The organism is Pantoea sp. PNA 03-3 (assembly GCF_003201175.1).
GTDB lineage: Bacteria > Pseudomonadota > Gammaproteobacteria > Enterobacterales > Enterobacteriaceae > Pantoea > Pantoea stewartii.
The window spans coordinates 138,077-253,419 of sequence record NZ_QICO01000002.1; the positions used below are offsets into that span (position 1 = coordinate 138,077).

General features: G+C 54.9%; 91 protein-coding genes, 3 tRNA genes, 3 pseudogenes, 1 riboswitch and 1 other annotated feature (1 of these 99 cut by a window edge). Of the genes and pseudogenes, 42 read left to right on the forward strand and 55 right to left on the reverse strand.

Going from position 1 to position 115,343, the window contains the following annotated elements; all coding sequences use genetic code 11:
* Window positions 1-84, forward strand: a pseudogene (leuD, locus tag C7433_RS07010) (3-isopropylmalate dehydratase small subunit); the annotation flags it as partial.
* Between the two features lie 72 nt (window positions 85-156).
* Here the strand turns inward: leuD (C7433_RS07010) and C7433_RS07015 are convergent.
* Window positions 157-378: pseudogene (locus C7433_RS07015) on the reverse strand (MFS transporter); the annotation flags it as partial.
* Between C7433_RS07015 and leuD (C7433_RS07020) the strand changes: the two are divergent.
* A pseudogene (gene leuD / locus C7433_RS07020) lies at window positions 361-555 on the forward strand (3-isopropylmalate dehydratase small subunit); the annotation flags it as partial. The pseudogenes C7433_RS07015 and leuD (C7433_RS07020) overlap by 18 nt on opposite strands.
* Before the next feature lie 72 nt (window positions 556-627).
* Here the strand turns inward: leuD (C7433_RS07020) and C7433_RS07025 are convergent.
* On the reverse strand, window positions 628-1,806 hold the full coding sequence (locus tag C7433_RS07025; protein WP_033740244.1) for an MFS transporter: 1,179 nt from the start codon (window positions 1,804-1,806) through the stop codon (window positions 628-630).
* 253 nt (window positions 1,807-2,059) lie between these two features.
* Between C7433_RS07025 and sgrR the strand changes: the two genes are divergently transcribed.
* The 4 genes from sgrR to thiQ all read left to right on the forward strand — a co-directional run bounded on the left by sgrR (window position 2,060) and on the right by thiQ (window position 7,162).
* Window positions 2,060-3,721 (forward strand): HTH-type transcriptional regulator SgrR, encoded by a 1,662-nt coding sequence (sgrR, locus tag C7433_RS07030; protein WP_110267854.1) that lies wholly within the window; start codon window positions 2,060-2,062, stop codon window positions 3,719-3,721.
* A 35-nt stretch (window positions 3,722-3,756) separates the two neighbouring features.
* Window positions 3,757-3,861: riboswitch (TPP riboswitch) on the forward strand.
* A gap of 43 nt (window positions 3,862-3,904) precedes the next feature.
* Window positions 3,905-4,891, forward strand: coding sequence for a thiamine ABC transporter substrate binding subunit (gene thiB, locus C7433_RS07035; RefSeq protein ID WP_054634688.1), 987 nt, complete (start codon window positions 3,905-3,907; stop codon window positions 4,889-4,891).
* Entirely contained in the window at window positions 4,867-6,477 is a 1,611-nt protein-coding gene (gene thiP / locus C7433_RS07040; RefSeq protein WP_110267855.1) for a thiamine/thiamine pyrophosphate ABC transporter permease ThiP, read from the forward strand. The genes thiB and thiP overlap by 25 nt, the downstream gene beginning before the upstream one ends.
* Entirely contained in the window at window positions 6,461-7,162 is a 702-nt protein-coding gene (gene thiQ, locus C7433_RS07045) for a thiamine ABC transporter ATP-binding protein ThiQ (RefSeq protein WP_006117655.1), read from the forward strand. Before thiP ends, thiQ begins: the two co-directional genes overlap by 17 nt.
* Here thiQ and C7433_RS07050 read toward each other — a convergent pair.
* Window positions 7,159-7,923 (reverse strand): DedA family protein, encoded by a 765-nt coding sequence (locus C7433_RS07050; protein WP_006117654.1) that lies wholly within the window; start codon window positions 7,921-7,923, stop codon window positions 7,159-7,161. The genes thiQ and C7433_RS07050 overlap by 4 nt on opposite strands.
* Before the next feature lie 167 nt (window positions 7,924-8,090).
* Here C7433_RS07050 and polB point away from each other — a divergent pair, with 167 nt between their 5' ends.
* From polB to rluA, 3 genes are all read left to right on the forward strand, one after another.
* Entirely contained in the window at window positions 8,091-10,451 is a 2,361-nt protein-coding gene (gene polB / locus C7433_RS07055; RefSeq protein ID WP_110267856.1) for a DNA polymerase II, read from the forward strand.
* A gap of 155 nt (window positions 10,452-10,606) precedes the next feature.
* Window positions 10,607-13,513: an RNA polymerase-associated protein RapA gene (gene rapA, locus C7433_RS07060; RefSeq protein ID WP_033740345.1), complete on the forward strand. Its 2,907-nt coding sequence runs from the start codon at window positions 10,607-10,609 to the stop codon at window positions 13,511-13,513.
* A 37-nt stretch (window positions 13,514-13,550) separates the two neighbouring features.
* Window positions 13,551-14,204, forward strand: coding sequence for a bifunctional tRNA pseudouridine(32) synthase/23S rRNA pseudouridine(746) synthase RluA (gene rluA, locus C7433_RS07065; protein ID WP_006117651.1), 654 nt, complete (start codon window positions 13,551-13,553; stop codon window positions 14,202-14,204).
* A gap of 53 nt (window positions 14,205-14,257) precedes the next feature.
* Here rluA and djlA read toward each other — a convergent pair whose 3' ends face one another.
* Window positions 14,258-15,070, reverse strand: a complete 813-nt coding sequence (gene djlA, locus C7433_RS07070; protein WP_006117650.1) for a co-chaperone DjlA — start codon at window positions 15,068-15,070, stop codon at window positions 14,258-14,260.
* Window positions 15,071-15,252: 182 nt separating this feature from the next.
* Here djlA and lptD point away from each other — a divergent pair, with 182 nt between their 5' ends.
* The 6 genes from lptD to apaH are packed head-to-tail and all read left to right on the forward strand — an operon-like array spanning window position 15,253 to window position 22,065.
* Window positions 15,253-17,625, forward strand: coding sequence for an LPS assembly protein LptD (gene lptD / locus C7433_RS07075; RefSeq protein WP_164482942.1), 2,373 nt, complete (start codon window positions 15,253-15,255; stop codon window positions 17,623-17,625).
* A gap of 54 nt (window positions 17,626-17,679) precedes the next feature.
* Entirely contained in the window at window positions 17,680-18,975 is a 1,296-nt protein-coding gene (gene surA / locus C7433_RS07080; RefSeq protein WP_054634509.1) for a peptidylprolyl isomerase SurA, read from the forward strand.
* A complete protein-coding gene (gene pdxA / locus C7433_RS07085; protein WP_054634510.1) occupies window positions 18,965-19,957 on the forward strand; it encodes a 4-hydroxythreonine-4-phosphate dehydrogenase PdxA in 993 nt (330 codons plus the stop codon). The genes surA and pdxA overlap by 11 nt, the downstream gene beginning before the upstream one ends.
* The gene (gene rsmA / locus C7433_RS07090; RefSeq protein WP_033740232.1) at window positions 19,950-20,771 is read left to right on the forward strand and encodes a 16S rRNA (adenine(1518)-N(6)/adenine(1519)-N(6))-dimethyltransferase RsmA; all 822 of its coding nucleotides are present in this window, start codon (window positions 19,950-19,952) and stop codon (window positions 20,769-20,771) included. Before pdxA ends, rsmA begins: the two co-directional genes overlap by 8 nt.
* 3 nt (window positions 20,772-20,774) lie before the next feature.
* Complete coding sequence (gene apaG / locus C7433_RS07095) at window positions 20,775-21,152, forward strand: Co2+/Mg2+ efflux protein ApaG (protein ID WP_006117645.1); 378 nt, start codon at window positions 20,775-20,777, stop codon at window positions 21,150-21,152.
* A 55-nt stretch (window positions 21,153-21,207) separates the two neighbouring features.
* Window positions 21,208-22,065 (forward strand): bis(5'-nucleosyl)-tetraphosphatase (symmetrical) ApaH, encoded by an 858-nt coding sequence (gene apaH / locus C7433_RS07100; RefSeq protein ID WP_033740231.1) that lies wholly within the window; start codon window positions 21,208-21,210, stop codon window positions 22,063-22,065.
* A gap of 54 nt (window positions 22,066-22,119) precedes the next feature.
* Here the strand turns inward: apaH and folA are convergent, their stop codons facing one another.
* From folA to ribF, 11 genes are all read right to left on the reverse strand, one after another.
* A complete protein-coding gene (gene folA / locus C7433_RS07105; RefSeq protein ID WP_006117643.1) occupies window positions 22,120-22,602 on the reverse strand; it encodes a type 3 dihydrofolate reductase in 483 nt (160 codons plus the stop codon).
* A gap of 231 nt (window positions 22,603-22,833) precedes the next feature.
* Window positions 22,834-23,973 (reverse strand): porin, encoded by a 1,140-nt coding sequence (locus C7433_RS07110; protein ID WP_006117642.1) that lies wholly within the window; start codon window positions 23,971-23,973, stop codon window positions 22,834-22,836.
* Between the two features lie 295 nt (window positions 23,974-24,268).
* Window positions 24,269-25,168 carry a transcriptional regulator gene (locus C7433_RS07115; RefSeq protein ID WP_110267858.1) on the reverse strand — a complete coding sequence of 300 codons (900 nt, stop codon included), beginning with the start codon at window positions 25,166-25,168 and terminating at the stop codon, window positions 24,269-24,271.
* Between the two features lie 657 nt (window positions 25,169-25,825).
* The gene (gene carB, locus C7433_RS07120; protein ID WP_110267859.1) at window positions 25,826-29,056 is read right to left on the reverse strand and encodes a carbamoyl-phosphate synthase large subunit; all 3,231 of its coding nucleotides are present in this window, start codon (window positions 29,054-29,056) and stop codon (window positions 25,826-25,828) included.
* Between the two features lie 13 nt (window positions 29,057-29,069).
* Window positions 29,070-30,218 carry a glutamine-hydrolyzing carbamoyl-phosphate synthase small subunit gene (gene carA / locus C7433_RS07125; RefSeq protein WP_054634512.1) on the reverse strand — a complete coding sequence of 383 codons (1,149 nt, stop codon included), beginning with the start codon at window positions 30,216-30,218 and terminating at the stop codon, window positions 29,070-29,072.
* Between the two features lie 468 nt (window positions 30,219-30,686).
* Window positions 30,687-31,502 carry a 4-hydroxy-tetrahydrodipicolinate reductase gene (dapB, locus tag C7433_RS07130; RefSeq protein WP_039338771.1) on the reverse strand — a complete coding sequence of 272 codons (816 nt, stop codon included), beginning with the start codon at window positions 31,500-31,502 and terminating at the stop codon, window positions 30,687-30,689.
* Window positions 31,503-31,714: 212 nt separating this feature from the next.
* Complete coding sequence (ispH, locus tag C7433_RS07135) at window positions 31,715-32,665, reverse strand: 4-hydroxy-3-methylbut-2-enyl diphosphate reductase (protein ID WP_054634514.1); 951 nt, start codon at window positions 32,663-32,665, stop codon at window positions 31,715-31,717.
* Complete coding sequence (gene fkpB / locus C7433_RS07140; RefSeq protein WP_110267860.1) at window positions 32,646-33,116, reverse strand: FKBP-type peptidyl-prolyl cis-trans isomerase; 471 nt, start codon at window positions 33,114-33,116, stop codon at window positions 32,646-32,648. The genes ispH and fkpB overlap by 20 nt, the downstream gene beginning before the upstream one ends.
* Before the next feature lie 3 nt (window positions 33,117-33,119).
* Window positions 33,120-33,623, reverse strand: a complete 504-nt coding sequence (gene lspA / locus C7433_RS07145; RefSeq protein WP_006117636.1) for a signal peptidase II — start codon at window positions 33,621-33,623, stop codon at window positions 33,120-33,122.
* A complete protein-coding gene (ileS, locus tag C7433_RS07150) occupies window positions 33,623-36,442 on the reverse strand; it encodes an isoleucine--tRNA ligase (protein WP_054688162.1) in 2,820 nt (939 codons plus the stop codon). Before ileS ends, lspA begins: the two co-directional genes overlap by 1 nt.
* A 29-nt stretch (window positions 36,443-36,471) precedes the next feature.
* Window positions 36,472-37,398, reverse strand: coding sequence for a bifunctional riboflavin kinase/FAD synthetase (ribF, locus tag C7433_RS07155; RefSeq protein ID WP_110267861.1), 927 nt, complete (start codon window positions 37,396-37,398; stop codon window positions 36,472-36,474).
* A gap of 317 nt (window positions 37,399-37,715) precedes the next feature.
* Between ribF and rpsT the strand changes: the two genes are divergently transcribed.
* Entirely contained in the window at window positions 37,716-37,979 is a 264-nt protein-coding gene (rpsT, locus tag C7433_RS07165; protein ID WP_006117633.1) for a 30S ribosomal protein S20, read from the forward strand.
* Between the two features lie 345 nt (window positions 37,980-38,324).
* Here the strand turns inward: rpsT and nhaA are convergent, their stop codons facing one another.
* The 6 genes from nhaA to tal form a co-directional block, all read right to left on the reverse strand.
* Window positions 38,325-39,503 carry a Na+/H+ antiporter NhaA gene (gene nhaA / locus C7433_RS07170; protein WP_006117632.1) on the reverse strand — a complete coding sequence of 393 codons (1,179 nt, stop codon included), beginning with the start codon at window positions 39,501-39,503 and terminating at the stop codon, window positions 38,325-38,327.
* Between the two features lie 236 nt (window positions 39,504-39,739).
* Window positions 39,740-40,882: a molecular chaperone DnaJ gene (gene dnaJ / locus C7433_RS07175; protein ID WP_006117631.1), complete on the reverse strand. Its 1,143-nt coding sequence runs from the start codon at window positions 40,880-40,882 to the stop codon at window positions 39,740-39,742.
* A 102-nt stretch (window positions 40,883-40,984) separates the two neighbouring features.
* The gene (gene dnaK, locus C7433_RS07180) at window positions 40,985-42,895 is read right to left on the reverse strand and encodes a molecular chaperone DnaK (RefSeq protein ID WP_039338776.1); all 1,911 of its coding nucleotides are present in this window, start codon (window positions 42,893-42,895) and stop codon (window positions 40,985-40,987) included.
* A gap of 408 nt (window positions 42,896-43,303) precedes the next feature.
* On the reverse strand, window positions 43,304-44,611 hold the full coding sequence (locus C7433_RS07185) for an MFS transporter (RefSeq protein ID WP_110267862.1): 1,308 nt from the start codon (window positions 44,609-44,611) through the stop codon (window positions 43,304-43,306).
* 104 nt (window positions 44,612-44,715) lie between these two features.
* Window positions 44,716-45,303 (reverse strand): molybdopterin adenylyltransferase, encoded by a 588-nt coding sequence (mog, locus tag C7433_RS07190; protein WP_006117627.1) that lies wholly within the window; start codon window positions 45,301-45,303, stop codon window positions 44,716-44,718.
* 116 nt (window positions 45,304-45,419) lie between these two features.
* Window positions 45,420-46,373: a transaldolase gene (gene tal, locus C7433_RS07195; protein ID WP_006117626.1), complete on the reverse strand. Its 954-nt coding sequence runs from the start codon at window positions 46,371-46,373 to the stop codon at window positions 45,420-45,422.
* A 207-nt stretch (window positions 46,374-46,580) separates the two neighbouring features.
* Between tal and yaaA the strand changes: the two genes are divergently transcribed.
* Window positions 46,581-47,354, forward strand: a complete 774-nt coding sequence (yaaA, locus tag C7433_RS07200) for a peroxide stress protein YaaA (RefSeq protein ID WP_110267863.1) — start codon at window positions 46,581-46,583, stop codon at window positions 47,352-47,354.
* Between the two features lie 52 nt (window positions 47,355-47,406).
* Here yaaA and thrC read toward each other — a convergent pair whose 3' ends face one another.
* From thrC to C7433_RS07225, 5 genes are all read right to left on the reverse strand, one after another.
* The gene (gene thrC, locus C7433_RS07205) at window positions 47,407-48,690 is read right to left on the reverse strand and encodes a threonine synthase (RefSeq protein WP_006117624.1); all 1,284 of its coding nucleotides are present in this window, start codon (window positions 48,688-48,690) and stop codon (window positions 47,407-47,409) included.
* A gap of 3 nt (window positions 48,691-48,693) precedes the next feature.
* Complete coding sequence (gene thrB / locus C7433_RS07210) at window positions 48,694-49,623, reverse strand: homoserine kinase (RefSeq protein ID WP_006117623.1); 930 nt, start codon at window positions 49,621-49,623, stop codon at window positions 48,694-48,696.
* 2 nt (window positions 49,624-49,625) lie between these two features.
* On the reverse strand, window positions 49,626-52,088 hold the full coding sequence (gene thrA / locus C7433_RS07215; protein WP_110267864.1) for a bifunctional aspartate kinase/homoserine dehydrogenase I: 2,463 nt from the start codon (window positions 52,086-52,088) through the stop codon (window positions 49,626-49,628).
* 25 nt (window positions 52,089-52,113) lie between these two features.
* Window positions 52,114-52,233: a sequence feature (Thr leader region), on the reverse strand.
* Window positions 52,172-52,240 (reverse strand): thr operon leader peptide, encoded by a 69-nt coding sequence (gene thrL, locus C7433_RS24100; protein WP_071988721.1) that lies wholly within the window; start codon window positions 52,238-52,240, stop codon window positions 52,172-52,174. Its footprint overlaps the feature before it by 62 nt.
* A 187-nt stretch (window positions 52,241-52,427) precedes the next feature.
* Window positions 52,428-53,132 (reverse strand): tRNA/rRNA methyltransferase, encoded by a 705-nt coding sequence (locus C7433_RS07225; protein ID WP_110267865.1) that lies wholly within the window; start codon window positions 53,130-53,132, stop codon window positions 52,428-52,430.
* A gap of 601 nt (window positions 53,133-53,733) precedes the next feature.
* Here C7433_RS07225 and arcA point away from each other — a divergent pair.
* Window positions 53,734-54,450 carry a two-component system response regulator ArcA gene (arcA, locus tag C7433_RS07230; RefSeq protein ID WP_006117620.1) on the forward strand — a complete coding sequence of 239 codons (717 nt, stop codon included), beginning with the start codon at window positions 53,734-53,736 and terminating at the stop codon, window positions 54,448-54,450.
* 40 nt (window positions 54,451-54,490) lie between these two features.
* Here arcA and creA read toward each other — a convergent pair whose 3' ends face one another.
* On the reverse strand, window positions 54,491-54,964 hold the full coding sequence (creA, locus tag C7433_RS07235) for a protein CreA (RefSeq protein WP_006117619.1): 474 nt from the start codon (window positions 54,962-54,964) through the stop codon (window positions 54,491-54,493).
* Window positions 54,965-55,161: 197 nt separating this feature from the next.
* On the opposite strand from creA, the gene robA reads away from it, so the two are divergent.
* Complete coding sequence (gene robA / locus C7433_RS07240) at window positions 55,162-56,028, forward strand: MDR efflux pump AcrAB transcriptional activator RobA (RefSeq protein ID WP_006117617.1); 867 nt, start codon at window positions 55,162-55,164, stop codon at window positions 56,026-56,028.
* 46 nt (window positions 56,029-56,074) lie between these two features.
* On the opposite strand, the gene gpmB is transcribed toward robA, so the two are convergent.
* Window positions 56,075-56,722, reverse strand: coding sequence for a 2,3-diphosphoglycerate-dependent phosphoglycerate mutase GpmB (gene gpmB / locus C7433_RS07245; RefSeq protein ID WP_033740218.1), 648 nt, complete (start codon window positions 56,720-56,722; stop codon window positions 56,075-56,077).
* A gap of 60 nt (window positions 56,723-56,782) precedes the next feature.
* On the opposite strand from gpmB, the gene yjjX reads away from it, so the two are divergent.
* A complete protein-coding gene (gene yjjX / locus C7433_RS07250; protein ID WP_006117615.1) occupies window positions 56,783-57,298 on the forward strand; it encodes an inosine/xanthosine triphosphatase in 516 nt (171 codons plus the stop codon).
* Here the strand turns inward: yjjX and trpR are convergent.
* Together trpR and sltY are read right to left on the reverse strand one after the other, a co-directional pair.
* On the reverse strand, window positions 57,276-57,623 hold the full coding sequence (gene trpR, locus C7433_RS07255; protein WP_033740217.1) for a trp operon repressor: 348 nt from the start codon (window positions 57,621-57,623) through the stop codon (window positions 57,276-57,278). The genes yjjX and trpR overlap by 23 nt on opposite strands.
* A gap of 45 nt (window positions 57,624-57,668) precedes the next feature.
* Window positions 57,669-59,588: a murein transglycosylase gene (gene sltY, locus C7433_RS07260; protein ID WP_110267866.1), complete on the reverse strand. Its 1,920-nt coding sequence runs from the start codon at window positions 59,586-59,588 to the stop codon at window positions 57,669-57,671.
* A gap of 270 nt (window positions 59,589-59,858) precedes the next feature.
* Between sltY and atzF the strand changes: the two genes are divergently transcribed.
* The 9 genes from atzF to C7433_RS07305 all read left to right on the forward strand — a co-directional run bounded on the left by atzF (window position 59,859) and on the right by C7433_RS07305 (window position 73,893).
* Window positions 59,859-61,655, forward strand: coding sequence for an allophanate hydrolase (atzF, locus tag C7433_RS07265; RefSeq protein WP_058702083.1), 1,797 nt, complete (start codon window positions 59,859-59,861; stop codon window positions 61,653-61,655).
* A 2-nt stretch (window positions 61,656-61,657) separates the two neighbouring features.
* Window positions 61,658-65,275 carry an urea carboxylase gene (gene uca / locus C7433_RS07270; protein WP_110267867.1) on the forward strand — a complete coding sequence of 1,206 codons (3,618 nt, stop codon included), beginning with the start codon at window positions 61,658-61,660 and terminating at the stop codon, window positions 65,273-65,275.
* A gap of 9 nt (window positions 65,276-65,284) precedes the next feature.
* On the forward strand, window positions 65,285-65,986 hold the full coding sequence (locus tag C7433_RS07275) for a GntR family transcriptional regulator (protein ID WP_110267868.1): 702 nt from the start codon (window positions 65,285-65,287) through the stop codon (window positions 65,984-65,986).
* Window positions 65,987-66,016: 30 nt separating this feature from the next.
* Complete coding sequence (gene urtA / locus C7433_RS07280; RefSeq protein ID WP_033740212.1) at window positions 66,017-67,285, forward strand: urea ABC transporter substrate-binding protein; 1,269 nt, start codon at window positions 66,017-66,019, stop codon at window positions 67,283-67,285.
* Window positions 67,286-67,362: 77 nt separating this feature from the next.
* Window positions 67,363-68,928 carry an urea ABC transporter permease subunit UrtB gene (gene urtB, locus C7433_RS07285; protein ID WP_110268091.1) on the forward strand — a complete coding sequence of 522 codons (1,566 nt, stop codon included), beginning with the start codon at window positions 67,363-67,365 and terminating at the stop codon, window positions 68,926-68,928.
* The gene (urtC, locus tag C7433_RS07290) at window positions 68,928-70,004 is read left to right on the forward strand and encodes an urea ABC transporter permease subunit UrtC (RefSeq protein WP_039338785.1); all 1,077 of its coding nucleotides are present in this window, start codon (window positions 68,928-68,930) and stop codon (window positions 70,002-70,004) included. The genes urtB and urtC overlap by 1 nt, the downstream gene beginning before the upstream one ends.
* On the forward strand, window positions 69,997-70,788 hold the full coding sequence (gene urtD / locus C7433_RS07295) for an urea ABC transporter ATP-binding protein UrtD (protein ID WP_039338787.1): 792 nt from the start codon (window positions 69,997-69,999) through the stop codon (window positions 70,786-70,788). The genes urtC and urtD overlap by 8 nt, the downstream gene beginning before the upstream one ends.
* Complete coding sequence (urtE, locus tag C7433_RS07300) at window positions 70,789-71,487, forward strand: urea ABC transporter ATP-binding subunit UrtE (protein WP_110267869.1); 699 nt, start codon at window positions 70,789-70,791, stop codon at window positions 71,485-71,487.
* 288 nt (window positions 71,488-71,775) lie between these two features.
* Window positions 71,776-73,893 (forward strand): TonB-dependent siderophore receptor, encoded by a 2,118-nt coding sequence (locus tag C7433_RS07305; RefSeq protein ID WP_110267870.1) that lies wholly within the window; start codon window positions 71,776-71,778, stop codon window positions 73,891-73,893.
* Between the two features lie 38 nt (window positions 73,894-73,931).
* On the opposite strand, the gene C7433_RS07310 is transcribed toward C7433_RS07305, so the two are convergent.
* The 5 genes from C7433_RS07310 to C7433_RS07330 all read right to left on the reverse strand — a co-directional run bounded on the left by C7433_RS07310 (window position 73,932) and on the right by C7433_RS07330 (window position 82,480).
* Complete coding sequence (locus C7433_RS07310) at window positions 73,932-75,164, reverse strand: MFS transporter (RefSeq protein WP_110268092.1); 1,233 nt, start codon at window positions 75,162-75,164, stop codon at window positions 73,932-73,934.
* A 79-nt stretch (window positions 75,165-75,243) separates the two neighbouring features.
* Window positions 75,244-77,595, reverse strand: coding sequence for a GNAT family N-acetyltransferase (locus C7433_RS07315; protein WP_110267871.1), 2,352 nt, complete (start codon window positions 77,593-77,595; stop codon window positions 75,244-75,246).
* Window position 77,596: 1 nt separating this feature from the next.
* Window positions 77,597-78,889, reverse strand: coding sequence for a lysine N(6)-hydroxylase/L-ornithine N(5)-oxygenase family protein (locus C7433_RS07320; RefSeq protein WP_110267872.1), 1,293 nt, complete (start codon window positions 78,887-78,889; stop codon window positions 77,597-77,599).
* Between the two features lie 10 nt (window positions 78,890-78,899).
* Window positions 78,900-80,453: an aspartate aminotransferase family protein gene (locus C7433_RS07325; protein WP_110267873.1), complete on the reverse strand. Its 1,554-nt coding sequence runs from the start codon at window positions 80,451-80,453 to the stop codon at window positions 78,900-78,902.
* Window positions 80,454-80,893: 440 nt separating this feature from the next.
* Window positions 80,894-82,480, reverse strand: a complete 1,587-nt coding sequence (locus C7433_RS07330; protein WP_110267874.1) for a methyl-accepting chemotaxis protein — start codon at window positions 82,478-82,480, stop codon at window positions 80,894-80,896.
* A 550-nt stretch (window positions 82,481-83,030) separates the two neighbouring features.
* Between C7433_RS07330 and deoR the strand changes: the two genes are divergently transcribed.
* Both deoR and ettA read left to right on the forward strand, forming a co-directional pair.
* Complete coding sequence (gene deoR / locus C7433_RS07340; RefSeq protein WP_006118293.1) at window positions 83,031-83,795, forward strand: DNA-binding transcriptional repressor DeoR; 765 nt, start codon at window positions 83,031-83,033, stop codon at window positions 83,793-83,795.
* A gap of 197 nt (window positions 83,796-83,992) precedes the next feature.
* Window positions 83,993-85,660, forward strand: a complete 1,668-nt coding sequence (gene ettA / locus C7433_RS07345; protein ID WP_006118292.1) for an energy-dependent translational throttle protein EttA — start codon at window positions 83,993-83,995, stop codon at window positions 85,658-85,660.
* Window positions 85,661-85,696: 36 nt separating this feature from the next.
* Here the strand turns inward: ettA and C7433_RS07350 are convergent, their stop codons facing one another.
* Complete coding sequence (locus C7433_RS07350; RefSeq protein ID WP_039338795.1) at window positions 85,697-86,593, reverse strand: LysR family transcriptional regulator; 897 nt, start codon at window positions 86,591-86,593, stop codon at window positions 85,697-85,699.
* Between the two features lie 96 nt (window positions 86,594-86,689).
* Here C7433_RS07350 and C7433_RS07355 point away from each other — a divergent pair, with 96 nt between their 5' ends.
* Window positions 86,690-87,691, forward strand: coding sequence for a zinc-binding alcohol dehydrogenase family protein (locus C7433_RS07355; protein WP_006118291.1), 1,002 nt, complete (start codon window positions 86,690-86,692; stop codon window positions 87,689-87,691).
* Between the two features lie 43 nt (window positions 87,692-87,734).
* Here the strand turns inward: C7433_RS07355 and C7433_RS07360 are convergent, their stop codons facing one another.
* The 10 genes from C7433_RS07360 to serB all read right to left on the reverse strand — a co-directional run bounded on the left by C7433_RS07360 (window position 87,735) and on the right by serB (window position 99,239).
* The gene (locus C7433_RS07360; RefSeq protein WP_006118290.1) at window positions 87,735-88,490 is read right to left on the reverse strand and encodes a molecular chaperone; all 756 of its coding nucleotides are present in this window, start codon (window positions 88,488-88,490) and stop codon (window positions 87,735-87,737) included.
* Window position 88,491: 1 nt separating this feature from the next.
* Window positions 88,492-89,775, reverse strand: coding sequence for a fimbrial protein (locus C7433_RS07365; RefSeq protein ID WP_110267876.1), 1,284 nt, complete (start codon window positions 89,773-89,775; stop codon window positions 88,492-88,494).
* A 14-nt stretch (window positions 89,776-89,789) separates the two neighbouring features.
* Window positions 89,790-92,312, reverse strand: coding sequence for a fimbria/pilus outer membrane usher protein (locus C7433_RS07370; RefSeq protein WP_110267877.1), 2,523 nt, complete (start codon window positions 92,310-92,312; stop codon window positions 89,790-89,792).
* Between the two features lie 5 nt (window positions 92,313-92,317).
* Window positions 92,318-93,007 carry a molecular chaperone gene (locus tag C7433_RS07375; protein WP_110267878.1) on the reverse strand — a complete coding sequence of 230 codons (690 nt, stop codon included), beginning with the start codon at window positions 93,005-93,007 and terminating at the stop codon, window positions 92,318-92,320.
* Window positions 93,008-93,046: 39 nt separating this feature from the next.
* The gene (locus C7433_RS07380; protein ID WP_226374626.1) at window positions 93,047-93,544 is read right to left on the reverse strand and encodes a fimbrial protein; all 498 of its coding nucleotides are present in this window, start codon (window positions 93,542-93,544) and stop codon (window positions 93,047-93,049) included.
* 301 nt (window positions 93,545-93,845) lie between these two features.
* Entirely contained in the window at window positions 93,846-94,295 is a 450-nt protein-coding gene (locus C7433_RS07385) for a hypothetical protein (protein WP_006121842.1), read from the reverse strand.
* Window positions 94,295-95,212: a winged helix-turn-helix domain-containing protein gene (locus C7433_RS07390; RefSeq protein WP_110267880.1), complete on the reverse strand. Its 918-nt coding sequence runs from the start codon at window positions 95,210-95,212 to the stop codon at window positions 94,295-94,297. Before C7433_RS07390 ends, C7433_RS07385 begins: the two co-directional genes overlap by 1 nt.
* Window positions 95,213-95,534: 322 nt before the next feature.
* Window positions 95,535-96,773, reverse strand: a complete 1,239-nt coding sequence (gene nadR, locus C7433_RS07395) for a multifunctional transcriptional regulator/nicotinamide-nucleotide adenylyltransferase/ribosylnicotinamide kinase NadR (RefSeq protein ID WP_006121839.1) — start codon at window positions 96,771-96,773, stop codon at window positions 95,535-95,537.
* Between the two features lie 92 nt (window positions 96,774-96,865).
* A complete protein-coding gene (radA, locus tag C7433_RS07400; RefSeq protein ID WP_006121838.1) occupies window positions 96,866-98,248 on the reverse strand; it encodes a DNA repair protein RadA in 1,383 nt (460 codons plus the stop codon).
* 13 nt (window positions 98,249-98,261) lie between these two features.
* Window positions 98,262-99,239: a phosphoserine phosphatase gene (gene serB / locus C7433_RS07405; protein WP_033740188.1), complete on the reverse strand. Its 978-nt coding sequence runs from the start codon at window positions 99,237-99,239 to the stop codon at window positions 98,262-98,264.
* Window positions 99,240-99,346: 107 nt separating this feature from the next.
* On the opposite strand from serB, the gene C7433_RS07410 reads away from it, so the two are divergent.
* Window positions 99,347-100,015, forward strand: a complete 669-nt coding sequence (locus C7433_RS07410; protein ID WP_033740187.1) for a YtjB family periplasmic protein — start codon at window positions 99,347-99,349, stop codon at window positions 100,013-100,015.
* Window positions 100,016-100,128: 113 nt separating this feature from the next.
* Here C7433_RS07410 and yjjG read toward each other — a convergent pair whose 3' ends face one another.
* The 3 genes from yjjG to C7433_RS07425 are packed head-to-tail and all read right to left on the reverse strand — an operon-like array spanning window position 100,129 to window position 101,651.
* Window positions 100,129-100,809, reverse strand: coding sequence for a pyrimidine 5'-nucleotidase (gene yjjG / locus C7433_RS07415; protein ID WP_006121835.1), 681 nt, complete (start codon window positions 100,807-100,809; stop codon window positions 100,129-100,131).
* A 19-nt stretch (window positions 100,810-100,828) separates the two neighbouring features.
* Window positions 100,829-101,269 carry a ribosomal protein S18-alanine N-acetyltransferase gene (rimI, locus tag C7433_RS07420; protein ID WP_006121834.1) on the reverse strand — a complete coding sequence of 147 codons (441 nt, stop codon included), beginning with the start codon at window positions 101,267-101,269 and terminating at the stop codon, window positions 100,829-100,831.
* Window positions 101,241-101,651, reverse strand: coding sequence for a DNA polymerase III subunit psi (locus C7433_RS07425; RefSeq protein WP_006121833.1), 411 nt, complete (start codon window positions 101,649-101,651; stop codon window positions 101,241-101,243). Before C7433_RS07425 ends, rimI begins: the two co-directional genes overlap by 29 nt.
* A 105-nt stretch (window positions 101,652-101,756) precedes the next feature.
* Here C7433_RS07425 and rsmC point away from each other — a divergent pair, with 105 nt between their 5' ends.
* From rsmC to C7433_RS07445, 4 genes are all read left to right on the forward strand, one after another.
* On the forward strand, window positions 101,757-102,788 hold the full coding sequence (gene rsmC / locus C7433_RS07430) for a 16S rRNA (guanine(1207)-N(2))-methyltransferase RsmC (protein ID WP_039338798.1): 1,032 nt from the start codon (window positions 101,757-101,759) through the stop codon (window positions 102,786-102,788).
* A gap of 159 nt (window positions 102,789-102,947) precedes the next feature.
* Window positions 102,948-103,034: transfer RNA gene (locus tag C7433_RS07435), tRNA-Leu, on the forward strand.
* A gap of 30 nt (window positions 103,035-103,064) precedes the next feature.
* Window positions 103,065-103,151 (forward strand) — tRNA-Leu (locus C7433_RS07440).
* Between the two features lie 28 nt (window positions 103,152-103,179).
* Window positions 103,180-103,266, forward strand: a tRNA-Leu gene (locus C7433_RS07445).
* Between the two features lie 45 nt (window positions 103,267-103,311).
* On the opposite strand, the gene C7433_RS07450 is transcribed toward C7433_RS07445, so the two are convergent.
* Window positions 103,312-103,545 (reverse strand): DUF1435 family protein, encoded by a 234-nt coding sequence (locus C7433_RS07450; RefSeq protein ID WP_199227852.1) that lies wholly within the window; start codon window positions 103,543-103,545, stop codon window positions 103,312-103,314.
* Between the two features lie 257 nt (window positions 103,546-103,802).
* Between C7433_RS07450 and C7433_RS07455 the strand changes: the two genes are divergently transcribed.
* Both C7433_RS07455 and C7433_RS07460 read left to right on the forward strand, forming a co-directional pair.
* Window positions 103,803-104,897: a diguanylate cyclase gene (locus C7433_RS07455; protein ID WP_006121830.1), complete on the forward strand. Its 1,095-nt coding sequence runs from the start codon at window positions 103,803-103,805 to the stop codon at window positions 104,895-104,897.
* A gap of 192 nt (window positions 104,898-105,089) precedes the next feature.
* Window positions 105,090-105,554 (forward strand): YbaK/EbsC family protein, encoded by a 465-nt coding sequence (locus C7433_RS07460; protein ID WP_110267882.1) that lies wholly within the window; start codon window positions 105,090-105,092, stop codon window positions 105,552-105,554.
* Here the strand turns inward: C7433_RS07460 and C7433_RS07465 are convergent.
* The 4 genes from C7433_RS07465 to C7433_RS07480 all read right to left on the reverse strand — a co-directional run bounded on the left by C7433_RS07465 (window position 105,551) and on the right by C7433_RS07480 (window position 110,433).
* A complete protein-coding gene (locus C7433_RS07465) occupies window positions 105,551-106,771 on the reverse strand; it encodes an MFS transporter (protein WP_033740181.1) in 1,221 nt (406 codons plus the stop codon). The genes C7433_RS07460 and C7433_RS07465 overlap by 4 nt on opposite strands.
* Window positions 106,772-106,971: 200 nt before the next feature.
* Window positions 106,972-107,958 (reverse strand): nucleoside hydrolase, encoded by a 987-nt coding sequence (locus C7433_RS07470; protein ID WP_110267883.1) that lies wholly within the window; start codon window positions 107,956-107,958, stop codon window positions 106,972-106,974.
* Window positions 107,959-107,967: 9 nt separating this feature from the next.
* The gene (locus C7433_RS07475) at window positions 107,968-108,993 is read right to left on the reverse strand and encodes a LacI family DNA-binding transcriptional regulator (protein ID WP_033740178.1); all 1,026 of its coding nucleotides are present in this window, start codon (window positions 108,991-108,993) and stop codon (window positions 107,968-107,970) included.
* A gap of 45 nt (window positions 108,994-109,038) precedes the next feature.
* A complete protein-coding gene (locus C7433_RS07480) occupies window positions 109,039-110,433 on the reverse strand; it encodes an MFS transporter (protein WP_110267884.1) in 1,395 nt (464 codons plus the stop codon).
* A gap of 585 nt (window positions 110,434-111,018) precedes the next feature.
* Between C7433_RS07480 and C7433_RS07485 the strand changes: the two genes are divergently transcribed.
* A complete protein-coding gene (locus C7433_RS07485; protein ID WP_039338802.1) occupies window positions 111,019-111,573 on the forward strand; it encodes a histidine phosphatase family protein in 555 nt (184 codons plus the stop codon).
* On the opposite strand, the gene C7433_RS07490 is transcribed toward C7433_RS07485, so the two are convergent.
* Entirely contained in the window at window positions 111,570-112,520 is a 951-nt protein-coding gene (locus C7433_RS07490; protein ID WP_033740176.1) for a YncE family protein, read from the reverse strand. The genes C7433_RS07485 and C7433_RS07490 overlap by 4 nt on opposite strands.
* 502 nt (window positions 112,521-113,022) lie before the next feature.
* Between C7433_RS07490 and C7433_RS07495 the strand changes: the two genes are divergently transcribed.
* Window positions 113,023-114,036 (forward strand): glycosyltransferase family 32 protein, encoded by a 1,014-nt coding sequence (locus tag C7433_RS07495; RefSeq protein WP_058702102.1) that lies wholly within the window; start codon window positions 113,023-113,025, stop codon window positions 114,034-114,036.
* Window positions 114,037-114,216: 180 nt separating this feature from the next.
* A protein-coding gene (opgB, locus tag C7433_RS07500; protein ID WP_110267885.1) for a phosphatidylglycerol--membrane-oligosaccharide glycerophosphotransferase crosses the window boundary here: on the forward strand, window positions 114,217-115,343 show its 5' end (the start). The gene runs 1,165 nt beyond the window's last position; 1,127 of the gene's 2,292 nt are visible here — the first part of the coding sequence; its start codon is at window positions 114,217-114,219; its stop codon lies beyond the right edge, outside the window.

The following is a 115,343-nucleotide window of genomic DNA, read 5'->3' on the forward strand; positions in this document are numbered from 1 at the left end:
GGACTGGACAGCATCGGCCTGACGCTACAGCACGAAAGCGCGATTTCAGCTTACGAAAATAACCAGCCCGCCTTTATGCGCTAAGCTTCGTTATCACCGTACGGCCCGGTCTGCTGACCGGGCTTTTTTTTGCCCTGCGCATCTCACAGGCGCGGATCACGCCTCTTTGACTCTTCTGATCATCACCAACGTAACCAGCGAAATCGCTGCAATCACCCAGTACACACTGCCGTGCCCAAAATGTTCAACCAGCGCACCCTGACATAGCCCCGCCAGGATAATCCCGGTCGAAATGCTGTTAGTAAACAGGGTGGTGGCCGCGCCCGCCCGTCCAGGCATCAGATCCTGAAACCACAACATGCCAATGCCTGCGACCACTTCGAAGTGGATCTGGAAGCGCAGGTGGTTAAAGCCGGCGACAAGACCTACAGCTTTAAGATTGATGATTTCCGTCGCCACTGCATGCTGAACGGACTGGACAGCATCGGCCTGACGCTACAGCACGAAAGCGCGATTTCAGCTTACGAAAATAACCAGCCCGCCTTTATGCGCTAAGCTTCGTTATCACCGTACGGCCCGGTCTGCTGACCGGGCTTTTTTTTGTCCTGCGCATCTCACAGGCGCGGATCACGCCTCTTTGACTCTTCTGATCATCACCAACGTAACCAGCGAAATCGCTGCAATCACCCAGTACACACTGCCGTGCCCAAAATGTTCAACCAGCGCACCCTGACATAGCCCCGCCAGGATAATCCCGGTCGAAATGCTGTTAGTAAACAGGGTGGTGGCCGCGCCCGCCCGTCCAGGCATCAGATCCTGAAACCACAACATGCCAATGCCTGCGACCACGCCGATAAACAGGGCGTTAAACACCTGCAGGATCAGCAGCGCCAGATGGCTGTGAAACAGGATAAGGCCGCTGTAGAACACGACGGCAGCAGCCACGGCGGCGGCCATCATATTCCGTTTGCCCCATCGTTTGGCGTAAAAGCCCGCCACGATCATGACCGGGATCTCCAGCCCGGCAGCCGTACCCATTAAGATTCCGGCCAGATTTTCAGGTAAGCCCAGATCCGTACTGATCCATAACGGCATGTCGATGATATACATGGTATTGCAGGTCCACATCAGCGTCGATGCGGCAAACAAAATACGCACATCACGAATACGCCAGCCACTCAGCGGAATTCCGCCTGACTGCATCAGGGACGCGGTGCGCGGCACCGAGGGCACCGTGAACCAGATCAGCAGAAAACAGAGAAAAAACAGCCCGGCGGCCACGCTGAACAACGTGACAAAGCCAAAATTCAGCGCCAGCGCAAATGACAATGGCGGGCCAATCACCCAGGCCAGCGAGACCTGAGCACGCATGACAGAGCTGAACATCACCACTTCGCGCGAAGCACTGTCGGCATATTCACGCGCCAGGGCAAAAAGCTGCGGCATGGCGACATTCGCCAGCGACGACAGCAGTACGCCCAGCGTTATCAGCGTCAGATAATGGCGGGTAAAGGCGAACAGGAGCGCGTTTGCCAATGCCAGCATGCAGCACAGCAAGATGATATTGCGGCGATCGCCGACCCGGTCGGAACGTTTTGCGATCATCATGCTCACCACAATCCCGGCAACGGCATTGAGGGTAAAAAACAGTCCAACCCACAGCGGCGGCACCTGCACTTCTCGCGATAAAAACAGGCTCAGCGTCGGTGCCTGAAGCGCGCCCGCTACGCCGAGGATAAAGGCGGTCACCATAAAAGCGAAAAACACTGGATTGAAACGGCGCGAGAATGCTAACAAAGATTTCATGCCTTATCCCTGACAGAACAACAATAGAAACGGGAAGCGTGTCCCCCGACCATAACCTGCAACGTAAAAAAAACCAGCAGAATAACTCTGCTGGCAAAATCGTAGCACACTACTCAGAAGGGACGGGCATCGCTGCCGTCCATGTCAGAGCGCCATCCATCGCTGAATGCCTCCCGCTCTTCCAATGCGAGAAAGTTTGCCTCTAAAATAGGGCAGGAAAAACAGAGCAGGTTTCAGAGGGAGTTCCTCTTTTATGTCGTCATCACGTCTGAAGCAGCAGTTCATTCGTCTGTGGCAGAGCTGTCAGGGGCAATCGCAGGAAACCACCCTGGGTGAACTGGCCGACGCCCTGCACTGTTCACGTCGCCATATGCGGAACCTGCTTAACAGGATGCAGGAAGCCGGCTGGCTCACCTGGCAGGCGGAGGCCGGACGGGGCAAGCGATCCGTGCTCACCTTCTGCTACACCGGACTAACCCTGCAGCAGCAGCGCGCTGAAGACCTGCTGGAACAGGATCGTATTGATCAACTGGTGCAGCTTGTCGGCGATAAAGATCAGGTCAGACAGATGATCAGCGCGCATCTGGGCCGCAGTTTCCGGCAGGGAAAACATATTCTTCGCGTCCTCTACTACCGCCCTCTGCTCAATCTGCTGCCTGGATCGCCCCTGCGTCGGTCAGAAACCCATATCGCTCGCCAGATTTTTAGCGGTCTGACACGCATAAACGAGGAAAAGGGGGAAATCGAAGCCGATATCGCTCATCACTGGCAGCAACATTCGGATCGACACTGGCGCTTTTATTTACGTCCGGCTATCCGTTTCCATCATGGCCGGGAACTCGACATGGACGATGTGATTGCCAGCCTTGAGCGCCTGCGCCAGCATCCGCTGTTTTCCCATCTTCAGCGACTTGACTCCCCTGCCCCCTGGACGCTGGATATCTATTTAGATCAGCCCGACAGCTGGCTACCCTGGCTGTTGGGCAGCGTCAGCGCCATGATTCTGCCGCGCGAGTGGCCCGATATGCGCGATTTTGCCCGTCAGCCCATAGGGACAGGGCCCTATCGGGTCATCCGCAATCAGCAAAGTCAGCTGAAGATCGAAGCCTTCGACGACTACTTTGGCTATCGCGCCTTGATCGATGACGTGTCGGTATGGGTGCTGCCCGAGATCAGTGACGAAGTGGTTTATGCCGGTGTTCGCCTGCAGGGCGAACAGGCCGATGAGAAACAGGAAGAGAGTCGGCTTGAAGAGGGCTGCTACTTTTTACTGTTTGACCAGCGCTCCGCGAAGGCAGGCGAACCGGGCATTCGACGCTGGCTTAGCTTCCTGCTTAACCCCATCGCCTTACTGAACAATGCGGATCTGGGCTACCAGCGTTACTGGTTTCCTGCTTACGGCCTGCTGCCCCGCTGGCACCACCGGCGTGATTTGACACCGGTAGAAAAACCCGCAGGCCTGACACACCTGACGCTGACCGTTTATAACCAGCACATTGAGCACGTCAGTATCACCGATGCCTTGCGTCCACTACTGGCGCAACACGACGTGACGCTGGACGTGCGTGAGGTCAGTTATGAATCCTGGCATCAGGGCACAGGTGAAAGCGATATCTGGCTCGGCAGCGTCAACTTTACCCTGCCCCTGGACTATTCTCTGTTTGCGCTGTTATACGAAGTCCCGTTGTTGCAGCACTGCCTGCCGGTGAACTGGCAGCAGGATGCTGCGCGCTGGCGTGAGAAAACACTCCCCCTTGCTGAATGGGCGAAACAGCTGGTTGAAAGCAACTGGCTTCATCCGTTGTTTCATCACTGGCTGCTGCTGGAAGGCCAGCGCAGTATGCGCGGAGTACGGATGAATACGCTGGGGTGGTTTGACTTTAAATCCGCCTGGTTTGCACCGCCCACGCTGTGATCCTTTCCCGGCGGGCATTAAATGACTAGAATGTGACGTTCTCAACGGGGTGCCTCTTTCCATCATGTCAGAGCGCTGAGATATACCCGTCGAACCTGAATCGGTTAATGCCGACGTAGGGATTTGAGAGGCAACTTTGCTCAGATCCTTTGCGACTCACCCCTGCCGCTATAGGAGCGCAAAGTGTTAAAAAACGTCCTGCCCGTGCTGCTGTTACTCTCTGCCCCGGTCTTCGCGGCCAAACCTGTCCTGACGGTTTACACCTATGATTCGTTTTCCGCTGACTGGGGACCCGGTCCGGCCGTTAAAAAAGCCTTTGAAGCCCAGTGCGGTTGCGAACTGAAATATGTGGCCCTGGAAGACGGGGTTTCGCTGCTGAATCGCGTCCGTCTGGAAGGCAAGAACAGCAAGGCCGATGTGGTCTTAGGACTGGATAACAACCTCCTGCAGGCCGCGCAACAAACCGGGCTGTTTGCCAAAAGCGACGTTGATACCGGTAAATTGCAGGTTCCCGGCGGCTGGAAGGACACCACCTTTGTGCCCTTCGATTACGGCTACTTCGCGTTCGTCTATAACAAAAACACGCTGAAAAACCCACCAAAGAGCCTCAAAGAACTGGTCGAAAGCCCCGAAAAATGGCGCGTGATTTATGAAGATCCCCGCACCAGCACGCCGGGCCTTGGCCTGCTGCTGTGGATGCAAAAAGTCTACGGGGACAAGGCGCCTGAAGCCTGGCAAAAGCTGGCAAAGAAAACCGTCACGGTGACCAAAGGGTGGAGTGAAGCCTACGGTCTGTTTCTGAAAGGCGAGAGCGATCTGGTGTTGAGCTATACCACGTCGCCGGCTTATCACATTATTGAAGAGAAGAAGGATAACTATGCCGCGGCACCGTTTGCCGAAGGCAACTATCTGCAGGTGGAAGTGGCAGCCCGCCTGGCTAACAGCAAACAACCAAAACTGGCAGAGCAGTTTATGCAGTTCATGGTCACGCCCGCTTTCCAGAATACGATTCCAACCGGCAACTGGATGTACCCGGTGATCAAAACCGACCTGCCTGCAGGCTTTGCTTCACTCAGCGTGCCGAAGACGGCATTACAGTTTTCGCCTGAAGCCGTCGCCAGCCACCGTTCACAATGGGTCAGCCAATGGCAACGCGCCGTGAGCCGCTGATCCCCTTCTGGCTGATTCCGGGTTCACTCGCCACGTTGCTGCTCTGCAGCGTGGCGTTGTCAGCTTTTGCTGCACTGTGGATGGCGGCCCCGGCGACCGACTGGCGCGCGGTTCTGCAGGATACCTATCTGCATCATGTGATTGGCTTTTCATTTACGCAGGCGCTGCTCTCCGCCCTGCTCTCTTTGCTGCCGGCCATTCCGCTGTCCCGGGCTCTTTATCGACGCCGTTTTCCTGGCCGTCAGGGATTATTACGCCTGTGCGCCATGACGCTGGTCTTGCCGGTGCTGGTCGCGGTATTTGGTCTGCTCACTGTCTATGGTCGGGTGGGCTGGCTGGCCCGGCTTTGCGCCTGGCTTGGCGTGGACTATCACTTCTCGCCTTACGGGCTTCAGGGCATTTTGCTGGCCCATGTTTTTTTCAACCTGCCGCTGGCCACGCGCCTGATGCTGCAGGCGCTGGAAAGCATTCCGGCCGAACAGCGTCAGCTTGCTGCACAGCTGAATATCCGTGGCTGGCATCACTTTCGGCTCCTTGAATGGCCGTGGCTACGTCGCCAGTTACTGCCTACCGGTGCGTTGATTTTCATGCTCTGCTTCGCCAGTTTTGCCACGGTTCTTTCACTGGGTGGCGGGCCGCGGGCCACCACTATCGAACTGGCCATTTTTCAGGCTTTAAGTTATGACTACGATCCGGGACGCGCCGCACTCCTGGCGTTGATTCAGCTTGGCTGCTGCCTGGTGCTGGTGCTTCTCAGTCAGCGCTTCAGTCACGCCATTCCCGCTGGCAACACGCAGCGCCAGGGCTGGCGCGATCCGCAGGATTCCGTGCTGGCGCGCATCAGCGACATCGCCCTCATCGGTTTAGCCTTGCTGTTACTGCTACCGCCCCTGATCGCAGTGATTATTAATGGCCTGGACGGCGGACTGCGCGGCGCCTTGCAACAACCGGCGTTGTGGCAGGCAACATTCACCTCACTGCGCATCGCCCTGGGCGCTGGCGTGCTGTGCGTGTTACTGACGACCATGCTGCTCTGGAGCAGCCGCGAACTGCGCCTGCGCCAGCGTAAACTTGCCGCACAATTTATGGACACCAGCGGCATGCTGATTCTGGCCATGCCGGGTATCGTGCTGGCAACCGGCTTTTTCCTGCTGCTGAATGCCACTACAGGGCTGCCCGATGCGGCGGATGGCGTAGTGATGTTCGCCAATGCACTGATCGCCATTCCCTATGCCCTGAAAGTGCTGGAAAACCCGATGCGGGATATCGCAGAACGCTATAACCACCTGTGCGGCGCATTAGGGATCAGCGGATGGAACCGCCTGACGCTGATAGAACTCCGTGCACTGAAGCGGCCACTGGCACAGGCGCTGGCGTTTGCCTGCGTACTGTCAATTGGAGACTTTGGCGTCGTGGCGCTGTTCGGTAACGCCGATTTCCGTACGCTGCCGTTCTACCTCTATCAGCAGATTGGTGCCTATCGCGGGGCCGACGGAGCCGTTACCGCATTACTGTTGCTGGTGCTCTGCCTGTCTCTGTTTACTCTGATGGAAAAATTACCGGGTCGCCATGCTGACACTGAATAATCTGACTTACCTGTATCAGCATTTGCCGATGCGTTTTTCCCTTCACGCCGGGCGCGGCGAACGGCTGGCGATTCTTGGTCCAAGCGGCGCGGGTAAGAGTACGTTGTTAAATCTGATTGCCGGCTTTCTGCCCGTCAGCCAGGGCAGTCTGATAATGGATGGCGTCGATCATACCCACAGCGTGCCCGCTCAGCGCCCGGTATCGATGCTGTTTCAGGAAAACAATCTGTTTCCGCATCTCAGCGTGGAACAGAATCTGGGGCTGGGCTTACATCCCGGGCTCAGGCTGACTGCGGACCAGCGTCAGCAGGTCGCCACCATTGCACAGCAGGTCGGGCTCAGTGAGATGCTGTCGCGCCTGCCAGGCCAGCTCTCAGGTGGACAACGTCAGCGCGTAGCGCTGGCACGCTGCCTGCTGCGCGAGCGGCCGGTATTACTGCTGGATGAACCTTTCTCGGCGCTTGATCCGGCACTGCGTGGCGAGATGCTCAACCTGGTGCGTACCGTCTGCGAAGCCCGTGAAATCACATTACTTATGGTGTCGCACAGTCTTGAAGATGCGCAGCAGATTGCGCCACGCAGCGTGGTGGTGGTAGATGGACGGGTTTACTGGGATGGCGCAACGGACCGGCTGCTGTCAGGGGACGTGCGGGAAGCCGATGTGCTCGGCATCCCACGTCGTTAACCGATAAAGACCTGCCACAGCAGGTGGCGGAAAACTGGCATCATCGGGTGAAACTGAATACCGACGAAGGCCGCAACGGCCACGACCAGGCCCAGTGGCGCGAGCCAGCGCAGTCGTTCAGGCGGCAAATACGCGGTGGCCCAGTCGCGGGTCTTTTCACCGCGCCACCAGCGCCAGCACAGCCAGCATCCCAGCCACACCACAAGGGCAACGGCAACCAGCAGCCAGATAAAGTGACCGCCCTGGGCTTCTTTCGGGACATCAATCGCCACGCCTGCCAGAATCCCCGGCAACAGATAAAGCGGGGGCCATAAAATACAGCCGATCAGATTGGGGGGCAGAAACTTGCGTACCGGCAATTCCAGCATACCTGCCGCCAGCGGGATCAGCGGGCGAGTGGGTCCCACAAAACGGCCGACCAGAATGGTAAACATGCTGTGCTGATAGAGCGCATGTTCGGTTTTATCCAGCAGCCCTTTGTATTTTTGCAGGTATTTCCAGCGATGAAGCGGCCCCTGAAATTTCCAGCCAATCCCGTAAGAAACCCAGTCGCCAAGCAGACAACCGACGAAGCCAGCGGCCCAGGCGGGATACAAACCGATCTGCCCACTGCCCACCAGCGCGCCAAGGCTCGCCATCATCACGGTGCCGGGGAGCAGCAGCCCCACAAACGCCAGTGACTCCAGAAACGTCACCAGCGCCACGGCAAACAGCGCCCACTCCAGCGACTGTGTAATCAGGTGTTGAACCCAGGCTTCCATATCAATCCTCAGAAAAAGCAGAAGGCTGGATTGTCCAGAGCAGACATCACAGCGTCAAGGCAAGAATTGTAGGCCAATATTGACAAAACGCACCGGGAGACACTGTATAAATATCCATGTTATACTTTTTAACCGCATGTCCGATTCGCTATCAGCCTGGAGAATACGTGAATAAGCCCCGCGCAGGGTTTCTGCTGAGCCGTCACTGGCGCGATACGCCGCAAGGCACCGAAATTACGCTCTGGCTGGCCACCGATGACGGTGCTCAGCGCGTCGTGCTGCCTGTGCAGGAATCGGTGACGTTTATTCCCTGCGAGTACCAGGCGCAGGTCGAAACGCTGCTGCAGGGCGAGCGCCAGGTGCGCATGCAGCCTCTCCAGTTAACCGATTTTCGCCGCCGGCCGGTATTTGGCCTTTACTGCCGCCAGCATCGCCAGCTTCAGTGGATTGAAAAGAAACTGCGCGAAAACGGCATTCCCCTTTACGAATCCGATATTCGTCCGCCTGAACGCTATCTGATGGAACGGTTTATCACCGCGCCCGTGTGGTTCGATGGTGACGCGCAGGGCGATGCGCTGGTTAACGCCCGGCTCAAACCGCATCCTGACTACCGCCCACCGCTGAAATGGGTCTCTCTGGATATCGAAACCACCCAGCATGGCGAGCTTTACTGCATTGGCCTTGAAGGCTGCGGCCAGCGTCAGGTTTACATGCTGGGACCGCCTAACGGCGATGCCAGCGCACTGGATTTCGAACTCATTTACCTGGAAACCCGCCCTCAACTGCTGGAGGCGCTCAATCGCTGGTTTGCCGACCACGACCCCGATGTGGTGATCGGCTGGAACGTAGTGCAGTTTGACCTGCGCGTTCTGCAGAAACATGCCGACCGCTATGGCATTCCGTTACGCCTGGGCCGCCAGCAGGCTGTACTGGAATGGCGTGAGCACGGTTTTAAACCCGGCGTGTTTTTTGCCCAGGCGACAGGTCGGCTGATCATTGACGGTATTGATGCGCTGAAATCCGCCTTCTGGGATTTCCCCTCTTTTAGTCTGGAGTCGGTTTCACAACAACTGCTCGGCGAAGGCAAAGCTATTGATAACCCGTGGCAGCGCATGGAAGAAATCAACTGGCGTTTTGCCAACGATAAACCGGCGCTGGCACGCTATAACCTGAAGGACTGCGAGCTGGTCACACGCATCTTCCATAAAACCGAGATCATGCCGTTTTTGCTGGAGCGCGCCGCCGTTAACGGGCTGGCGGTCGATCGTCACGGCGGCTCTGTGGCGGCCTTCAGCCATCTGTATATTCCCCGCATGCATCGGGTTGGTTTTGTCGCCCCCAATCTCGGCGATGTTGCGCCGGAAGCCAGCCCCGGCGGCTATGTGATGGATTCCCGGCCAGGCCTGTATGATTCCGTATTGGTGCTGGATTACAAAAGTCTTTATCCCTCGATTATCCGCACCTTTCTGATCGATCCCGTCGGCCTCATCGAAGGGCTGGCGCACCCAACGGATGCGGATTCGGTGCCCGGCTTTCGTGAGGCGCGCTTCTCACGCGAAACGCATTGCCTGCCCGCGATTGTGGAACAGATTTGGCAGGGACGCGAAACCGCGAAAAAACAGGGCAATAAGCCCCTGTCGCAGGCCCTGAAAATCATTATGAATGCGTTTTATGGCGTGCTGGGCACCAGCGCCTGCCGCTTTTTTGATCCTCGCCTGGCCTCGTCGATTACGCTGCGCGGTCATGCCATCATGCAGCAAACCCGCGAGCTTATTGAAGCCGAAGGCTATGATGTGATCTATGGCGATACGGATTCTACCTTTGTCTGGCTGAAGTCCGCCCGGGATGAAGCCGAGGCGGAAGCAACAGGCCGCGCACTGGCCGCGAAGGTCAATGACTGGTGGCGTGAACATCTCCAGCAGCAATATGGCCTGACGAGCGCACTCGAACTGGAATATGAAAATCACTTTTGCCGTTTCCTGATGCCAACCATTCGCGGTGCGGAACAGGGCAGTAAGAAACGCTACGCGGGATTAATTCGTGAAGGCGACAGTGAACGTATGGTGTTTAAAGGGCTGGAGTCCGTCCGGACCGACTGGACGCCACTGGCGCAGCAGTTTCAGCAGGAACTCTACAGCCGGATATTTCATCGTCAGCCCTGGGAAGAGTACGTCCGCACAACCGTTACACAGCTGCTGGCGGGCGAACTGGACGATCAGCTCATTTATAAGAAACGCCTGCGTCGTCCGCTGAAGGAGTATGAACGCAATGTGCCGCCTCACGTGCGCGCCGCCCGTCTGGCGGATGAACACAACCGTAAACTGGGTCGGCCGCTGCAATATCAGACCGGTGGCCGCATTCGCTATGTGATAGCGACGGGCGGCCCCGAACCCGTTGAAGCCCGGACCACGCCGCTCGACTACGCTCACTACGTCACGAAACAGCTGCAACCTGTTGCCGAAGGCATTTTGCCTTTCGTCGAGGGTGACTTTGCTACACTGATTACCGGGCAACTGGGGCTTTTTTGACAGGTGACGAATGCCCTGCCATCCAGTACCATAACGCCCTTCCTCAAAACTCACTGCTCTGACATACGCACCAGGCCCCTTTTGCCTGGTTGACATGCTATTGCCTGAGAATGGGGAACACCTTCAAAAACGTTAAAAATTCGAGCAAAAATTATATGGTTTTTACATTAGGTCAGCGTTGGATTAGTGATACAGAAAGTGAACTGGGATTAGGTACCGTGGTGGCGATCGATACTCGCATGATCACGCTGCTCTTCCCGGCCACAGGGGAAAATCGCCTCTACGCTCGCAGCGACTCGCCCGTCACCCGCGTGATTTTTAACCCGGGCGATACCGTGACCAGCCATGAGGGCTGGCAAATGCGGGTGGATGAAGTCCGTAATGACAATGACCTGATAACCTATATCGGTACGCGCCTGGATACTGAAGAAACCAACGTGATGCTGCGTGAAGTCATGCTCGACAGCAAACTGGTGTTCAGCAAGCCCCAGGATCGTCTGTTCGCTGGCCAGCTCGATCGCATGGATCGCTTCGCCCTGCGTTTTCGTGCGCGTAAATATCAAAGTGAACAGTACCGCCTGCCCGTCAGTGGCCTGCGTGGGATGCGTACCAACCTGATTCCCCACCAGTTGCATATCGCCCATGATGTGGGCCGTCGCCATGCACCGCGCGTTCTGCTGGCGGATGAAGTGGGTCTGGGTAAAACCATCGAAGCCGGTATGATCATTCAGCAGCAGCTGTTGGCTGGCCGCGCTGAGCGCGTACTGATTGTGGTACCAGAAACGCTGCAACATCAGTGGCTGGTTGAAATGCTGCGCCGCTTCAACCTGCGCTTTGCGCTGTTCGATGACGATCGTTACGCCGAAGCCCAGCACGACAGCGACAATGCCTTCGATACGGAACAACTGATTATCTGTTCGCTGGACTTTGTTCGTCGCAATAAGCTGCGTCTTGATAAGCTGGCCGACGCGGACTGGGATCTCCTGGTGGTCGATGAAGCGCATCACCTGGCCTGGTCTGAAGGTGAGCCAAGTCGTGAATACCAGGTCATTGAAAAGCTCGCCGAAAACACACCAGGCGTCCTGCTACTGACCGCCACGCCAGAACAACTGGGCATGGAAAGCCACTTCGCACGCCTGCGCCTGCTCGATCCCGATCGTTTCCACGACTTCGCCGCCTTCGTCGAAGAGCAACAGCATTTCCGTCCGATTGCCGATGCGGTCACCTCCCTGCTGGCGGATAATCCCATCTCGCAAGACGAGATGAATATGATTAATGAGCTGGTTGGCGAGCAGGATATCGAACCGCTGCTACAGGTCGCCAACAGTGACCGCGAGGGCAAACAAGAGGCGCGCCAGGAACTCATTTCCATGCTGATGGATCGCCACGGCACCAGCCGCGTGTTGTTCCGTAACACCCGTAACGGCGTGAAGGGCTTCCCGAAACGGGAATTGCATACCATTCGCCTGCCGTTGCCAGCTCAGTACCAGACGGCCATCAAAGTTTCCAGCATCATGGGCGCGCGTAAAAGCGCCGAAGAACGCGCGCGCGACCTGCTCTATCCGGAGCAGATTTATCAAGAGTTTGAAGGCGACACCGGCACCTGGTGGAACTTCGATCCACGTGTAGAATGGCTTATGGGCTATCTGACCAGCAACCGTAAAGAGAAGGTGCTGGTGATTTGCGCGCAGGCCGCAACCGCTCTGCAACTGGAGCAGGTATTACGCGAGCGTGAAGGTATCCGTGCCGCCGTGTTCCACGAAGGGCTGTCGATTATTGAACGCGATCGGGCTGCGGCCTGGTTTGCCTCAGAAGAAAACGGCGCACAGGTTCTGCTGTGTTCAGAAATCGGCTCTGAAGGCCGTAACTTCCAGTTCGCCAGCCGCCTGGTTATGTTCGATCTGCCGTTTAACCCGGATCTGCTGGAGCAGCGCATCGGTCGTCTGGATCGTATCGGTCAGGCGCATGACATTCAGATTCTGGTGCCATGGCTGGAAAAAACCGCTCAGGCGGTCCTGCTGCGCTGGTATCACGAAGGGCTGGATGCCTTTGAGCACACCTGTCCGACCGGCAGAACCCTCTATGACAGCGTGCACGCTGAACTGATTAATTATCTGGCTGCGCCGGAAAACAGTGAAGGCTTTGATGACTTTATCGACGCCTGCCGTAAACAGCATGACGCGCTGAAATCTCAGCTTGAACAAGGTCGGGATCGGTTACTGGAGTTGAACTCGAACGGCGGCGACGCCGCGCAGATGCTGGCGAATACCATTGCCGAGCAGGATAACGACACCGAGCTGGTCAACTTTGCCCTGAATCTGTTTGATATCGTGGGCATCAATCAGGAAGATCGTAGCGATAACCTGATTGTGCTGACGCCGTCAGATCATATGCTAGTCCCGGATTTCCCGGGCTTACCTGAAGACGGTTGCACCATCACGTTCAACCGCGATCAGGCCCTGTCGCGTGAAGATACCCAGTTTATTACCTGGGAACATCCGCTGATCCGTAACGGCCTGGATCTGATCCTGTCGGGCGACACGGGCAGTTGTGCGCTGTCGCTGCTGAAGAATAAGGCATTGCCTGTCGGCACGCTGCTGGTAGAACTGATTTACGTGGTGGAATCTCAGGCACCTAAGCATCTGCAGTTAACCCGTTTCCTGCCGCCAACGCCTGTGCGTTTGCTGTTAGATCGCAAGGGCACTAACCTGGCAGGTAAAGTGGAGTTCGAGAGCTTCAACCGTCAGTTGAATGCGGTCAACCGCCACACAGGCAGTAAGCTGGTGAACGCCGTTCAGCAGGATGTTCACGCTATTCTTACCCTGGCGGAAAAAGAAGTCGTCAGCGAAGCACGTGCCATAATCGATACGGCACGGCGCGAAGCGAGTGAAAAGCTGGGGGCCGAGTTATCGCGTCTGGAAGCCCTGAAAGCCGTCAACCCCAATATTCGTGACGATGAAGTTGACGCGCTGGAAAGCAATCGCGAGCAGGTGCTGGAAAGTCTGGATGAAGCCACCTGGCGCCTGGATGCGCTGCGTCTGATTGTGGTTACGCATCAGTAAGTTCAGGGCCGCAAAGCCCTCTTTTTTGGAATAATGTATGGAACCCTATAATCCGCCGCTTGAGCCCTGGCTGCACATTCTCTATCAGGATGCGCACATCATGGTGGTGAATAAGCCCAGCGGCCTGCTTTCCGTGCCGGGTCGACTTGAGGCGCACAAAGACAGCGTGATGACGCGGATCCAGCGGGATTATCCTGAAGCCGAATCGGTGCATCGGCTGGATATGGCCACCAGCGGCGTGATTGTCGTCGCACTGACGAAAGCCGCTGAGCGTGAACTAAAACGTCAGTTTCGCGAGCGCGAACCCGCCAAAACCTATGTCGCTCAGGTCTGGGGACATCCGGCAGAGGAAAAAGGCCTGGTGGATTTGCCCTTGATTTGTGACTGGCCCAACCGGCCAAAACAGAAAGTGTGTTTTGAGACGGGTAAGTCGGCACAAACCGAGTATCAGGTGGTGGAATATCGGGACGATAACAGCGCACGCGTCACGTTGAAGCCCATTACCGGCCGTTCGCACCAGTTGCGCGTGCATATGCTGGCGCTGGGCCATCCGATACTTGGGGACGGGTTTTATGCTCACCCGGAAGCCAGGGCAATGGCAAGCCGGCTTCTGCTGCATGCCGAATCGCTGACCATCACGCATCCTGCGTTTGGCAGTGCGATGACCTTCAAGCAGCCCGCCGATTTCTGACCGGCCCGTTTATGACTCGCGCCCCGCGGATGAATCACCGGGGCGCACGCCACTTACTTAAAGCCTTTTTCTTTGCGAATCAGATCGTAAGCCGACTGAATGTCCTGCGCTTTCTGTTTGGCCATTTCCATCATTTCTGGCGGTAACCCTTTTGCCACCAGCTTATCGGGATGGTGCTCACTCATCAGTTTGCGATAGGCTCGCTTGATGGTAGTGGCATCATCACTGCTTTTCACGCCCAGTACATTACAGGCATCGTCCAGCGTAGGACCGCGTTGTGCCTGCTGGAAACCGCCTTGAGAATAACTGCGGCCGCCGCCAAACTGCTGGCCGCCTTCCATCATGCGCAGAAACTGATCGAACTGGCTGTGTGAAATGCCCAACTCTTCACCAATAACGTACAGGACCTGACGTTCGTTGGGATGCAGTGTGCCGTCGGCAAACGCGGCCTGAATCTGAATTTCCAGAAACATCCGAATCAGGTCAAAACGACCAAAGCAGGCACTGCGTAATTCGCGCAGTTTGGTCCGCAACGGATATTCGCCCTGTTTGCCCTCACGAAAAGCACGTTGTGCGGCAGTACGCGCCTCACCGTGAAGCTGCATGCGGTCCATAAACAGAGACGCAATCTGGATGTCCGCTTCCGTTACGCGCCCTTTCGATTTGGTTAAATGCCCCATCACCTGAAACGTGGTGCTGAAAAACAGTGACTGTCGGGTCTGGGTGTTTGAAAAGTACGCCTTGCTTTGTGCGCCGCGAACCTTGTCAAATCCATGCCCAATGATCAGGCCGATTACAATTCCCCAAAAGCCCGCGCCAGACAATAATCCCAGCACCAGACCTATAACTTTTCCCCAGTAGCGCATAAACTCCTCAATTCGCCATGCTTACGGCTGAAAATTGCATTATCATACCTGTCATTTATCTCAGCGCCTAACGGCAGCGCGGACAGAAAAGGATTAACACTGGCGCAACGCCAGGCAGTGCGTTAGTCTCTGACCCGATTGTCGGCATGATGCCAGTTTTCATGGAATTCTCGATACCGCGTATGAAAAAACGTATACCTACTCTGCTGGCCACCCTGATCGGCGCAGCCATTAGCCAGCAAGCCTTCGCCGACGATTTAATGTCGCAGTGTATGTTAGGCGTGCCGAGTTATAATCGCCCTCTGGTCAATGGCGATCCCAATCAGTTGCCCGTTACTATTCACTCGGATTCCGTGAAAGGCAACTATCCTGATGATGCCATTTTCAAAGGTGATGTAGACGTCAGCCAGGGCAACAGCCGCATGCTGGCTGATGAGGTGCAACTTCATCAACGCCAGCCAGAAGGTCAGACGACGCCCGTCCGGACCGTCGATGCGCTAGGTAATGTGCACTACGACGATAATCAGGTCATCCTGAAAGGTCCGAAAGCCTGGTCGAATCTTAACACCAAAGATACTAACGTCTGGGACGGTGATTATCAGATGGTCGGCCGCCAGGGGCGGGGTACGGGCGATCAAATGAAGCTGCGTGGACAAAACCGTTACACCATCATGGAAAACGGCACCTTCACGTCCTGTCTGCCCGGCAGTAACAGCTGGAGCGTGGCGGGGTCCGAAATCATTCAGGATCGCCAGGAAGAAGTGGCAGAGATCTGGAACGCGCGCTTTAAGCTTGGCCCGGTTCCTGTGTTTTACAGCCCGTATCTGCAGTTGCCGCTGGGCGATCGGCGCCGCTCAGGCTTCCTGATCCCTAATGCCAAATACGGCAGCAGTAACGGTTTCGAGTTTATTCTGCCTTACTACTGGAACATCGCGCCTCAGGCCGATGCCACCATTACGCCGCACTATATGAGTAAACGTGGTCTGCAATTGCAGAACGAATTCCGTTACCTCACAGAAGCGGGCGCAGGCCTGGTCGAATTTGACTATCTGGCCTCAGACAAGCAGTACGACAATGATAAAGCGTTACGTCAAATCGCGCAGAACGACAGTTCTGATCGCTGGTTGTTTTACTGGCGTCATGCCGGTGTATATGACCAGCACTGGCGCTTTAACGCCGACTATACCAAAGTCAGCGATCCGTTCTATTTCAACGATTTGACGTCACCCTATTACACGTCCACCGACGGCTATGCCTCACAGAAATTCAGCGTCGGTTATGCGGATACTAACTGGGACGCAGCCCTGTCGACCAAAGATTTCCAGATTTTTGGTAATACCAGTAACAGCAATGTCTATCGTGCCTTCCCGCAACTTGACCTGAACTGGTACCAGAACGATGTCGGTCCGTTCGACACGCGGGTCTATGCTCAGGCTGTGAAATTTGTCAATGTAAACAGCAAGTTCCCTGAAACCACGCGTTTACATGTTGAACCTACGCTCGATCTGCCGTTATCAAACAGCTGGGCCAGCCTGGATACTGAAGCCAAATTTCTGGCCACGCACTATCAGCAAAAAGATGTTGATTACTACAACGCTAACTTTGCCCCCACCAGCACTACCAGCGGTGTCCTGAAAGACTCCGTCAACCGCACATTACCGCAGTTTAAAGTTGATGGGCGCATGGTATTTGATCGTGATATGGACTGGGCACAGGGTTACACCCAAACGCTGGAGCCAAGGGTTCAGTATCTGTATATCCCGTATCGGGACCAGAGCGACATCTATCCTTACGACTCCACGCTGCTGCAAACGGACTACACCGGCCTGTTCCGCGATCGCTCTTACAGCGGTCTGGATCGCATCGCCTCAGCGAACCAGGTCGCGACCGGTGTGACTACACGAATTTATGATAATGATCTGGTTGAACGTTTTAACGTTTCTGTGGGTCAAATCTATTCGTTCACGCCTTCGCGTACAGGCGTTAACCAGACCAATAAAGATGACGATACCGGCAGTCTTCTTTGGGCCGGGGATACGTACTGGAAGATCAGCGAACGCTGGGGCGTGCGTGGCGGGCTGCAATACGATACCCGCCTGAATAACGTGGCGCAGGGCAATACCGTGCTGGAATACCGTCGTGATGCTGACCGTATGGTGCAGTTGAGCTACCGTTACAGCAGCCCGGAGTATGTTGCTTCTGCGCTTAACGACAGCTCACTGGTGAATAACCCGATTTATAAAAACGGGATTTCACAGGTTGGCACCACGGCAAGTTGGCCAATTCATGATGCCTGGTCGGTGGTTGGCGCGTATTACTACGATACGCGCAATAATCGCCCGGCATCACAGCTGGTTGGCCTACAGTACAGCTCGTGTTGCTACGCGATTCGTCTGGGATATGAACGTAAAATCAACGGTTGGGAAAACAACGACAGTAAGTACGACAACCAAATCTCATTCAACATTGAGTTACGTGGCCTGAGCTCGAATTATGGCCTGGGCACTGGCCAGATGCTGAGTCAGGGGATCATCCCTTACCAGCGTGCATTCTGATGTTGTGATGTTTGACAGGCAATCCCGCAGTGCGGAACCAATAATGGATAAAGTATGAAGAACTGGAGAATGCTGATTCTTGGTGTGGCGATCAGTGCCAACACCGTGTTCGCAGCACCACAAGTGGTTGATAAAGTTGCAGCTGTGGTTAATAACGGCGTGGTCCTTGAGAGTGACGTGGACAGCATGATGAACACCGTTAAATCTCAGGCGAAACAGGCCGGCCAGCAGCTACCGGACGATAAAACCTTACGCCATCAGATCCTTGAGCGTGAGATTATGGACGCGATCATTCTGCAGTTAGGCGATAAAGCCGGTTTGCAAATCAGCGATCAGCAGCTGGATCAGGCCATTCAGAATATTGCCGCACAAAACCACATGACCCTCGATCAGCTGCGCAGTCGTCTGGCCTATGACGGTATGGACTACAACACGTATCGGTCGCAGATTCGTAAAGAGATGCTGATCTCTGAAGTCCGTAATAACGAAGTCCGCCGTCGCGTCACCATCCTGCCGCAGGAAGTGGATACGCTGGCAAAACAGGTGGGTGCGCAGAATACTCAAGGGACTGAGATGAATATCAGTACCATTCTTCTGCCGCTGCCTGAAAACCCGACACAACAGCAGGTTGACGACCAGGAAAAACTGGCAAAACAGCTGGTGAGCGAACTGAAGGGCGGTGCTGATTTCGGCAAACTGGCCGTTACCTACTCCGCTGACTCCCAGGCCCTGAAAGGCGGCAATATGGGCTGGTCAAAAATTGAAGAGCTGCCGACGCTGTTTGCTCAGGCTCTGGCCACGGCAAAAAAAGGCGATATCGTTGGTCCGATTCGTTCCGGTGTGGGCTTCCATATTCTGAAAGTGAACGATTTGCGTGGCGAAAGCAAAAACATCTCTGTCACCGAGGTGCATGCACGCCATATTCTGCTGAAGCCGTCACCGATCATGACTGACGATCAGGCCCGCGCGAAGCTGGAACAAATTGCCGCCGATATCCGCAGCGGTAAAACCACTTTTGCGGCCGCCGCAAAACAATTCTCTGACGATCCGGGCTCGGCTAACCAGGGCGGCGATCTGGGATGGACCTCGCCTGAAGTCTTTGACCCGGCGTTCCGCGATGCGCTACTACGCCTGAAAAAAGGGGAAATTAGCCAGCCCGTTCATTCCTCTTTCGGCTGGCATTTGATTCAGTTGCTGGACACGCGTCAGGTTGATAAAACGGATGCAGCCCAGAAAGAGCGTGCTTACCGCATGCTGTTCAACCGCAAGTTCGCGGAAGAAGCGCAGACCTGGATGCAGGAGCAACGTGCAGGGGCTTACGTGAAAATTCTGGATAACAATGCGCAGTGATTGTCGTGTGGTGATTACGCCCGGCGAACCCGCCGGGATTGGTCCCGATCTGGCTGTGCAACTGGCTCAACAGGCCTGGCCTGTTGAGCTGGTCGTTTGTGCGTCTCCCCAGCTCTTGCTGCAGCGCGCCGCATTGCTGGGTTTGCCTCTGACCCTTCGTCTTTACGATTCTGCCGAGCCTCCAGTGCCCCAGCAGGCCGGTACACTCACCGTCCTTCCCGTTGAACTCCCGCAGCCCGTCACACCCGGTACGCTTTGTGTCGACAACGGTCACTATGTACTGGAAACGCTGGCTCGCGCCTGCGACGGCTGCTTGTCCGGTGAGTTTGCTGCATTGATTACCGGCCCTGTGCATAAGGGCGTGATCAATGACGCGGGGATACCGTTTACAGGCCATACCGAATTCTTTGCCGAGCGTGCAGGCGCGCACCGCGTGGTCATGATGCTGGCAACAGAGCAGTTACGCGTCGCGCTTGCGACTACGCACCTGCCGTTAAAAGCGGTCGCTGACGCCGTCACCCGGGATTGCCTGCATGAAGTGATCACCATCCTGCATCAGGATCTCAAAGAGAAATTCGCGATCGCCCAGCCGCATATTTTTGTCTGTGGGCTGAATCCTCATGCGGGTGAAGGCGGCCACATGGGTCGGGAAGAGATAGACACGATTATCCCGGCACTAAATGAACTCCGCCAGCAGGGTATTCAGCTGACTGGCCCATTGCCCGCGGACACACTTTTCCAGCCCAAATATCTGCAACATGCCGATGCGGTGCTGGCGATGTATCACGATCAGGGCTTACCGGTCCTCAAATTTCAGGGATTTGGTCGCGCGGTGAATATTACCCTCGGCCTGCCGTTTATCCGTACCTCAGTCGATCACGGCACCGCGCTTGAACTAGCCGGGCTGGGTCAGGCTGACGCGGGCAGCTTTATCACGGCGCTTAATCTCGCCATCACTATGATCAAGAGCAGTAATGAATAATCGCGTCCATCAGGGGCACTACGCCCGTAAACGTTTCGGGCAGAACTTCCTGAACGATCAATACATTATCGACAGCATTGTCTCCGCCATTCATCCGCAACGCGACGAAGCGTTAGTTGAGATTGGGCCGGGCCTCGGTGCCCTGACAGAACCGGTCGGCGAACGTCTCGACAGCTTAACGGTTGTGGAGCTTGACCGCGATCTGGCAGCCCGCCTGCAGACACATCCGTTTTTAGGTCCTAAGCTGACGATTTATCAGCAGGATGCCATGACCTTTGATTTTGCCGCGCTGGCTAAAGAGAAAGGCCAGCCGCTACGCGTCTTTGGTAATCTGCCCTACAACATTTCGACCCCGCTGATGTTTCATCTGTTCAGCTATACTGGTTCGATTAAAGATATGCACTTCATGCTGCAGAAAGAAGTGGTTAATCGCCTGGTGGCCGGTCCGGGCAGCAAAGCATATGGTCGCCTGAGCGTCATGGCGCAGTATTACTGCCAGGTCATCCCAGTGCTGGAAGTGCCACCGCACGCTTTTACGCCGCCTCCTAAGGTGGATTCAGCGGTAGTACGTTTGGTGCCTTTTATGACGCCACCGCATCCGGTAAAAGACGTGCGTATTTTAAGCCGTATTACCACGGAAGCGTTCGGCCAACGTCGTAAAACGCTGCGTAACAGCCTGAGCCATATGGTGACTGCGGGTGCGCTGGAAGACTTGTCGATCGATACGGGCCTGCGTGCAGAAAACGTGTCGGTTGCGCAATATTGTCAGTTAGCAAACTGGTTGGCAGACCATCTGGATAAACCGCAGGAGTAACCTATGAGTGAACCGGCCCGCGTATCGATCCACGTCCAAAGCCTTTATGTCGCCTCGCAATCCTCACCGGAAGAAGAGCGTTATGTTTTTGCTTATACCGTTACGATCCGCAATTTAGGCCGCTCCTCTGTGCAACTGCTCGGGCGCTACTGGTTGATCACCAACGGCAATGGACGTGAAACAGAAGTTCAGGGTGAAGGCGTAATCGGTGAACAACCACACATTGCGTCCGGTAGTGAATACCAATATACCAGTGGCGCGGTGCTTGAAACGCCTATGGGCACGATGCAGGGCCACTATGTGATGGTGGATGAGCAAGGCGATACGTTTCACGTCGACATCCCCGTTTTCCGCCTGGCTGTTGAAAGCCATATTCACTGAACCTGATGCCTTTCGCCCGACTAACGGGCGACTGTTTTTAGTTGGATAATTCACAATGAATACTTACCTGATTGGCGACGTTCACGGTTGTTATGATGAATTACGTGCTCTGCTAAACCAGGTGAACTATGATCCTGGTCAGGATACCTTGTGGCTGACAGGTGATCTGGTCGCACGTGGGCCCGGCTCGCTGGAGGTGCTACGCTACGTCAAATCGCTGGGAGACAGCGTTCGCCTGGTTCTGGGCAATCACGATCTGCATTTGCTGGCCGTTTATGCCGGCATCAGCCGCAATAAACCTAAAGATCGCCTGACGCCACTGCTGGAAGCGGAAGACGCAGATGAATTGATCAACTGGCTACGTCGGCAGCCTCTGCTGCAGGTTGATGAAGAAAAGAAGCTGGTGATGGGCCATGCGGGCATTACGCCGCAGTGGGATCTGGAGACGGCGCAACGCTGCGCGCGTGAAGTCGAAGCCGTCCTGGCCAGTGACAGCTATCCGCTGTTCCTTGATGCCATGTATGGCGACATGCCGAATAACTGGAGCGAATCCCTGTCCGGCCTGGCGCGGCTACGTTTCTCTACTAACGCGCTGACCCGTATGCGTTTTTGCTTCCCAAACGGACAGCTCGATATGATTTGTAAGGATGCGCCTGAATCAGCGCCGCCACCGCTTAAACCCTGGTTTACGATTGAAGGGCCCGTTGCCCGCGATCACACCATTGTGTTTGGGCACTGGGCATCACTGGAAGGCAAAGGGACACCAGAGGGCATTATCGGTCTGGATACCGGTTGCTGCTGGGGTGGGAATCTGACCCTGCTGCACTGGGAAACGCAGCGTTATTATGTTCAGCCTTCCAACCGCCAGCTTTCTGTACCAGACGATCTGTCACCCCAACAGTCAGCCAGCTGATCCACCGCCATAAAAACGCCTTGTCCCAACAACAAGGCGTTTTTCGATCCCCCATTAACGACGTCGTTCGAGGATCTCGAAGCAGTAGCTGTGTGAATTCTGCTCGTCAGCGTCATGGAATTCGCTAAAGGTAGAATGCCATTCATCCGGTTCGTAGTCCGGGAACTGGGTATCCCCTTCTACTTCAGCATCAATATGCGTCAGATAAAGGCGGTCAGCGCGGGCTAACATCTGTTCATAAATGCGGCCGCCGCCAATGACCATGATCTCTTCAGCTTCGCCCGCAGCATTTACTGCGTCATCCAGCGACGTTACCCAGGTAACGCCTTCTGCGTGACCGGGTTTACTGCTGACCACAATATTCAACCGGCCCGGTAAAGGCCGGCCGATCGATTCAAAAGTCAGCCTGCCCATAATGACGGGCTTTTTCAGTGTGTTGCGCTTAAACCACGCCAGATCTGCAGGCAGGTCCCACGGCATGGCGTTTTCCATTCCAATAATGCGATCTGCTGCTAATGCCGCGATAAGACTAATCATGTTAAAAAGCTCGCTGAAAAAAAACAGGCGCCATGATACGTAAAGGTTAAACCTTCGTCGATAGCAGGAACGGGCTTCTTAAATAAAGCGGCATAGACACCGCCTTTCAGAGTTTGTACAGGGTTTTACTCCGCAAAAATCGCGGTTATAACCCTTAAATCGCCAGATAATGACGCGAGTGCGTGATAAACACAGAGAATAAAACGGCTCCAGACGGAGCCGTTGGGATTATCAGAAATCGTAGCGGAAACGAACCAGATTCATGTCGCCCTGATTATCCGTGCTGGACGTGAAGACATGTTCGTAATCCACACGGAAACCATAGTCAAGGAACAGCGTTACGCCCAGACCATTGTCGATGCGCTGGTAGTTACGGCCATTCGCATATTCTAAACGGTCACCCATGACATAAGGCTGAACGGCTTTGACACCATATTGCGCCACCGGGATTTTATATCCGGCGTAATATTCGATGCCCCAGGCATCATCCGCAAAATAGTTATTCACGTTGCGCTGTTTGGTGGTCAGGAAGTTTTGGTACCAGCCACCCCCTGCTGACAGGGTCCAGTTACCTGGCGTCCAGCTCAATGCTGTTCCAAAAATGTTTTGGTCGTAATCTTTACTGTTGCCAGTAGCAGGATTACGCATGCTGGCGCGGGTGTAGTTCCAGGCCGTACCCCATGCCAGGGTAGGCGTAATATTGTAATTCACACCCAGCGAGCCACCGCCCTGGCGCTTATAGCGCAGCCCGTTGCCCGGCAGATACTCGTTATCGCTAAACAGGTAAGAGGCGTAAAGATCGACTGCCCCATAACTGTTTTTGTATTTCAGCTGTTTACGAGAACGGTAGGAACCATCGTAATCACCATTAATGCCGTTGCCCGGTGCCTGGGCCAGCATGTCGTAATCCCAGATATCCGTCTTGGCACCCACAACATCGTAATAAACGCTGTTCTGCTGACCAAAGGTTAACTGGCCCCAGGTCTTACTTTTCAGGCCGGTATAAAGCTGGCGGCGAGTAGTCTCGTGCGCACCTTTAGCGTAGTGATTATCCCAGTTGAACACGGCCGGAATGTTAACGCCCAGTTCATAGTAGCTGGTCCAGCTAATATCATCGAACAGGTAGTAGTCGGCGCTGAAACGGAAACGGGATCCGCCGTCAAAGCCATTACGCTTGTAAGATTTATCGTTGACGCCGGTTTGATGATTAAACTGGGGGCGAATGCTGCCACCAAATTTGAAATCGAGACGGCTAAGGGGATCGCCTGCTTGTGGGTCTTGTTTAAGAAGAGTGATTTCAGCCTGGCTGGAAAACGTGACCAGAGCCAACAGTGCAGCCACTGCACTCAGTGCAAAATTACGCGCTTTCATTGTTATGAATATCCTGTTTACGCTCTCTTCATGAGCGGGCAGGATATTACATTGGCCATGCATGAGTTGGTAGTACTTTGTATTATAAATTCGTGCGAAAAAGCGAATCAGGCATGATTTGATAATAATTAAATCAAATTTCTTAAATTGTTTACCCACCTCTCTCTTTTGCCGGAATCGTATCAGACATCGTGCGGCTTTTTTGCCTCAGTCATTTCCTGAAAAACGGTAAGAGAAACAGGCACGCCTGGTAACTGTTATTGAAGATAAGACGCGTTCTCACAACGCACTGACTTCAGATAATGACGCGTCCATTAGGCACAGCATGGCACCATCTGTTTTTGTACTCTCCTGACATCGAACCATAGGAATAATAGAGAGGAACCTGTTTATCAGACGCCTCCTGATGCAAAGAGGTAAGATTCTTCCACATCAGCATCGTCCCCACTGCGCCCGCATTGCTGTCCATCCGGTAGCCAATATTGATAAAGTCCACAAACATGCCAACCTGGCTATTTACAGAGACCAGTAATTGCAGCCCGATTGGCTCATTGTTCAGGAACATCATATGCCCTTTGAAGCAGTGCTGGAACTCACGGAAAAAGGCTTTATTGATGTCTCTTTCAGCAATTGGCTGCTCCCGTCTCGCGCGATATAACGCTTCGAAAACCTCAAAAATATGCTCACCATCAAGATGATTTACATTAAGCAAACTTCCGCCATCAGCGAGGAATTTTCTTAATTCGCGTTCGCGGGTTGAGACAGTTTTTCGTGAGAAGTCGACAGCAGGATTTTTCGTCAATGCTGCTTTATTCTTGCTCAACAAACGATAAGACGCATTAAGAAACGTATTACCGTGCAGATGATGCAACGACTTACAACGAAAGGGCAAAAGGACCTTTGTTTTGGTGTCGCGACAAAAGGGTATATAAACGGATGTTGATGGGGTCAGTAGCGCAGGAAGCGAACGCTGAGGATTTTTACCATCGTTGGCGAGCCAGCCTTTTTCAACGCAAACGCTCCCTACCATAGCCCCTTTCACCTTATAGGCATAAAACGTGAAAGGCTGCTGATGGCGCATCCGGAAAGCGATAAATTCCGGCGCTGACTCACAGTTGTACCCAAAATCATCACACGCTTTTTGATAGTCGTTAAAAGAGCACTGCTCCCATCTGAAAAACCTGGGGATCAACATGGTAAATACGCACTTATATTAGCGAAAAAGGTTTACAGTACCTGTCGGCACTCCGGAACAGCATGGCCTTAACCAATTCCGCATTGTAAAGTTAAGCACAACAACAGAACAGTTTGTTATTCGCGACTTTATATAATAATGGCATCCCGTTTAGATTTCGTTGATTTATTGGCAATGATTTAAAATAACAGGGCGATGCCTGACGAGTAATATTAAAAACAAGAGCAACGAGAAAAATAAACAATTAGATGAATAGCCAGCTGAAACCAATTAAATATGAAAAAGAAATTAACTTATAATTAATATTTTTTAAATGGATGATCCATTGGCAACACAGCATTCTTATTTTTTATAAAATAAATTTTTCATCTGATTCAGAGCAGATCTGGAATATTACAGCGCCGTTTAAACCTGTGGGCTGTGATGACGCATGGCCGAGAGCCACAGCCGCATTTAGACGGGGTGCGAATGGTGGCGTAAGACAGAAAAGGCACGCTGGTCAGGCTGTTGCAATACAACACTCTCTGCATCAGCTTTACAGGCACATCGTGTAAACACATGCGATGTGAACTGGACGTACTGCAAAAAAAAGCCCCTGCCAGAAGTGCTCTGCTTATGGCAGATGCTCCCGACAGGGGCCTGAGCGCTCAGTCTGCGCTATTTATGCGCAAGGATTTGCGCATGCATCTCCTGCACCGAAATGACTTTTTCGGTTGGATCGGCATTTAGCGCCATTGCCGTTGCGAAGCCACCGTTCAGCGTCGTGTCGTAATGCACCTTATATTGCAGTGCGCTGCGACGAATCAGCTTGGAGTCTTCAATCGCCTGACGACCTGCTGTGGTATTTACGATATAGGCGTACTCACCGTTTTTCAGGCGGTCCTGAATGTGCGGGCGGCCTTCGTGAACCTTATTCACCAGGCGCGGGTTAATACCGGCCTCGCCCAGTACCACAGCCGTACCGTGCGTCGCATCCAGTTCAAAACCAAACTTCTGCAACTTCGCCGCGAGGTCAACGATACGTTTCTTGTCGCCTTCACGAACGGACAGCAGCGCACGTCCGGTTTTCTTCATGTTGCTTTGCGCACCCAGCATCGCCTTGGCAAACGCCTCGGCAAAGGTACGGCCCACGCCCATGACTTCCCCGGTTGAACGCATTTCAGGTCCCAGAATCGGGTCAACGCCCTGGAATTTGTTAAACGGCAGCACCACTTCTTTGACAGAGTAGTAAGGTGGAATCACCTCTTTGGTGACGCCCTGCTCCGCCAGCGTTTTGCCTGCCATTACGCGGGCTGCCACTTTTGCCAGCGGAACGCCGGTTGCTTTTGACACGAACGGGACGGTACGCGCCGCACGCGGGTTAACTTCAATCAGGTAAACTTCGTTGTCTTTGACCGCAAACTGTACGTTCATCAGGCCACGCACATTCAGCTCAAACGCCAGTTTTTCAACCTGCTGACGCATGACATTCTGAATATCCTGACTCAAGGTGTAGGCCGGCAGTGAACAGGCCGAGTCACCCGAGTGAACGCCAGCCTGCTCGATATGTTCCATGATACCGCCGATCAGCACGCGCTCACCGTCGCAGATAGCATCCACATCGACTTCGACGGCATCATCCAGGAAGCGATCCAGCAAGACCGGCGCATCGTTGGACACTGACACCGCCGTCTGGAAATAGCGTTTCAGGTCGATTTCGTCGTAGACAATTTCCATGGCGCGTCCGCCCAGGACATAAGACGGGCGGACCACCAGCGGATAACCAATGCCCGCCGCTTTTTCAACCGCCTGCTCCAGCGTGGTAACGGTGGCGTTAGCTGGCTGCTTCAGACTCAGACGGTCAACCGCCTGCTGAAAACGTTCACGGTCTTCTGCGCGATCGATGGCATCCGGGCTGGTGCCAATGACCGGCACACCTGCCGCTTCCAGCGCGCGAGCCAGTTTCAGTGGCGTTTGTCCACCGTACTGCACGATAACGCCTTTCGGTTTTTCGATGCGCACGATTTCCAGCACGTCTTCCAGCGTGACAGGTTCAAAGTAGAGGCGGTCAGAAGTGTCGTAATCGGTGGACACGGTTTCCGGGTTACAGTTGACCATGATGGTTTCATAGCCATCTTCACGCAGCGCCAGTGCTGCGTGGACACAGCAGTAGTCAAACTCAATGCCCTGACCAATACGGTTTGGTCCGCCACCCAGCACCATAATCTTGTCGCGATCCTGATTAGGATGAGCTTCGCACTCTTCTTCATAGGTGGAGTACATATAAGCGGTATCTGTTGCAAATTCCGCCGCACAGGTATCCACGCGCTTATAGACTGGGTGAAGATGATGCTGCTGACGCAGTTTACGAATCTCGCCTTCCGCGACGCCCGCCAGGGCTGCCAGACGTGCGTCGGCAAAACCTTTGCGCTTCAGCGCGCGCAGGAAATCCGCGTTAAGGCCATTGATGCCCTCACGCGCTACCTGCTCTTCCAGGCGAACCAGCTCTTCAATCTGCACCAGGAACCAGCGATCAATATTGGTAAGATTAAATACGCCATCGACCGACATGCCTGCACGGAACGCGTCCGCGATGTACCAGATACGATCCGAACCGGCATCTTTCAGCTCACGACGAATGCGGGTCAACGCTTCCGCATCGTCCAGATGCACTTTCGGGTCAAAACCATTAGCTCCCACTTCCAGACCACGCAGTGCTTTCTGCACCGACTCCTGGAAAGTACGGCCAATCGCCATGACTTCACCCACCGATTTCATCTGGGTGGTCAGACGGTCATTCGCACCGGCAAATTTTTCAAAGTTGAAGCGAGGAATTTTTGTCACGACATAATCGATAGACGGCTCGAACGAGGCTGGTGTGCGTCCCCCAGTGATATCGTTCATCAGTTCATCCAGCGTAAAGCCTACCGCCAGTTTCGCGGCCACTTTGGCAATCGGGAATCCGGTGGCCTTCGATGCCAGCGCTGAAGAGCGTGACACACGCGGGTTCATCTCGATGACGATCAGACGGCCATTTTTCGGGTTCACCGCGAACTGGACGTTGGAGCCACCGGTTTCCACGCCGATCTCACGCAGTACCGCCAGCGAGGCGTTACGCATGATCTGGTACTCTTTGTCGGTCAGCGTCTGTGCGGGCGCCACCGTAATGGAGTCACCGGTGTGAATGCCCATGGCGTCAAAGTTTTCGATAGAGCAGACAATGATGCAGTTGTCGTTTTTGTCACGCACAACTTCCATCTCATACTCTTTACAGCCAATCAGCGATTCGTCGATTAACAGCTCGTTGGTAGGCGAAAGATCGAGTCCGCGTTCGCAGATCTCTTCAAACTCTTCGCGGTTATACGCGATACCGCCACCGGTGCCGCCCATAGTGAACGACGGACGAATAATGCAGGGGAAGCCGACATCGGCAGCCACTGCCAGCGCTTCTTCCATCGTATGTGCGATACCGGAGCGCGCCGTATCCAGACCAATGCTTTTCATCGCCACGTCGAAGCGGCGGCGGTCTTCCGCTTTATCGATCGCATCGGCCGTGGCACCGATCATGGTTACGCCAAACTCGTCAAGAACGCCCTGACGTTCCAGCTCCAGCGCACAGTTCAGCGCCGTCTGGCCGCCCATGGTTGGCAACACCGCATCCGGGCGCTCTTTCTCAATAATCTTACGTACCACTTCCCAGTGAATCGGCTCGATGTAGGTTGCATCGGCCATTTCCGGGTCGGTCATAATGGTCGCCGGGTTCGAGTTCACCAGAATGACGCGGTAACCCTCTTCGCGCAGGGCTTTACAGGCCTGGGCACCGGAATAGTCGAATTCGCAGGCCTGACCGATCACAATCGGACCGGCACCAAGAATCAGGATGGATTTTATATCTGTACGTTTTGGCATGATTAGCTCCTGATTACTTTGCTTTCGAACGGAATGCGTCAATCAACTCGATAAAGTGGTCAAATAACGGTGCGGCATCACCCGGTCCCGGGCTGGCTTCAGGATGGCCCTGGAAGCTGAACGCAGGCTTGTCGGTGCGATGGATACCCTGCACGGTTTTATCAAACAGCGAAATATGCGTTACCCGCAGACTGGCGGGCAGATGGGTTTCATCCACCGCAAAGCCGTGGTTCTGTGCCGTAATCATGACGCGATTGTTATCGAGATCTTTCACCGGGTGGTTACCACCGTGGTGACCCAGCTTCATTTTTACGGTTTTTGCGCCGCTGGCCAGTGCCAGCAACTGGTGGCCAAGGCAAATGCCAAACACCGGAATGTCGGTTTTCAGAAAGGCTTCAATCGCCTCAATGGCGTAATCGCAGGGCTCCGGATCACCCGGACCGTTTGACAGGAAGATGCCATCCGGATTCATCGCCAGAACGGTTTCGGCGGGCGTTTTAGCCGGGACAACCGTCAGACGGCAGCCGCGGTCGACCAGCATGCGCAGAATATTGCGTTTAGCGCCATAATCGTAAGCCACAACATGGTAGGGCAGCGCTTCTGCTGACGTCTGCGCAGGTAAATCCCCTTCCAGCGTCCAGCTCCCCTGCAACCAGGTATAGGTTTCTGCCGTCGTCACTTCCTTCGCCAGATCCATCCCTTTCAACCCCGGGAAGGCCTGCGCTTTCTGTAAGGCCAGAGCGGCATCCGGATTGTCGCCCGCGATAATGCAGCCATTCTGTGCGCCTTTCTCGCGCAGCAGACGCGTCAGCTTACGTGTATCAATATCGGCAATAGCAACAATGTTATTGCGCTGCAGATAGGCTGACAGGCTCTCTTCGCTGCGGTAGTTGCTGGCAATAAGTGGCAGGTCGCGAATGACAAGCCCCTGAGCGTGAATCTGGCTGGATTCTTCATCGGCGGGGTTGGCACCAACGTTGCCGATATGAGGATAAGTGAGAGTAACGATTTGACGAGAATAGGAAGGATCAGTGAGGATTTCTTGATAACCAGTCATTGACGTATTGAAAACGACTTCCCCCACTGCCGACCCTGTAGCCCCGATGGCCCGACCGTGGAATTGGGTTCCGTCTTCCAGAACCAAGAGCGCTGACTTAATCAAAACATCCTCCAGGGAATAAACAGTCACAATATCTGCATATTAATTCATAATGATGATCTGAATCAATGCAAAAACGGCCTGAGTGGTCAATTTTTGGCAAATTGCGCGCATTCTAATGATCGCTCTGGTACTTGTCCACCCTGAAGCCACTTTTTTAACATCTTTTCAGGCTCAGAGCGAAAAAAAAGAGGATAAGGGACAAAAACAGGGGCAAACACAATCAAATAATCGTTTGCTCATCGTGGAGAAGCATTATTCTGCCTGACAAGGCTATTAATTTTGACCAAATGGTCAAATTTAACAGGTTTACCGTTAAGATGAAGAGAGAATAAATAAGTTTATGAGCATTTATACAGAAAAAATAAACAAGAGGCTTATTTTTTACAAAATTAAGGGCAATAATATTATTACCCTTTTTCAATCAATGAATTAGCGATTGAAATCACCACATCACACAGGTAAAACCCATTACAAACTGGCTAAATCAAGGACATCACGCATATCGTAAAGCCCTTTTTTCTTCGCACTTACCCATAATGCCGCCTTAACCGCGCCATTAGCAAACGTCATACGGCTTGACGCCTTATGAGTAATCTCTACACGCTCTCCCTCGTCTGCAAACATGGCCGTGTGTTCGCCGACAATGTCACCGGCTCGCACTGTTGCAAAACCAATGGTTTGAGCCTTACGTTCGCCGGTGTGCCCTTCGCGACTGTAAACGGCATGATCAGCCAGTTTCCACTCCATGGCGTCGGCAATGGCTTCCCCCATGGCCAGCGCCGTTCCTGAAGGAGCGTCCACTTTGTGACGATGATGCGCTTCGATAATCTCAATATCCGCATAATCGCCCATCACGGTAGCGGCTTTCTCCAGCAGCTTCAGAACCAGATTGACGCCAACGCTGAAGTTCGCCGCAAAGACAATCCCCGTCTCTGTTGCCGCATCACGAATCGCCGCCTTACCGGCTTCGTCAAATCCGGTCGTACCAATAATCATTGCCTTGCGGTGTTCACGGCACAGTGCCAGGTAGGCCAGCGTCCCTTCGGGACGGGTAAAATCGATTAAGACGTCAAAATCATCCATCACAGCACGCAGATCATCGACAACGGGAACGTCCAGTTTGCCCACGCCCGCCAGTTCACCAGCATCGGTGCCGATTAATGACGAGCCCGGACGTGCCAGTGCCGCGCCCAGATCCACGCCGTTGGCGTGAACGACCGCCTGAATCAGGTTACGGCCCATGCGTCCCGGCGCACCCACGATGGCAATGCGGATATTCTTCATATTTATTCATTCCTAAAACAAAACTATGCATGCAAGCGCAATCAGGTTAACCATGAGATAACAACTGCGCCACTTTTTCTCGGGGATAATAAGAATTTTTATGCCAGGCGAAGGCGATTATCAGTAAAAGCAATTTCACCTCGTCGTTGGCCGGGCGGCGGATAGCAAAAAGGCCGAACAGAGTCGGCCTTTTTGCTACTACAGGTTTGTTGTCACTGCACGTTGCGGACATCAACCCGCAACTCTTTGGGGACTTCAAACACGATATTTTCTTCCCGCCCTTCCAGGACTCTGGCTTCGCCGCCACCTAACGCCTGCAGACGGCTGATGACATTCTGCACCAGAATATCCGGCGCCGATGCACCCGCGGTGACGCCAACACAGCGGGCCGCGGCGATCCATTCGGGCTGGATATCCTCTGCATCGTCGATCAGATAAGCCGCTTTACCCATGCGCTGCGCCAGTTCGGCCAGACGGTTAGAGTTTGACGAGTTTTTAGATCCGACTACCAGCACGACATCCGCCTCTTCAGCGAGTGCCCTTACCGCTTCCTGCCGGTTTGTCGTGGCATAGCAGATATCATCTTTACGTGGGCCGACAATTTTCGGGAAACGGGCACGCAACGCATCAATCACTTCAGAGGTATCATCGACCGACAGCGTGGTTTGCGTCATGAAAGACAGCCGGTCATGATCTTTAACGTCCAGTTTCCAGACGTCATCCGGGGACTCCACCAGATACATGCCGCCCTTGGGGTTATTGTACTGCCCCATGGTGCCTTCGACTTCCGGGTGCCCGGCGTGACCAATCAGCACCGACTCTTCGCCCCGGCGGCTGGCGCGCGCGACTTCCATGTGCACCTTGGTCACCAGGGGGCAGGTCGCATCAAAGACCGTGAGATCACGGCTTTTCGCTTCGTTACGTACCGCCTGAGAAACGCCATGGGCAGAGAAAATCAGGATAGCACCATCCGGCACTTCGCTGATTTGCTCAATAAAAATTGCGCCGCGCTGGCGCAGGCTGTCCACCACGTAGCGGTTATGTACCACTTCATGACGCACATAGACCGGCGCACCAAACAGCGTCAGTGCGTTTTCAACAATGCTGATGGCGCGATCGACGCCAGCACAAAAACCACGTGGATTAGCCAGCAGAATTTGCATGGTTCGCCTCCAGTACCGGATCGATTTCCAGCACCTCAATGTCAAACTGAACGCGATGGCCTGCCAGCGGATGGTTAAAATCAACGGTGATTGAATCACCATTGATTTCGCGAATCACGCCCGGCATTTCACTGCCGCCCATGCTGGTAAACAGCATAATAGCCCCAATCTCAGGCTCGCCCGCTTCATTAAAGTCGCGACGCGAAAAGTACTGGATCAGATCAGGACTGACACCGCCAAACGCCTCTTCCGGTGCCAGTGAGAACTGATGTTTATCCCCGGCTTTTAAGCCCAGCAGTGCCTGTTCCAGCGCGCCGGACAGGCTACCGTCACCCAGACGAAACAGCGCAGGTTTACCGCTGGCGCGGGTGGATTCCGCCACTGAGCCATCTTCCAGCTTCAGAACGAAATGCAACAACACCGCGCTGTCGCGCTGTACAGACTCAGACATGGTTTACCCTTTTTTAACCTGCTTGCTGGACGGATTAAAAAACCCCTCCAGCACCACCAACGCCGCACCGATACAGATGCCGCAGTCAGCGATATTAAATGTAGCAAAGTGCCAGTTACCGATATAGAAATCGATAAAATCCACCACGAAGCCATGATACGCACGATCAAACAGATTACCGACAGCGCCGCCGATAATGAGCGCATAAGCACTGTTGGCGATCTTCTGTTGGGCGCTGTTGCGATACATCATCACCAGCAGCGACACCACAATCGCCAGCGCAATACCGGCGAAGAACCAGCGCTGCCAGCCGCCTTTATCCGCGAGGAAACTGAACGCCGCGCCGTAATTGTGCGCGTAAAACAGGTTAAGGAACGGCATCAGCGGCTGCGTTTCATGCAGCATCATGTTGTTCATTACCCACTGCTTGCTGACAAAATCAACAACGATAACAACCAGCACCAGCCACAGCCAGCGCAATCCGGTGGAGAAAACAGGTCTACTCATCAGGCAAACTTACGCTCTTCACCGTTTCCGGCTACGTTAGTGTAACAGCGACCGCACACCGCAGCGTGCTCAGGGTTCTGACCGACGTCAGTAGTGTAGTGCCAGCAGCGCGGACATTTCTCGCCTTCGGCTTTGTGCAGGCCGATTTTCAGACCTTTTACCAGTTCACTTTGCTGCGCATCAGCGTCAGCCTGAGCGTAGTCGGCAACCTCAGCACCGGAGGTCAGCAGCACAAAGCGCAGCTCATTACCCAGCGCCTTCAGCTTCGCCGCCAGCTCGGCATCAGCATACAGCGTGACAGAGGCTTCCAGCGCGCCACCAATGCGTTTATCGCTACGTGCCTGCTCAATCACCTTGTTCACTTCACCGCGCACTTTAAGCAGTTCAGCCCAGTACGCATCGTTCAGCGCTTCGTTTTCAGGCAGACCAAACAGGCCGGTGTACCACTCTTCAGTGAACACATACTTCGCGCGCTCGCCCGGCAAATAGCCCCAGATCTCATCAGCTGTGAAAGACATGATCGGCGCCATCCAGCGCACCAGCGCTTCCACAATGTGCCACAGCGCAGACTGACAGCTACGGCGCGCCAGGCTGTCACCTTTCGCGGTGTACTGACGGTCTTTGATGATATCCAGATAGAAGGAGCCCATCTCAATGGAGCAGAACTGCATCAGGCGCTGAATCACTTCGTGAAAATCGTAGTGCTCGTAGGAAGCCACGATATCCGCCTGCGCCGCCTGCGCACGTCCTACCGCCCAGCGATCGACCACCACCATCTCTTCCGGTTTAACCAGATCGGTGGCCGGATTAAAGCCGCTCAGGTTCGCTAACAGGAAACGCGCCGTGTTACGGATACGACGATAGGCATCGGCAGAGCGCTTCAGGATTTCGTCAGAAACGGCCATTTCGCCCGAGTAATCGGTCGAAGCAACCCACAGGCGCAGAATGTCTGCCCCGAGCTTATCCATCACATCCTGCGGCGCAACGGTATTACCAATGGATTTGGACATCTTGCGGCCCTGACCATCAACGGTAAAGCCATGCGTCAGCACCTGACGATAAGGCGCTTTGCCTTTCATCGCTGTCGAGATCATGAGCGAGGACATAAACCAGCCACGGTGCTGATCCGATCCTTCCAGATACATATCCGGCGTATTACCGCCAAATTCCGGGCGCGCATCCACGACGGAATAGCTGGTCGATCCTGAATCGAACCAGACGTCCAGCGTATCCGGCACCTTCACATAGTTGTCGGCATCATCGCCCATCAGATCGCGGGGATCGAGATCCCACCATGCCTGAATACCGTCCTGCTCAACGCGCTGCGCCACTTTTTCCATCAACGACAGGGTGTCCGGGTGCAGTTCTTCGGTCTCTTTATGGACGAAAAGCGCCATTGGGACGCCCCAGGTACGCTGACGGGAAATACACCAGTCAGGACGGTTGGCGACCATGGATTCAATACGCGCCTGGCCCCAGTCCGGGATCCACTGAACGCCTTTAATCTCTTTCAGGGACTGCGCGCGCAGGCCTTTCTGATCCATGCTGATAAACCACTGCGGGGTAGCACGGAAGATGATCGGGGTTTTATGGCGCCAGCAGTGCGGATAGCTGTGCAGCAGTTTTTCAACATGCAGCAACGCGCCCTTCTCTTTCAGCAGTTCAACGATCAACTCGTTAGCTTTAAAGACGTTAATGCCGTCAAGCCCGGGATAGGTACCGGGCAGGTAGGCGCCATCAGGCCCAACCGGATTCGCCGTTTCCAGACCGTATTTCTGACCGATCACATAGTCATCCGGACCGTGACCCGGTGCTGTGTGAACCGCACCGGTACCGGCATCCAGCGTCACGTGATCGCCCAGAACCACCTTCGACTGGATCTGCGCCAGGAAAGGGTGCTGGAACAGTTGAAGCTCCAGTGCTGCGCCCTGGCAGGTGCCCAGCACAGTCCAGTGGCTGACGCCCGCGCGTTTCATGACGCTCTCAACCAGATCCTTCGCCAGGATTAGGCTGCGGCCCTCAATCTGCAACAGCTGATAGTCAAATTCGGGGTGCAGAGAGATGCCGCGGTTAGCAGGCATGGTCCACGGCGTGGTTGTCCAGATGACCAGCGAAACGGGGCCTTCTGAGGCCGTTACCCCAAATGCCGCACGCACGGCATCCGCATCCACGGCATTAAACATGACATCGATGGAAGGCGACGTTTTGTCATAATACTCAACTTCCGCTTCCGCCAGCGCAGAGCGGCAATCCATGCACCAGTGCACCGGCTTGGCGCCTTTGTGCAGGTGGCCATTACCGATGATTTTGCCCAGCGCACGAATGATATTCGCTTCGGTCGTGAAATCCATCGTCAGGTAAGGACGATCCCAGTCGCCCAGCACGCCCAGACGAATGAAGTCGGCTTTCTGTCCTTCAACCTGTTCGGCCGCGTATTTACGGCAGGCTTCGCGGAATTCGGCGGCGGTGACTTTCTCGCCCGGCTTACCGATCATCTGCTCAACTTTGTGCTCGATAGGCAAACCGTGACAGTCCCAGCCCGGCACATACGGTGAATCGTAGCCCGCCATGCCTTTCGACTTGACGATAATGTCTTTCAGAATCTTGTTAACAGAGTGACCAATATGAATGCTGCCGTTCGCATAAGGAGGGCCATCATGCAGGATAAAGGTTTTTTTCCCTTTTTTGGCTTCGCGGATGATGCCGTAAAGATTGTCATCATACCAACGCTGCAGCATTCCCGGTTCGCGTTTGGCCAGATCGCCACGCATGGGGAACCCCGTTTCCGGCAAATTCAGGGTAGATTTATAGTCACTCATCAGATTCTCGATTCCGTTTTTTGCTCAGGTTACAGGCCAAAAAATTGTCGGGCCGTTACCGTGTCTTTCGCAATTTGCTCTTTCAACGCGTCCAGTGAAGCAAAGCGCTGCTCGTTTCGTATTTTCTGCTTCAATACCACATCAATGTGGCGACCATAGAGATCCATATTGATGTCCAACAGGTGAACTTCAAGCTGTTGGCGTAAACCTTTTACTGTCGGGCGCGTACCAATGTTGGCGACGCCGGGCAGGGGTTTCGGCCCCAGGCCCTCGACTTCTACCGCATACACGCCTTTGACCGGCGAGACGCAGCGGCGTAAAGGGAGATTGGCAGTAGGGAATCCCAGCGTGCGTCCCAGTGCATCACCGTGCACCACGCGCCCTGAGATACTGAAAGGATGGCCCAACAGCGACTGCGCCAGCGCCAGATTGTCCTCAGCCAGCGCCTGACGCACCGCTGTGCTGCTGATGCGTTTACCGCCGTCGCAAAACGTTTCTGTGCTGACGACGTCGAAACCGTATTCTACTCCGGCTTTCTGTAATAGCAGGAAATCCCCCTGCCGACCAGCGCCAAAGCGGAAATCATCCCCAACGGCCAGGTAGTTCACGCCCAGTTTGCTCACCAGCAATTCGCTGATAAAACTTTGCGCCGAGCGTGCGGCGAAGCGATGATCGAACCGCACGCACAGCACATAATCCACGCCGATTTCTGCCAGGTACCTGAGTTTTTCGCGCAGGCGGGTCAGTCTGGCAGGGGCATTGCCACCGGCAAACAGTTCCAGCGGCTGAGGTTCAAATACCATCACCATGACCGGCAATTGACGCTTCCGGCCTTCTTCCATCAACCGCCCCATCAGCGCCTGATGGCCGCGGTGCACACCATCGAAATTACCAATGGTCAGAACGCAGCCGTGATGCTGCGCATTAAGATTATGAATACCGCGGATAAACTTCATGGCTGACTCAAACCGGTGGAAATCGGCGGATTATACCCTCGAAAGCCGCCGAGGTTAACCCGTGAACACGCCTTTCATGCGTAACAGGCCGTATTTACCGGCACGCAGAGCCACAAAGAGAATTTTGTTGCGAAATACTGTATTCAGGACACAGAAGCTGGTAGAATCTTGCGCCATCAAATACGTAACCGAGTGTCGTGCAGGTTATCACTTGTGAACGACGCTTATTTGCACAAATCCATTGACAACAGAAGGTCCAAAAGGCATAGTCCTCGGCCTTTGATTTGTCTCTATCGAACATATTTGGGAGTTGGACCTTGGCTAATATCAAATCAGCTAAGAAACGTGCCGTAACATCTGAGAAACGTCGCAAGCATAACGCAAGCCGTCGCTCTATGATGCGTACCTTCGTTAAGAAAGTATACGCGGCGATCGCTTCAGGCGACAAAGCTGCTGCGCAGAATGCATTTAATGAAATGCAACCAATCGTGGACCGTCAGGCTGCTAAAGGTCTGATCCACAAAAACAAAGCTGCACGTTATAAAGCAAACCTGACTGCACAGATCAACAAACTGGCTTAATCGCCTTTTGTTTATCGCTTTGTTGAAAGAACCGGCTCTGAGCCGGTTTTTTTATGTCTGCGATTCACCGCTGACCTTCCTCTTTCCCGCTTCCTTGCCGGACAGCCCGCGCAGATGGCGAACCGCTTCAAAGCTCGCCTTTCTGTGACAACGGATAGCCCACGGACGACGGGAAAACGCTATCAGGCATAAGCGGTAGGTGCCCATAATTCAGCCTGTGCCGTCCCGATCCGATATCTGCCCTTTTCGCGTTATCCCCGTACGCAAAAAGGTAATCTGTTATATTCGCCCTGGCTGCATAACCGCGTCGGGGAAGGCAAAAAGGAGGCTTACGCCTCCTTTCGTTTACCGCAGTTTATATCGCAATAACGTGTAACCCAGCACGGCCGAGAGCAGTGAACCGCTCAGAATCCCCAGCTTCGAGAATGTCACCAGCTGTTCATGAGCCGCATCAAAAGCCAGCGAGCTGATAAAGATCGACATCGTAAAACCAATGCCGCACAGCACGCCAATCGCCATGATATCGCGCAGCGTCGTGCCATTGGGCAGCACCGCCAGCCTCAGCGTCACCGCCAGCCAACAGAACAGGGTAATCCCTAATGGCTTGCCGATCAGCAGGCCAAGGATGATGCCCAGCGGCTCGGGTGACAGCACATCGCCAAAGGTAATCCCCGTCAGGGAAATCCCGGCGTTGGCGAAGGCAAACAGCGGCAGAATCAGCCAGTTCACCCAGGGCATCAAGCCATGCGCCAGATGTTCAGCCGGCGAGTGACCGTCTTTCTCTTCCAGCGGGACAAAGAAGCCGACGACGACGCCCGCAAGCGTTGCATGGACGCCGGACTTCAGTACCGCAGTCCACAGCACCAGCCCGACCAGCATATAAACGGCGATATTACGCACGTTACACCGGTTCAGGATGGCCAGCACGACAATGGCTCCTACCGCCACGCTGAGGGACGTGACTGAGAGATCGCTGGTATAGAACAGCGCGATAATGATAATCGCCCCCAGGTCATCGATAATTGCCAGCGCCATCAAAAAAACTTTCAGGGCCGTCGGGACACGGCTGCCCAGCAGGGCCAGCACGCCCAGCGCAAAAGCGATATCCGTCGCGGTGGGAATGGCCCAGCCATTGCGGGCGATCTCATCACCGTGATTAAACAGTAAAAACAGGATGGCAGGTGCCGCCATTCCCCCTAAGGCGGCAATAACCGGGAAGACGGCCCGATCGCGGCTGGCCAGTTCACCCGAGATGAGTTCACGCTTCACCTCCAGACCAATCAGCAGGAAGAACAGCGCCATCAGGGCGTCATTGATCCATAACAACAGATTTTTGCTGATATCCAGCTCACCGAAGCGAATCTGCACCGGTGTCTCCAGCAGCGCCTGGTAGCCCTGAGCGGTGGACGCACTGTTCGCGAGAACCATCGCCACCACGGCAGCCAGAATTAACACCATACCGTTGCTGGCATCACTCTCAATAAAACTTTTAATTAAATGCCTGATACGACGAGGTTTTGACAAAATGCACTCCTCCTGAGCGGAAAACACAATGCTGAGCAGTGTAACGATTCACTGAACCTGATAAAAAGCTAATTTATCCGCTTTTACGTAATGTCGACATTTTGGCGACAGCAAAGAGAAGAAGGAAAGCAGGCAAGAGAAGACAGGGCCCTAAGTAACGGCGTACCTCCGCCCTGGTGCTGGCATAAAAAAAGCGGAGAATGTCCTCTCCGCTTTAGTGACATACGTCCGTGCGATTAGCGGGTTAAATCGTCAAAAAACTTTTTCACGCCGTCAAAGAAGCTTTTGGAACGCGGGCTGTTGTGCTCGCCGCTGGGTCCACCAAAGCTCTCTTCCAGTTCACGCAGCAGCGCTTTTTGCTTGTCATTCAGGCTGACTGGGGTTTCCACCACGACACGGCACAGCAGGTCACCTACCGCACCACCGCGCACCGATTTCACACCGCGACCGCGCATGCGGAACAGCTTACCGGTCTGGGTTTCTGCCGGTACCTTCAGCTTCACGCGTCCGTCCAGGGTAGGCACTTCAATCTCACCGCCCAGCGCCGCCATGGCAAAGTTGATCGGCACTTCGCAGTAGAGGTTGTTCTCTTCACGTTCAAAGATCGGGTGTTTTTTCACCGTCACCTGAACGTACAGATCGCCCGCGGGTGCGCCCTGCTCACCGGCTTCACCTTCACCGCTCAACCGAATACGGTCGCCCGTGTCGACGCCCGCCGGGATTTTCACCGACAGCGTTTTGGATTTCTCGACGCGGCCATGACCATGACAGGCGTTGCACGGATCTTTGATCACCGAACCCCGGCCATGACAGGTTGGACAGGCCTGTTGCACGGTGAAGAAGCCCTGACGCATTTGCACCTGGCCTGCGCCATGACAGGTCGAACAGGTTTGCGGTTTGGTCCCCGCTTTGGCACCGCTGCCGTGGCAGACATCGCACTCTTCTAACGTCGGAATACGGATCTCTTTGGTCACGCCGCGAACCGCTTCTTCCAGCGTCAGCTCCATGTTGTAGCGCAAATCTGAACCACGGGCTGCGCGCTGACGGCGGCCACCACCAAAGATGTCACCGAAAACGTCGCCAAAGATATCGCTGAAATCTGCACCGCCGCCGCCAAAGCCGCCGCCGAATCCACCTCCGCCCATACCGCCTTGTTCAAAGGCGGCATGACCGTACTGATCGTAGGCCGCGCGCTTCTGGGCGTCCGTTAAGATTTCGTAGGCCTCTTTTGCTTCTTTAAACTTGGTTTCGGCGTCTTTATCGCCTGGATTACGGTCCGGGTGATATTTCATCGCCAGGCGTTTGTACGCCTTTTTGATTTCACGCTCGTCTGCAGATTTGGCGACGCCTAAAATCTCGTAGTAATCACTCTTCGCCATTTATTTAGCCCTTAACATGATCGCACGGGCGTGGAGAAAACTCCTACGCCCGTGCTGGTTTCAACGGCTGTCAGGGCAACCGTCGCGCCCGGTCAGGGGCAATTATTTCTTATTGTCTTTTACTTCTTCGAATTCAGCATCGACCACATCGTCATCTTTCTTCGCTGACGCATCGTGGGCATCCGCTGCACCCGCCTGAGACTGCTGTGCGGCTTCCATCAGTTTGCTGGAAACTTCCATCAGCGCCTGCATTTTGGCATCGATCTCTGCTTTATCTTCGCCTTTCAGCGCCGTTTCCAGCGCGCTCAGCGCCGCTTCGATTGGGGCTTTGTCATCCGCTGACAGTTTGTCGCCCGCTTCATCCAGCTGCTTACGTGTGCTGTGAGCGATCTGGTCACCCTGGTTGCGGGTCTGCACCAGCTCTTCGAACTTACGGTCAGATTCCGCGTTCGCTTCAGCATCACGCACCATTTTCGCAATCTCGTCCTCGTTCAGGCCGGAAGACGCTTTAATGGTGATCTTCTGCTCTTTACCGCTGTTTTTGTCCTTCGCTGATACGTGCAGGATACCATCCGCATCGATGTCGAAGGTCACTTCGATCTGCGGCATACCGCGTGGCGCAGGCTGAATGCCGTCCAGGTTAAACTGGCCCAGTGACTTGTTGTCGCTGGCACGCTTACGCTCACCCTGCAGCACGTGAATCGTTACCGCAGACTGGTTGTCTTCTGCCGTCGAGAACACCTGGCTGTGCTTGGTTGGGATGGTGGTGTTCTTGCTGATCAGCGAAGTCATCACGCCGCCCATGGTTTCGATACCCAGTGACAGCGGAGTTACGTCCAGCAGCAGAACGTCTTTCACGTCGCCACCTAACACACCGCCCTGTACCGCAGCACCGACCGCAACCGCTTCATCCGGGTTCACGTCTTTACGTGGCTCTTTGCCAAAGAACTCAGTTACTTTAGCCTGAACCAGTGGCATACGTGTCTGACCACCCACCAGGATAACGTCGTTGATGTCCGAAACGGACAGACCCGCATCCTGCAGTGCGACTTTCAGCGGCTCGATAGAGCGCGCAACCAGATCTTCAACCAGCGACTCCAGTTTAGAACGGGTCACTTTGATGTTCAGGTGCTTAGGACCGGTAGCATCCGCCGTAATGTACGGCAGGTTAACATCGGTCTGCTGCGCAGAAGACAGCTCGATCTTGGCTTTCTCGGCAGCTTCTTTCAGGCGCTGCATCGCCAGTGGATCGTTGTGCAGATCGATGCCCTGGTCTTTCTTAAATTCTGCCACCAGATAGTTGATCAGGCGGCTGTCGAAGTCTTCACCACCCAGGTGCGTATCACCGTTGGTTGCCAGAACTTCAAAGGTTTTTTCGCCATCAACGTCGTCGATTTCGATAATAGAGATATCGAAGGTACCGCCACCCAGGTCATAAACTGCGATGGTGCGGTTGCCCTGGCCTTTATCCAGGCCATACGCCAGCGCTGCTGCCGTCGGTTCGTTGATGATACGTTTGACTTCCAGCCCTGCGATACGGCCAGCATCTTTGGTTGCCTGACGTTGTGCATCGTTGAAGTAAGCCGGAACGGTGATAACCGCTTCAGTTACGGGCTCACCCAGGAAATCTTCAGCCGTTTTCTTCATCTTTTTCAGCACTTCCGCAGAAATCTGCGGCGGTGCCATTTTCTGGCCTTTCACTTCCAGCCATGCGTCGCCGTTATCAGCACCCACAATTTTGTAAGGCATGATTTTGATATCACGCTGTACTTCTTCGTCCTGGAAGCGACGGCCAATCAGACGCTTGATCGCAAACAGGGTATTCTGCGGGTTGGTCACAGCCTGACGTTTAGCCGGTTGTCCGACCAGAGTTTCACCATCCTGTGTGTAAGCGATGATCGAAGGCGTGGTGCGATCGCCTTCGGCGTTCTCAAGCACACGCGCTTTGGTGCCGTCCATGACCGCAACACAAGAGTTGGTTGTACCCAGGTCAATACCAATAATCTTACCCATCTAAACATCTCCCACTTAAATTCGTTGCCAGTTTGGGTTGTGAACCTTTTATGTGGGCAGGTTGATGACATTCAACCCGACCTCACATGCTTTTTTTTCCAACGTCCACAACGCTCGATGACAAGTAAATGGGGTCGCTTAGAAGCGCATCAAGGGTTAAATGAAAAAAAATTTTCAACGGCCGCTCAGGCTGCCTTAACCAAGATAATAAACTGACGCGCTCCCTGACGAGAGTGCGGCAAAATGCCGCCTCGAAACAGTCCACGTTTCGGTTCTGTTCATCCATACAATGGGCAGTCCGGGTACGGTACGCTTTTATCTGGCGCAGGGCGCGGCGGCGAGCATCAGACTGCACGCCGCGGCTGGCAGAGAAAAAGAAAGCGCGGAGCCGGGCTCCGCGTACAGGGTTCAGGCCTGCTTGATGCCTTCACTCAGGCAAGGCTCGTGGCTGATATCCTGTCTCAGCCAGACGCTGACGATCAGTCCCACCAGCGCCAGCGCCATGACATACCAGCCAGGCGCCAGGGGAGACACATTCATTAGCAATGTTACGCAAATCGGCGTCAGCCCGCCAAACACCGCATAGGAAAGGTTGTAGGAAAAAGACAGGCCGGTGAAGCGAACCTCGGCGGGGAACGCGCGCACCATGACAAAGGGCACAATCCCGACAACACCCACGCTAAGACCTGCCAGCCCGTAAAGCAAAAACAGGTAATCGGGATGCTGCGGTGCCAGCGAATAGAACAGCCCGCTGCACAGTGCGAGCAATACGCTTCCTGTGCTTAATGTCCGGCTGGTACCGAAGCGGTCCACCAGCAGTCCGGATACGATACAGCCCACACACAGCATAATAATCGCAATGCTGTTGGCTTTTAAGGTCAGCGCCGGCGCCATTCCATGCTGTTTCTGCAACCAGACCGGTGCCATCAAAATCACCACAACGATACAGGCCGACAGCATCCAGGTCAGCAGAATTGAAATCGCTACCGATTTTCGATGTTTCATGACCACGGTTTTCAGCGGCAGTTCCTGCGCCAGCGTTTTGCGCTGCTGCATCTCCACGAAAACCGGTGTTTCATGCAGCCAGCGGCGTAAATACATGGCGCCTAAGCCAAACGCCCCGCCCAGAAAGAAAGGAATGCGCCAGCCGCCATCGTGAATCGCCTGCTGCGTCAGCGTTGTATTAATTAAGGTTGCCACCACCGATCCCAACAGGATGCCAATCGTCAGGCCGGCGGTCAGCGTGCCGCAGGCAATACCAATGCGTTTGTAAGGCACATGCTCCGCCACAAACACCCATGCACCAGGCACTTCACCACCGATAGCCGCCCCCTGCAGCATGCGCAGAAGCAGCATCAACAGCGGCGCGGCAAGACCAATCGACGTCCAGGTGGGCAACGCGCCCATTGCCAGGGTGGGTAAGGCCATCAGCAATATGCTCAGGCTGAACATTTTTTTACGGCCCACTTTGTCGCCAAAGTGCGCCATGATGATGCCACCAAGCGGACGCGCCAGATAACCCGCGGCAAAAATGGCGAACGTCTGTAACTGGCGAAGCCAGTCGGGGATATCGGCGGGAAAGAAGAGTTCACCGATAACGGCGGCGAAAAAAACGAAGATGATAAAGTCGTAAAATTCCAGCGCGCCACCCAGCGCAGCCAGTGCCAGCGTTTTATAGTCCTGAGGTTTCAGGCGCGGCGTCTCAAGTGTGGTCATAGGCGTCCAGAGATAAAGAGAACGGTTGTAAAGCTGTGCTTACTATACCGTCAATTTATCACCACACCAGCCAGGCTGTAGCTTATTCCTGAAAAGCAGAATATTTAGTTATTTATCTCACGTATGGCGCTTTTTGGGCGAAAAGCTGCTACGCATTCCGCGTGGGTTTCGACATAAGGTCCGTCCAGCAACTGTAAACAATAAGGTACAGCTGCAAAAATTCCTGGGACCAGGACGTTGCCCTGCGCGTCTTTCAGCCCCTCCAGCGTTTCTTTAATGGATTTCGGCTGACCGGGCAGGTTAAGGATCAGGGATTGTTTACGAATCACGCCCACCTGGCGCGATAGAATCGCGGTCGGCACAAACTTCAGGCTGATTTGCCGCATCTGCTCGCCAAATCCTGGCATCTCGCGATCGGCCACCGCTAACGTCGCATCCGGCGTCACATCACGACGTGCCGGACCGGTTCCACCGGTGGTCAGCACCAGATGACAGAAGCGTTCGTCCACCAGCTCGCAAATGGCCTGCTCAATCATGGGCTGCTCATCCGGGACCAGTCGCGTTTCCAGCTCAAAAGGCGTGCTGATCGCACCGCTCAGCCAGGCTTCCAGAGCCGGAATGCCCTGATCCTGATAAATGCCGTTCGCTGCGCGATCGGAAACCGAGATCAATCCGATACGTAATGTGTTCATGATGTTGTTCGCTGTGGTTTACCGCAGTGCGGTGATAAGGAAAGGACGTAGTGAAAAGAATAACAAACCGTGACGGAAAGGGAAAACCGTGGCGACGGTGCCGCCACGGTGAACGATTACAGCATTTCTGCCAGCATCTTCTCAAGTTTGCCCTGGTCGATGGCAAAGTTGCGGATACCTTCCGCCAGCTTGGTCACCGCCATCGGATCCTGGTTGTGCTGCCACAGGAACTCTGACTCGGTCATTTTCTCCGGACGCGCTTTCACTTCACCGCTGTAGCTCAGCTTACGCTCCAGCGAGCCCTCGCTTTCAGCCAGCTCCTTCAGCAGCGCAGGTGAAATGGTCAGACGGTCACAGCCAGCCAGCTCAATGATTTCACCGACGTTACGGAAGCTTGCCCCCATAACCACCGTTTCATAACCGTGTTGCTTGTAGTAGTTATAGATTTCAGAGACGGATACCACGCCTGGATCTTCGTGTGGCGCGTACTCTTTTTTATCGGTGTTCGCTTTGTACCAGTCGAGGATACGGCCTACAAAAGGCGAAATCAGATACACGCCCGCTTCCGCACAGGCACGCGCCTGGGCGAAGGAGAACAGCAGCGTCAGGTTACAGTTGATGCCTTCTTTTTCCAGCTGTTCTGCTGCACGAATACCCTGCCAGGTTGACGCCAGTTTGATCAGGATACGATCGTTGCTGATACCGGCATCGTTATAGAGTTTGATCAGGCTGCGTGCCTTGGCAATGCTGGCTTCTGTGTCGTAAGAAAGACGCGCATCCACTTCGGTCGAAATGCGGCCCGGGACCAGTTTAAGGATTTCCAGACCAATGTTTACGGCCAGTTTGTCAGAGACCAGTTGCAGTTGTTGCTCTTTATCGTTGCTCTGCTGACGTGCCCACGCGATCGCTTCATCAATCAGTTTACGGTATTCAGGGATTTGAGCAGCGTTAAGAATCAGAGAAGGGTTGGTGGTGGCATCCTGGGGTTGATACAGCTTCATCGCTGCGATATCACCGGTGTCGGCCACTACGGTGGTCAGTTGACGCAGGGAGGTCAGTTTGTCCGTCATGTTCTTTTCTCTTAGTTAACTGTCAGGGTGATAAAAGGCTGTTGGGATAATATCACGCGGCAACGGCGGTGCAAGGTCGGGGAATGCCGTTTACGATAGCGCGAACGAATGGGAGTGATTTGCCGATCCTTGCGGCTTTTTTGCTACACTCGCAGCAACAATGACTGGCTCTCCCCTTTCTGAAAGGGACTTACTAAGGACGCGACGATGTTGATGGTGATCTCGCCTGCCAAAACGCTGGATTATGAAAGCCCCCTGGCCACGCAGCGCTTTACCCAACCTGCCCTGTTAGAAAAGTCACAACAGCTGATTCAGATTGCGCGTACGCTGTCGCCTGCACAGATCGCGTCATTAATGAGTATCAGCGATAAACTGGCCCATCTGAACGCCGAACGTTTCAACAGCTGGCATCCCGACTTCAGCCTGGATAATGCCCGTCAGGCTATTCTGGCGTTCAAAGGCGATGTCTACACCGGTTTGCAGGCTGAAACCTTTAGCGAACACGATTTCGACTTTGCGCAGCAACATCTGCGGATGCTGTCGGGCTTATACGGTTTACTGCGTCCGCTGGATCTGATGCAGCCGTATCGCCTGGAGATGGGCATCAAGCTGGCGAATCCGGCAGGCCAGGATCTTTACAGCTTCTGGGGCGACCTGCTCACTGAAAAACTGAATGAAGCCCTTGCCCGCCAGGGCGATGACGTGTTGATTAATCTGGCGTCAGACGAATACTTCAAAGCGATCAAACCGAAAAAACTGCAGGCGCGCCTGATCAAGCCGGTGTTTCTGGATGAGAAAAACGGCAAGTATAAAGTCATCAGTTTCTATGCGAAGAAGGCCCGGGGATTGATGAGCCGCTTTATTATTCAGCAGCGCCTGACCCAACCTGAGCAGTTAACCCGGTTTGACCTTGAGGGTTATCGGTTTGTAGCAGAGGAAAGCAGAGACAACGAACTGGTGTTTAAACGCGCCGAACAGTAAACCTGCCCGACGCGCGACGGAATGCAGGAAGGTGGCACGAGCCACCTTTCTTTTATTTCAGCAAAAAGGCACGCAGTGAGGCAAAATCTGCCTTCATGGTATGCGACAGCAACGGCAGATCGGCACGCTCTGCAAGTTCAGTCGGCAGCGCCAGCTTCTGCTCCAGAATACTTTCCACGCTCTCCAGGAACTTCGCCGGGTGCGCCGTGCCAAGGAATAAGCCGTACTCGCCGTCCTGTAACTGGTCACGCAGCAAGCGCCAGGCAATCGCCGCGTGCGGCTCTGATACGTAACCCAGTTTCGCCAGATCACGCATCGCTTCGCGCGTCACCGCGTCGGATACCGCGCCGTAGGCTAAATCACTCAGGCGCCAGGTTTTGCGACGGAACAGCTCCTCAACGCGCGGCCAGTTATTCGGCTGGCTCACATCCATGGCGTTCGACAATGTCGCGACGGTCGCGTTAGGCTGCCATTCGCCGTTGCCAAGAAAGCGCGGCACCGTGTCATTGGCATTCGTTGCCGCAATAAACCGCTTGATCGGCAGCCCAAGTGACTTCGCCAGCAGACCTGCCGTCAAATCACCAAAGTTGCCACTTGGTACAGAGACGACCAGTTGATTACGTTTTTCCTGCGGCAGTTGCGCGACGGCTTCAAAGTAATAACAAATCTGCGCCAGCAGACGGCTGATGTTGATGGAGTTGGCTGAGTTCAGGCCGATAGCTTTCTTCAGTTCCTGATCATCAAAGGCCTGTTTGACCAATGCCTGGCAGGCATCAAAATCGCCGTCAATCGCAATGGTTTCGATGTTGCCGCCCAGCGTACAGAACAATTTCTCCTGCAACGGGCTGATTTTGCCCTGCGGATACAGGATCACGACGCGCACATTTTCCATGCCGTAAAACGCATGGGCGACGGCGGCACCGGTATCGCCAGAGGTTGCCGTCAGAATCGTGATCTGCTCATCTGAACCACTTACATAGGACAGCATCTGCGCCATAAAACGGCCGCCAAAGTCTTTGAACGCCAGGGTTGGGCCGTGGAACAGTTCAAGACAGGCGACATCATCGGTCACCGCTTTGATCGGTGCCGGAAAGGTAAAGGCCGTTTTCAGGCGTTCGGTCAGATGCGCCGCCGGCACTTCGTCGCCAATATAGGCAGAGAGGATTTTGCTGCTGCGTGTAACAAAATCCATCTCCAGCATGGCATCGATGTCGGTCAGTTCAAATTCAGGTAGCTCAAGCGGGAAAAACAGCCCTTGCTGTGAACCCAGACCTTGTTTCACCGCCTGGGCGAAGCTGACCTGCTCGTTATGATCCTTAAGATTGTAGAGTTTCATGCGTTATCCCAGTTTACGTGCGCCAGCCGTATCAAGACGGCAGATATGGACGAAGCCTTCATCGTTCTGCAGATAGTGCTGGCTCAGCCAGTCGGCCATCTGCTGTGCCGTTTCCATCTGGTTGCAAATGGCAAAGAGCGTGGGGCCAGAGCCCGAAATACCGCAGGCCAGCGCCCCGATATCCTGAGCAGCCTGACGTGCCTGGGCAAAGCCCGGTAACAGCTGAGTCCGGTACGGCTCAGCAATCACATCCTGCATCAGTTTAGCCGCCAGCGCGGGTTGGCGCGTATGGCAGGCATGAATGAATCCGGCCAGCAGTCGGCCGTGCTTGATGCAGTCCTGCTTCGCGTACTGCGCCGGTAAAATCGCCCGCGCCTCCGCTGTTGACACTTTGATGCCCGGATAGGCCATCACCCACAGCCAGTCGTCAAAGCCTGGCACCGCCTGGGTAATGATCCCATTTTCCTCGATCATCAGTTGAATACCGCCAAGGAAGCACGGCGCGACATTATCGTAATGTACGCTACCGGAAATGCGCCCTTCCAGCTCCCCCATTAACGTCAGGAGCTGGTTGTCATCCAGCGGTTTGCCACAAAATTCGTTCATGGCCATCAGACCCGCAACCACGGAACAGGCGCTGGAGCCCAGCCCCGAGCCTATAGGCATGTTTTTTTCCAGCGTGATCGCCACCGGCACGCTTTTGCCAATGGCTTCGCAGAACCGCTCCCAGCACTGATAAACGATATTCTCTTTAGGATCGCTGGGCAGTTTACTGACAAAGCGGCCAGTATTGCTCAGGCTAAAGCTGTCGGCCGCCTCGACCGAGACGCAATCTCCCAGCAATGAACCATCCACTGGCGAGACCGCCGCGCCCAGCACATCAAAGCCCACGCTGACATTGCCTATTGAGGCCGGCGCATGAATTTTTACCATCATTACACTCCCAACTTCCACGACAGTGTGCGCAGCAGATCGGCGAACACGCCCGCTGCTGTCACGTCATTTCCTGCACCGTATCCGCGCAACACCAACGGAATGGGCTGATAATAGCGGCTGTAGAAAGCCAGTGCATTCTCACCGTTTTTCACTTTAAAAAGCGGATCGTTACTGTCTACTGCCTCGATCTTGACTTTGCACGCTCCGCCTTCTTCGATCACGCCGACCAGACGCAACACTTTGCCCGCCTCACGCGCCTGCGCCACTCGGGCGGCAATCGCCGCATCGACGTCGGGCAGTTGCTGCATAAACTGCTCAACATCGGCAATGGCGGTCAGGTGCGCTGGCAGCAACGGCTCAATCTCAATGTCGTGCATTTCGTGTTGATAGCCGGCTTCGCGGGCCAGAATGAGCAGCTTACGCGCGACATCCGTGCCGGATAAATCGTCACGCGGATCCGGCTCAGTGAATCCCATTTCGCGCGCCATGCGCGTGGCCTCCGACAGCGAGACACCTTCATCCAGTTTGCCAAAAATATACGACAGCGATCCCGACAGAATACCGGAGAAGCGGATCAATTCATCGCCTGCATTCAGCAAATTTTGCAAATTTTCAATAACGGGCAAACCGGCGCCCACGTTAGTGTCGTACAGGAACTTACGGCGCGATCCGGCAGCGGCGGCGCGCATCTTTTGGTAATATTCCCATGACGCGGTATTCGCCTTTTTATTCGGCGTCACTACGTGGAAGCCCTCAGCCAGGAAATCCGCGTACTGGTCGGCCACCGCCTGACTTGATGTGCAGTCCACAATGACCGGATTGAGCAAATGATACTCTTTTACCAGACGAATTAAGCGTCCCAGATTGAACGGCTCTTTGGCCTGCTCCATCTCGCCTTTCCAGTTACTAAGATCAATACCGTGTACATTGGTTAACAGCGCACGGGAATTGGCGATACCGCATACGCGCAAGTCGATATGCTTCTGTTTGAGCCAGGCCTGCTGGCGATGCAACTGATCCAGCAGCGCGCCGCCCACACCGCCAACGCCCACCACGAAGACTTCAATCACCTGATCGGTGGCAAACAGCATCTGGTGCACCACGCGAACACCGGTGGTGGCGTCGTCATTGTTTACCACGACGGAAATTGATCGTTCAGACGAGCCCTGTGCAATCGCAATGATATTGATATTGGCCCGCGCCAGCGCAGAGAAGAACTTGGCTGAAATCCCGCGCAGGGTACGCATTCCGTCACCCACGACCGAGATCACCGCCAGATTTTCGATAACGTCCAGCGCATCCAGCAGACCATCTTTCAGTTCAAGATAGAATTCGTCCTCCAGCACGCGACGGGCGCGGGCCTGCTCGCTCTGAGGAACGCAGAAGCTGATGCTGTATTCAGACGAAGACTGGGTAATGAGCACCACAGAAATGCCGGTGCGCGACATGGTGGCAAAGACGCGGGCCGCCATGCCCACCATGCCTTTCATGCCCGGACCGGAGACGTTAAACATCGCCATATTGTTCAGGTTGGTGATGCCTTTGACCGGATACTCATCCTGCTCGCCGTTGCCGCTAATCAGCGTACCTGGCGCCTGGGGATTGGCCGTGTTTTTGATCAGGCAAGGGATTTGAAACTGCGCGATAGGTGCGATAGTGCGAGGATGCAGAACTTTGGCCCCGAAATAGGACAGCTCCATTGCTTCCTGGTAAGACATGGATTTGAGCAGGCGCGCGTCCGGAACCTGGCGCGGATCGCAGGTATAAACCCCGTCCACATCGGTCCAGATCTCACAGCAATCGGCCCGCAGGCAGGCCGCCAGCACCGCCGCTGAATAGTCAGACCCGTTGCGGCCCAGCACCACCAGTTCACCCCGTTCGTTACCGGCGGTGAAACCAGCCATCAGGATCATGTTTTCTGTTGGGATCTGACTGGCTTCAATGCGGCGGGTTGACTCGGCGATATCCACGGTTGATTCCAGATAATGACCGATGGCCAGCAGTTTTTCGACCGGGTCGATCACGCTGACGCCATAGCCACGGGCTTCTAACAGCTTTTCCATAATGGCAATGGAGAGCTTCTCGCCCCGACAGATAATGGCCGCATTGACGCTGTCAGGGCACTGTCCTAACAGGCTGATGCCGTGCAGAACCTGTTTAAGTTGCGCAAATTCGCTGTCAACACGGCTTTTCAGCCCCTCATAGTCGAAACCGGGTTGTGCCTCGGCCAGCCCCTGCAGCAGTTCTGCGAAGATGCGCGTCGCATCACTCAAATTGGGCAACGTATCCTGACCGCTGATGGTTTTTTCAATCATCGCAACCAGGTGGTTGGTAATCTTTGCAGGTGCAGAAAGCACGGTAGCAACCTGTCCCTGTTGCGCATTACTTTCCAGAATATCGGCGACGCGCAGAAAACGCTCTGCATTGGCCACCGAGGTCCCACCGAATTTCAGCACTCGCATGATGTCAACTCTCCTGATTTTGAGTCAAAAAAAAACCCGCACTCGTGAGGTGCGGGCTTCTTTTTTTGTTTTTCCTGGATGCGTCAGCCCGCCCCGTTACCCATGGTAATGGTGGTGGTAATAATTGTGGTGTTCAGGCTGTGATTACGCATTCAGATTTATTTTCTGTCTGTCATTGATTGTCCGTCTGGTTCTAAGAAGTAAATCAAAGCGCACATCAAGTCAACGGTTTTATCCTTTGTGCAAAAAAAACTCGCCATGCTTAGCGTGTGATTGCAGGAAAAAAACCTGGCGAATCGTTTGGTATCGTGCGCTTAATTAACATCTGTCACTAAATAGTTACGCATTCCCCGAGGATTTCTCTGCGAGCTTTTTTTCCACATCATGTAACAGGCGATGCAGCATTGCACTGTCGCGCTGTTCCAGCAAACCAATACGCTGATTAATCCAGTCTGACATTTTGATGTCGTCGCTGACATCCAGTTGCTGGAGTAGCTGCGTCAGACGCTGGCGCAACGCATGCAATTGCTGCGCATCGGCAAGCGGCGTAACGGGTGCTGTGACCTGGTTAAGGGCCGCTAACTGATAACAGTACACCATCACCGCCTGCCCGAGATTTAATGAAGGATAGTCCTGCGCCATAGGGATCCCGGTGAGCAGGTCAACCTGATCCAGTTCCTCGTTGGTCAGCCCACTGTCTTCGCGACCAAACACCAGCGCCATGCTGTCTACCCACTGCCGCTTTTCAAGCAACCGGGCTTCAACCTGCTGGGGCGTGGCGTAATAACGGAACCTGGCGCGACTGCGCGCGGTGGTGGCGACGGAAAAATCGATATCCGCCAGCGCATCAGCCAGCGTAGCAAATGTTTTCACGTTATCCAGAATGTCCCCCGCGCCGTGCGCCACACGGCGCGCAGCCGGGTCCTGCCAGGCATCGCTGGCGACAATGCGCAGTTCACTAAAACCCATGGTTTTCATGGCACGGGCCGCTGCGCCGATATTTTCCGGCCGGGCGGGCGAGACGAGGATAAGAGGAAAAAGCATGATCATTCCATCAGTAAATGTAGACGGTGCAGTGTAACATGTAGCGTGATATTAAGAGGTATAAGCTTTGAGGTTAACACCCTGAAATACATGTTAAAACACGTTAAAAAAAGCCATTGCGTCCTTTTTTATCATAAAGTGCACATTATCAGAAACTTCAAAATAAAAGCCTTTCAATTCAGCCCTCTGTGATAGTAAGTTTCTAACATCCCGTTTTGTGCTGTGCTGTGCCTGTCGGTACAAAAATGACGTGTAATCGCCTTCTGCGTCAATTTTTCGGGATGTTTTTCACAGAAATGTTAACGTGCTACAATTGCATTTGATATAAGTCAACGAAGCGTTGTTTTTATGCTTAGCAGTTGTTGTTATTGCTGTTAGGTTGCTGTTAAGACAGTTAGTATATGTTTCAATTTATTATTCCGCAGGGCATGGAATTGTCGTTACGGCTGGCTGAGCGAACACGGTTGTTGACCTTGATAAAAGCTTATCACAATGACTTTCGTACAACGGTTCAGCAAAGCTTGCCGTTCTCCGCACTGGAGAGCACCTAACCGCTGTACGCCCTGTTTTCAATTTAGTTGGCAAAATTAGGTAGCTAAACATGCAGACCCCGCACATTCTCATCGTTGAAGACGAACTGGTCACGCGTAATACCCTCAAAAGTATTTTTGAGGCGGAAGGTTATGTCGTGTATGAAGCGACCGATGGTGCAGAAATGCATCAGGTATTGACCGACAATGATGTCAACCTGGTTATCATGGACATCAACCTGCCGGGCAAAAACGGCCTGTTACTGGCGCGTGAACTGCGTGAGCAAGCTAATGTGGCATTAATGTTCCTGACAGGACGCGATAACGAAGTTGATAAGATCCTTGGACTGGAAATTGGCGCAGACGACTACATCACGAAGCCATTTAATCCGCGTGAGTTAACTATTCGTGCACGTAATCTGCTGTTACGCACCATGAACTTACCGCTGCCTAATGAAGAGCGTCGTCAGGTCGAGAGCTATAAGTTCAACGGCTGGGAACTGGATATCAACAGCCGTTCATTGATCAATCCCAACGGTGAGCAGTACAAACTGCCGCGCAGTGAGTTCCGCGCCATGCTGCACTTCTGCGAAAATCCCGGCAAAATTCAGACCCGTGCTGATTTGCTGAAAAAAATGACCGGACGCGATCTGAAACCTCACGATCGTACCGTTGATGTCACCATCCGCCGTATTCGTAAACATTTCGAATCCACACCGGATACGCCAGAAATCATTGCTACCATTCACGGTGAAGGCTACCGTTTCTGCGGTGACCTGCAAGAGTAACGGCCTCAGAAAAACGCCCTTTCGGGCGTTTTTTTATGCGTTAATGCCAGGGCATAATCGGCACGGCACTCAGCGCATTTTTCGGTGAACCATCCACCACCTTATCCGAATACGCCAGGTAGACCAGCGCATTGCGCTTGCTGTCAAAGAAGCGGACAACCTGCAACTTTTTAAAAATCAGTGAAGTACGCTGGCGAAACACAACGTCACCCTGCGCTTTTCCTTTGGCGATCTTATCACTTAACTCAACCGGTCCGGTTTGCTGACAGGAAATAGCGGCGTCAGACGTGTCCTCTGCGAGTCCCAGTCCGCCCTTAATCCCGCCCGTTTTCGCCCGACTGATATAGCAGGTTACATTTTTAACATCAGGATCATCGAACGCTTCCACCACAATTTTGTGGTCCGGCCCAAACATCTTAAATACGGTATCGACCGAGCCGATCTCTTCGGCCAGCAGCGAACTGGAAAATAGCAGACCAGCGAAGGTGGCGATCGCAAGACGAGTTATTGTCATGAGTTACCATTGCAAATGTAATAGATGAGCATGTAATGTACTGTCAATTGATACAATAACCAATGCAAAAAGGGTATAAACTCCCGCGTTAGTGAATAGTACAACTACCCCAATCAAAGCCGATCACGTCTTTACGCTATAAGTACTATTATTCGTCGACTTCATTTAGCTGCGCCACCAGAGTATGAGGATGTTTTATGGACCAAGCCGGTATCATTCGCGATTTGCTTGCCTGGCTGGAGAGCCATTTGGATCAACCCCTTTCACTGGATAACGTTTCCATTAAGGCAGGTTATTCTAAATGGCATCTACAACGGATGTTCAAAGATGTCACCGGGCACGCCATCGGCGCTTACATCCGGGCACGGCGTCTTTCTAAAGCCGCCGTCGCGCTTCGCCTGACCAGTCGCCCGATTCTTGATATCGCCTTACAGTACCGGTTCGATTCCCAGCAGACCTTTACGCGTGCCTTTAAAAAGCAGTTTAATCAAACCCCTGCATGGTATCGCCGTTCATCTGACTGGAACTCCTTCGGCATTCGCCCACCGATTCGTCTGGGCAATGACACGCTGCCGGAACACCAGTTCGTTACGCTGCCGGAAACCGTACTGTTTGGTCAGACACAGAGCTACACCTGCACGCTGGAACAAATTTCCAAATATCGTGATGAAATGCGCCTCCACTTCTGGCGGCAGTTTCTGCTGGAAACGGATACGGTGCCGCCAGTGCTTTACGGTCTGCACCAGGTCCGTGCCAGTCATGAAAAGGATGATGAGCAGGAGATTCTGTATACCACGGCGGTGCCTGTGGACAGCGCAACGAATATGCACTCCGGGCAGAACGTCAGCCTGGAAGCAGGCGACTATGTGCAGTTCAACTATGCAGGTCCCCGCGTAGATTTGCAGGAATTTATCCTGTTACTGTATGGCACCTGCATGCCGACACTGGGACTGACTCGCCGTCAGGGCCAGGATATTGAACGTTTTATTACCCATGGCGGAAAGAAACGGACCGAACCCCCAGCAGATATTAAGTGCGAGTATCTGATCCCGATTCGCCGTTAATCGCGTTTGTGATTATGCCGTCGCGATGACGGCATGATCTGTCAACTTACCGCTGAAGTTCGTCCAGCGCGGGCTCGTCAAGATGCGAAATATCTCCCGCCGTTTCGACCACCCAGCCCGCTGCCAGCCAGGCGCTTTGTTGATGATCAACGCGGGAAATCGAACAGTTACGCAGACGAAGACGACGTTCCGCATACGCAGGCAATCCCAGAATGGTGCTCACCAGCACGCCCAGCGCCATACCATGGCTGACAATCAAGGGGCGGCTGCCAGCCGGTAACGCCAGGCAGGCATTCAGGGCATCCTGCATACGCTGCGCCAGTTCTGTCATAGATTCGCCCTGCGGAATACGGCCACCCTCAGTGCCGTTAACCAGCGACGCGCGCCAGCCCTCTTCTTCCGCACTCAACTCGTCCAGCAGGCGTTTTTCCAGCACGCCCATATTCAGTTCGCGCAGGCGGGCGTCAAAGGTGACATCGCAGCCGCAGGCATCGGCAATGATTTCTGCCGTACGTCGGGTACGTCCTAAGTCGCTGGAAATGATATGGGTGATACCTGCGTGTTTAATCCGTTCACCGACCTGACGGGCCTGGTGCTCGCCTTTTGCCGTCAGCGGACTGTCGGAGTGCCCTTGAATGCGGCGTTCTGCATTCCATACCGTTTCACCGTGACGAACAAGATAGACCTGTAGCATGCGTAGTTTCCGTTATACTGCGACCAAAATCGCCTTTATTACCTGAGGGTTCAATTAATTATGTACCATGTCGTCGCAGCTACCACCAATCCAGCGAAGATTCGTGCGATTGCTCAGGCATTCAACGACGTTTTCGGCGAGGGATCCTGCCACACAGAAGGGGTGGAGGTCGAGAGCGGCGTGGCAGCACAGCCCCTCTCTAATCTTGAAACCCGCACCGGCGCACGTCAGCGCGTCATGAATGCCCGTCAGGTTCGCCCGGAAGCCGATTTTTGGGTCGCGATTGAAGCAGGCATTGAAGAAGAGAGTGCGTTTGCCTGGATAGTGGTGGAAAACCACAAGCAGCGGGGTGAATCACGTTCAGCCAGCTTTACGCTGCCGCCGCCCGTGATGGCGGGTTTACGTGAAGGCCGTGAACTGGGCGACGAGATGGCGCGCCTGACCGGCATAGAAAACATTAAACACAAAGGCGGTGCGATAGGCACGTTAACCCATGGTCTGCTCAGCCGCTCCAGTGTGTATCATCAGGCGTTAATTCTGGCGCTCTGCCCGTTTACACATCCTTATTACGCGTAATCGACTCCGGGTGGCGCAATTGGGCCTCCAGCCAGCGCTTGAGTGCGGGAGGCGCCTCTTTCAGGCTGTTCGATCCCCGGGTGATGGTCGCGATGCCGACGCCAAGCTCATTTTTCAACTCACGCTGGCTCATGTCGCCGTTCAGCAGCGATTCGATGATACGCAGACGTGTGCCAAAGGCTTCCCGCTCATCGGGCGTCATCATGAGTTGCAGGAGCGGTAACGCATGCTGGTCGGCAAACGCCTGCTGAATCAGATCAACAAAACGTAGCCAGTTCGACTCCGCAGCCTGTTCAGTTTCGGGTGGCACAGCAGGTTGGTTCATGAGAGGGCTTCCGTACTCACTAAAGAGTACGGAAGCTTAACACAGCTAGTAACGGCGATTCCACTCAGCATCTGACAGGATCTTGTCAGGCTGGCCCAGGAAGTAGCGATAGTAGGCATCGTAAGCCAGCACATTCTTCACGTAACCCCGCGTTTCGGAAAACGGAATGGTTTCGATGAAGGCGACGGCACTCAGATTGCCCGCGGTGCTGTTTTGCCAGGTCCGTACGCGACCGGGCCCGGCGTTGTAGGCCGCCGAGGCGAAGATCCGGTTCTTATCAAACTGCTGATAGACATAATCCAGATACTGCGTGCCAATCTGGATATTGGTTTGCGGATCGAACAGCTGAGACGGATTCACATAGCCAGGAATGCTAAACATCTTCACGGTATGCGTGGCGGTGGCGGGCATAATTTGCATCAGGCCACTCGCACCGACCGGGGAACGCGCTTTCGGGTTCCACGCACTTTCCTGACGGGAAATCGCCATCGCATAGCTCTGCGGAATGGTTTTCCCCTGTGTGTTCTGCTTATAAAGATTCTGCCATGCCAGCGGGAAGCGTTCTTTCAGGCTGTCCCACATTTTTGCGGTGATGGTGGCCTGTACGCTGAGATCCCACCAGTCCTGCTCGCTTGCGTAACGCGCCAGCATCTGCTGCTGGACATGGGTTTTGCTGTTAATCAGGTTGGCCCATTCGCTTCGCGCCAGATTATCCAGCCCCCAGTACATCAGCTCGCGTACCCGGGCCAGCTCGGGCCCCTGTATCGTGGCGCTGTCGGGTTTCGGTGCGGCATCTACCTGCAGAGGATAATTCACGCCCAGACGCTGTGCAGCCACCATCGGGTAAAAGCCGCGTAACGTCATCAGTTTGCGCAGAATCTCATCGGCTTCTTCTTTGCGATCTTTGGAATAGAGCAGATCGGCCTGCCAGTATTGCCATTCGTCTTTCTCTTTCGCTTCTACCGGCAGACGGGCAATCCAGGTATTCAGGCCACGACGGTCATTTTCACTCAGCGCCAGGCGGACGCGCCGCTCCAGCAAGGCAGTTGATTCGCTGTTCATCACTACCGCATCGCGCCAGCGCGCTTGCTCAGAAGTCAGATCGCTGCCCATCATGCGCCAGACCACAATCTCCTTCAGCGCCTGTTCATCCTCCGGCCCCATTTTTTGCGCCCGGACCAGTTCGGGAATCATGCTGCGGGCATTTTCCATATCGGCACGCGCCACACGGGCGAAGGCAAAGATAGTGGCCTGGCGCGTAAAGTCGGTGGCACCAACGCTGTTGGCAAAAGTCGTTACGGACTGGGGATCTTTCTGCAGCGTCAGTAAGGCATCCGACATCGTCTTATAATCAGCGGGCAGCATCTTCGCCAGATAGCTGACCAGGCTGTCATTGCCCGCTTTCATCGCCAGACGAATGCGCTCCAGCACCGTAATAGGCGAGAGCTGCCCTGAGGCCTGCCAGACTGAAAACAGCTTGTCACAGTCATTCGGCAAGGCGGTGCCGCGCAGCCAAATCGCTTTTGCGCCCGCAAAGGCCGCCTGCTGCTGACCGGTAGACCATTTTGCGTAATACCAGTTGCAGCGCGCCTGCACCGGCGTCGGTTCATCCGGGCTGAAATTCAGTACGCCTTGCCAGTCCTGACGATGGGCCAGCACGTTCACAAACCGTGTTTTCAGCGACCGTGCCGGGGGCAAGGTGGGGTACTTTTGAATGAAGTTCTGCACCGCCAGGCTGGTTTCCTGATCGAGATCCTGCGCCAGCAAACGGTATTCTAAGTAGGGATAAAGCGGATAATCCTGCAGCGTCGGTAACAGTTGATCGACTGTCGCCATCTGGTTACTGTCCCACGCCTGTTTAATCTGTTGATATCGTTGCCGTTGTTGATCAAGCGAATCAGCCCATGCGCTGCCGGCCATGCTCACCAGGCAGATCCCTATCATCCCGTTACGCCACTTCTCCACGTAAATCTCCTCTGTTGCTGGGCCCTGGCAGGGTGCCAGACGTTATTCATGCTAACCAGGGGAAGCCACTCTTGCCATGTTCTTCACAAAATTTACCTTTGCGCAGGCGTGGCGCACCGCAATGTCACACGTTCTGCGCTACCGTTGTGCATTTTATCATCACATAAACTTATGGCATGCCGCTTTATCTCTTTGATTCATCAAGTTAAAAATCTGGCACAGCCTTTGCTCTGTTGAATGCCATCTTGTATACCAGTTGGAATTTATTGCATGGCTTCAACATCTGGCTTGACCCTTAGCGAATGGCAGCAACGCGCCCGGCAGCACCCACAGCAGCTTCACACGTTGCTGGCAACCCACCTGGCGGAACAGGAACCCAGTGATAATGCCTGGATCTGTCTTGCCAGTCCGGCGCAGCTCGAAGCACAAATCACGCCGCTTCTGGCACGCTATCAGCAGGATCCCGACGCGCTTCCTTTGTTCGGTGTGCCGTTCGCGGTCAAAGACAATATTGATGTCGCAGGCTGGCCGACCACCGCCGCCTGCCCGGCGTTTAGCTACACCGCTGAAGAGGATGCCTTTGTGGTGGCGCGCCTGAAAGCAGCAGGTGCGGTGGTCATCGGCAAAACCAACCTTGATCAGTTTGCAACCGGCCTGGTGGGCACACGGTCACCTTATGGCGCGGTGTGTAATACCTTTGATCCGGATTTTGTCAGTGGCGGATCCAGTTCCGGATCGGCCTCGGTACTGGCGCGTGGCCTGGTGGCTTTCTCACTCGGCACTGACACCGCCGGGTCAGGTCGGGTGCCGGCAGGGTTTAACAATATTGTCGGCCTGAAACCGACAAAGGGCTGGTTCTCTGCCCGTGGTGTGGTCCCGGCCTGTCGCCTGAACGATACGATTTCGGTGTTTGCGTTGACGGTTGAAGACGCCTTTACCGTGGCCAGCCTGGCCGGTGGCTACGACGAGAAAGACGCCTATTCGCGCGTAAATCCCCGTACGGCACCGGCAGGCATGAAAGCCCGTCCTGATTTCGCCATTCCGGCTACACCGGAATTTTACGATGATGCCGCCGCCGAAGCCGCCTGGGATGCCGCGCTCAGCGCACTGAAGGCGACCGGCGCGACGTTGCATCCCATTGACTTTACCCCTTTCCGCCAGCTCGCCGAGCAGCTTTATCAGGGTCCGTGGGTCGCCGAGCGCACCGTCGCCGTAGGCGAGATGCTTAACCAGCCAGAGAACATGGATCCGGTGGTCCACGGCATTGTGGCGAATGGCCTGAAGTACAGCGCCGTGGATGCCTGGCAGGCCGAATACCAGCGTGCCGAACTGGCCCGGCACATTCAGCAGGTTCTGGCCTCGTTTGATGCGCTGGTGGTGCCCACCTCGCCCACCATTTACACGCTGGACGAAATGCAGCAGGAGCCGGTGCTGTATAACGCGCATTTTGGCACTTATACCAACTTCACTAATCTGGCCGATCTTGCTGCACTGGCCCTGCCCGCCCCGTTCAGAAACGACGACCTGCCGGCGGGCATTACGCTCATCGCTCCCGCCTGGCATGACCGCGCGCTGGCGCAGTTTGGCCTGCGCTGGCAGCAGGCTCTGGCCCTGCCTCTCGGCGCAACCGGCCTGCCACTGCCGCCCTCCCCGATGGCGCTTCCTCCATCCCACGATCATGTTCGTGTGGCCGTCGTCGGCGCACACCTGACCGGGATGCCCCTTAATTTCCAGCTCACCACGCGCCAGGCCGTTCTGGTGGAAGAGACGCAGACCGCCAGCCAGTATCGCCTGTTTGCCTTATTAGAGGGTCCGATTAAGAAACCCGGCCTGATGCGCACAGAACAGGGGACGGCCATTACCGTTGAACTCTGGGATATCCCGCTGGCGCGCTTCGGTGAGTTTGTGGCGGAAATTCCTGCCCCACTGGGCATTGGCAATCTGACGCTTGCCGATGGACGTGTGGTGAAAGGCTTTATTTGTGAAGGTGCCGCGCTAACCGGCGCGCTGGAAATCACTGAATTTGGCGGCTGGCGTAACTGGCTTGCCTCGCCTGGGAGTAACTAATTATGTTCAGCACAGTCCTGATTGCTAACCGGGGTGAAATTGCCTGTCGCGCCATCCGCACGCTGAAACGTCTGGGCATTAAAAGCGTGGCCGTGTTTTCCGATGCCGACCGCAACGCGCAGCATGTGAAAGAGGCGGATATCGCCGTGGGTCTGGGCGGCGACAAAGCCAGTGACAGCTATCTGCGCATCGACAAAATTCTGGCGGCGGCGCAGGAAACGGGCGCCCAGGCGGTCTGGCCCGGCTATGGTTTTCTGTCAGAGAGTCTGCCCTTTGCTGCCGCCTGTGAAGAGGCCGGTATCGTGTTTGTCGGTCCCACGGCTGCGCAGATTGGCGAGTTTGGGCTGAAACATCGCGCGCGTGAGTTAGCCGCGCAGGCCGGAGTACCGATGACGCCAGGCACGCCGCTGCTCAACACACTTGATGACGCCCTCAGCGCAGCCGAATCCATCGGTTATCCGGTGATGTTAAAAAGCACGGCAGGCGGCGGAGGCATTGGACTGACGCGCTGTGCCGACGCCGGGGCACTGCGCAATGCCTGGGAGAGCGTCCGTCGACTGGGCGAACAATTCTTTAGTGATGCCGGCGTTTTCCTCGAACGCTGTATCGATCATGCCCGCCACGTGGAAGTGCAGATCTTCGGTGATGGCAAGGGCACCGTGGTGGCGCTGGGTGAGCGCGACTGTTCGCTGCAACGCCGCAACCAGAAAGTGGTGGAGGAAACCCCCGCGCCCTGCCTGCCCGCGGCCACGCGCGCGGCGTTGCTCGCCTCGGCCGTTCGGCTGGGTGAGGTAGTCAATTACCGCAGCGCGGGGACCGTGGAATACATTTATGATGCACAGCAGGACGCCTTCTATTTCCTGGAAGTGAATACCCGCCTGCAGGTTGAGCATCCGGTCACCGAATGCGTCACCGGCCTCGACCTGGTGGAATGCATGTTGCGCGTCGCCGCTGACGAAGCGATCGACTGGCCGCGCCTGCAGCAGGCACCGCAGGGCGCGTCGATTGAAGTCCGTTTGTACGCCGAAGATCCGTTAAAAAACTTCCAGCCCAGCCCCGGCGTGCTCACGCATGTCAGTTTTCCTGACGATGTCCGTGTGGACAGTTGGGTGACGACCGGCAGCGAGGTTTCCAGCTATTACGATCCGATGATCGCCAAGCTCATCGTCCATGCGGACACGCGAGAGGCGGCGCTGGAAAAACTGCAATGCGCACTGAACGCCACACAACTGCACGGTATCGCCACCAATCTTGATTATCTGCGGCAGATCGTGGCCACCGAGGCGTTCCGTAGCGGCAAGGTCTGGACACGTTTTCTGGACAGCTTTACGCCCGCGGCAGCCGTAGTCGAAGTGCTGCAGGCGGGCACGTTCAGCTCCATCCAGGACGTGCCGGGCCGTCTGGGTTACTGGAATATCGGCGTACCGCCGTCAGGTCCGATGGATGATTATGCCTTCCGCCTTGCCAACCGCATCGTCGGAAATCATGAGTCGGCGGCCGGGCTGGAATTTACCCTGCAGGGCCCAACGCTGCGCTTTCATTGCGCGGCGACCCTTGCTCTCACAGGGGCAGACTGCGGTGCCACGCTGGATGGCATCCCTGTCAGCAACTGGCAGCCGATAACGGTCAATGCTGGCCAAACGCTGACACTGGGTCGCGCCCAGCGCGGTTGCCGCTGTTATCTGGCTATCCGTAACGGCTTTGATGTCCCGGAATACCTTGGCAGTCGTTCCACCTTTTCTCTGGGCCAGTTTGGCGGGCACGCCGGTCGCACGCTTCGGGTTGCCGATATGCTGCCTGTCTCGCAACCGTCACTGGCAGCCTGCACCACGCCCGCGCCGGTCAGCGCTCCGCAGGCACTCAGCCCGGCGCTGATCCCAACGTACACCAGCGAATGGCACATTGGTGTCCTGTACGGACCGCACGGCGCACCTGACTTTTTCACCCAGGCCGCCATCGATGAATTCTTCGCCAGCGACTGGCAGGTTCACTACAACTCCAACCGCCTTGGTGTACGTCTGGTCGGGCCTAAACCGACCTGGACGCGCGCTAACGGCGGTGAAGCGGGCCTGCATCCGTCCAACGTGCACGACTGTGAATACGCGATTGGCGCAATCAACTTCACCGGTGACTTTCCGGTCATCCTGACCCACGACGGTCCCAGCCTCGGCGGCTTTGTCTGCCCGGTGACGATAGCCAAAGCCGAACTGTGGAAGGTCGGCCAGGTCAAACCGGGCGATAAAATTCGCTTCCATCCCATCAGCGTCGAAGAAGCCGTCGCGCTGGAAAATGCCCGGTTGCAGGTCATCGCCACGTTGCGTCCGCACACGGCGCAGACGTTTGACGTGCCGTCGCTGGCCGACAACCGCTTTGGCTCCGCTACCGTGCTCGCCGCCGTTGCCGCCACCGACACCACACCGCAGGCGGTGTATCGTCAGGCCGGCGATAAATACATTCTGATCGAATATGGCGACAACGTGCTGGATCTGGCGCTCCGCCTCCGTGTTCATCTGCTGATGGCGTCGCTGCGTGAGCGACCGGTTGACGGCATCGAAGAGCTCTCCCCCGGCGTGCGTTCACTGCAAATTCGCTATGACAGCCTTACCCTGTCGCAGTCCCAGTTAATGTCCGAGCTGCTGGCCCGGGAAGCCATGCTCGGTGATGTCAGCACGCTGAAAGTGCCCTCTCGCATTGTCTGGATGCCGATGGCGTTTGAAGACAGCGCCACGCTCGGTGCCGTCGAACGTTATAAAGAAACCGTGCGCGCCAGCGCGCCCTGGCTACCCAATAATGTCGATTTTATTCAACGTATCAATGGATTATCCGATCGTGAACAGGTCCGCGATACGCTGTTCAATGCCAGCTACCTGATTTTGGGCCTGGGCGATGTTTATCTGGGTGCACCCTGCGCGGTGCCGATTGATCCTCGCCATCGCCTGCTCAGCTCCAAGTACAGTCCGGCCCGTACCTTTACCGCAGAGGGCACCGTCGGCATCGGCGGCATGTACATGTGCATTTACGGCATGGACTCTCCCGGCGGTTACCAGCTGGTCGGCCGTACGTTACCCATCTGGAACACCTTCCTGAAAAACCCGCAGTTCGGTGCCGGTGAGCCCTGGCTCCTGCGCTTCTTCGATCAGGTGCGCTTCTATCCGGTGAGCGAAGAGGAACTGGCGCAACTTCGTGATGATTTCCGCGAGGGCCGAGCTGCGCTGCGTATCGAAGAAACTGAATTCGATTTTGCCGCTCACCAGGCGTTTCTGGCGGCGAACGCCGACGACATAGCGGCGTTTCGCCAGCGCCAGGCCGCGGCATTTGAGCAGGAGGTTCGGCTCTGGTCGCAGGAGGAGCCGGAAGCCCCCGCTTCCACTGAGGCCGAGTCAGACGCGCCCGCTGAGGATAACAGCGCGCAGGCTGTACAGGCAGATATGAACGGCAATATCTGGAAAGTGCTGGTGCAGGCGGGCGAGACGGTGAGCGCCGGACAAACGCTGGTGATTGTTGAGGCAATGAAAATGGAACTGGCCATTACGGCTCCCTGCGCGGGTCGGGTGAAACGCGTGGCCTGCCAGGCCGGCCGCCCTGTCAGCCCTGGCGACACGCTGCTGTGGCTGGAATAAGGAGCGCCGATGACGACCCGATCACCACGAAGCAAAGCCCGCCCGGAAGCACTGGCAGAACGGGTTTACCAGGCACTGAAAAACGACATTTTTGAGTTCCGCCTGATGCCCGGCGACCGCTTCAGCGAAAGTGAGATTGCAGAGCGCATGGCGGTCAGCCGCACCCCGGTTCGCCAGGCCCTGTTCTGGCTGGAGCGTGAAGGCTATGTCGACGTGTGGTTTCGCAGCGGCTGGCAGGTGAAAGCCTTTGATTTTGCCTACTTCGAAGAGCTGTACGATTTGCGTACCGTCCTGGAGTGCGAGGCGGTCACGCGCCTGTGTGCGTTGCCGCCGACCCAGTGCGCCGACCGACTACGCGAGCTGTATCAGTTCTGGTGCGAAGCCGCGCAGGTAGAAGATGGCAAGCGGGTTTCACAGCATGATGAGGCGTTTCATATGACGCTGGTCGCCGCCGCGGGCAATGCGGAAATGGCGCGGATCCATGCCGAGCTGACAGAGAAAATCCGCATTATCCGGCGGCTTGATTTTACCCGGGAAGATCGTATTGCGGCGACCTATCGCGAACACGCACAGATTTTGCGGGCCATTTTATTGCAAGAAACCGGCGACGCCCGCCAGATCCTGACCGGGCACATTGCCGTCAGTAAAGCGGAGGTCAGAAAAATCACGCTACACATGCTCCAGCAGGCCCGGCTTCAACCCATTGAATAACGTATCCATACCATTAGGGGTTTATCATCGATGAAAAGACGTTCATTGCTTAAAGCTTTTGCTCTCTCAGCTACCGTCGCGGGCATGGGGTTCGCCTGGAGCGCTCAGGCGGCTGACACCATTAAAGTAGGCATCATGCACTCCCTTTCCGGCACCATGGCCATTTCTGAAACGCCACTTAAAGATGTCGCCCTGATGACCATCGATGAAATTAACGCCAAAGGCGGCGTGCTGGGGAAAAAACTGGAGCCCGTAGTGGTGGATCCAGCCTCAAACTGGCCGCTGTTCGCCGAGAAAGCCCGGCAACTGCTGACCCAGGACAAAGTGGCTGTGGTGTTTGGTTGCTGGACCTCGGTATCGCGCAAATCCGTGCTGCCGGTCTTTGAAGAACTGAATGGTCTGCTCTTCTATCCGGTGCAGTACGAAGGTGAAGAGATGTCGCCGAACGTCTTTTATACCGGTGCAGCACCAAACCAGCAGGCGATTCCGGCGGTGGAATACCTGATGAGCCAGGATGGCGGCGGGGCCAAACGTTTCTTCCTGCTGGGAACAGATTATGTTTATCCCCGCACCACCAACAAGATTTTACGCGCCTTCCTGCATTCAAAAGGCGTGCAGGATAAAGATATCGAGGAAGTGTACACCCCGTTTGGCTACAGCGATTACCAGACCATCGTCTCTAATATCAAGACGTTCGCCGCTGGCGGCAAAACCGCGGTGGTCTCCACCATCAATGGCGATTCCAACGTACCGTTCTACAAGGAACTGGCTAACCAGGGCATCAAAGCCACCGATATCCCGGTCGTAGCCTTCTCGGTGGGTGAAGAGGAACTTCGTGGGATTGATACTAAACCGCTGGTCGGTCAGCTGGCAGCCTGGAACTATTTTGAATCCTTAGATAATCCGACCAACGCGAAATTTGTTGCCGACTATCGGGCTTATGCAAAAGCGCACAATCTGCCGAATGCCAGCACCGTGGTAACCAATGACCCGATGGAAGCCACCTACGTAGGCATTCATATGTGGGCGCAGGCCGTCGAGAAAGCCGGTACGACCAATGTGGATAAAGTGCGTGCGGCCATGGCCGGTCAGACCTTTAAGGCCCCGGACGGGTTTACCCTGACGATGGATCAGACCAACCACCATCTGCACAAACCCGTGATGATTGGCGAAGTTGAAGAAAACGGTCAGTTTAACGTGGTCTGGCAGACGGACAAACCGGTACGTGCCCAGCCCTGGAGCCCGTATATTCCCGGCAATGATAAAAAACCGGATCATCCCGTGAAAACGACGCAGTAAAACTCAGACCGCCCTCGCGCTGGCTGTGAGGGCGGCCGTCAGGACATCCTATGCTCGCCCTTTTGATGAGGCTCACCATGATGCTTCGCCTGAATTTTTTAGCGTTATTGCTGCTTCTGCCGCTGTTTGCCAGCGCCGGACCCGCTACGGATTTTGCCGCCGCCAGCCGAACTCAGCAGGCCGATCTGCTGCAACAGTGGGCCGCTGCGCCAGATGCCCGCCGTTTACCCTTGCTGGAAGCGTTAAAAGCCGAAACCGTCGTGACGGATCAGGACCACCATCCCTTTAGTAAAACCGGGAATACGCTTCAGCCACTGGATGACGCCGCACAGCCCAACGGCGACGTTAAAAAGCTGTTTATGAACAACCGTCTGCGTGTACTGGTCGCCAGTGCTCTCGCCGCCCATCAGCTGGTAAGCCCTGATGCCGGCGTGCGCCTGCGCGCGGCGCAACAGTTACAAAACGACGCGGCCGCTGACCTGCTTCCGCTCATAGAAAAACGCCTCAGTGTTGAAACGGATCCTCAGGTTCATGCTGCGCTGGCCATGACGGCGGCCAGTCTGCAGCTGACCAGCCCGCAGCCGATAGTGCGGCTTAGAGCGGTCAAACTGCTGGGCGAATCCAGCGATCCTAATACTCAGGCCAGCCTGCAGCGCCTGACGCAGCCCGCAGCCGAGCCCGATGAAACGGTACGCGAGGCAGCGGCAGACAGCCTGAAGCAGATGAAAAGTCGCCTGATGTGGGGCGATCTGCTGGGACAGGCATTCAGCGGGCTCTCGCTGGGATCGATCCTGCTGCTGGCCGCGCTGGGCCTGGCCATCACCTACGGTCTGCTGGGGGTGATCAATATGGCGCACGGTGAAATGCTGATGCTGGGCGCGTACGCCACCTGGCTGGTACAAAACCTGTTTCAGCAGTTTGCTCCGCAGTATATCGCCTGGTATCCGCTGCTGGCGCTGCCGGTCGCGTTTCTGATGACGGCAGCCATAGGAATGGCGCTGGAGCGCACTATCATTCGCCATTTGTATGGCCGCCCGCTGGAAACCCTGCTCGCGACCTGGGGCATCAGCCTGATGCTGATTCAGCTGGTGCGTATGCTGTTTGGTGCGCAGAACCTGGAGGTCGCCAATCCCGCCTGGCTGTCGGGCGGATTGCAGGTGCTGCCCAATCTGGTTCTGCCCTGGAACCGCATTGCAGTCATCCTGTTCGTGGTGTTTGTGCTGATACTAACCTGGCTGCTTCTCAACCGTACGCGGCTGGGGATGAACGTGCGCGCCGTCACCCAAAACCGGGCCATGGCCGACTGCTGTGGCGTGCCGACGGGCCGCGTGGACATGCTGGCATTTGGTCTGGGTTCCGGTATCGCGGGGCTGGGCGGCGTCGCCCTGTCGCAGTTAGGCAATGTCGGGCCAGAACTGGGCCAGGGCTACATCATCGACTCTTTCCTGGTGGTGGTGCTGGGCGGCGTCGGCCAGCTTGCCGGAACCGTGGTCGCCGCACTGGGACTGGGCATTCTCAACAAAGTGCTGGAGCCGCAGATGGGGGCCGTATTGGGGAAAATCCTTATTCTGGTGTTGATCGTGCTGTTTATTCAAAAACGTCCGCAGGGACTGTTTGCCGTGAAAGGAAGGGTGACTGACTGATGACGCAACCTCTCACCTTACGTCTGACGCGTCAGGCACCGCGCCTGACGCTGGGCATTGGCGCAGTCGTTACGCTGCTGCTGCTGATCATGCCGTTCCTGGCACTGCTGCCCGCCTCGCATCCGCTGGCGATCTCCACCTATACCTTAACGCTGGTCGGTAAAATTCTGTGCTACGCCGTGGTCGCGGTGGCGCTGGATCTGGTGTGGGGTTATGCGGGCTTACTTTCTCTGGGGCATGGCCTGTTTTTTGCGCTGGGCGGCTATGCGATGGGCATGTACCTGATGCGCCAGGCCTCCGGGGACAGCCTGCCCGCGTTTATGACCTTCCTGTCCTGGGATCGGCTGCCGTGGTTTTGGGCAGGCACGCAGCATTTCGCCTGGGCGCTGTGTCTGATTGTCCTCGTGCCGGGCCTGCTGGCGCTGGTGTTTGGTTTCTTTGCCTTCCGCTCGAAAATCAAAGGCGTGTATTTCTCCATCATGACCCAGGCGCTGACCTATGCCGGCATGCTGCTGTTCTTTCGCAACGAAACCGGTTTTGGCGGTAACAACGGCTTTACCGGTTTTACGACCCTGCTGGGCTTTAGTGTGACCTCAACCAACACGCGCATCGGCTTGTTTATTGCTACCGTCCTGCTGCTGTTAGCAAGCCTGGTGCTGGGCTTCGCGCTGGCCCGCAGTAAATTTGGCCGGGTGCTGACCGCTGTTCGGGATGCCGAAAACCGCCTGATGTTCTGCGGTTACGATCCCCGGGGTTTTAAGCTGTTCGTCTGGACCCTCTCGGCCATGCTATGTGGCCTGGCAGGCGCGCTCTATGTGCCCCAGGTTGGCATTATTAACCCCAGTGAAATGTCCCCGACCAACTCCATTGAAGCCGCTATCTGGGTCGCACTTGGCGGGCGCGGTACGCTTATCGGTCCGCTGCTCGGGGCCGCCATCGTCAACGGCGCGAAAAGCGTCTTCACCGTGGCTTTTCCGGAGTACTGGCTGTTTTTCCTGGGGATGATGTTTATTTTGGTCACGCTGTTTCTGCCGCGTGGCGTGATGGGTTTACTGCGCCGGAGAAAAGATGACTGAGACCCTGTTCACCCAAACCCTGCCAGCCGATCGTTATCGTGCCCGGCGCGATCCGGTCCTGCAGTTGGCTAACATCACCGTAACCTTTGAGGGCTTTCGTGCGCTTAACAATCTTTCTTTGCAGATTGGTGTCGGTGAACTGCGCTGCATCATTGGCCCTAATGGCGCAGGTAAAACCACGCTGATGGACGTTATTACCGGCAAAACGCGTCCCGACACAGGGCAGGTCATTTACGATCAGGATAAAAACCTCATCGCCCTGTCGCCGGTGGAGATTGCCCGTAGCGGAATTGGGCGCAAATTTCAGAAGCCGACAGTGTTTGAAGCGCTGACGGTATTTGAGAATCTGGAGATTGCCCTGAAAACCACCAAAACCGTCTGGGCCAGCCTGCGTGCGCGCCTTGACAGCGCGCAACGGGATCGGATCGATGAGATCCTGACGCTGCTGCGGCTTAGCGCCGCCCGCCAGCGACCGGCAGGTCTGCTGTCGCACGGCCAAAAGCAATTTCTTGAAATCGGCATGCTGCTGGTGCAGGAACCGCACCTGCTGCTGCTTGATGAGCCCGCTGCGGGCATGACCGATGCGGAAACTGACTACACCGCCGAACTGTTTCGCAGTCTGGCGGGCAAGCATTCACTTATGGTGGTTGAGCACGATATGGGCTTCGTGGAAACCATTGCCGATCACGTCACCGTTTTGCATCAGGGAGCCGTACTGGCAGAAGGTTCCCTGCGCGAGGTACAGGCCAACGAGCAGGTCATTGACGTTTATTTGGGGCGCTAAATGTTACAGGTATCTGAACTGCATCAGTATTATGGCGGCAGCCACATTCTGCGTGGCCTGTCTTTTGAGGTTAAACAGGGTGAAGTCACCTGCCTGCTCGGCCGCAACGGTGTGGGGAAAACCACGCTGCTGAAATGCCTGATGGGCTTAATACCGGCTAAATCGGGCGAGGTGCGCTGGCAGGACAATATCATCAACGGGCGAAAGCCCCACCAGCGCGTGCAGGCCGGCATGGCTTACGTGCCGCAGGGGCGGGAGATTTTTCCGCGTCTGACGGTTGAAGAGAATCTGCTGATGGGCCTGTCACGCTTCTCATCCTCGCAGGCAAAGCAGGTGCCTGAAGAGATTTACCAGCTGTTTCCGGTATTGTTCGATATGAAATCCCGCCGGGGCGGCGATCTGTCCGGCGGCCAGCAACAGCAGTTGGCCATTGGCCGGGCGCTGGCCAGCCGTCCACAGTTGCTGATCCTCGACGAGCCTACCGAAGGGATTCAGCCTTCAGTGATCAAAGAGATTGGCCTGGTGATCCGCCAACTGGCACAGCGCGGCGACATGGCGATTCTGCTGGTCGAGCAGTTTTATGATTTTGCCGCGGACCTGGCCGACCGCTATCTGGTCATGTCGCGCGGTGAAATTATCCAGCGCGGGCGCGGTGAAGAGATGGAAACGGATAACGTGCAGAGCCTGGTCGCCATCTGATTCTCCTCCTGTCAGGCAGGTCGGCGCGCAGGCTGACCTGCCTGGATCGCGGCACCCTGAGCTTTCTTCCCACATGAGCCATGCACGCCCACGGTACGCATCCGTGACCGGCCCGTTTCATTTCCGTCGTTAAATTCTTGTGTAATAACGCACAAGACATCTTGTAATAAATAACAGCAAGTATAATAATTCTCATTTGCATTCAATGTGCATAACACCTTTGTCACATGACTTTCTGCGCCTTTCTTCTGCCGGGCGCGTTGTATTTGCCTTTGTAAGGGATAAACAATGAGAATGCCTTTTGGCCCGAAACGGTTAGCGCTACTGTGTTCCATCGCCATTGCCGCCCCTGCGGTCTCCTTTGCCGCCGATACGCTGGTGGTGACAGCAAAGCCGGAAGAAACATCGACCACGCCCACTGAAGGCTACACGGCGACCGTCAGTAAAGGGGCAACCAAAACCGATCGTCCTTTGATCACCACCGGTCAGTCCGTTTCGGTCGTGACGCGCCAGCAAATGGCCGATCAGGGCGCAATGGATGTGAATCAGGCGCTTAACTACACCGCCGGTGCCTTCACGAACTTCGCTGGCGCAGCCACCCGCTACGACACGGTCTCTCTGCGCGGCTTCCACGGCGGCGATGTCGATAACATTTTCCTGGACGGTCTGCGTCTGATGAGCGATCCCGGCAGCTATAACGTGCTGCAGGTCGATCCCTGGTTCCTCGACCGTATTGATGTGATCAAAGGTCCTTCTTCTGCCCTCTATGGACAGACGGTGCCGGGTGGCTTAGTGATGGAAAGCTCCAGACGTCCGCAGTATGCGCCTGAGGGACATTTCCGTTTGTCTACCGGCAACCATAACACCAACGGCGCTGCGTTTGATTACACCAATGCCATCAACGATCAGTGGGCGTTTCGTCTGACCGGCATAACGCGCAACAGTGATACGCAGTACGATCACACACGCGAAGAAAAATATGCGATTTCGCCTTCACTGCTGTGGCAACCTGATGAGGATACGTCACTCCTGCTGCGCGCTTATCTGCAAAAAGATCCGTCCGGCGGCTATCACAGTGCCGTGCCAGGGGACGGCAGCATCACCGAACATAACGGGCGTAAGCTCAGCACCGGTTTCTATGATGGCGACAGCGCGCTGGATCAGTTCAAGCGGCGAGAGCAGATTTACAGCGCGGAATTCGCTCACCGCTTTAATGAAACCTGGGCGTTTCGCTCGAATGCCAGCTACTCCCATTCCAATGTCGATCTGGATCAGGTTTATCAGATTGGCTGGGCATCACCGCAGTCAGAACTGCTCAATCGCTACTATTCCGGCTCGCGTTCGTCGCTGCAGGCGTACGCGATTGATAACCAGCTGGAAGCCGACTTTGATACCGGTCCGGTGGATCACAAGGTGGTGCTCGGTGCGGAATACCATCAGTACACGAACGATTTACGGGGTGCCAGCGGCCCGGCCAGTTCACTCAATGCGCTGACAGGTCAGGCCATGGGCGTGAATCCGGCTTACGTGTTTACAAATTCACAGCGTCGTTACTATCAAACCGGCGTGTACCTGCAGGATGAGCTGAAATGGGACAAATGGCATCTGGATCTCTCAGGCCGCTACGATCGCATCGTTTCTGAAAACCGCCAGTACAGCACCGATACCCAATATCGTCGTCAGGATGATCACGTCAGTGGCCGGGCGGCGCTGCTGTATGCCTTTGATAACGGGATTTCGCCCTACGTCAGCTACAGCCAGGCCATTACGCCACAATCCCTTTCCGGACGGGATGGTAACCTGCTGAAGCCAACGACCTCGGAGCAGTATGAGACCGGCATTAAGTACCAGCCCGTGGGCACGTCCGATCTCTACTCCGCCGCGATCTACGACCTGACACAGAATGATGTCGGTAACCGCGTGGTAGTAGGCTCCTATTATGAACCGGCTGGCAAAGTGCACTCTCAGGGCCTCGAACTGGAAGCGCATAATCAGCTCACCCCGCGACTGAGCACGCTGGCGAGCGTGACGGTGAACCATGGGCGCTTCAAAGATTCCATCGACGGCAATAACGGCCACACGCCTTACGTGACGCCTGACTCGATGGCGTCTGCCTGGGCGAAATACCAGTTTGATGCGGGAATCAGCGTCGGTGCTGGCGTGCGTTACATTGGTCGGCAGTGGGCAGACAATGAGAACACCACACGTCTGCCTTCCGCTACGCTGTTTGACGCCTCGGTCCGCGCTGATTTAGGTGCCTGGAACAGCAGCCTCAAAGGCGCGTTTGTGCAGCTTAATGCCAATAACCTGACCGATCGCGACTACGTTTCTGCCTGCTACGGCACGGGCTTCTGCTACTGGGGCGCAGAGCGCACCGTGGTGGCGACCGTCGGCTACGATTTCTGATCCCTCCCAGGGCGGCAATCCGTGCCGCCTGTCAGCGCTTATGCCACAGCGGCGCAATGTCGCCGCTGTTTTTCTCGCAGAAAAACACGTACTAACCACAGCCACAGCACACCACAGATCAGATTCAACAGGCTGAAGCCTGCGGTACCGCCATGAAAATAAGCCGCTTTGCCTGCCTCAATCCCAAAAGCAAAGACCACCATACTGACCATGCCCAGCATCGCTGCCACGCTGCCCTTCCCTGCCTGACTGGAAAATAACGTCAGTCGGTACAGTCCGGCATTGACCATCCCGCTGCCGAAGCCGTACAGGCTGAGGCCAGCCGTGAGCCCAATGTAGCTGTCCGCCTGCCATAACGTGCTCAGCGCAGTGATCAAAAGCCCTGTAACCACAGGCCAGGCACCCAACCGTAACGGCTGCTCGACGGAGAGACGGCTGGCCAGTCGTCCCAGCGTGAGATTCCCGGCAATCATTGCCATAAAGACCGGCAGTTGAAGCAGTGCGTAATCCAGTCGGCTCAGGCCCAGACCGTGAATCAGGATAACAGGCGAAAGCGCGACCCATGTCAGGCAGGGAATCGTCACCAGGCCAATAGCCAGCGAACCGCACATCACCTGGCGGTCTTTTAGCAACGCATAATAGCCCGCCGCCAGCGACGGCAGCGATACGGAGGTGCGTCTGTCCCCTGCGGTTTCCGGCATCGACAGGCCCAGGCCAATGAGCGACAGCGCGGCCAGAGCAGCGAAAAACAGAAACAGTGTGCGCCAGTCTGCGACGGCCAGAAACGCCGTACCCGCCAGCGGCCCGGCCAGCGGAGCCAGCAGCGCAACGTTCGCCATCAGCGCCATCATCTTTACGCTGAGTGCCTCGTCAAAAGCCTCCTGAATGGCGGCATAGCCCACCGCACCGATAAAGCACAGGCTGATGCCCTGCAGAAAGCGCAGCAGGATAAACGGCCCGATGCCCTGCACCCAGTGCGTCGCCAGACAGGTCAGCATAAAAAACGCAACACCGGTCAGCAGGACCGGACGGCGGCCCAGCTTGTCGGACAGCGGCCCCAGGAGCCACTGTAACAGCATCCCGCCCATCAGATAGGCGGTCAACGAGGTGGCCACCCACTCCGGGCCCACGTGAAACGCCTGTGTGACCCGCAGCATGCCGGGCTGAATCATGTCATGCGCGAGATAGGTGGCAAACTCAAACAGCACCAGCGATAAAGGAAATAACAGATGTCGTCGCGTCAGGCGCGAGACAGGTTGAAAACGAGCCATCGTCAGTATTATCCAGTAAAACGAGAAAAACGCGGCCGCCAGGGCGACCGCGCTGATGGGAAAGGCGGTGATGATCCCGTTAACGCCACTGGGCGACAGGATTCTCCAGCGTGCCGGCAAACTTGAGGTTTTCGGCAGGATCGGACAGGTTGATCATCTGCTGATTATTGGCCAGCTGCAGGCGGTTCAGACAGGAGCGGGTAAAGGTGGGCGCAAACATATCGTAGCGGGCAAATTTACTGGCCAGCTGCGGATGCGCCTGCTGATAATCCTTCACACACTGTGCCACCAACTGCCAGAACTGACTCTCGGGCAGCGTACCTGACTGGTGCAAAATCGCGCTGATAAAGCGGAAGATACAGTCAAAGACGTCGGTAAAAATCGACAACAGCTTCAGTTCTTCAGGCACGTCTACCGCCAGACGCTGGACGTTCTTCGGCAGCACCGCCTCCGGGTTCATGACGGCGATTTCTTCGCCAATGTCTTTCATGTAGGCGCTGACCGGCACATTGTTTTCCAGCAGCAGGATCAGATTTTCGCCGTGGGGCATAAACACCAGATCGTGTTGATAGAAGCAGTGCAGCAGCGGACTGAGGTAACAGTTAAGGTAACGTTCAACCCACTGTGCCGCGGGCAGGCCTGAGTCGGCGATCAGTGCGGGCAGTAACGGCTGCTGATGGTGATCAACATGCAGGAACGCCGCCATGGTCATCAAGCGCTGGCCGGGCTGCAGATCAGGAACCGGATTATCGCGCCACAGGGCCGCAAACATTTTCTTATAGGCGGAATCGCCCTTAATGGCACGTTCGTAATGGCGGTTGTGATAGCCCACGGCGGCCACCTCGCGCAGGATGCGGAAGTTGCAGCGCTGAAGCCAGCTGTCGTTTGCCACCAGCGTTTCCAGCCATTCATTAATCGCAGGCGTGGTCGCCATATAGTACGGCGACAAGCCGCGCATAAAGCCCATGTTGAGCACCGACAGGGCGGTTTTCACATAACGCTTGTGGGGCTGGCTGCGGTTAAAGAAGGTACGAATCGACTGCTGCGCCTGATACTGGTCATCACCGATGCCCAGATAAATAATGTCCCGACTGGCAATATCCGCCGCAAACACCGTCAGCAGTTTATTCTGCCACTGCCACGGATGCACGGGCATAAAGATATAATCCTCGGGTTCCACCCCGTGGCTTGTCAGCTGAGCCGCGAACCGATCCAGAATGGACTGCCCTAGCTCCTCCTGCAGCAACTGCGTATAGCTCAGCGCGCTGAGGCTGGAGAAATGGGCATGACGACGATGCACGGCTACCCAGATGAGATTTACCGGCGCGGCGGCCTCTGGAGCATAAGCCAGGTAATCCCGCGCATCGAAGCCGATGCGGCCGTTATTGGCGACGAAGCAGGGATGCCCTTCCGTCATGGAGGATTCCACGGTCTGGAAGTCCGCTTTTACCAGCGCCTGGCTGTCTGGATTCTGCTTCTGCAACTTAAATACGCTGCTGCATAAGGTGCTGCTGATCTCTTCCATGTAGGTGGCTAACAGCGCCTGAGGAATGCCGATCTGCGCATTAAACTCCTCAATAAACTGCAGCGCATCCAGCGGTAACGCCCGACCATTCTCCTGCTTTTCCAGTGAGGCAACGTCGATATCCCAGTGGTCCAGCGCCAGACGCTGAGCGGAAAAATGGTACTCTGCCTCGGCACCCGGCACGGCCAGGCGATAACGTCCTGGGTGCATTTCGTCGGGGACGATCAGCTTTTCATGCGCGAATTCGGCAATCGCTTTACGAATCAGTAAACGGTTAGCCTGCAGCCAGTGAGGTCCGGTGAGATGGGCACCGGTTAACAGTGAGGTGGCGTGATTCATTCGTGAGTCCTGCAGTAATGCCTGTTGATAATCGTCGCGCTGACAGAAGGCGAGCCAGGCGGTTTTGTGGCCCATATCAATGGTGTGCTGGTAGCGAAAACCCGCACGTTTGTTCAGGCGATGGATTTTGTCGTTGCGCACATCCGGTTCGACCACCACGCGACTGACCTCGGGGCGGCTGAACAGGTAGTCCATAACGGTGCTGAAGACCTGCCAGCTAAATTCCCTGACCGGGGTTTCCGCGGGCGCGATCAGAATATGCATGCCGTAGTCGTCCGGCTGAGCGGGATAGTATTTACCTACTTCATCCTCGCGGGCGCGATAGCATTCGACAAGGAAGGCCGGTTCACCATTGCAGCAGCCGATCAACGCCGCATGCGGATCCCTGGCCGTCAGCTGGTGGTAAAAGTCGGCGACCTGCTCTGGTGTGTCATTCTGCATTCCCCAGAAGCGGGCATAGTCGCGCGTCACCCAGCGATGAATCAGCGTGGCGTCAGCGGCCTGCATGGGGCGGAGGGTAAACTGGCCTGCCGGGCGGGCGGCAGTGAAAAGCGTTAACTGTGACATATTACGATTCCGATTGAGCCGGGAAAGTCTGGAAGGCAATCTGCCGTTCGACGGGATAGATCTCTTTGCCGGTGATTTCACGCAGCAGCACCGAATTGCGATAGCAGGCCATGCCCAGATCCGGTGTAACGAAGCCGTGCGTGTGCAGCTCCGCGTTCTGCACGAAGATCTGGTTGTGGCGATCAATGCTGTAGTTACGCTGAACGTCGTAACGGCCCTTCTCGTCCCAGCGCAGACGCTGGCTGATGCCTTCAATAAACATCGGCGGACGATACTGATAGCCCGTTGCCATCACCAGACCGTGCGTACGGCGGGTAAAGGCACAATCCTGCTCCTGCTGATGCAGCGCGAGCTCGAACTCTCCGTTGGGTAACGCGCGCATTCCGGTCAGTTCTGAATGGGTGAACAGGTTAACGTTCAGCGCGCCATCCAGTTGCTTAACGTACATCAGATCGTAAATAGCGTTGATCAGCGTGCTGTTGATGCCTTTATAGAGATTTTTGTGACGCGCATTCAGCGCATCGCGTTTCTCACCCGGCAGCGCGTGGAAATAGTCCACCCATTCTGGCGAGGTCATCTCCAGCGTCAGTTTGGTATATTCCAGCGGATAAAAGCGTGGCGCACGGGTTATCCAGTTCAGCTGATAGCCAAACCGATCGATCTCCGTAAGCAGATCGTAATAGATCTCTGCCGCGCTCTGCCCGCTACCCAGTACGGTAATGGACGGTTTTTTCTGCAAATCCGCCTTATTCGCCAGATACTGACTGGAGTGCGTAAAACGCGACCGGTATGGATGGCTGCAGCCAGGCAGCCAGGCTTCAGGACCGGTGCCCAACACCAGCCTGCGGGTCAGCCAGTCCTGCTGCTGCCCACTGACCGTATCGACTGCCCGCACGCGGTAGCACTGTAACGCTTCGTCGTAGCTCACATAGTCCACGCGCGTGTTCCAGCGCAGGTTACTCAGCTTTGAACAGGCCCACTGACAGTACTGGTTGTACTCTTTACGCATCAGGAAAAAGTCTTCGCGGATATAGAACGAATACAGTTTTCCTTTCTGCTTCATATAATTCAGCAGACTGTAAGGACTGGTGGGATCGGCCAGCGTCACCAAATCGGCCATAAACGGCGTTTGCAGATGCGCACTTTCCAGCATCATGCCGGTATGCCAGTCAAAGCCCGGATTCTGATCCAGAAAGAGGCCATTCAGCCCTTCAACAGGTTCACTCAGACAGGCCAGGCTGAGATTGAAAGGACCGATGCCAATTCCGATAAAGTCATAAATGTTGTCGTTCATCGTACCGTTCTCACTGGTTAGCGGCTTGCAAAGTCAGGTCACGTGCCTGCTCCCGGCCGTAATGGACAATCAGGGCAATGACGTCTTCCATGTCGGCCACCGTAGTGGTGGGATTCAGCAGGGTAAATTTGAGGTACTGGTGACCCTCGACTTTCGTACCGGCGATCACCGCGTTACCCGAGCGGAACAGCGCCTTGCGGATACCGGCATTGATGGCATCCAGCTGTGCGGCCCGCATGTCAGGCCGGGGTACGAAACGGAAGATTTGTGTGGTCAGTTCAGGCGCATGCAGCACCTCAATAGACGGATGGGCTTTCAGCAACTGATGGGTTGCCTCGGTCAACGTCAGGATGGTATCGAATGCTTCCCCCAGCGCCGCCGGGCCCATGATGCGCAACGTCAGCCACATTTTCAGCGCGTCAAACCGGCGCGTCGTCTGAATACTTTTGTTGACCAGGTTTGGCGTCCCTTCCTGCTGGGCGCTGAGCGGATTGAGGTAATCAGCATGGTGCGTCACATGGCTGAGGTGCTGTTTATCGCGCACGAAAAACGCCCCGCAGCTGACGGTCTGGAAGAATGACTTGTGGTAATCCACCGTCACCGAGTCCGCTTTTTCGATACCACTGAGGCGCTGCCGCTGCGTTTCAGATACCAGCAGGCCACAGCCGTAAGCCGCATCGACGTGCATCCAGATGCCGTACTGCTGACACAGATCCGCGATAGCGTTCAGCGGATCGATACTGCCAAAATCGGTGGTGCCACTGGTGGCCACGACGGCGATGGGAATCAGGCCCTGCGCATGGCAGTGCTCAATTTCGCGCTCAAGCTGTACGCTGTCCATGCGGTAGTGTTCGTCATAATCCACGGAAATCACCGCATCGTAGCCCAGGCCAAGAATCGCCATCGACTTCTGAATACTGAAATGACTCAGTCGGGAGGTCAGCACGCGCCATTTCGCGGCCTCCGCCGGCAACCCCTTATGCTTGATCAGGTGACCCGGATGGTGCGTGACGCACCAGCTGTCCCGCGCCAGCAGCATCGCCATCAGATTGGACTGCGTACCGCCACTGGTAAAGATGCCGTCTGCGCTCGCAGGCAGGCCGATACGGCCCAGCGTCCAGTCAATGACCTTCTGCTCAATCAGCGTGCCGCCCGCGCTTTGATCCCAGGTATCGACGGAGCTGTTAACCGCCGCCATGATCTGCTCTGCCAGCAGCGAGGGCAGCACAACCGGGCAGTTAAGATGGGCGACATATTTGGGGTGGTGGAACCAGACGGCATCGCGCAGGTAAAGTGATCGCAGCTCTTCCAGCGCGGCTTCGTTGCTGCCCAGAGGCTGATCAAGGTCGACGGCGCTGAACGCCGGGGCCAGCTCATGGGGCAGGATTCCGCTGAACGGCTTCTCCACGCGCTGCACCGTGCTGCTGATCAGCGTCAGCGCCGCGTGCGTTTGCTGCTGCCACGCCGTAATCTGCGCCTCGTTAAAGATGACGTCCTGAGCCGCAGGAATATCTTCAGACAGATGTCGGCGCGGGACCGACAGAGTTTGCTTACGTAACACCATATCCTGTTCCTTTGTTTAAGACGTAAGTCGCCTGGCCGCCCCGGTAAAAGGGCAGCAGATCGTGCCAGACCGCACGTGTCAGTTCAGATTCGGTAATCTTTAGCCGGTACAGCTAACCCATCAGCCCTGAAAAATTGAGAATTTATGTTCGCAAAAATCTAAAAAACTACATTTTGTGTGGTTTATTTGTATTTACTGAGTGATTGTTAACGAAAATGACAACATAAATAATAATCATTATCATTCAATTTATGGAAGTGTAACCATTCTCATAAGTATGACTAATATCTATTTACGTGATCTTGATCACAAAAAGTAGGCGAAAGGAGCCGCCAGGCTGACAAAACAGGCTTCCCCACGGCCCTGATTCCGTAGGGAAGTGCTGTTTTCAAGATGTGAATACAGATGACGGGATGCAGAGGCTCAGCCCCGGCACGGTTCTACATTGCGGTCTGGGCATCAAGCCTGAATACACTGACGTTCTCAACCAGCGCGCTGACCTGCTGGTCTAATGCCCGTGCGGACTGGGCTGACTGCTGTGATAAGGTTGCGTTTTGCTGCGTCGCGGCATCCATATGCGTCACCGCCAAATTGACTTGTTCAATACCGGCACTCTGTTCAGCGCTGGCAGCAGAGATATTCTCCATGAGCGTACACAGCTGTTTTACGCTCTCAACGATCGCCTGCATGGATGCCCCCGCGCCTTTTACAAGTGAATTGCCTTGCGCAACCAGCGTCACCGATCGATCCGTGAGTCCCCGAATCTCGCGGGCCGCCGTAGCGGAACGCTGCGCCAGTGCACGGACCTCTGAAGCGACAACGGCAAAACCGCGTCCGTCGTTACCAGCACGGGCGGCTTCTACCGCCGCGTTAAGGGCCAAAATATTCGTCTGGAAAGCAATGCCGTCAATTACCGTAACGATGTCATTAATTTCGCGTGAAAACTGATGGATATCTTCCATGGCAATGACCACTTTTTCGACCCCCTCACCGCCATCATCGGCGCGCTGGCGCGTATCACGTGCAATGATGCTGGCATGATGGGCATTTTCTGCATTGATTTTTACAACAGAGGTCAGTTGTTCCATTGACGCCGCCGTTTCTTCCAGCGCACTGGCTTGCGCTTCATTACGTGAAGAAAGCTCACGGCTGCCATGTGCCACCTGATCTGTCGTGGCCGCAATGGCCTCTGTTCCACCGCGAACACCGATCACAATGCGTGTCAGGCTCGTATTCATATCGCGCAGTGCGGCCATCAATTGTGCCGTTTCATCATGTCCGCTGACGCTAATACGGGCGCGCAGGTCACCCGCTGCTACCGTTTTGGCTATCGTGATTGCCTGTTTCAACGGTTGCGTAATGCTCTGGATAAGCCACCATGTAATTCCCGCGCCCACTAACAGGATGCATCCCATTGCGATCAGCAACAGCAGGCGCGTTTGTTGGTAATGCGCAAGGTTACTCGCATCAATGTCCCGATGCATTTCCTGCGCACGCGCTAAGGTCGACGTGACCAGCGCATCGATTTGCTGGGTGGGCGCACGATCAATGCCCGTTACCTGATGATCGACCCGCGCGGGGCTGCTGATGTCGTTGATAACATAGCTGTTCAGCGCCGTCAGGTACTGGCGTTCCAGCCCGGCATGCGCCGCGCGCGCCTGCTCAACCGGGGCAACTGGCAGGTTCAGCTTGGCCTGAATCTGACTGAGCCGGGTCAATAATTGCTGCGTTTTCTGGCTTTCATTCAAAAAGGCCGTTTTATATTTATCAAATGTATTTTGTCCTTGTGTCCCACGCAGCAGAATATTCTTCCACTCCTGCACTTGTATTTTGAACTGCACCTGCGCGCTGCGCGCAGTATCAATACTTTCTGCAATGAGCATCTCCTTTGCCATAACGGCCTGACTGTTCTCTAAAGCCTGTCCGTTAACACGCAATCCGTTCACCCCCATCAACAGGGTTGCAAGCAGCAGCAACGTGGCAAGAAAACCGAGTCTTTGACCAATTTTAAATCGATTGAGCTTCATAAAAACTGTTACCTGATGAATAAATAGGAGAACAAACGTGACTTTCGTCACATTGATTATCGTCCTGGCGGGTAGCAACCTTTATGGAGCCGGTTGAGGAAATAACGTGACAATTTTGTGACAGAAAGCCCCCAAATAGCGACATTTTTACCCATAATATCTTGCCTTGCGCTTTCACAGCCTGTGCGCTTTGACCTGTAACGGAGGTTGCTCAGCGGGCATTACCGGTGTGACCTGCGCACTGGCATATTGCGCTGCGGTACAAACCGTCCGATATCGCGCAAAGACATTGTTAAAATTTCAACATCACACATCGGCTTATTGCAGGTTACAGTACGGTTCCCCGTGTGGCATGCCAGCGATTTACGGGATAATCGCTTTGCAGGTAAGATAAAAAACGGATGCGTCGAGCATGCAACGCCTTCTTTTTTGCCTTTATCAAAGGTCACGAAGTGAAAACGGGCGAGTTGAACGCCCCCGTTACCGGCCACCTTCGCGGTGTAACAGACATATGACGTCCTCCTCAAGGAATACAGGTTCAGAGATGACAATGGAAACCCGCCGCGACGAACGTCTGCGCAAACTCGCTCTGGCACTGAAGCGCACCGATAAACTTCACCTGAAGGATGCCGCCCGGTTGCTGGACGTCTCAGAGATGACGATTCGCCGGGATCTAAGCGAACCGACATCCAGCGTCGTCCTGCTCGGCGGCTATATCGTCAGCGATCCCAGAAGCCAACCCGGTCACTATTTTGTCTCCGATCAGCACGGGCAAAACGCCACCCGCAAACAGCAACTGGCGCAGGCGGCGGCAGGTCTGATCGGGGAGAACGATACCGTCTTTTTCGACTGCGGGACGACCTTGCCCTATGTGGTGGATGCCATTCCGGATGCCCTGCCCTTCACCGCCATCTGCTGTGCCATGAATACCTTTCTGGCATTAAAAGAAAAGCCCGCCTGCCATGTCATCCTGAGCGGCGGTGAATTCCATGCGGATAACGCCTTATTCACGCCGGTGGGCGGACAGTGCATTCTGGATGACCTGTGCCCTGACCTGGCCTTTATTTCTGCGGCAGGCGTCAGCCACGATCAGGGCGCGACCTGCTATAACCTCAATGAACTGCCCATGAAACACCACGCCATGCGGCGCGCGCGCCAGCGAGTTTTAGTGGCGGACAGCAGCAAATATGGGAAAGTGTTACCGGCCCGCATTGGCGCACTTTCACGCTTCGACCTGCTGGTCAGCGACAGCGCGCCAGATGCCACGCTGAGTCAGTGGTTAGCGCAACAGTCTATTCCCGTGCGCCTGCCCTGACTTCAGCCTGTCCACCGGCGTTCTGATGCGCGTTGCCCTGTGCCGGGTCGGTCTGACAACGGACATAAATCAAACAGTTATTCTGAACCCGCGGCCGCCATCGAATAATCCCGTCCCCTCGGCTGTGATTAGGCGGCGAAAAAGGCTAAACTTCGACATCATCCAAACGACAAACAGACCCAGAGGCTCAATACAACGTGGCTCAATTCGTCTATAGCATGCATCGCGTTGGCAAAGTGGTACCGCCAAAGCGCCATATTCTGAAAAACATCTCCCTCAGCTTCTTCCCCGGTGCGAAAATTGGCGTACTCGGCCTGAACGGTGCCGGTAAATCGACGCTGCTGCGCATCATGGCAGGCATCGATAAAGACATCGAAGGGGAAGCCCGTCCACAGCCCGGTATCAAAATTGGTTACCTGCCGCAGGAACCGCAGCTCAACCTTGAGCACACCGTGCGTGAATCCGTTGAAGAAGCGCTGTCGGAAGTGGTTGGCGCGCTGAAACGCCTTGATGAGGTTTATGCGCTTTACGCCGAAGAAGATGCGGATTTTGACAAGCTGGCAGCTGAGCAGGGACGTCTGGAAGAGATCATTCAGGCCCACGACGGCCATAACCTGAACACACAGCTGGAACGTGCCGCCGATGCGCTGCGCCTGCCAGACTGGGACGCCAAAATCGCGAACCTGTCCGGTGGTGAACGCCGCCGTGTTGCGCTGTGCCGCCTGCTGCTGGAAAAGCCAGACATGCTGCTGCTGGACGAACCGACGAACCACCTGGACGCCGAATCGGTCGCCTGGCTGGAACGCTTCCTGCATGACTTCGAAGGCACCGTGGTCGCGATTACCCACGACCGTTACTTCCTGGATAACGTTGCCGGCTGGATCCTGGAACTCGACCGTGGTGAGGGGATTCCGTGGGAAGGTAACTACTCTTCATGGCTGGAGCAGAAAGATGCCCGTCTGGCACAGGAAGCTTCGACTGAAGCGGCCCGTCGTAAATCTATCGAGAAAGAGCTGGAGTGGGTACGTAAAGGGCCAAAAGGCCAGCAGTCTAAAGGCAAAGCCCGTCTGGCACGCTTTGAAGAGCTGAACAATACCGACTACCAGAAACGTAACGAAACCAACGAACTGTTTATTCCGCCGGGTGCCCGCCTGGGTGATAAGGTGCTGGAAGTCAGCCACCTGCGTAAATCCTACGGTGACCGCGTGCTGATTGACGATCTGTCGTTCTCGGTACCGAAAGGTGCCATCGTCGGCATCATCGGTCCGAACGGGGCCGGTAAATCCACGCTGTTCCGCATGATGTCCGGTCAGGAACAACCGGATTCCGGTGAGATCGTGCTGGGTGAAACCGTGAAGCTGGCCTCTGTCGATCAGTTCCGTGACAGCATGGATAACGCCAAAACCGTATGGGAAGAAGTCTCCGGCGGCCAGGACATCATGCGTATCGGCAACACGGAAATGCCAAGCCGCGCCTATGTCGGACGCTTTAACTTTAAAGGCGTCGATCAGGGCAAACGCGTCGGTGAGTTATCCGGTGGTGAGCGGGGCCGTCTGCATCTGGCAAAACTGCTGCAGGTTGGCGGCAACATGCTGCTGCTCGATGAACCGACCAACGACCTGGACATTGAAACCCTGCGCGCGCTGGAAAACGCCCTGCTTGAATTCCCTGGCTGTGCCATGGTGATCTCGCATGACCGTTGGTTCCTTGACCGCATCGCGACGCACATTCTGGACTACCAGGATGAAGGGAAGATCGAGTTCTTCGAAGGTAACTTTACCGAATACGAAGAGTACAAGAAACGCACGCTGGGCGCGGATGCGCTGGAGCCGAAGCGCATCAAGTACAAGCGTATTGCCAAATGATTCAGAGGCGGCAGCAATGCCGCCCTTTTCTTTTCCTCAGCGGTAAAAGTCGCGAAACACCGGCGACTGCAACGCAAATTCAATAAACCTCATCAGCGCGGGCGAATTCAGTTTACGACTGGGATAGACCAGCCACAGCTCGTTTCCCTCAACCGTCCATTCCGGTAACACCTGCACCAGGCGCGCATCGCGCATCTCCCCGTCCGTTAAGAAACGCGGCAGTAGCGTAATGCCAGCATGCCCCAGCGCCGATTCGCGGGCATAGAGCAAATTGTCGGTCAGGTGCGCGGGCGGCAGCAGCCAGCGATGATACTGACTGTCGCGTTTAAGCACCCACTCGTTCCAGGCGCGGTGCGCGATACAGCGATGTTCAGCCAGCTGCTGCGGATGAGTAACCGGCGGATGCTGATCGAGATAAGTCTGCGAGGCCACCAGCAATCGCTCGCAGTACCCGACTCGTCGCCCAATCAGAGACGATTCCTGTGGCTGGCCGGTGCGTAAGGCAAGATCAAAGCCATCCTGTACCAGGTCGCGAATCTCGTCTGAAACGGAAATGTCCAGCGTGACATCAGGATAACGCCGTAAAAACGCGGCGTTACAGCGCGCCAGTAAGGTTGCCCCAATGCCTGCCGGGCTGGTGATGCGCAGGCGACCGCTGGGATTTTCCCGCAGGTTGGCAATCGCCTGTTCGGCACGTTCGCTAGCCTGCATCATCTCCTGACAGTGCAGCAGATAACGCTCCCCGGCAAAGGTCAGGTTAAGCTGGCGCGTCGTCCGGTTTAACAGCCGGATGCCCAGCCGCTGCTCAAGCTGGCTGATACGTTGACTGACGCTGGATTTGGGCAAACCTGCCCGCTCTGCCGCAGCGGTAAAGCTGCCGCACTCCGCCACCAGCGCAAACAGCGCCATATCCTGCCACTCACGAAACGCCATTGTTCACCTCAGACGAACACTCTAATAACTATTGTCCATCTTATCAGCCTGGCGGTGGGGTTCTACACTTGAAGAAACACTACAGGAGAATAGATTATGTCTGTCCGCGCGATTGCTGTTGATCCCGAAAACCCAAAAAACTTTACCGAAATTTTCCCGGAAACGCCTGTACCCGGCGAGTATGACCTGCGTGTCCAGGTAAAAGCCGCCTCGGTCAACCCGGTGGATACCAAGGTGCATAAAGGCGCGATCAAAAATGGTTTGCAGGTGCCGCGTATCCTCGGCTGGGATGCCAGCGGCGTGGTGCTGGAAACCGGCAGCAAAGTCACGGGCTTCAAGCCCGGGGATGAAGTGTACTATGCGGGTGATATTACCCGCCCGGGCAGTAACAGCACCGAACAGTTAGTCGATTCCCGTATCACTGGCCATAAGCCGAAAACGCTCGACTGGGCGGCCTCTGCGGCGATTCCTTTAACGGCGCTTACCGCCTGGGAAGGTTTGTTCGAGCGACTGGATATGGCAGCCGCGCGTGACGATCAAACGCTGCTGATCGTTGGCGGCGCAGGCGGTGTAGGCTCTCTGGCGATTCCGCTGGCGAAAATGCGCAGTAAGGCGAAAGTGATTGCCACCGCGTCACGGGAAGACTCTGCCCAGTGGTGCCGCGATCGCGGGGCCGACCTGGTGATCAACTATAAAGACATGCCCGCTGAGCTGGAAAAGCACGGCATTAAGCAGGTCGACTACATTTTCTGCCTTAACGACACTGACGGCCACTGGGAAACCATGAGCCAGCTCATCGCGCCCCAGGGTCATATCTGCACCATCGTCGAGAACGAACATCCGCTGTCAATGGATCAACTGAAGCTTAAGAGCGCCTCGCTGCACTTTGAGTTTATGTACACTCGCAGCATGTTCACCACGCCGGATATGGCGCAACAGGGTGAGATTCTGAATAGCGTTGCCCGCCTGTTAGATGACGGAAAGCTGCAAACCACCCTGAGTGAAACCCTGCACGGGTTAAGTGTGGAAACTCTGGAAGCGGCCCACCAGCGTGTACTGGAAGGCCATATGCGCGGCAAAGTGGTCATGGTTTACTGATCACCTGCGGATGCCGGTCCGTGCGGCATCCGCTCGCCCCGTTTCACGGGGCTTCCTCGGAGGGAGCCACAGGCGCGGTAAAAGCCTGCGGGTTCCCCTCATCGTCCAGCGCCGTGTAATCAACAAGGATCTGGCTCGCCGCGGAAGGCGACGCGTTTCCCATCAGGGGATACTCTTTGCTGGAAAAAGGCGCGAGCGTTTTATCCCCGTCCAGATAAACGGTGTAGCCTTTTCCGCCTGCCCGCACGGTCATTTTGCCCGGCGTGAAAAAGTAGCCACTACGGTTGGTGGCACGAATGAAAACCTGCCCCTGCATTTTCCTGACCTGAAAGGTGACGGCGTTCACCCGTGCCGTAAACGGTATCGCCTTCTTAAACGGTCTGTTGATCACTTTAAGTTGGGTATTCAGCGCCATGCTGATCTTATCGCTGCCCGGCTGTATCGTTCCTTTTTTTACGGCGCTGATTTCGTACAGATTGAGCCAGTAAAGGGATTCCCGATCCTGTGGCAGCGTTGCGGCCAGCTCAGTGCGTAAAACGGTAATCTGTTTTTTTTCATCTTTGTTCAGCGTAAAAACGCCGGGAAGCGCGACAAAAGGAAAGGCTTTACTGCCCGGCGATTTTTCCGGTGCGCCGCTGTCGACCCAGGTCTGGATCAGCACGGGTGCGTCGCCGCTGTTAACCAGCAGTAACGGGGTTTGCACCTCGCCGGGATGGAAGATCAGTCGGCTTTGCTGCGGAATTACCGCGGCCTGGGCGTTAATCACGATACACATCCATAACCAAAGAAACGTTTTCATCTTATTGCAGCCGAATGAGGATAGATGCGGTTGCATCAACATGGCCCGCCGTCACCGTTTTACCCGGGAGCTTTGCTAGACGGGCGTTGAAAGTACGCTGATACAGTTTCTCGTCATTCTGCTGGCTGCCGCTGATCACCTGCGCGTCCTCCAGCACCGGTCGCCAGCCCGCACTCCCGCTGAAGCTGCTCCAGCTTAAAAAGGAGACGGGCTGGCCACCTGACGTTTCCAGCTGAATGCCCACGCCTTTCGCCAGCGACGGTAAACTGTCGTAATGATCGGACACCAGGTAGCGCGAAAGACCGTCTCCCGTCGTCAGTCCCAACTGCTGCGCCTGCAGCCACGCGGCGTAGCTCGGTTGAAACCCCAGAGACAGCTGACCCGACTGAACGCCAGAGAGGTTTTCGGTTCCGTTCGCACAGGCCAGCGTAATGCTGAGCGGCGCCGTCACCGCCTGGCCTTCATTGAGCGCATTGATGCTGATGCCGGGGAAAAGGACGTTTGCGGTATAATTCTCCACCCGGCAGCCCTGGGTCATATTTTGCGTCAGAGTGGCGACCGGCGCGGTATTCATCCCAAAGGCCATGTAACGTCCGGTTCCCCAGGTTTCAAAATGGTTCCAGCTGTCCTGACCCGCTTCGGGCACATTCATCCCCGGCCCCATAAACACCACATAGCCATTGGGCTGGTTGCAACTGTAGGAGCCAGTGTAATTATCGGCCGCCGCCCAGAGGCAGCCCCACGACGCGTAACCCGGCGTGCGGTTGTTTCTGTCGGTACGAATGAGCTCCGCACTGATGGGGCTGAAGTCGCGTCCCCGGATCAGGATTTTATTTCCCTGTATTTCATACTGGGTGAGCGGTACTTTTTGCCAGATACGGGTAAAGGGCCTGCCACTGCGCACGTGAACCAGCTTTAATGCAGTAAAAGGAAAATAGGTCTGGAAATAGTTGTCCCCCATGTCCCAGGCACCGCCAACGTTGCTGTCACCGTTAGTGGCGAAGACTTCAAACAGTTGGTCTTTATCAGCAAGGTCACACTCGTACAACACGCGATCGGGATTGTTGTTAGCAACAGACGGCACCACCCGGAACACCGAACGGGCCAGCACGGTGCCGGCGGGCTGATAGCGAAGATTCATTAACCCGATATTGCCGAAATTCAGGGGCGCACCGCAGGCATCACAGCCCTGATCGACCGGGTTGACCCGGGTACAGGTCGCGTAAGCCGGGAGCCACGCTGTCAAAAAAAAGAATGTCATTACCGCTAAAACGCGTTTCATCATTAACACCTTAGAATCTAAAAACGACAGACGGCATCCGCGTAGGTCATCACCGCGTCAGGTTCAGGTTGAGGAATGTGGTAATCCATCACACAGGACGATTGCGCATCGTCACCCCAGACGGCTTTCAGTCGGCCCTGGGTTTTCGCCACACGTAACCAGGCATTGCCGCCCTGGCCAAACGTGCCCACGCGCTTGCCCGTCTCATCCAGCAGATCCGCGCCCACAGGCACCATAGCATCGCGATTCGTGCGGGTTTTCAGCATCAGGGGATAACCGCGTAAGGTTCTGAACGACACCTTCACCATCGCACCGGCATAAGGCGCGACACTTTTTTCGCTGTCCTGAATTTCCACATGACCGTCGCTGCCGCTGGCACCCAGCGTAATGGTGTTGTAGTGATACGGGTTGAGCGAAGGAACCAGCGCATAGCCAAAGCGATCGATTTCACTGCCCTGGCTGTTCAGGATGCGTGCGCCCCTGGCCCCTTTCGCCTCGACGAGGGCGAAGGTATCGCCCAGATAATGGCCTAACGTCACGCCACCGCTGTGGATCACCGCCGCCCCCATGGCGTTAACGGACATCTGATTAAACCGTGAAGAGGTCGAGGCAGTACCGGTCACGCTGGCCTCAGAAAAGGTTTTGCCCAGGCTGCCGCTTACTGTCGTGTCACGCTGCTGCTGATCGCGATTCACATTCAGGCTGTAGCTGGTGCCGCTCTCACCACTCAGCCCGCTGAGCGACGCTGTGTAATTACTGCCGTTCTGGCTTCCACGGGATCCCCCCAGAGCCAGGTAAGGTGAAGTGGCGTCCGTGCCCAGCGGCACAGAGACACTGACCTGTAACTGGGTATCTTTATAAAACGTCTCGTCTGCGTACTGAGCCATGACAGCTCTGCGCGGATCGGTGGCATAGGCTCTGCGCGAATACTGGCGGGACAGGGAAATATTCAGTGCGATGTTTTTGGGCAGCACCGTGCCATAACCGACCTGAAACTGTGTCGTCCGCGAGCGACCGTCATAGTAATTTTGCTTCGAGCCGGAGAGATAGATGTTGCCCCACTGCCCCAGCGTCTGATTCAGGGTCATCTGCAGGCGGTTACGCTGCATATATTCGCTGATAATACTGTTGCGGCCCGGCGTTTCCGCATTATTCAGTGCAATCACGTCATTGAGATCGCGGTAACCCTGGGTGGAATACTGGTAGCCCGCAAACGTCAGAGTGGTATTCGTGGGCTGAAATGTCCGGCTGTAACTCAGTGCGTAACGCCATCCCTGGGTCGACTCACCGCCGTTCAGAACCGCGCTGGAATACGCGCTGTTAAATCCCACGGCCCCTATGTCTGAAGCCCAGACGCCGCCAGCCAGCACGGCATGATAGCGTTCGCCCAGCCTGACGCCGCCGTTCAGCGTAATGGCATTGCTCAGGCCGTGCCTGACGGTTAACTCAGTAAAGGTGTTGGCTTTGCTGTAATCCCTGATTTTACCGGCGGCAAAGTTGTAGTCTGTCCGGCCTGGACGCAGCGACTGCGGTAAGACCGCATACGGCACGCTAAAACGATGCAGGCTGCCGTCAGACTCCTGAACCTCCACGCTGAGATCGCCGCCATAGCTCACCGGGCTCAGATCATTGATCGTAAACGGCCCTGGCGGCACGGTTGTCTGATATATCCGTTGCTTGCCCTGCCAGACCGTCACGCGGGCATTGCTGTTTGCCACGCCGCGTACCAGCGGTGCGTAACCCCGAACAGAATCCGGCAGCATACGGTCATCAGAGTCCAGACTGACCCCGTTGAAACTGACCGCCGTAAACAGATCGCCGTTACTGAAAAGCTCGCCTATGCCCGCCTCACTTCGCAATGACGGCAGCGCACGTTGTACCCAGGCCCTGGCGCTTTGCCAGCGATTGCCGACCTCGTCATGCGTAAAGTTTCCCTGTTGACGAAAACGCCACATGCCGACATTGATGCCACTGTTAATACCCAGATACGTGGATTCGAAACGCTGCGCATTTTTATAATCGGAATAGAACTGGTTCAGATTGTAATTCACGAACCCCATGGTCGTGCCCGCCGTCAGGTTTTCGGGCGCGATATAGCCGACGGGCCGCTGAACCCGCATCGCCTGTGGGACGGTAACGTCTACACGCAGGCTGCCCGTATTCACGTTAACTGACGCGCCCGTCAAAAGCGCATCGGGCCTGGCACAGTCTTTCGCCTTGAGCGCAGTGAGATAGTGGGCTTTGACGCCAAAGGCCTGATAAAAGGACAACGGCAGGCATACCGAAAGCGCCCTGCCCGCACGAACGATATCAACCGACGTGGACTGTTGAAATTTACCGTTGAGATAAAGATCGACATCATAGCGGCCGGGCTGGAACCAGGCGTCCTGCACATTGTCAGGCATCGCAATCTGTCCAGGCAGCATTTCGCGCACTAAGGCAGGATCAAACAGATAGTCATCCTGACCTTCAGCCGCCTGACCGCCCCGGAGAAAAAGCAGACTCAAAGCGAACAATAAGAATAATGAGACTATATTCATTTCTGCTACTTTTCGTTCACGTTTATTCTTTTGTCGGCACCAAAATCATTAATAAGAACGGCGTTAAGCGTATATCCCTGAAGGGATGACTGGCCTTTTAACGTAATACGCTGCTCACTAAACGGTGCCAGCGTCACGGCTTCATGCCAGGGAACACGGTTATTCTCTTTGACCAACGCAAAAGATCGAATATTGGCGTAAAAGGGCGAGGCATTGCGGAAGACGATGTCATGTCCCTGAATATGGTATGAGAGCGCATTCTTCAGGTTATCCATGGAAAAATTCAGTCCCTTTGGGCGAACGATAACCTTTACTCTGTTCTTAATAATCAAATAGAGTTTATTCTTATCCTCCAGCCCTTTTTTTAACGAGGGAATCTCGGTGTAATCCATATAAAACAGTGACTCTCTGTCCTGAGGAAGATTATTCTCCGTCACGTTGAGCTTTACCGTTTGGCCGGCTTCAGGAGCAATCCTGAATATTTGCGGCAACGCCACAAAAGGGGGAACAGAATGATTATTGAGATTGATCGCCTGAATCTGAATCAGCGCTGGCTGATCGCCAGTATTCGTAAACTGAAGCGTTTTTTCTTTTTTCGCACCCTCTACAATGACGCGCGTGCCATTTAATACGACGCTTGCCTGACAAAACATGGCTGAAAAGGCCAGAAAAAGAAGAACAAGAGACTTCAACACAGGGTTCTCCTGCCCCCTTAAAAGAAGGGGGCCTGATGATTAGGGATAGCTGACAGAATATTGAACGCTACTTAAAACCGTACCGGCGCCCGCCTTTCCAGAGTCGCTGTAATAGACGACTGAAAAGTTTTGCGATGCGCTGGTGCTTCCGCTTTCCAGCGTCATACCGGTGACCCTGGCCGTCCCACCCGACAAATCTATCGCGTTGTCGTTACTGTCCAGTAAACGCAGCGCCACGTTTTCGGCGGTGCCGGTATTGAGTAAATCGCCGGTGGGCGAAATATTATTGCCAGCCAGATTAATTGCCATTGCCTGTGTTGATCCGGCGTCCGGTGCGACGCAACCGGTTAAGTTAATCGTAAAAGGTGTTTTACCGGCGGTTGATTTTGCTGTACTCAACTCGGCCGTTGAAACGGTGGGCAGCAAAATAATCGGGCTGCCGGTTGCATCATTAACATTGACGTTACAGGTTTGTGCATTGACCTCGCCCTGAAAGCGAATTGTATTTTCTGAGGCTGCAAAAACATGGCAAGACATTAAACTCGCACTACAAACAACAAGCGTCATGCAGCGTGAAAAAGAGCAGGCTTTCATTGATTCCCTCTTATGATTTTTGATGAATAAAGATGCGCATTGGCGGCGAGGATCATAAGGCGCACGGCAGGGGAACGGTGTGTGAAGTGTTCTGAACTTATGTGAAGGAATGCACCATCAAATAGAAAGATATTTAAATTCAATTAGATGGTGTTAATCCTCTGTTACTGAAATGAGAGTCCCCTTAAGATAACCACAGGCCGGGAACCCACAAAGAACGTTAACGATCGCCACGTTTTATGGCTTATTTTTCGCAGAGGTAAAGCGGAACAGGGCCGGAATAAAATGTCCAGGTGTCAATACCTGTCCTTTTGATGACAAAGGGAAACGTCGCCCCCACGTTAATAAAAAATGCCGGCAGCCACTTTTGCTGTTCCTGCTGGGACATTTGATTATCCGGGGACGATTCGATTAATGTTGACCGGGCAAGGTACAGATCGCCCTCGCGCTGATAAGTAAACCGGATAATTTTGCTCAGACGGGTAACGTTATTATCGTGATCGGTGAGTCGGCCGGTGATGGCGATAACACCGTGACCCTCTCGCATATCATGAGAGGTGATGACGGAAAATGTCTCACCATTTCTGATGTAATTACTGTTTGCAATACAATGGACAGAATCCTGTCTGAATAAAAACACGACAATGCCTGCTGCTGTCATCACGATTACAGCCAACAGAAAGGTTAACTTCACTACTTACTCCTTATATAATAATACGAAATACAGTCGGGGGAACCGAAAAACGAGAGTGCATTTTTACATTGCAGTACCGAAATGCGTTCACCATTGGTAAATGCCGTGATATAAATCTTTCGTCGTTCTGTACAACTGACTTTACTGTCAACGGCGATGCGCGCGACCAGGCCATTACCGGCTTTTTCATTGGCGTATATTTCACATCCATTCATATCAAACCGTTTAATAAAAATCATCTCGTGGCGGTGAAGTGAAAAGGTCATGATGGCAAAACCACAAACCAGTATCGTCATCACCGCCAGTCCCGTGATAAAAAGATGCCGTGTCGAAATAGCATAGCGATAAGCGCCTTTGCTGACAGTGAATTCAGCAGGCTCAGGACGGCTGATGGGCTGTTGAGATTCTGGTTCAGAATACGTTGCGTTCTTAATAAGGTTTTCTGAAATATCCTCATCATCCTGAATAACGGATTCCGTTGTATCGCACGCACTCGCCTCTTCACCGGACGTAGCGAAGGGCGGAATATTCTGTTCGTCTTTCTGGTCGTTTTTTCCTGCCCCAGCGTCCTCATCAGCAGGCGCAATTGTCGACTCCTCAATAAGAACCGCATTTGCCAGCATGAAGCCACGGCGTGGAATGGTCCTGATCACATCCTGACGGATATTGCATGCCAACAGCGCTTTTCTGATGAGCGAAATACTTTGATATAACGCATTGGCACTGACCTCCATCCCAAACTGTCGCCAGGCATACTGATAAAACGCCTCATGATCGACAATTTCGCCCTGCCGCGCGATCAGCAATTCAAAACAATATGAGACTGAAGAATGCAGCTTCAGCACCTGATTATTACCAACAATTTCCCTTTTCCCAGGATAAAAAACCACTTCATTACCAATACTTATCTTTTTCATATTATTAAATCCGGATATATCCTTATTTCTGTCTTATGAATGCTCCCTTAATATAAGCCAGTAAATAATATTGAACTTACATTTAACATAAACAAACAGAAGAAATAAAATAATTTCAGACTTTAAATACGAAATAATGTTACTCAGGAATTCAAAATTCTTTATTTTGTTTGTGTATGTTACGTACGTTATTTGGAGGGCGCGGTATTTCGCAAAGCATTATTTTTTGTAATCAAAAAGGCGGGAAAATAACAGGCGCAGAAAACAGGACGTGAGGAGCGGCAGGGTGTCCCCTCACCGCCCCGGCGTGCAGGCAAAAATCTCAAAGGGCGCTTTGTTCGCCCAGCATACCTTTCACCAGTTCAATACAGCGCAGGAAGCGCGCGTCATAATCTTCTTCCTGCACATGAACAAAGTCGATGTTGTTTTCACCTAACATCGCTATCAACATGCTCTGGAACTCGCGGCGATCTACAGAGCTGCCTAGGCTGCGTAACCCGTCCGCTACCCAGGGTACGTTGTTTTCCAGCAGGATCACCAGATCGAAGCGATACTCGTCAATCATGGCCTGAACAAACGGATGCTCACGGCCTTCATACTTTTTACAAAATGCCTGGGTCGTGACGAAATCGGTATCAATAAATGCCACTTTATTGGCATATTTCACCGCAAAATCGATGTACTGTGCATGGCCCAGCGCGATCTTGTCGTAGTCTGAATACTGAAGCGCCATCTCATCGCCGCCCAGATGTGAAAAGACATAGTCGCGGCCATATTCCCAGGCGCTGGACGTGTTAAAGATGTTCGCCAGCTTATTCACCAGCATCGATTTCCCACTCGACTCACCGCCCAGAATGGCCACGGTGCGCACAAAGAAGGGCTTCACTTCGGTGGGGATGTAATCCCAGAAGCGGAAAGGATCCTGACGAATCTGCGCGCCGCTGATATTCATAAACGATCGGTTCGGATCGATCAGTATGGTTTGAATGCCCAGATGCTGTTGATACATCTCAGCATCAGGTGCCTCACTGGTATAGACGCAGTCTGCCGCAATCCCCTGCTCTTCCAGAAAGATCTTTACCCCTGCGCTCCACACATCCCAGCCATGAGGATAGGGCTCAATCCCCTCTTCATCGAAGGCGTGAATGCGAATATTTTTCTGGTACTTAAAGGTTTGCAGTAACCAACGCAGACGATCACTGACGGTGGGCTGCTGCGACATGGCGCTGTTTTCAAACAGGCTCAGATCGCGCGGCTCGTCGTAGCCCATGATGATATGCAGCTCATCGACCTGACTACAGGCGCGCTGAATCAGATAGATATGGCCAGTATGGAGCGGATAAAACTTGCCAAAAATCACCCCTATTTTTTTATCGCGACGGGGGAATTCCAGGCCGAGAAAACGGTGCAGTGCCTCCAGCTTTTGCGCGCTGGGGCTTTTAATTTTCGCGTTAAGCAGTTGGCTTAAATACCCTTTGGTCATGCCACTGGCATCGGCCACCTGTTGAAGCGTGTGGCCCTGCTGGCGAATCGCCGTTTTTAAATAATCAAACGCCGACATGTGGTGCCTCCTGCAAGCAATGTTCAACGAGGGGAAGAGCGTAGCCTGTCGTCTGCCCGGTGACCATACGGCCACCGGACAAACGGACTCGCTTAGAGATCATCAAGGATAGCCAACGCATCCGCCAGCTTCTTCGCGCTGTATACGCGCATGCCCTCAATCGGCTTTTTCGGTGCGTTACCCGCCGGCACGATCGCCCGCTTAAAGCCATGTTTAGCCGCTTCAGCAATGCGCTCCTGTCCGCTGGGCACCGGACGAATCTCTCCGGCCAGTCCGACCTCGCCAAAGATAACCAGATCCTGCGGCAAAGGGCGATCGCGCAGGCTGGACACCATCGACAGCATCAGGGCCAGGTCAGCACTGGTTTCCGTGACTTTCACGCCGCCGACCACGTTGACGAACACATCCTGATCCGCCATTTGCAAACCGCCATGACGATGCAGCACTGCCAGCAGAATGGCCAGGCGGTTCTGTTCCAGACCGACCGCAACCCGACGCGGATTGCCCATCATCGAATGATCCACCAGCGCCTGAATCTCAACCAGTAAAGGACGGGTGCCTTCCCATAACACCATGACCGAACTGCCGGACGTGATCTCTTCACCACGCGACAGGAAAATGGCGGACGGGTTGCTCACCTCACGCATGCCCTGCTCGGTCATGGCAAATACGCCAAGTTCATTGACGGCACCAAAGCGGTTTTTATGGCTACGTAACGTCCGGAAGCGGGAATCGGCATCGCCGTCCAGCAGGACGGAGCAGTCAATGCAGTGCTCCAGAACTTTTGGCCCGGCCAGCGATCCGTCTTTGGTCACATGGCCCACCATGATAATTGCCACGCCACGGGTTTTAGCGAAACGCGTCAGATAGGCGGCCGTTTCACGCACCTGCGCCACGCTGCCCGGCGACGACTGGATATCCGCCATGTGCATCACCTGAATCGAGTCGATCACCATGATTTGCGGCTGCTCCTGCTCCGCAATCAGGCAGATCTGCTCAATGCTGGTTTCCGACAGCATGTTCAGATTGTCACTCGGCAATCCCAGACGATGGGCGCGCATAGCGACCTGCTGTAATGACTCCTCCCCGGTGACGTAGAGGGTTTTCATGCTCTCGGCTAAACGGCACATCACCTGCAACAGCAGCGTCGATTTCCCGGCGCCGGGGTTACCGCCAATCAGAATGGCACTGCCCGGTACCACACCGCCACCCAGCACGCGGTCAAACTCTTTAAAACTGGTCGAAAAACGGGGCAAGGCTTCCAGACTGATTTCGGACAGCTTTTGCACCCGACTGGTTCCGGCATTGCCTGCATAACCGCTGAGGCGCTCATTGCGCGCCGCCGCCGGTGAGGCCGCAATACGGACCTCGGTAATCGTGTTCCAGGCGTGACAGGCGCTGCACTGCCCCTGCCAGCGTGGATAATCTGCGCCGCACTCGTTACAGACAAATGCGCGTTTTGCCGCTTTGGCCAAAACAACTCCTCAGTTAACGCTCTTCGTGAATCAGGCTACCGGTCAGGATGCAAAACACGCCCATCAAATCGGCATGGCGAATCGTGACGGCGGTTTGCTCATTGACTTTCGGTTTGGCATGGTAAGCAATGCCCAGCGCCGACGCTTTTATCATCAGCAAATCATTAGCACCGTCGCCGATCGCCACGGTCTGCTCTGGCGCAATCTCAAAACGCTTCGCCAGCTTTTTCAACGTCTCTGCTTTGTACTGTGCGTCAACGACAGGACCCAGCACCTCGCCGGTGAGTTTTCCGTCCCGGATTTCCAGTTCATTAGCGGCTATTGCCGCCAGATGCAGCTTATCGCGCAGGAACTCGGCAAAATAGGTGAAGCCACCTGAGGCAATCGCGACCTGCCAGCCCAGCGCCTGTAATTTTTTGGTCAGCGTGGTCAGACCCGGCATTAAGGGCAGTTCGTCGCGCACCTGCTTAAGAATATTGGCATCCGCCCCTTTTAGCGTCGCCACGCGCTGGCGCAGGCTGGCGGTAAAATCCAGCTCGCCGCGCATCGCCCGCTCGGTGACTTCTGCCACCTGCTCGCCGCAGCCCGCCAGTTTGGCTATCTCATCAATACATTCGATTTGGATGGCGGTAGAATCCATGTCCATAACCAGCAGGCCCGGCGTTTTCAGGTGGGGGATTTTCCCCAGCGGCGCTACGTCCAGCGCCAGCTCGTGCGCAAGTTTGCTGGCAAACGGCGTCAGGGAGCCCGCCAGGCGGATGACCTGATAGTCGTCAACGTTCCAGGCGCTGACGATCACCATGGCGGCCCCAAGCTGATGCTGGTAATCGGTCAGACGCTGTTTATCCAGACCGCGACCATAGAGTAACCAGCCGGTTCGGCCAGCACGGTAATCCAGCGGCATGACTTCATCACCGCTCAGTGAAAGGGGCAACCCCGGCCAGAGAGAGACATCAGCAGGCAGATCGCACCAGGTAAGATGATTTGACATCAGGGCTCCTGTAGGAACAACAAAACCACGCAAGAGGCTACCTTGTCTGCGCTGCTTCTGGCAACATAATATCCAGGCTTTCTGTCGTCACGTGATTCGGATAATTAATGGCTAAAACCGCACTGAAATTTCGCTTACATCGCACGGTGATTGTTTTGATTTCACTGGCGCTGTTAGTGGTGCTTATGCAAGGCGCATCCTGGTTTAGCCTTGGCCATCAAATGGCCCGTTCTGAACAGGCAGAAGAGCTGGCCCAGACGCTGACCCGGCAGGTGGCCTTCAGTCTGAAACCCTTGATGGATAACAGCGAAGACAATCGTAGCCAGATTGAGGCCATCATCAGTCAGATGACCGACAACAGCCGTATTCTGGATGCGTCCGTCTATGCAGGCGATGGCAGCCTGGTGGCGCACAGCGGCGAAAATATCAACGTGCGCGATCGGCTGGCGCTGGATGGCAAGCGCGCGGGCAGTTACTTTAATCATCAAATTGTCCAGCCGCTCAGCGGCAGCAATGGCCCTGCTGGCTTTCTGCGCGTTACGCTGGATACGCACGTGCTGGTCACCGAATCACGCCAGGTGGATAACACCACCAATATTCTGCGCCTGATGATGCTGCTGGCGCTGGCCATTGGCATCATCCTGAGTCGCACGTTACTGCGCGACCGTCGCACGCGCTGGCAGCAGTCTCCGTTTTTGCTCACGGCCAGTACGCCTGTGAAAGAGGATGACGAAGAGGATGAGAAAAAAGACGACGCCGCGAAACCTTCCGCGTGACGGAAGGGTTTACAGGTCAACGTCTGACAGCCCTCTCCTGCTTTCCTTAACGCTTAGCCCAATGTAAAAGGCCCGTTTCACGGGCCTTACTGACGTTGCACTTCGGGCGAGAGTCAGCCTCTGAGCAGCGCTTCCAGCTCTGATAACGTGTTCACCCGCCAGTCGGGTTTAATTGCGTCAGGCAAGGGGCGCGTCCCATGGTCAACCCAACAGGTTTTAATACCGGCATTCATGCCGCCAAGGATATCGGATTCCGGCGTATCGCCGACCATCAGCACCCGATCGCGCGGTGGGTTTCCCAGCTGCGCGAGCGCATAGTCAAAGATTCTGGCGTCAGGCTTAGGCACGCCCACTTCTTCTGACACCACCAGCGCAGAGAAGTAATCAAGAAAGCCGGTACGCTCCAGACGGCGCTGCTGCAGGGCGGTAAAGCCGTTGGTAATGATGCCCATTTTGACGCGGCCGTGTAGCAGCGTCATCAGGCTGTCTGCGCCCTCCAGCGGCAGGCAAATTTCCGCCATCGCTGACAGAAAGCCATCGTTAAGAATGGCGGGCGCCACGCTCAGTTTTTGCCCCCAGCCGGCAAAGCGGCGAGTCTGAAGCTCCAGTGCGGATAACTGGCCATTCTGGTATTCCACCCATAACGGCTTGTTGACCGCCTGGTAATCTGCAAAATCCTGGTCGGTAAACCGGACATCGTACCCGGCAAACAGGCGTTGCAGGCCGGCATACGAATCAAAGTGAAACAGCGTGTCATCTGCATCAAACAGAATGCAATCCCAGTTATCTAACATCGACATTCCTTACAAGCGGCTACAGCGTCAGCGCCATGATCAGGGCATCTTCACGGCCACTGGCGCAAGGGTAATAGTTGGGACGGCGGCTGACCTGGTTGAAATCCAGCTGTTCGTACAGCGCGATGGCCGGTGCATTGGACGCACGCACCTCCAGCCACAGCGTCATCACATCGCGTGCAAGCAGTTGATCGATTAAATGCTGCAGCAGCGCCCGCCCGAAGCCGCGCCGTTGATACGCCGGATCGACAGCGATATTAAACAGCGAAGCTTCATCCAGCACCACCTGGGTAATGGCAAAGGCGGCCATCTGGCCCTCGACATCCAGCCGCAGGTTGAGAAACCGCTCGCCCTGGTTGCTGATAAAGGTCTCTTCGCGCCATGGAAACGCATGGCTACGGCACTCAATCGCGAAAGCCTGGGGAATCGCGTCAGGCGTGAGAAAAGAAATGGCTGTCATGTTCACACATTTGTTGCCAGAGCGCGCGCCGGGCGGCACCGCTACTCAGGAGTTCATTGAAAGAGGCGCTCGATAATGCCACGCCGTTAAAGGATTGCTCGCTCTCAACGCCCAGCAACCACCCTGCACAGTTCAACGTTTCCGGCAGCATTTGCAGCTGATCCGGCGTAACGGTCATGACCTGAGTGGGTTTCAGACCGAGCGTGTGCAGAACATCACGCAGGAAAGGCTCCTGCAAACCGGGCGGATTTTCCGCCACGATAATCAGTTGGGTATCCGGCAAAAGCCGCACGGCGATTTCGCCCTGGAGCACGCGCGGGCGGCGCAGTTGATACTGCGTTATCCCCATTTGCTGTAAAAGCCAGTCGCGCCTGGACGTCATGGTATACCTGCTTTGCTCGCGGAATGCGACGCTATGCTAGCAAACCCATCGAACATGCGCCAACAAACCACTATAATCTCCGCTCAGATCTTACAGGAGCCCGACATGTCTGCTTTTACCCCGGCCAGTGAAGTCATTCTGCGCCACAGTGATGAATTTTCCACCCGCCACGTTTTATTTGCTGGCGACCTGCAGGATGACCTGCCCGCACAACTGGAGACCGCCGCTTCCCGTGTGCATACCCAGCAATATCATCACTGGCAAAACCTGAGCCGCCGCCTGGGCGACCAGGCGCGTTATGGACTGGTTGCGCAGGCCGACGATGTGCAGGGTTGCGATACGCTGGTTTACTTCTGGACCAAAAACAAACCTGAAGTGCAGTTTCAGTTGCAGAACCTGCTGTCGTTACTGCCCGTCGGCTGTGATGTGTTTGTCGTCGGTGAGAACCGCAGCGGCGTGCGCAGCGCAGAAGGCATGCTGGAGCAGTGGGTGACCCTGGAAAAAATCGACAGTGCGCGTCGCTGCGGTCTTTATCACGGACGTCTGGAGAAGCAGCCCGCCTTTGATGCTTCGGCCTTTGGCAACCGCTATCAGTTGGATGACCTGACCATCCATACCTTACCTGGCGTTTTCAGCCGCGACGGCCTGGATGCCGGCAGCGCGTTACTGCTTTCAACATTCACGCCCCATACCAAAGGCAAAGTGCTGGATATCGGCTGTGGTGCAGGCGTGATTGCGGCGTCGTTACCGGCGCATTCGCCCAAAGTGCGCCTGTGGTTATGCGATGTCCATGCCGCCGCAATCGAGGCCAGCAAAGCCACCCTGGCCGCTAACGGTCTGGAAGGCGAAGTGTTTGCCAGTAACGTCTTTTCCGATGTCACCGGGCGCTTTGACATGATTATCTCCAACCCGCCGTTTCATGAAGGCACCCAGACCAGCCTGGATGCAGCACAAACGCTGATTCGTGGTGCCGTTAAGCACCTTAACAGCGGCGGAGAACTGCGCATTGTGGCGAATGCCTTCCTGCCTTATCCCCAGGTGCTGGACGAAACCTTTGGCAATCATGAAGTGCTGGCGCAGACCGGTCGCTTCAAAGTTTACCGTGCCGTTTACGGTCGCGGTGCGAAAGCCCGTTAATCTTTTTTCTGCCTTTTTCGCCCTTTTTGCGTGTTGCCAGGCTGAAAACGTTGCTTTTTGCAGCGATCGTTTCCGTCTGGCGAAATATGTGTTGACGCATTGAGTAAAATCTCTAAAATGCGCCTCCGTGGTTGTAATACGGTAACGTATTACGGGTATGCGAAGGTGGCGGAATTGGTAGACGCGCTAGCTTCAGGTGTTAGTGTCTTAACGGACGTGAGGGTTCAAGTCCCTCTCTTCGCACCAAAATCACAGATTTCATATCGCGAGCACTGCGCGAAGGTGGCGGAATTGGTAGACGCGCTAGCTTCAGGTGTTAGTGTCTTAACGGACGTGAGGGTTCAAGTCCCTCTCTTCGCACCAATGCGGTGATATGAAAAGACAACAGGATGCGAAGGTGGCGGAATTGGTAGACGCGCTAGCTTCAGGTGTTAGTGTCTTAACGGACGTGAGGGTTCAAGTCCCTCTCTTCGCACCAACGTTGTCCTCCCTCTCTTTTTCTTCTGCTCCCTTTTTACTGTTACTATCCGGTTAATCTCGCGCTAATCGCGGCCAGCACGCTCGCCAGCGCCAGACAGGAAGGCAGTAACACATAATGCCGCATCCGCTGATTAAACAGCATCAGCACTGTCAGCAGTAACGCCACCAACATCATCATACGCCACTGCCCGAAGCTGGGTTGCCACAGCGTCATGGCTGGTATTACCGCACAGGCCAGTACGCCCGCCCATGCACTGTCCAGTTTTATCCCGCGCATCATCGTCTCCTCATCTGTCATCGCTGTCAGGACAGTACCTGATCACATGGATGATAACCATTCCCATTATCATATGATAACTATTCTCAATGCGCAGCTTGTTTTTTGTGGCCCGGCGGGAAGATGACAGAGAAACAAGAAAATGCTAAATTGCGGCTGATTACACAATTTATAACAGCAATATTAAATCTGTCGATCGGCTGAAATCATTTGCCGGCTTTTGCTTTGTTATTTCAGGGCCGTCACGAGTATTAATAATGAAAATAGAATCTTATGATGAATTGAAACACAGCAAATACCGCCTTTCTTTCATGCTCTTTTTGTTTTTAAACGCTGCAGTTTCACTATTTTGTCTGCTCCCTTTAGCAGAAAACAATGAAACACAAGTTACTGTACCGGTGATTATGGTGGCTTTCTTCAGTATGACGATGCTGGCCACGTGTTTAATAAAGGCAAAACTAAAATTACCCCTGTTAAATCCTGTGGCGTTGATTTTAGGCGGGTTATGGGCGTGGCATATTCAGCACCGCTACCAGTTTGTTTCTTTGACGGATGGTGGATTTCTGATTGTCAGTCTGCTGTGCGTTTTTTTTATCAGTGCGATTGCCTTAAGCGATTATTTAGTGGCGTTTTGTTTGCACATCACGCCCGCAATGCTCACCGTGCTGATGCTGGATCACGGACAGCATTTGCCCTTGATTTTATTGACCATTGCCTTGCCGCTGATCGGGTTTTCTTTACAACATTTAATGCGCCGACGTTCGGAAGATTTTACACTGCGCTTAATGTATCAATTATATGAAGAGAAAGAATCGTTTAGCGATCTCAGTATGCTCGATCCGTTAACCGGTTTATATAACCGCCGCGGACTGAAGAACCGCCTTGATAACATTCTGGATAATCATGCGGGCAGCCATTATGTGTTATTGCTTGATATCGACCATTTTAAGGCCTACAACGATAATTACGGCCACGCGATGGGCGATCAGGCGCTGGCCCGCGTTTCCGTCGCTATTCGTGACGCCGTTCGGTCACGTGATGTGGTAACCCGTTATGGCGGCGAAGAATTTCTTGTGCTGATGACCAATGTGAATGCCTCGATTGCCATGAAACTGGCTGAACGTATTCGGCAATATGTCGTCAACCTGGAAATACCGCATATGTTTAATGAGCGCGTTTCTACGCATGTGACTATCAGCGCAGGCATTGCCCCTATTTACGATGATGAATTTGATCAGGCGGTTGCGAACGCCGACCGTGCGCTTTACGTGGCAAAAAATCAGGGGCGCAATACCATCCTCGCCTGGGAAGATCTCCCCGTACTTCACAATACCGTCAGCGAGATCGGCTAACCGCCGTGCCGGGTCGCAGGACCACCAGCCGTCGGCACGTACATCACCGGGGGCTGTCTGTCCCCGGCCTGACGGCCATAGCTCTCTGTTAACGTACCGTTATGCATTCTGTTACCTATTCTTTCGCTCTGCCGTTTACACCACCGCGGGCTTATGGCAATTTCTACGCCTTCGATTAGTCGGGAGTAAAAAATGAGCCTGGAGTCTGTACGCCAGTTTTTTGCCGAGCGTGCGCCGGAAATAGACATCATTGAGATGCCATACAGTACGGCAACGGTAGAAATGGCGGCACGTGTTCACGGTGTTGAACCGGGACAAATTGCGAAAACGCTGTCACTCAAAGTGAAAAATGAGGTGATCCTGGTGGTCACACGCGGTGATGCACGGTTAGATAATCGTAAGCTGAAAGCGGTGTTGGGTGCGAAAGCGCGCATGTTGAGTGTGGACGAAGTGATTAGCTGGACCGGGCATCCTGTGGGCGGCGTCTGCCCTTTTGGCCTGGAAAACCCGGTGACCGTGTATTGCGATATCTCGTTAAAAAGCTTTGATGAAGTGTTGCCTGCCGCAGGATCGATTCACAGCGCTGTCCGCATTTCGCCGCAGCAAATGGCTGAACTCACTGCGGCAAAATGGGTAGATGTCTGTGAAACGCGCTAGTGCGTCTGCTTTGCCACCGTTCCCGAAATTGTCATGCCGCGCGTTTCCCGGCCAAAGGCGACAAACAGGCAAATCAATACTGCCACCGTCCCGGCTACAATGGCCATACCGAGACCGTAATTGCCGCCATGCGCTTCAGCAATGCGCGACTGTAGCGTCGCGTTGACGGACGCAATGAGATTCCCCAACTGATAAACAAAGCCGGGCAACACTGCTCTTGCGTTTCCCGGAACCAGTTCGTTCAGGTAAGTCGGGATCACGCCCCAGGCACCCTGCACCATAAACTGCATCAGGAAGGCACCAAGACCAATCGTCCAGGAACCGCTGGAAAAGGCCCACAACGGCAACACAGGCAGCGTCAGCAGCGCCGCGATAATAATGGCTCGCTTGCGCCCAATGCGTTCTGACAGCGTACCGAAGAAAATGCCCCCCAGCATCGCAGCGATGTTGTAGGCGATAGCAATAATACTGACCGTGTGCGCATCAAACTGATGCTGCACTTTGAGGAAAGTCGGATACAGATCCTGCGTGCCGTGGCTGAAAAAGTTAAAACAGGCCATCAGCAGCACCATGTAAATACATATTTTCCAGTGCTGGCGCAGGACGGGCATCAGGGCACTGCTTTCTTTACGTTCACGCGCAGCCAGCCAGACCGGGGATTCCGGGACTTTAAAGTAGATGAACGGCAACAACAGAATCGGGACAGCGCCGATAAGAAACATGCCGCGCCAGCCTACCATGTCGAAAACCAGACCGAACACGATGGACGCCAGCAAATAGCCACAGGGATAACCCGCCTGGAACAGTCCCGACATCAGACCGCGTGAACGATCGGGTATTGTCTCCATCGCCAGCGAGGATGCCACGCCCCAGATTCCGCCCATGGCAATACCGTAGAAAACACGAAAGGCCAGAAATGCGGTGAAGGTGGGTGACCAGGCGGACAACAGCTCAAACGCCGAGAAAAAGACGATATTCAGCATCAGGATAGGCTTGCGGCCATATTTTTCCGCCATCCGGCCAAACAGTAAGGCACCCAATGGGCGCACCGCCAGCGTCAGCATGATAGCGACCGACACGTCGGTGACGGAATTATGGAAGTACTGAGCAAGATTACTCAGGACAAACACCAGAATAAAAAAGTCGAAAGCGTCCAGCGTCCAACTGGCAAAACAGGCGAAAGCCACATTGCGCTGGGTCGATGTCCAGTCAAGCATACAAGTCTCCTCTCTGAGACACTCTGGCGCTCCGCCCAAAAATTTTCTGGTGGCTAACGAAGAGTGATGTGATTGTTAATCAAATGTATACATCATGTTCAGGAGGAGAGCGTATTGCGTAATTGTGAGGCAGTGGATCAGGCTGTAAGAAAGCGTGTCTGACTTTCTGCCAGCAGGTCAGGCGACGAATCGCCTGTACGTTATTCAGGAAGGTGTTGAAATGCCGACTCAATGATGGACAGCAAAAGAGCGTTATCCACACTGTGCAGCACATGTACCAGCGCACCGCTGTCCGGTGGGATACCGACATCCAGCCGCAGGGGTTGACGATAACGCCAGCTTTTCCCGCGTGTGGCTCCCGGACGGAGCTCAATATCGACCCGGTAATCCGTGCCCCAGGCGACACGCTGATTAAGCAACCAGGCGACAACCAGCGCGTCATGAATCCAGCAACCTGGCAGATGCCGGGTCTGCATTGAATAATCTATCCAGGGCTGCAACGTCTCCCGCACGAAACGGGTCAGCGGATGAGCATGCCGGGTAAGACGTTTGAGATCGGCCTGGGTCAGCATGGTTTGTGTTGTCACATCCATCGGCACCAGGGTAATGGCGGCACCGCTGTGCAACACCTGATGAGCCGCCTCGGGATCCACACCGAAATTCGTGTCTTTGATGTAGTCTTCCAGCGCAAAGACACCCCCCATAATCACAATCTCGGCTACCGCTTCGGCCATGGCGGGAAAACGCTGCATGGCCAGCGCCACATTGGTCAACGGGCCAATCGCAATCAGGGTGATCTCGCCGGGATTATCACAGATGAGCTGCCCCATCGCCTCAGCAGCATCGTTTCCGTCAGCCGGTAATGCCGCAGGCTGAGGAACGCCCTGCCATAACGCCATCAGGTCGAGTTGTTCGACCCGCTTATCCAGCAGCGCGCGCCAGGGCGCAGGATCTTCGCACAACGCCCGCGTTGCCCCCTGTACGACAGGAACCGCACAGCCCAGCCGCGCCATTAAGTCTTTAGCGACTCGTGCACCGACATCACTCGGGGTATTCCCGGCGACCGTCGTAATTAACTCCAGCGAGAGCCCTGGTGAGGCTAACGCCAGGGAAAGGGCCAGGCCATCATCAGTATTGGCCCCGGCAATCCCGTTCCCCGGATCGCAATCAATAATCAGTCTTTTCATTAGGTCGCTTTATTTGTTTTGTTCTGATGGCCGACAGCCACAAGATTCACCAATCTCAAGTTGGTGTGGGAATGCTTCAATCCGTGCCTCGCCATTCCACGCTTTCAGCATATGAATCGCACAGCGTGCCATCTCTTTAACCGGCTGGCGCACGGTGGTTAATGCCGGAACATGGTAGGCGGATTGATCGGTTCCGTTAAAACAGACCAGGGCCACATCGTCCGGCACACGAAGGCCATGCTGGCTGAAGGCGCGAATGCAGCCAATCGCCTGACCTTCGTTGCTGGCAAACAGGGCGCGCGGCACCCGTTTACTGGCAATCATACGTAAAGCAGCCTGATAGCCGCCCTCACGTGTATAGGTTGCGGGGAAAATATTGGCATCATCGGCTGGCAAACCATACGCCCGCAGCGCATCGCGCCAGCCCTGAATACGATCCTGCGCATTCAGCATGTCCCGGGGACCGCTGATCATCCCGACCTGCTGATAGCCATGGCTGAGTAAATGCGACGTCACCTGAAACGCCGCGTCACGCTCATCTACCCGCAGCATGCTGACACCGGGTTGTGGGTCGACCCGATCCAGCATGACCAGCGGTGTCCCGCTGGCTTTGATGATATCGATGAAAGGATGGCGATCGACACTGGTGTAAAACAGACCGTCGACCTGACGGTTCAGCAGCCCCTGAATCAGCTCCAGTTCACGCTTGCGATCGTCGCCGGCATCACCCAGCAGCATCACATGGCCGTGGTTGAGCGACTCCTGAAGCAGCATATGCGCCATGGAGGCGACGAAGGGGTTACTGATATTAGGCACCACCAGACCAAACGTTTTGGTATTCCCTGACGCCAGGGCACGCGCGGCGGCATTCGGGCGATAGCCGGTCTGCTCTATTGCCGCCAGTACCCGTTGCCGGGTCGCGTCCGCGACCGGACGCGGGCCATTATTGATGACATAACTCACCACAGCGACGGAGGTCCCGGCAGCTTTAGCAACGTCACTCCGCGTCACGGCGGTTTTCACCTGTTTCGCCACTTCCCCTTCCTCACTTAACGTGCACTGCCTTTAGCATAGCCTGTTTCAGATAGCGTCCTCTGGCAGGTTAAGGTCGCGCCCACGTGTTTCCGGTGCCACAAACGTAGTCAGGAAACCAATCGTGGCCATCACGGAAAAATAGACGGCGATCGACCACCAGTGTCCGGTATAAGAGAGCATGGCCGCCGCTACTAACGGGGCGGTGCCGCCTGAAATAATAGAACCCAGCTCTTTCGCGACCGCCATCTTGGTATAACGGTGATTCACGCCAAACATCTCCACGCCCCAGGCCGCCTGTACGCCAAAGATGCCCAGAGAAGCCAGCGCCATGCCGACCACAATCACCGGAATCACGATGGCCGGTTCACGCGTATCCAGCAGGGTAAAAGCAGGCCAGGCATAGATCATCAGCAGCAGGCAGAACATGCGATAGACCACACGGCGACCAAAACGGTCAGACAGCCAGCCTGCAAACGGAATAATCAGGAACCCCAGCAATGAGGCGATAAACACCGCCGTGGTGGGCACGGATTTATCTACCATCAGCACCTTGGCGACATAGCCCACAATAAAGCCCTGGGCCAGATAAGAGGGGCCGTTTTCACCGATGCGCAGCCCGACCATTGTCCAGAAGGCACGTGTGCGCTGAAAGAACGGGCGTGTATCCGCTTCAGAACGATGCGCGGCAATCACCTGGGCGCGCGTTTCGGCAAGCTCTGCTTTCTTACGCTCGAATACCGGTGTTTCACGCAGATTACGACGGATCCACAAGGCCACCAGTGCGATCAACGCACTGCTCAGGAACGGAATGCGCCATCCCCACTCCAGCAGACTCTGCTTGTCCATTTGTACCACCAGCAGCCAGACCAGCGAGGCCAGCAACGTGCCGCTGTTAGAGCCGAGTGCAATGACCGATGACACCAGGCCACGGCGCCTGACCGGTGCATATTCACCCAGCATAACGGTTCCGCCTGAGAGTTCGGCGCCCGCCCCAAAGCCCTGACTGAAGCGTAACAGCACCAGGCAGGCCGGCGCCCAGATGCCAATCGAAGCATAGCTGGGAATCAGCCCAATCAACGTGGTGGAGGCGCCCATCAGGATAATGGTGGTGACCATGACGACCTTGCGGCCTTTACGATCGCCCAGCCAGCCGAAAAACAGGGCACCGATCGGACGGGCAATAAACCCAACGGACCAGGTGGCAAAACTGGCAAGCAGTGCCATCGCGGGCGTTTGTTCGGGGAAAAAGACATCACCAAAAATGATGCCCGCAGCCAGGCCATAGAGCGCAAAATCTGCATACTCCATTGCCGTGCCTAACCAACAGGAAACCGTAGCGCGCCAAAAATCTTTGCGGCCGGCTGAGGTGTTAAACCGCTCATCTGCGGCGGAGGTAGAAGGCAGTGATGCCTGTGTCGTAACGGAGTGCTGTGCCGTCATAAACGCTGTCCCTTGAAAATATGCAGATAGATAAATGCCATTCCGAGAGACAATTCCCTGACTGTAAGCAGAAGAATCGCTCTGGTGGCGACATTCAGTTGGCTAACCATGATGAAAGGAAAGTTAAAAGATTCCCTGGTGTTGGAATCCGCAGTATCGCGAGCTTCGCCGCTGTATTTTTCAGCGGTCGTATAAGTCTGGCGAATGTAACTTGTTCCTCGATCGGCCTACCGTGCATCGGGCACCGAGAGCAATCACTGGAAGCTAGTTTATCTACGCGCGTAGATAAATCAATAGCACTTGAGAAAATTTGTTAGATTTTCTTTAGTATCAAGCTGCATCAGATGCTATTTTTAACGCAAAATCAGAGAGTTAATTGTAACCTGACGCGCAAAAAAACAGCATAACGCTAGACCCGGTTCACTTTTCTTTTATCATTAAGCCAAACTGGCCGTCAGAACCTTTCATCAGATGCTGTTGTCGCATACAGGTGTGACTGCAAAATGACAACGCACCACGTTTGTATCGCGTACAGTCGCGCAGAGCCCTGTCCGCACCTGACCTGGAGGACGCTGTTTACACGTTATGACCATTATCCTGATGCGACACGGCAAACCCGCCCACCCTTTTGCCCGCCGTTTGAGTGCGCAGGGCATGGCGGACTGGTGCGAAGCCTATGATCTTTCGCTGGTCAGCGATGGGCCGCCTGAGCGCAGCATCAATATCGCGCGCAACGCCGCGGTTGTCGTCTGCAGTCCGTTACCCCGCGCCCACTCCTCGCTGGCGCACCTGGGGCTGCGCCCCCATCATGTCGATGCGCTGTTCAGTGAAGTCGGCATTCCGCTGCTGCGGGCCGATCGCCTTCAGTTACCCACCTTTGTCTGGCAGGCCATTCTGCGTGCGATGTGGTTGTGTGGTTACGCGGGCGAGACCGAATCACTGCAACATGCGCGCGCACGGGCGTCGCGCGCCGCTGACAGGCTGATCGCCTTATCGGAGAAAGGCACGGTTTTATTGCTGGGTCACGGCATTATGAACAAAATGATTGCCCGCGAACTGCGTAAGCGTGGCTGGCAGGCCGAAAAGCATGCCAGCAGCCGTCACTGGAGTTCCGCGATTTATCATCGCCCGTTTATTTAATCGATTTGGAAGTAGCTCAGCGTTTCATAACCCGCGCCCACTTCTGCGGTCACCACCACGGTCTGGCGCATCAAATCAATCACGCTTAACGTCTTATTGTCATCATGCGTGATCAGCAGCTTTTTTTTGTCCGGGCTGAAACAGCCATCGAGCGGTTGTCCAGCCAGCGTGATTCGCCCCAGCGGATTAAGCAACTCGTCAAACAGTGTCACAGTCGGCTCCTGATCACCCATTGCCATAAGGTAGTCCCCGTCCGGACTAAAGCGCACTTTCTGGCAGGGATGCTGATGATCGGGCAAAGCCAGCCTCTGGCGGATACGATGACTCTGGCGATCCACCACATACAGCAAGGGCGCATCGGCGGCGCTGGCGATCAGGTAGGGATGTTTGGGTGAAGCTGTCAGACCCGAAACGGGGCCCGGCATAAGCACCGTATCAATGACGCGCCCTTCCGCCTCACAGAGATCCACCACGGTGATAGTGGCGTCCTGCTCGTTGTCGGTAAATAATTTGCGGCCGCTCGGAGAGAGCGTCAGGCGATGGGTATTATCCAGCGGAATGGGAATGGTCTTTTCAACACGATGCGTCTGCGGGTCGATCACCACGACGGCCGTTGGATTCTCGCAACACAAATAGACTTTGCCATCCCGCCCTAACTGACCGCTGTGGGGCGCTTTAGACGGCGACAGATCAATGTAGTCGGTAATTTCCCGCCGTCGAAGATCAATTACGGCGACTTTGTGCCCGGGATGCGGGAGTTCACTTCGCATCGCATCGCCGTACAAGGGCAAAAAAGCTTTTCCCCAGGGCGCAAGCATCAGCAGTTCATGCAGCCGCGTCGGAATCACGTCCACGGCCTGGCTGACGGCAAACGTGTCGGGATCGAGAAACAGCGCACGGCGGGTTTGTCTGTCGATCGCCAGTAATCCTCGAGAGTCAAACGACATGGCATCTCCTTTATCATCGGTAAGCTTAAAGCGTAGACAAGGGTTATCGGGCTGCGTACACCTGAGAATTGATAAAATATGCTAAATAATTTTTTTATCCCGATTTAGCCTGTATCCCTTTGACAGCTTCACAGTGTATCGGTTTTTTTTGAAGTTAAATGTTCAGCATGACGACAGACTCAGTTTGTCATAAACAAATAAACCATTAGCGTGAATAAATATTTATTTTTGTTTCCGGCTGAGCGTTATTTCCGTTTTATCCTAAAGTGTTTATCAGGCATAGCGAATGACTACATTGTGTTCTATTAAATAACCTGGCGTGGTTGATTTCGCCTGTTCAAAACGTCGTTGCCACGTGCCATCGTCACATCACCCGGCAAGACGAATAAGCATTGCAGTACAGCGATGTCTGCTTTTATAGCGGTTCAGATACAGGCTGGCAGTTAAGCACGTTATTTCGACGACCGGCATAAAACACAATAACCAAAATAACAGGTGAAATATGACTTCGCATCGCCGTTCTTTGCTTCCGCTCTGGCGCCATTGGGAAAAACTCGCCTTCACCAGCCGTATGCTGCTGACGATGAAACAGCACCGTGCCCTCAGTGCGCCAGAATATGATCCTGGCCTTGAACACGATGTGGAACTGACCGCGGTGCCTAAGTCACTGCCTGCCATTGCCAGAACGGTCTGGCTCTATTGGCCTGGCGAACGGTTACCTGCCTCTGTCGCCTTAACAATTCGCAAACTTCGTCGCGATAATCCGGATCATGATGTTCATCTGGTGACTCCGCAAACGCTGAGTCATTGGCTGCCTGAGTTGCAGTTTATCTCTTCAGATCTGACGCAGGCGCTAAAAAACGACATCATCCGGCTGGAACTGCTGCTCCGTTATGGCGGCATCAGCATTGATTGTCATACCTTACTGTTTGAAGATCTGACGTGGATACATCAGGCCCACAGCCTCAGCCCCAGGGATTTGATCGGCTATTACCGCCAGGAATCCACCTGTCATTCACTCAGGCCGGTGATTGATACCAGCGTTCTCGCCGCGCCCGTCCAAAACCCGTTTATCCGGGAATGGCTCAAACAACTGGCACCGGTAAAATATGTCGGTATGCATAACTATCTACTGGAGTTAAAGAAACGCAGTGACTTCCCTGCGCTGAGACAAAACCTCAGCCATCCTGACAGTGAGCTGCCGTCGCTGGCCCACCAGTTGGCGATGGACGAATATCGTCGGGTCAATTTCCTTTTGCGTAAAGCCGAAGCGAGCGCCGGGTATTATCACAGGGTTGATGCCGGTAACAGCACGGCGTTTGTCCGCTGTGTTTTATTCCAGCAACGTCCTCTGACGCCTCCTCCGGTGATCAAACTGAGTGCCCGCGAACGCACACATCTTGATTTCAACCTTAAGCTGCGCTTTTACAATCGCTCCAGCCTGATAGGTGAAGTCATGCATCAAACTCTGTCGTCGCCCGCCAGACTGCTGGCCCCCCAGGAGCAACGCGCGTAATCCGTCACGGGTTCTTCAGCATTCGCGATGGCGTGTTTTTATCTGTTGGCAATGTGAATCTGCCGCCAAAATGGCGGCAGACAGGTTGCAGCCCGATGACAGCCAAGCTAGATTGAGCCGCAATTTAATGAAAATGTCCCCCTCAGAAGAGACAGGTTCACATAATAAGAGGATGTGACGTTGCCCGAATTCGTGTCAGTGCTCCTTTTTCTGACCGCGATTGCTGTTTATTCCTGTAAAGCAGGCCGAAACAGAATCTGGTTTTGCCTCGTCCTGGTGTTGCTCATGCTGTTTGTCGTGCTGAATGCCACGCTGTTTGCCAGCAATTATTTTACGGGCGAGGGCATTACCGATGCCGTGGTGTATACACTGACAAACAGCCTGACCGGTGCGGGCCTGAGCAAATATGTTGTACCCGGCCTTGGCCTGCTTATCGTGCTGTTTTTACTCTTTTGCGCCTTATCATGGCTGCTCCGACGCCGTAAGCGCCCTTTTCACCCTGGCTGGAGCCTGGTCGCATTTATCTGCGCCGCCGGTGCGGTGCAGACCACGCCGGCTTTTCATCAGCTCAGCGCACTGATCACCTCTAACTCACTGCGGGACGACTCTGACTTCGACACAGTTTATAAGGTGCCGAAGAACCGCATTGAGCGGCCTGCGCTTAATGTCGTGTATATCTACGCTGAAAGCCTGGAGCGCACCTATTTCGACCAGATGGCCTTTCCGGGTCTGGCCCCCGAATTGAATCGCGAGAAAGAGCAAAGCCTGGACTTCAGTCAGACCGAACAACTGCCCGGCACGGATTACACCATTGCCGGTATGGTCGCATCGCAATGCGGCATTCCCCTTTTTGCCCCTTTCGACGGCAATGCCTCCGCTTCCCTTTCCAGCTTTTATCCACAAAATATCTGCCTGGGCGATATCCTGAAAAACTCGGGCTATGAGAACTGGTTTATTCAGGGGGCCGATTTACGCTTTGCAGGCAAAGATGTCTTTTTGCATTCCCACGGTTTCGATGCCGCACATATGTACGGTGCACAGGAGCTAAAAGATCAGGTGCGCGATCCCACGTACCGCAATAACTGGGGATATTATGACGACACGGTGCTGGATAAGGTTTATGACACTTATGCCTCGCTGTCACGCCAGCAAAAACGGTTTGCGCTGTTTGCGCTCACCGTCGACACGCACCATCCCGACGGTTTTATTTCTCGCGGTTGCCAGCGCAAAAGCTATAGCTATGCGGGCAAACCCAACCAGTCGTTCAGCGCGGTGTCCTGCTCACAGGAACATATCGCCCGACTGAT

Bases quoted from the DNA above. Each gene is read 5' to 3' on its own strand.
- C7433_RS07025 (WP_033740244.1), bottom strand. From the start codon at position 1,806: ATGAAATCTTTGTTAGCATTCTCGCGCCGTTTCAATCCAGTGTTTTTC.
- sgrR (WP_110267854.1), top strand. From the start codon at position 2,060: ATGTCGTCATCACGTCTGAAGCAGCAGTTCATTCGTCTGTGGCAGAGC.
- thiP (WP_110267855.1), top strand. From the start codon at position 4,867: ATGGCAACGCGCCGTGAGCCGCTGATCCCCTTCTGGCTGATTCCGGGT.
- thiQ (WP_006117655.1), top strand. From the start codon at position 6,461: ATGCTGACACTGAATAATCTGACTTACCTGTATCAGCATTTGCCGATG.
- C7433_RS07050 (WP_006117654.1), bottom strand. From the start codon at position 7,923: ATGGAAGCCTGGGTTCAACACCTGATTACACAGTCGCTGGAGTGGGCG.
- rapA (WP_033740345.1), top strand. From the start codon at position 10,607: ATGGTTTTTACATTAGGTCAGCGTTGGATTAGTGATACAGAAAGTGAA.
- rluA (WP_006117651.1), top strand. From the start codon at position 13,551: ATGGAACCCTATAATCCGCCGCTTGAGCCCTGGCTGCACATTCTCTAT.
- djlA (WP_006117650.1), bottom strand. From the start codon at position 15,070: ATGCGCTACTGGGGAAAAGTTATAGGTCTGGTGCTGGGATTATTGTCT.
- lptD (WP_164482942.1), top strand. From the start codon at position 15,253: ATGAAAAAACGTATACCTACTCTGCTGGCCACCCTGATCGGCGCAGCC.
- surA (WP_054634509.1), top strand. From the start codon at position 17,680: ATGAAGAACTGGAGAATGCTGATTCTTGGTGTGGCGATCAGTGCCAAC.
- pdxA (WP_054634510.1), top strand. From the start codon at position 18,965: ATGCGCAGTGATTGTCGTGTGGTGATTACGCCCGGCGAACCCGCCGGG.
- rsmA (WP_033740232.1), top strand. From the start codon at position 19,950: ATGAATAATCGCGTCCATCAGGGGCACTACGCCCGTAAACGTTTCGGG.
- apaG (WP_006117645.1), top strand. From the start codon at position 20,775: ATGAGTGAACCGGCCCGCGTATCGATCCACGTCCAAAGCCTTTATGTC.
- apaH (WP_033740231.1), top strand. From the start codon at position 21,208: ATGAATACTTACCTGATTGGCGACGTTCACGGTTGTTATGATGAATTA.
- folA (WP_006117643.1), bottom strand. From the start codon at position 22,602: ATGATTAGTCTTATCGCGGCATTAGCAGCAGATCGCATTATTGGAATG.
- C7433_RS07110 (WP_006117642.1), bottom strand. From the start codon at position 23,973: ATGAAAGCGCGTAATTTTGCACTGAGTGCAGTGGCTGCACTGTTGGCT.
- C7433_RS07115 (WP_110267858.1), bottom strand. From the start codon at position 25,168: ATGTTGATCCCCAGGTTTTTCAGATGGGAGCAGTGCTCTTTTAACGAC.
- carB (WP_110267859.1), bottom strand. From the start codon at position 29,056: ATGCCAAAACGTACAGATATAAAATCCATCCTGATTCTTGGTGCCGGT.
- dapB (WP_039338771.1), bottom strand. From the start codon at position 31,502: ATGAAGAATATCCGCATTGCCATCGTGGGTGCGCCGGGACGCATGGGC.
- ispH (WP_054634514.1), bottom strand. From the start codon at position 32,665: ATGCAAATTCTGCTGGCTAATCCACGTGGTTTTTGTGCTGGCGTCGAT.
- fkpB (WP_110267860.1), bottom strand. From the start codon at position 33,116: ATGTCTGAGTCTGTACAGCGCGACAGCGCGGTGTTGTTGCATTTCGTT.
- lspA (WP_006117636.1), bottom strand. From the start codon at position 33,623: ATGAGTAGACCTGTTTTCTCCACCGGATTGCGCTGGCTGTGGCTGGTG.
- ileS (WP_054688162.1), bottom strand. From the start codon at position 36,442: ATGAGTGACTATAAATCTACCCTGAATTTGCCGGAAACGGGGTTCCCC.
- ribF (WP_110267861.1), bottom strand. From the start codon at position 37,398: ATGAAGTTTATCCGCGGTATTCATAATCTTAATGCGCAGCATCACGGC.
- dnaJ (WP_006117631.1), bottom strand. From the start codon at position 40,882: ATGGCGAAGAGTGATTACTACGAGATTTTAGGCGTCGCCAAATCTGCA.
- dnaK (WP_039338776.1), bottom strand. From the start codon at position 42,895: ATGGGTAAGATTATTGGTATTGACCTGGGTACAACCAACTCTTGTGTT.
- C7433_RS07185 (WP_110267862.1), bottom strand. From the start codon at position 44,611: ATGACCACACTTGAGACGCCGCGCCTGAAACCTCAGGACTATAAAACG.
- mog (WP_006117627.1), bottom strand. From the start codon at position 45,303: ATGAACACATTACGTATCGGATTGATCTCGGTTTCCGATCGCGCAGCG.
- tal (WP_006117626.1), bottom strand. From the start codon at position 46,373: ATGACGGACAAACTGACCTCCCTGCGTCAACTGACCACCGTAGTGGCC.
- yaaA (WP_110267863.1), top strand. From the start codon at position 46,581: ATGTTGATGGTGATCTCGCCTGCCAAAACGCTGGATTATGAAAGCCCC.
- thrC (WP_006117624.1), bottom strand. From the start codon at position 48,690: ATGAAACTCTACAATCTTAAGGATCATAACGAGCAGGTCAGCTTCGCC.
- thrB (WP_006117623.1), bottom strand. From the start codon at position 49,623: ATGGTAAAAATTCATGCGCCGGCCTCAATAGGCAATGTCAGCGTGGGC.
- thrA (WP_110267864.1), bottom strand. From the start codon at position 52,088: ATGCGAGTGCTGAAATTCGGTGGGACCTCGGTGGCCAATGCAGAGCGT.
- C7433_RS07225 (WP_110267865.1), bottom strand. From the start codon at position 53,132: ATGCTTTTTCCTCTTATCCTCGTCTCGCCCGCCCGGCCGGAAAATATC.
- arcA (WP_006117620.1), top strand. From the start codon at position 53,734: ATGCAGACCCCGCACATTCTCATCGTTGAAGACGAACTGGTCACGCGT.
- creA (WP_006117619.1), bottom strand. From the start codon at position 54,964: ATGACAATAACTCGTCTTGCGATCGCCACCTTCGCTGGTCTGCTATTT.
- robA (WP_006117617.1), top strand. From the start codon at position 55,162: ATGGACCAAGCCGGTATCATTCGCGATTTGCTTGCCTGGCTGGAGAGC.
- gpmB (WP_033740218.1), bottom strand. From the start codon at position 56,722: ATGCTACAGGTCTATCTTGTTCGTCACGGTGAAACGGTATGGAATGCA.
- yjjX (WP_006117615.1), top strand. From the start codon at position 56,783: ATGTACCATGTCGTCGCAGCTACCACCAATCCAGCGAAGATTCGTGCG.
- trpR (WP_033740217.1), bottom strand. From the start codon at position 57,623: ATGAACCAACCTGCTGTGCCACCCGAAACTGAACAGGCTGCGGAGTCG.
- atzF (WP_058702083.1), top strand. From the start codon at position 59,859: ATGGCTTCAACATCTGGCTTGACCCTTAGCGAATGGCAGCAACGCGCC.
- uca (WP_110267867.1), top strand. From the start codon at position 61,658: ATGTTCAGCACAGTCCTGATTGCTAACCGGGGTGAAATTGCCTGTCGC.
- C7433_RS07275 (WP_110267868.1), top strand. From the start codon at position 65,285: ATGACGACCCGATCACCACGAAGCAAAGCCCGCCCGGAAGCACTGGCA.
- urtA (WP_033740212.1), top strand. From the start codon at position 66,017: ATGAAAAGACGTTCATTGCTTAAAGCTTTTGCTCTCTCAGCTACCGTC.
- urtB (WP_110268091.1), top strand. From the start codon at position 67,363: ATGATGCTTCGCCTGAATTTTTTAGCGTTATTGCTGCTTCTGCCGCTG.
- urtC (WP_039338785.1), top strand. From the start codon at position 68,928: ATGACGCAACCTCTCACCTTACGTCTGACGCGTCAGGCACCGCGCCTG.
- urtD (WP_039338787.1), top strand. From the start codon at position 69,997: ATGACTGAGACCCTGTTCACCCAAACCCTGCCAGCCGATCGTTATCGT.
- urtE (WP_110267869.1), top strand. From the start codon at position 70,789: ATGTTACAGGTATCTGAACTGCATCAGTATTATGGCGGCAGCCACATT.
- C7433_RS07305 (WP_110267870.1), top strand. From the start codon at position 71,776: ATGAGAATGCCTTTTGGCCCGAAACGGTTAGCGCTACTGTGTTCCATC.
- C7433_RS07310 (WP_110268092.1), bottom strand. From the start codon at position 75,164: ATGGCTCGTTTTCAACCTGTCTCGCGCCTGACGCGACGACATCTGTTA.
- C7433_RS07315 (WP_110267871.1), bottom strand. From the start codon at position 77,595: ATGTCACAGTTAACGCTTTTCACTGCCGCCCGCCCGGCAGGCCAGTTT.
- C7433_RS07320 (WP_110267872.1), bottom strand. From the start codon at position 78,889: ATGAACGACAACATTTATGACTTTATCGGAATTGGCATCGGTCCTTTC.
- C7433_RS07325 (WP_110267873.1), bottom strand. From the start codon at position 80,453: ATGGTGTTACGTAAGCAAACTCTGTCGGTCCCGCGCCGACATCTGTCT.
- C7433_RS07330 (WP_110267874.1), bottom strand. From the start codon at position 82,480: ATGAAGCTCAATCGATTTAAAATTGGTCAAAGACTCGGTTTTCTTGCC.
- deoR (WP_006118293.1), top strand. From the start codon at position 83,031: ATGGAAACCCGCCGCGACGAACGTCTGCGCAAACTCGCTCTGGCACTG.
- C7433_RS07350 (WP_039338795.1), bottom strand. From the start codon at position 86,593: ATGGCGTTTCGTGAGTGGCAGGATATGGCGCTGTTTGCGCTGGTGGCG.
- C7433_RS07355 (WP_006118291.1), top strand. From the start codon at position 86,690: ATGTCTGTCCGCGCGATTGCTGTTGATCCCGAAAACCCAAAAAACTTT.
- C7433_RS07360 (WP_006118290.1), bottom strand. From the start codon at position 88,490: ATGAAAACGTTTCTTTGGTTATGGATGTGTATCGTGATTAACGCCCAG.
- C7433_RS07365 (WP_110267876.1), bottom strand. From the start codon at position 89,775: ATGATGAAACGCGTTTTAGCGGTAATGACATTCTTTTTTTTGACAGCG.
- C7433_RS07370 (WP_110267877.1), bottom strand. From the start codon at position 92,312: ATGAATATAGTCTCATTATTCTTATTGTTCGCTTTGAGTCTGCTTTTT.
- C7433_RS07380 (WP_226374626.1), bottom strand. From the start codon at position 93,544: ATGTCTTGCCATGTTTTTGCAGCCTCAGAAAATACAATTCGCTTTCAG.
- C7433_RS07390 (WP_110267880.1), bottom strand. From the start codon at position 95,212: ATGAAAAAGATAAGTATTGGTAATGAAGTGGTTTTTTATCCTGGGAAA.
- nadR (WP_006121839.1), bottom strand. From the start codon at position 96,773: ATGTCGGCGTTTGATTATTTAAAAACGGCGATTCGCCAGCAGGGCCAC.
- serB (WP_033740188.1), bottom strand. From the start codon at position 99,239: ATGTCAAATCATCTTACCTGGTGCGATCTGCCTGCTGATGTCTCTCTC.
- C7433_RS07410 (WP_033740187.1), top strand. From the start codon at position 99,347: ATGGCTAAAACCGCACTGAAATTTCGCTTACATCGCACGGTGATTGTT.
- yjjG (WP_006121835.1), bottom strand. From the start codon at position 100,809: ATGTTAGATAACTGGGATTGCATTCTGTTTGATGCAGATGACACGCTG.
- rimI (WP_006121834.1), bottom strand. From the start codon at position 101,269: ATGACAGCCATTTCTTTTCTCACGCCTGACGCGATTCCCCAGGCTTTC.
- C7433_RS07425 (WP_006121833.1), bottom strand. From the start codon at position 101,651: ATGACGTCCAGGCGCGACTGGCTTTTACAGCAAATGGGGATAACGCAG.
- rsmC (WP_039338798.1), top strand. From the start codon at position 101,757: ATGTCTGCTTTTACCCCGGCCAGTGAAGTCATTCTGCGCCACAGTGAT.
- C7433_RS07450 (WP_199227852.1), bottom strand. From the start codon at position 103,545: ATGCGCGGGATAAAACTGGACAGTGCATGGGCGGGCGTACTGGCCTGT.
- C7433_RS07455 (WP_006121830.1), top strand. From the start codon at position 103,803: ATGAAAATAGAATCTTATGATGAATTGAAACACAGCAAATACCGCCTT.
- C7433_RS07460 (WP_110267882.1), top strand. From the start codon at position 105,090: ATGAGCCTGGAGTCTGTACGCCAGTTTTTTGCCGAGCGTGCGCCGGAA.
- C7433_RS07465 (WP_033740181.1), bottom strand. From the start codon at position 106,771: ATGCTTGACTGGACATCGACCCAGCGCAATGTGGCTTTCGCCTGTTTT.
- C7433_RS07470 (WP_110267883.1), bottom strand. From the start codon at position 107,958: ATGAAAAGACTGATTATTGATTGCGATCCGGGGAACGGGATTGCCGGG.
- C7433_RS07480 (WP_110267884.1), bottom strand. From the start codon at position 110,433: ATGACGGCACAGCACTCCGTTACGACACAGGCATCACTGCCTTCTACC.
- C7433_RS07485 (WP_039338802.1), top strand. From the start codon at position 111,019: ATGACCATTATCCTGATGCGACACGGCAAACCCGCCCACCCTTTTGCC.
- C7433_RS07490 (WP_033740176.1), bottom strand. From the start codon at position 112,520: ATGTCGTTTGACTCTCGAGGATTACTGGCGATCGACAGACAAACCCGC.
- C7433_RS07495 (WP_058702102.1), top strand. From the start codon at position 113,023: ATGACTTCGCATCGCCGTTCTTTGCTTCCGCTCTGGCGCCATTGGGAA.